Below are 113,852 nucleotides of genomic sequence, written 5' to 3'. Positions count from 1 at the left end.
TGCCAATTTTTTTCGTCTCAATGAGAGCATAGATTAAACCATTATCAAGAGTAGTTGAAGCAAAGCGCTGTACTTCGTTTAAATCTCGTTTAGGTAAATCATAACGATGCTGCGTGAATTGCTTCGTTCGTAAGTCAAACGTCGACCATTTGATTTTCGTTTCGGTCATGTTCTCTGTCATCCCTACGACGGCACCTTCATCTATCACACGTGTATCCCACATGTCTTCAACTTCAAACAACTTTAATCGTGTCGTTGTTGAATTGTCTCTCAGATAAACTCTTGTCTTAGCATCATTAGTCATCTTTCGGTATAAGACACGATTCTGATAGATGGCAAGTACCTCATCCTCTTCTGTTAATTGAAATGGTAAGTCCATTAATTGGACTGTTTTTTTCTTTAAATCAATCACATAGATATGATTTGTACCTGGTTTTTGTACAACATCGCCAATACGTTGGACATATAATTTTTGCTTCGTTTGTTGAAACGGTCGATAGTAGATCCCTTTTGTCTTTGCCGGTTTCGGTAAAGAATAAGTCTGCACCTTTTCGGTTCCACGTTTCCATGATTGTAGATCCCATGATCCATCTTCATTGACGTGTAATCCAAATACCTCTTTGCCTTGCTCATATCGTGATAATTCGATTTGGTTCATGAAATGCCGGAAACTACGCGGGGCATCCGTCACATCGGAGTAATCTCTAGCGAACTCAGACAAATAATTCGTTCGCTTTTTTTCAACTTCTCCTTTTAACGTAACTTCGTAATCTGTTTTATAACTTTCAGGATCATTGAATTCGAATTGAAGTTGTTTCACCAACGGATCATCTGAAGTTCCCTGTAACGTTTGGACCGTAAATGTGGGCTCATCTGTTGAAGAAGAGTACACGACGTAGACTCCAAGTGTCAAAATACAAATGACTCCCAAACACAATATATATTTATAGGTTCGCATAGTATACTCCTTACACCGTAATTTTTCGTTGCAGTAATCGAAGACTTTTCCAGATCATGTACACGAAGTAACAGAGACTTAACCCAATCAGAAGAAACATCGCCTGTGTCTCCAGTAAGTAACGCGTCTCATCTAAAAGCGCTAATATACCAATCGTTAAAGCAACAGGAACAAAAATTTCAAGTCCAATTCTGATAATGGCTTTTCCTTTACGGAATGAACGTTCGATCAAAACCAACAAGAAAATAAAACTGACAATGAATAGTGAAATGGCGAGAATGATCCCTAAGTCGATCAGATTCATCGTATAAAAATCGTTCATCACGTTTCGGACTGGACTTAAGTCACTTTGATTTTGATATTCCGGCTGAATCAACCAATCAAACAGATAAAAACCTGATTTCAATACACACCACTGAATGCCAATAAAACTTACGATGATTAAAAAGACTGTCGTCAATTTTGAGAAGAAAATGCTTGCCCGATTTCCTGGAAGCATCAATAAACGATAAATATACTTTGTTTCTCCTAACCAATCTCGATACCAAATTTGAATCGCATAGATGACAACAATCGCCATTCCAATCAAAATTATATAACTAAAGAAAGAGGACGCCTCAGAGTACCCGAGAGTATCGATTTGTTTCAGTGCTTCTGCGACAGATACTCGATTAAGTTCCATGAAATTCTCGACTTTCCGTGCGTGATACATGACTTGCGCAACGATTGATGTTAATTCAATCGCTATCATTGCTATAACAACGATCACATAAAGCTTAAAACTCCGCTTAATCTCTTCGTTCGTCAATTGTATGTATTGTTTCATCGCTGATAGACCTCCCGCATCCGGTCCTGAACCGATTTCCCGTACAGTTCTCGCATCTCTTCCGTCTCATGTTCATCGATGATTCGACCGTCCTGCAAGAAGACGACTCGGTCGATCAAATGCTCGATTTCCTGAATTTCGTGTGTCGTCATCAGGATACCGCGCCCTTCCATGAAATGACTCGAGAATAGTCCGGCAATCTGTTCTTTCGTAAACAGATCGATCCCAGCGAATGGTTCGTCGAGTAGTAAGTACGGACGATCGAGCGCAAAACCAAGAATCAAGCTGACCTTCGCCTGGTTCCCTTTTGATAAGTCCGTGATCTTATCTGTCGATAACAGCTGGAAGATCCGCATCAGTTCATCCGCTGTCGCCTGGTTCCAGTCGGAGTAATAATCCGCCATATACGTCAGCGCATCACCGACCGTCATGTAGCCGGGCATCGTCTGGATATCCGGAACGAAGGCGATCTTGTTTCGATTGACCTCGCCATCGACGAGAACTGTTCCCGCGTTGACTGGGACGAGACCTGCGATTGCCTTCAGGATCGTCGATTTCCCTTCACCGTTCAAACCGATCAGGCACGTCAGTTGATCCATCGGAACCGAGAACGAGACTCCTTGAAGAACCGGTTTTTTTCCGTATTTCTTTTGTAAGCCATGGACTTCAAGCATCGATCTTCCTCCGTTCCGTTTCCTGATACACCGTCTCGACCTTCGAGACGACCTCATCAAGTGGGATTTGAATTGCCTTGACGGCATCGATGAATTCAGAGACGGCTTCTTCCAGCATCTCGGCACGTACTTTTTGAACTACTTGTGGATCACGTGTAATCTTACTCGGGACATTCCGTTCTGTCGTAATCAATTGCTGCTCCTCCATCTCTTTGTATGCTTTTTGTGCGGTATTCGGATTGATTCCGAGCTGTGCGGCGATTTCGCGGCGGGACGGGATCTCTTGCCCGCTTTGCAATTCCTCGGTCGCGATTCGTTGTTTGAACCAACGGACGACCTGCAGGTACACCGGGCTTCTTTGGTCGAACTGCATCGGTAGACCTCCCTTTCCTGTTTAATGTATTAAAACAATAATACACTTCTCTTCTGTATCATACTCACCATACAGTTTGACTGTCAAGATAGTTTGTCTTCTTTATCACGAAAAAAACACCATCCAATTTTGGATGGTGGTCACTTCACTCATTAATAGGGATTTGGATCCTCCTGCGGTGTATCCGGAATCTCGGTCGGTTCTGGGAACGTATCCGGTTCCGGCTGACGGACCGGGTCTTCCTGTGGCGTATCTGGCACCTCGCTCGGTGGTGTCTGCGGTATCTCGTCCGGTTGATGATCCGGTTCGCGTTCTGGCACTTCATTCGGATTTTTCTTCATCTTGTTTTCCCCCTTACGACGTGATGTAATCGCCGCCATTGATATGAATCGTCTGACCCGTGATGTAACTTGAATCGCGAGAAGCCAGATAGACATAGGCCGGTGCATTTTCTGACGGTTGTCCTCGGCGTTTCATTAACGTATCATCCCCATGCGACTCGACTTTCTCCTTCGAGAACGTCGCCGGAATGAGTGGCGTCCAAATCGGACCGGGTGCGACCGCATTAACGCGGATTCCCTTCTCGATCAAGCTCGAGGCGAGTGAGCGCGTCAATGTCGTAATTGCCCCTTTTGTCGCCGAGTAATCGATCAACGTTGGCGCTCCACGATAAGCCGTCACCGATGAGGTATTGATGATTGTATCTTCTTTATGCAGATGCGGAAGCGCCGCTTGAATCAAATAGAACATCGAAAAGACATTCGTCTCGAACGTTTCCTTCAATTGATCTGGTGTAATCGAAAGAAAATCATCCTGCGGGAATTGTTTCCCGGCATTATTGACGACAATGTTCAATTGACCGAATTCTGCAATGACCGTATCGATGATCTCTTGTGCATTTTCCGGTTGACTGACATCTTTTGCGATTTTTAAGGCTTTGACCCCGTAGCCTTCAATCAACGATTTCGTCTTTTCCGCGTCTTTCCCCTCATTTAAGTAAACGATCGCGACGTTTGCCCCTTCTTTCGCATAAGCGACAGCAACGGCACGACCGATTCCACTATCCCCGCCCGTGATCAGCGCGACCTTCCCCGTCAGTTTTCCTGAACCGACATAGTCCGGATCATCGTAAATCGGTTCTGGTTTCATGGCGTACTCGACACCGGGTTGTTGTTCCTGCGTCTGCCCTCGTGCTTCTTGATGCATCGCTTCGAACTGTTCTTCTCTCATGAACGATCAGCTCCCTTATCACTGTTGGAATGAACTACATGATTAACCATTCCCTTGCGATACATCTATAAACGTTTTTCTGGAAAAGTCAGATGTCATTCGTCAACATTGTCGGAAACATATTTGTTTGAAGCATTTTTGATAATTCGCCTGGATACAACGTATACTGATCCAGTTTGTCGAATGGAACGAAGCAATACGTCAACCCTTCGCTTTCTGGACCGTAAAAGTCTTCCGTCGAAAGTGGCAGTGGCTCTCGGCAAACGACTTCATAAAACATCCCTAGTTCATGAAACTGGTGATCGGCGTACTCAAAGAAATTTTCATGGAGGAAACGGAAGACCGGTGGCTCAATCGACTGACCGAGTTCTTCTAATATCTCACGTTCGATCGCTTTGGCACCACTTTCACCGAACTGGACACGCCCTCCCGGTAATGACCAAAAATCATCTTCTCCTTGACGATGAATCAAAAGATGTCCATCTTGAATCAACAGCGCCACTGCGCGAATGTTAAGCTTTTTTTGATTTACTGTAAACGTCAAATCCATCCCATTACCTACTCTCTTCTTATTAGATTCCCATACTTTCTCATCATTTCCCACGATTGCGTTTTGTCATCAAATTCATCTCGTTGTAACACGAATTCATCTTGATTTTAAAGGATTTTCGAATTGAATGGATACTCAATATTACAACAAATGTTATTAGAATATATTTTAGCAATCGAATTGAAACACAAAGGTCTGATGTTTGAATGCTATACTCTCGTTAGTCAAATGACCGCATCACTCACTTCAACACACACTAAACGCATCCACTTCTATAGATGTCATTCCGACGACAACACTAGATATTCAACTTAGGAGGAACATTCATGAAACGAACAATCACGACGTTAGCAATGAGCGCCCTCGTTGTTTCAGGTTTTGCAGCTACGGGTACAGGTAAAGTTGAAGCCTCTTCTGGCTCATCGTATAAAGTAAAGATTAAAGCAGATGGACTTCGCGTCCGGACTGGTCCATCGTTAAAACACCGTATCGTCGACGGCGTCAATGCGGGTCAAACATTCAAATACCTCGGTCAGACAGGGAACTGGACGAAAATCATGCATAAAGGTGAAAAACGCTACGTCTATTCTGGTTACGTCAAGAAGTACAATACTTCTAATAAATCAGCGAAAAAAGCATCGTTCTCTTCATCGACTGGATTCATGCGTCCGACAAGCGGACCAATCACGCAAGGCTACGGGAATGCTAGCGGTAAGTACGGCTACACGTTCCATAACGGCATCGATTTCGGAGCACCGACTGGAGCATCCGTTAAAGCAGCTGCTGCCGGAAAAGTCATCAAATCATCATATCAGGGAGCTTATGGTAACCATGTCATGGTCGAACATAAAGTGAACGGTATTTCGTACACAACCGTGTATGCTCACCTTAGCAAACGTTCTGTCTTTGTCGGTCAATCAATCCCGAAAGGCGCGAACATCGGAGCTGTCGGTAGCACTGGTAACTCATTCGGATCTCACCTGCACTTCGAGATCCACCGTGGAAACTACACCTACAGCGGTTCGTCTGCAGCAAGCAGTGTCAACCCACTCGCTTTCCTATAAATACGTTTAAGGTACTCCGTCCGGGGTACCTTTTTTGAATTCCATCTAATTTTACATTTTATCCAATTACACCCAAATGAGTCAACTTACTTTCATGATGATAGCAAGCGACTAGCGTTAAATCTTACTAGACTAATTCGTTGAATTGATAAGATTGTCTTTCTTTCATTAAAATCCCCGTAAACATGACTTCTTGTCATGTCTACGGGGATAGCGATATAGTGTTAGACGAGCATTTCTGTCTGTTTCGCTTCAATCGTCGAGGCGATCGCACGCGCTGCGGCTTGTCCTCCGTAAATCGAGCGAGCGAACGGACCAACCGTTAAGTCAGCGAGGCTACCTGTCGCAAATAGATTCTCTCCCCATTCAAAGGTTTCTTCATCTAGTAATGGTGTCCGGCAAGGAGATAATGGCAGCTTCAACTCTTGCTGGACGGCTTCAAGCCAAGATCCTTCAACGACCATCGGACGGATACCCGTTGCGCAAATAATCGATTCAGCGGTGAGAATACGACCATCCATCAGCTTTACTCCGCTTTCGACTTCCTGCTCGACTTCACCAATCACATGACTGATGATTCCTTCTCGAATCAGATGACGGACACGTTGAATCAAATCCTGTGTTGCCGTTCCCGGGCGACGCTCCTGTACGATCAGCGCTCGTTTCTCGCTAGCCGACAAGGACTTGAATGGTGTCAATCCTTTTGGTCCCATGAACTTTCGATCGGCATCGAATGCACTTTTTTCGAGCGGACGTCGTGAAAGAAGGGTCACCTGCCCGGGATAGCGCTCGCCACATTGAATCGTATGATGCAGAGCACTAATCCCACCTCCGATGATGACGACCGGTGGTGTATCGTGCTTCGATAAGAAAACGTGACGCGCCGATTTCGCCCATTCTGGCATGACGTGATGTTCCGATTGTCCGAGAGCGAGAACGACATGGTTTGTTCGTAACTCGCCTTCGTCTGTCGAGACAATCCACGTTCCGCTTTCTCGTCTTAGTCCTGTGACTTCCCCTTGGACCCAGCTCGCCTCCACTTCATTTTGCTTCGCCAATTGAAGAGCATGGTCGTTGAATAATTCCAAGGATGGCCGTCCGTATGTATCCTTGAAGGCTTGATGTGTATAATCCTGTTCTTCCGCATGATGCCTGAGACTCGTCGGATTCGTCGAAGTGTGGTGCACCCGAGTTGAACGTAGGTAAGGCATGCCGATCCGTTCGGTTTGTTTACGCCAGTTCATCAATGGTTGCCGATGACGGTCGATGATCCGTATCATCTCCCGATCGATTCCTTTTTCACATAAGGCATTGAATACCGTCATTCCATGAATTCCTCCGCCAACAATCACCCATTCATATCGATCCGTCATCACAAAAACTCCTTTACCTGAATCAAATCGTAATCATTACGTTTTATAACGATAGCGTGTTTTTAAGAAGAATTCAAGCGTCATTCGACGAAATCCCATAAAAAATCCGCTTCCTCTCGGTAGAGGAAGCGGATTTAAACGCATCAATCAGGAAGAAGCATGTTTCGCTAGATACGCTTTCGAATAGCGGTCAGCTGCGATGATCGCATCCGCGACTTCGTCCGCCGTGACATTGAAACCGCTGTGGATCGTCTCGCCTTCAGCAGTCGCTGCCTCGCCGACCTTGACGATGTCTTCACGCGACGCATCTTTTAGCTTGACGTCTTCGAGCGTCACCGGTAAGCCAAGATCCGTGTAGAGCGCGATGTACCGCTCGATTTCTTCTTGTGGATGTTCTTCGAGCGCCAGTTGAACGAGTGTACCAAAGGCAACTTTCTCACCATGCGTTAAGTGGTGAATCTCACCGTCAAGCGCCGTGAACCCGTTATGGATCGCATGCGCTGCAGCTAATCCACCACTCTCGAAGCCGAGTCCACTTAAGAGCGTATTTGCCTCGACGACGGCTTCAAGTGCCGGCGTGACGACTTGCGCCTGAACGGATTCATACGCCAAGCGACCATGCTCGAACAAGACTTCCTCACACCGTTTGGCAATCGCTTGTGCCGCAATCGTCGGACGTCCCCCTGCCATCGTTTGTCCACCAAAAGCGACGACACTCCGGACCTCGACCCACGTCGCGAGCGCATCGGCGATTCCGGACGCGAAGAAACGGGCTGGTGCTTGGGCGATCAATTTCGTATCGACGAGAACGAGATCGGGATTCTTCTTATAGAAGCGATAACTTTCAAAAATCCCTTCGTCAGAATAGATGACCGAGAGGGCACTCGTCGGGGCATCGGTCGAAGCAAGCGTCGGAACGATGACGACGGACACGTTCAGCTCATCCGAGACGGCTTTTGCCGTATCGAGCGTCTTTCCGCCTCCCACACCCATGACAAACCGGACATCTGCCGCTTGTGCTTGCTCAGCGATTCGTTTCACTTCATGCCGTGAGGCTTCACCACTGAAGTCCGCTTTCTCGATGCCGACGTTTTCACCGGACAACGAATGCTCAACACGTTCCTTGACGATTTTCCAGACGACATCATCCGCGATGACGAGCGCTTTTTCACCGAACGGGCTCACATATGTACCGAGCCGGTCAATGACATCCTTTCCTTGGACATACTTTGAGGGACTAATGAAGACACGTTCTGACATGTTTCAACATCCTTTCTGTAAGGGACACGATAGTCAATGACATACAGTAGAAGAATTGCCTTTTCTGCTGACGTTTAAACCCCATCGATTCGAATCATTTTGACAAAACGGGTACTCTTTCAAGTGCTTGAACAATAAGAAGTCGATCACTTTTTAAACGCTTGTCTGGATCAGGACCGAACCATTCGAGACTTGCTGTCAAGTGATCGAGATGACCTGAAACGTCTTCAAAGAACTGGTGATAATCGACGATGCCTTCGAACAATGGAACCATCCCTTCCCGCGATCCGCTTGCCGCATAGACATTTGTTGGTTCAAAGACTGAAAATTGATCAATATTCGCCACTGTTTTTAAATGTAGGTGATCCACATACGATGCGAGTCTGAAGTATGCTTCGACGGGATCTGCCTTTGATTCGATGACGTGTAAGACGTCAAAGTTGATCCGACATGCCGGGTGGTTGATCGCTTGTAGTAAACGTATCGTTGCCTCTACCGTATCTGTTGCAGTATTCGGATGAAATTCAAGTAATAATCGCTGTCCTGCAGAATCAAGGACACGGCAAATCCCCTTCAACCGATAAACGAGTTGATCCCATTTGGCATCGGATAAGGTATGGCTCGCCTCATTCCCCGCAAAGATGCGGATGCGCTGCGTTCCGATTCGTGTCGCTAATCGCGAGAGTCGTTTCGTCTCCGCAAGTAGTTTTGACATCGGTGCGTTTAAATTTAAATAATGACTCAACATACTGACGTTCAGATGGGACGACTTCAGCCGATCGACTTCTTCCGTTCTTAAATGTTCAGCATGAACTCCCCAAATATCAATGGCGTCAAAGTGTTCTTCTGAAGCAAAATCGATCAAATCATTAAATGAACGCAGATGATGCCGATAGCTGATCGTACAGAGTGCGAGTTTCATGTTCAATTCCCTCCTGTCGTTGATACGCATGGAACGTGTCGACGAGTTGCCGTTTGATGGCACTCTCCCGTGCCCATTGTTCTTCGATCAATCGTTCGATTTCTAAGTACACTTCCGGTTGGCGCGTTACAGCGTATTTGACAGCCCGATGCTGGATGACAGAGTATTGATTGACTAATGTTTCAACCTCATCCGTCCATTCTTCAAAATCAGATGTCTGCAAGTCGCGTCCGATCGCCTCATATAAATAAGCAAATGCATGCTCATAGGCATATTTTCGAATGGCAATGACAGGTAACTGCTTTAAGGCATTCGGTAATCCCTCAGGTTGTTCACGATAGTGATGCACAACACGTTTGACTGCCTCAGTCAATGGATGTTGTACGTTTATACAACTCATGAAATACGCACTTACCGTCGTCGCATTCGGTATTCGAACATCCGTACTTCGAAACGCAAACCCACCAGCGACAGCACGATGGCGTACTGCTGCAAGAATACGTTCTCTTTCTAGTTCACCTTCATACCGGAAATCAGGATCAAGCATATGCCATATTTCCGGATCTTCTGTCGCCTCTAACATGACGTAGTGGGGAAACACATCATGGTGAAATTTATTTTCGCGCTCAGGTAGACTAGCTAAATCCAACATGACGATCACTGACTCGTCCATATTTTTCTGTTCAATCCGTTGAATCAGCTGAGTGATGTTTTCTTCTTTTGATTGTTTGTGATCGTACCATTCTTCGACTGGGATTCCGTAAAGACGTTCATACCAAACAAGCATCTCCTGATGGTTGATTGTTTCATCATGATGCGAGAGGACATAATCGGCTGACAAGGAAAACGAAGAATCCCACACGCCAAAGTAATAGGGACGATGGTCCGCGTCCGATCGTTTGATCGTCTCGCAGACGCAACTGACGAGACAGTGTACTTTAATCATGAATGACCTCCTGTAAAACAGACATCAACTCTTCTACTCGCATTTTGGGAAGGGCTGACATGTGCTCATCGGGAATCACTAATCCGTGTTCCAATTCAAGGTGAAGCAACAGATGAATCAAGCGCATCGAATCCAGTCCTAGATCATCTCGTAGAGAGTCTGTTGTCGAAATAGCGACAGATGATGACCATTCGAGCTGTTCGGTCAGTATATCTTCGAATTGCGCAATCGTTAAACGGGACATGTTTGTTCCCCCAATCGTTTTCTACTCACTTTCCCATTCGCAGATAGCTCAATTTGCTCAACGAGTTGCCACTCCGTCGGTCGTTGATGAGGTGCGAGATGCTTCTTGCAATGTTGTTTTAGTTCTTCCTCCGATGCCGTCGTCACGAGTTGAGCGCAGACGCGCTCTCCTTGGAACGCATCCATTCGTTTAAAGACGACGACAGCCTCGACGGTCGGCAGCTGATACAAGACATCTTCGACTTCCCCGGGATAGACAGATAAGCCAGACACATTGATCATCTCATCGAGTCGGCTAAGAAAGTGCAGCCCGTCTTCAACGTACATTAAATCCTTCGTACCAATCCGTATGCCTTGTGCGAAACGACTAATTCTGCTGGTTTTTCCTTCGTTCCAGTTTCAATCTCAAGATGCTCTAGTGGAAAGCCGATCGCTTGCGGACTCGGCGGATTTGGATGAAGTGCGATACAGCCGATTTCTGAACAGCCATATTGTTGAAGCAAATGACGTGTCTTCCGTTCGATCGAACGGAACCACTTTTCTGGTAATGTCATCCCGGAAATCATCACTGCGTGAACGGATTCCGGGAACAAACTCATCGCATACGCTAGTCCCGGTGCCATATAGATGATAGCGTCCGGATGCAAACGATGGATTGCTAGCACATGACGTGGTGAGAAGTCTTGTAGGATGACTGGTGTTGCTCCGCGTCTCAAAGTCGCAAACACTCCACACAGTAATCCGAATGAGTGTGTCGTCGGACAAGCAACGATCGTCGCTTTCGTCGTCAGCGGAAAACTGTTCGTATAAGCATTCAGTTCCGTCTCGATCGACTCCCATGTCCGGTGAATGATTTTTGGTTGCCCCGTCGTACCGGAACTGAATTGAATCAATCCACCCGCACGTTTTTCCGCTTCCGGAAGCGGAATGATGGTCTCTTGATAAATCAAATAGCCACATCCGGCTTGTATCGCTAGACGCTCAGCACCAGAAACAGGCGTCTCCGGATGAATGGGAAGGATTGTTCCATTCATGCGTCGCATCGCAAGACAGAGGGCTAACCATGCTTTTGTATCTGACGTACAGATGGCTACGGTCTTCCCTTCCGTTATGAACGATTGCTTCACCAGTTCGTGTGTCGTCAATTCTTCTTCTGTCACCCATTCTTTCTCAATCCATAGCATGATCGTCTTCCTCTCCTTGTTGAACGAGTGAATTTTTTACATCGATTTGATTCGTCAAACCAAACCGTGGTGCCAGTAAGGCTTCTGCCGTTACTCTTTGTTCGTACCATCCGATTCGTTCTAGTCGGTCTCGATCAATCGGCAACCCCTCGATCGTCTGATGCATCCAATCAAAGAACGTCGCTTCATTCAAGTTCTCCGTCAGTTCAAGTTGATACGCTAGTTCCGTCAAATGATAGACGAATAATGTGTCGTACAGCAGCTCGCGTAAGGCAAGCGGGTGTGACATTTCATAATAGGTATTGAGCGGTGCATCAAAATCAGGATGTAGCCTCTTAAAATCGGGTACATCCGATGGATCGTCGAGTAACTCGGTGACGAACTCGACGCTATCATGAAAATCGCGGAGAATGATCCGTTCCGGCCATCCGTCCCGTAAGACAAGTAACGTATTTTGGGCGTGAGCTTCCACACCGATGCCTTTCTCGGTCACGAGTCGGATGACTGGTTCGAGATAGACGACGAAGAATCGACGAAGCCACCGTTCATGACCATATCGTTCCAACCACGGTCCTAAAAAATGTCGTCCATCCACCTCGATTTGAGCAAGTGCTGTCAAGGGAATGACCTGTTCCCCCTTGTGAACATACGTCAAGACGTTTTCACGAAAGACACAGCCGACCCGACCCGCAAGTGGACCGCTCGAGCCGACGCATGAAGCAAATTCAGATAACAACGTCATCGGCAATTCACTCGCCTGTTTTTTCAACCAATCCGATACTGCAGGAGCTGCCACGACATTCGGCACGGAAAAAGTCCGAACGGCTGACGTTTGCTTCAAGTCGAGCGGCAATTTGATATGCGGTAGTTCGGGCTGACCTGGGCAAAAAACGGTTCGAATCGACTGCGTCGCTTGCACGAATACCCCACCTTCGCCTAAGTCGACACCTCCGACTTGTGCCACCTCTTGCTTGATACGCAACCATTGCCATGGGTGGACAGGAAGAATCTGATAATCGGTTTGCTTGAGTTCTTCCAGTTTGACTAAAAACATATGTAGAAGCGGTTCTCCAAGAATCAGTGGAATAGGTAGGATTCCATTCCCTTGAACGAGCGTAGAAGGTAAGGCAATCCAATGTAACTGGAAGCGATTGCCCGCTTCAGGTCCGTATGCCTCGTGATCAGCTCGCGAAAAACCAATCCTTGATTTATAACAAGGATGATAGGGATGCCCTTCGATGATGGTCTGCTCCAACTCTTCATAATCTAAGCCTGCTCGATGGATTCGTAGACGATGTCGCTGCGACAAGTCATCGAAATCATGTGTACGTCGCAACTCTTCCTGAAAGTCGTCCGGGATCGGCAACTGCGTCAAGAGATGCTCAAACCAGTCGTTGACGCCAGATGACTTCGATGAGCGTAACGTCGTGATGTCGAGCCGGATTCGGTCGAAAGGACCGCGTTTTCCTTCGACTGTCACTTCACTATCTTTTATGTGGAATGTAAAACGATTCTTCATTCCGACAATCATTTCAGTAAAAGGAAGAATCCGCTCGAATAACAAACTCTCAAGAAGTTGTTTGCAGATGCGTGTTTTGCTGTCGTAAAGCATAGTTGCCCTCCCGTAACGGATTATCCAAGTCGATGAAACAAACCCGTTCCCCCTCGACTTCAAGTTCATCGAGTCCTTGTAGGCGTGTTAGTAAATTCGCCTTGTATGGAAGTGTCGGCGATTCTAACAACATCAAAAGCCAAGCTCTGCCTCGCCCTTCTAGACTTTTAACTCGTACTTGACACCATTCGTGCAGTAACGCGATAGCAACTTCTTCCTTCAATAATGTGTCTGCTGCCAATCGGTCGATGATACTCGCTAGATGGTTCCAAATCATGTAGTACGTCAAACGCTCAGCAATGACTTCTTCTGGGTAGAATAACGTCGTATGCTTCAGTTCCGGTTCCAGCAGGGTAAAGGAATCTCGATTCGTGTCTGCTAAGTAATAGCCTTGATTATCCCGGACGTGATATCGAACCGGCCATCCGTCTTCGAATGTGATGAGACTATTTTGCTGATGCGCCTCGAGTCCGATTCCTTGTTCCTCATATAGTGTAACGATCGCTCCTAACGTCAACTCCAGGTACTGTTTCCACCACCGAGTGACATGTTTCGATGCGATTGATCCCGACTGCCGGATGAGCCGCAGCAGGAGCGATTCTGAATTCGGTAATGCCGGTTGGACGAGTGCCGCAACATTTACCGCGTGGGGTGCTGGCTCTCGCAAAATGACTTCGAATCCGGTCTCTTCTTTAGTCCGGATCGCTAAATATGCAGGATCGTGAATAAGGTCAAACGTATCAGGCAGAGACAGATGACAAAACAAGCGATACATCAAATAACCAGCCTCTAATTCGTGTCGCTTGTTGACGCGTCTTGAGTTCGTCACTTGGACAGGGATGGATAACTTCAACATATGACTTCGGTCGAGTGATTCGACGGTCCGGATCGACGAAGTTGCGTTATAGAGTGGTCCAGATGCGCCGTGATAACGGATAATATCTTGCTCAAACCATTGCTCGACTGTCGGCTGACGTAACAAATACTCGGCTTGAAGCGGATGAATTGGAATGATTCGCTCTTGCTCTGTCGCTTGAATCAAGTTACCCAGTTGATTTTTCATCAGCTGACTAATCGTCTCGTTGCTACCTGAACGTTCTTCGAGCAATGTCTCATGTACTGTAAAATAGTGAAGTTGAAACGGCTGACGGAATTCAGGCGCATACGCTTTTTGTTGCCAGTCGGTCATACCGACTCTACTTTTCGGGGTCGGATGGAACCAATGACCACACCACAAGCGTTGTTCATAATCGATGAACGTCTCTTGCTCTTGTGCGTTCAGCTGTTCCTCTAAAATCAATTGCACTGTCCGGTGACTGTCAAGAACGCGAAAGAGTAAGTCCGTTTGATTCGGGTCTTTTTGTTGAAGCTTGATGCAACAGGTGATGATACAGGACATGGCTGAAACTTCCCGCCATCCGCTTTTTGTCTCTTCACGAATCATTCCAATCTCGTGGCGTCCGATGATGGAACGACGTTTGATTTCGATGAGATACGGCTTCATCCAATAAAAAGAGGATGTCTCGGATGCATCAAACGGTCTCTCGTTGACCCATTCGCCCGGGTTCACTTCTCTGATGTAGCTGTTCATGAACGATTGAAGCGTCACCTCGGTCGCTAATCGCTCGATTTGTTCTTCGCATGTTCGCACGCTCTGTTCCTCCCCTTATTGAAAATCATTCTCATTCCACATCAATAGAAAAACGGGTTTCCCCGTTTTTGATGGTGCGTATACACACTTATTTTAAGTAAAACGTTTTCAAGTTCCTTCAATCCGTTTTCACAATCGATTAAATGCAGAAGTCACGTATCGTCGTGAGATTTAACACCAATCAAACAAACGATCCTCCCTAATATTCGTACGACAAGGCGACGACTTTTTAGGTTCATTTGTCAGTCTTCTTTGCCTTATCGTGAACTCCATCTGTAATGATAATCATTATCAATGATGAGTGACATGGATTTTCTTTTCATTCTTCATGGACAAACAAAACAGTTACTATCGCTGATATATGTATGCAATTGACGTAACATATGCATTCTCCCAAGTGGTCCCCACGGATCCCAATCGACACTGTCTGGGTAAAATATACGCTCCGACCTAACGGCACGAAGCGTTTGCCACACCCTCGTTCCTCGAATTCGTTCCACATCTGCAGGTTGACTCCACAGTATGAACAAACCATCCGGATCCAACTGCTGTAATGTTTCTAAGCTGATTGTCATGTAGACGGTGTGCGGGAGTCCTTCCACGGCCTGTAAACCGATTTCACTGAACAGAAAATCTAACATCGTATGCCCTGTTCGTCCGTACAGTCGGATTTCTGAGTCTCTGATCCAAATAACTGCCCATGTCACATTCCGATTGAATTCGAACTGTTGCTTCACAATTGTTTCAAGCGTTTCGACTTCGTTGATGATGTCAGTCGTCCGCTCAAGCGTATCGGTTGCCGTAGCAACAGCATACAAGTAATCCTTCCAACAAGTTTGTTTCGAAATATCGATGACCGGACAAGACGTCAATATAGGTGGTGATTCACCTCGTATCGGTGTCCGTAAAACGAGATCGAGATTTGATGTCTCGAACCATTCCGGTAAAATCGTTGCTGACGCGTCGTATAGTCGCGTACCTTCGATTTCACTTAAATAGTCTGGCACACCGTTCGAACGATATTGTGTCGGAAAAGACGGTGCGATGACAGGTTGAATCCCAAGTGCCAATAAGTGATCTTGTAACAACGCTTGACTCCAGATTCCGACCCGTGGAAACAACCGTTTCCGGTACTGACTTGGTGATAGTCCCTCACGCTTTTTAAAGAGACGGCTGAAATAAAATTCATCATTGATTGATACACGTTCTGCGATCTCGGCAATCGTCCAATCTGGTTGTGCAATCATCCACTCCTTCGCCCGTTGCATCCGCAATTGATGAATCAGTTCCTTTGGTGATTGATCGTAGTGCTTTTTGAATTGGCGGGAAAACGTCGGCAGTGACATATTCAACTCATTTGCCAAGTCACTGACTGTTCGTGATTTTCCGAGTTCTTTTAACCACTGGGACGTCACTTCCTCAAACGTCTGCTCATGACGACGTTCACTTAATTGCTCGAGCAGTTGATACAGATAGCGATGCTGTCTAAGAGAACCGGTCATTGTGTTTGGACATCCGCGCATTCGTTCTAAACACTCCACTAGTTCATCAGTTGGTTGACGGTAGACTAGAAATGGCGTCAATTCAACGTCTAACTGATACAACAAACAATGCCCTTCCTGAACGATGAATCGTTCACCTGGTTTCATGATGAAACAGGCTTCGCCCGATTCTAGACGTTTCCTTTCTGTGTAGGTAATGCCAACGCCTTGTATGACGACAATCAAACCCGGACGTATCGCTAATTGTCCTCCTGTCTGTAAAGCGTGTTTCCTCACTCGAAATACATGCAGTGCTTCTGTCATTTTCAACTCACTCCTAAAAAACATATACCATCTGACGCTTTTCCGTATCCGTTCAATCTTGATCAATATGAAAGGGAATCTTCGAGATACTTTTTTTTCACTTGCCTACGTGATTGTTTATTGTTGTGTCGATCATGTATCTGCTGTCTTAAATCCAATCACATCATAGTAATGTTGCTGACCGTCAAGAATGAAGGAGGGACCTGGTTGCCCCCTTCTTTCTCGGTGACCGGCAAGGTGTACCTCACTCGTTTCCCACGCTTTCCAGTCTTGTTCCGATTCCCAGCGGATCAGGACAAGAACTTCTTCTTCCTCTTTTGTACGCTTCTTATGTAAGACACTTAAATCGAAGAACCCTGGTTGTTGCTCGATGATTCCCTTTCCTGAAAAACGCTCGATCATTTCAACAGCACTTCCTTTTTTGACTTTAAATGTTTTTAATTGGATGAACATCACCTATCACTCCTTCTAATTGATAATGAATATCATTTGCATTAACACTATAGCATTATTCCACCGGTTTTTGTCAACAACTGTTGTTAGAATACGTTTCATCGTTACAAAAAAATCCCTTCACCCAGTGTAATCTGAGTGAAGGGGTTTAATTTAAGCCACACGCGACGACGATTGTGTCTCCGCTGTTTTCTTACCGACGACTGCTCCGATCACTCCACCAATGATGGCTGGTACGACCCATCCGAGACTGACGGAAGCAAACGGTAATACCGCGTCGAACACGTTCGTGACAGCTGAGACGTTAATCCCTGCTGTCTTCAATCCATCAAACAAACTGACGACGAATGTCATCCAAAGCGCCCCTTGATAGACGGCTGGTTTACCTTTAAAGAGTGAATGCAAGAATGTCAGGAAGATGAGACAGATTGCCAGTGGATAAAGTGTCATCAAGACTGGTTTTGAGACGGCGAGCAATTGATTCAGACCGATGTTCGCAACGAGTGCGCTGAAGACCGATAGACCAATCGTCCATTTGACGTACGAGATTTTTGGCACGAGTGCCGAGAAGAACGACGCACAGGCTGTGATCAAGCCGACGCTTGTCGTCATACAGGCGACCGTGATCATCAGACCGAGTAAGATTGCACCGTATTCACCGAAGTAATGATCCGACACAGCTGACAAGATTTCTGCGCCGTTCGCCAGTTGTCCGATTTCCGAGACACTTGAAGCACCCATGAAGGCAAGTGCCGAATACGTGATTGCTAGCAAGGCCGCTGCGATCAATGACGCTTTCGTACAAATCAACAGCAACTGTCGCTTCGATGTGACACCTTTTTCCTTGATCGCTGCGATGATGATGATCCCGAAGACGAAGGCACCGAGTGCATCGAGTGTCATATATCCTTCCTGGAAACCGTTAAAGAAGGCATTCGACTGATATGTCTTCAAAGGATTCTGAAAACTTCCGATTGGATGCAGGACAGCGACGACGATCAACAGACCGATGAACGTGATTTTAATCGGTGTCAGTACTTTCCCGACGACATCGACGATTTTCGTCGGATTCAATGATAAGAGACAAGCAACCGTGTAGAACAAGACCGTAAAGATGAGGAGCGGCCAGTGGCTCGTCGATTCACTGAAGAACGGCTTGATGCCGATCTCATACGAGACCGTTCCGGCACGAGGAATCGCGAAGAAGGGACCGATCGCAAGATACAGAATGACCGAGAACCCGATTCCGAACGCAGGATGAACGCGTGACGCCATCGCTTGTAAATCGCGTTCCCCTGAAAACGCGAATGCGAGAATCGCAAGCAATGGTAGACCGACACCGGTGACGAGGAATCCGGCATTGGCGACCCAGACATGCTCCCCTGCGAGCTGTCCGAGCATCGGCGGAAAGATGAGATTTCCTGCCCCGAAGAATAAGGCGAAGAGCATCATGCCGATGACGATGATAAATGATGTTGGAACAGTTTTAGACATAATAAACCCCCACTAATGATGATCGACTTCATCTCGCTCCCTAAGCAGATGAAGTACTTCGTTCGAAAGGATACCATACGTTTAAGAGCTCGTGCTAGGAGTTTATCTGGAGAATATTCTGAAAATTGTGCAGAAAGTTTGGTGGAGCTATGGTCTATAGAATTTGTTACGTCTGTGCGTCGAAGCATGAAACCGGATTCATAAGTTCATATGACGTAGTAGGATTAAAAGGCTTCATGAAGAAAGTAAATATATGGATAATCAAACAGGAGGTTTTTCTATGAAATCGATCTATCTTCTTAGCGCCACCCTTTTACTTGTCAGTTGTTCCCCCGCTGCCGAAAAACCAAAGACGTATGACATTACGTTTACGTATGAGAAACAAGAGATTCAAATCGTTCCTTTGTACAAGGCGTATGACGATTACATTCAAGCGGTTTCGAAACATCCCGAGGACAATGAGGCGCTATTTAAAAAATATGTATTGGGCGCTAAAAATAAGATCATCAAAAAAGAACAGCTTCAAGCGATGCCCGTTCCTAGCCTCTATGAACAGCCATCGGAAAACATCAAGGACTTAAAGCAGATGAATACATATTTGAAAAAACACCATCAGCGCATCATGAAACAGATCAAGTCCAGTCTCCTGACTTCAATGAAACAACTTCCACGAGATGAAAAGCTCGTCGTCTTCGTCTCCCCGACGACACCAATCGAGCATGATGATGCCAAACATTATGGCGGTGTCAGCGGTGTCGCTCAAGGAAACAATTCGATGAGTCTATTCTTCTTGAAGGATTTTTCAGAAACATCATTACGCAACACGACAACGCATGAGTACCATCACACCGTTGCCCTCGATGAACCGAATCGTGCAACGATGCTCGATTACATCATTCTCGAAGGAAAAGCGGAATTCTTTGCCCACAAGCTTTATCCAGTGGAATCATCGGAAGCGATTGCCCCTTTACTTGACCATACTTTAGAGCATGTGATTTCGGAGCTGAATGCGGAACGATTGACGACGGATGATCTATTCTTTGGAAATTACGAAAAACAAATTCCATCGTTCGTAAAATACAGACTCGGCTACATGATCGTCTCCGACTTCGTGAAGCAACATCCCGAGATTTCCTTGAAGGAATGGTCACGGATGTCCTCCGTGCAAATTCTCGAAAAAAGCAGTTACAAAGACATGTTAACGATTCGCTAAAATCAATACAGCACGAGACAACGGGAGCAAACATCTCCTTCGTCTCGTGCTTTAATCGTTAGTCTTCGTATTTTTTGACGATCGTCGCTACCCCTTGACCGCCCCCGACGCATAACGTCGCAAGACCATGCGTCTCACCTGTCCGCTCGAGTTCATGGATCAACGTTACGAGAATCCGCGCCCCACTCGCACCGATCGGATGACCGAGCGCGATTGCACCGCCGTTTCGGTTGAGCTTCTCATGCGGGAACTGTAGCTCCGCATCGACCGCGAGAGATTGTGCCGCGAACGCTTCGTTCGCTTCGATGACATCGATCTCGTCAAGCGTCAGTCCCGCTTTATCAAGTGCCTTTTGGACCGCTTGGACGGGACCGATTCCCATGATGCTCGGGTCGACGCCAGACGTTCCGTTCGCGACGATCTCAACGAGTGGTGTCACGCCGAGTTCTTGTGCCTTTGACGCGGACATGATGACAAGTGCGGCAGCTCCGTCATTGATGCCGGATGCATTGCCTGCCGTGACCGTTCCGTCCTTTTTGAATGCTGGGCGCAAACGACTGAGTGTTTCGACAGATGTTCCGGCACGCGGAAACTCATCTTGATCAAAACGGATCGGGTCGCCTTTTCGTTGTGGAAGCAACACTGGTGTGATTTCCGAGACGAACCGTTCTTCCGCTAATGCCGTCTGCGCTTTTTGCTGACTCGTCGCCGCGAACTGGTCCTGGGCTTCGCGGGAGAGTTCATAGGCGTCGGCTAAATTCTCTGCCGTGATTCCCATGTGATAGTCATTAAACGCACACTCAAGTCCATCCTGGATGATCGTATCGACGAGCGGTTGGTCACCCATCTTCAGCCCAGACCGTGCGCCCGATAGGACATACGGCGCTTGGCTCATGTTCTCCATCCCACCGGCAACGATGACATCGGCTTCGCCCGACTTGATTGCTTGATACGCAAGATGGACGGCCGAGAGACCGGATCCGCAGACCTTGTTAACGGTCATCGCTGGACATGTCTCCGGTAATCCGGCAGCGAGTGCCGCTTGCCGTGCTGGATTTTGACCAAGTCCTGCTGAGAGGACGTTACCGAAAAAGACTTCGTCGACGTGATTCCCAGCGACACCTGCTTTTTCAAGTGCCGCACGGATGACCGTCGCTCCGAGTTCCGTTGCTTTGACGTCCTTCAAACTCCCATTGAAATTTCCGATCGCCGTGCGCGTCGCACTGACGATGACGACTGCTTCACTCATCTGCTCCATCTCCTTATTGAATCGTATATCCTCCATCGAGTACGTTCGCTTGTCCTGTGATGCCTTTTGCTTTGCGGCTCGCGAGGAACAATGCATAATCCGCGATTTCCTCGACGGCGAGCAACCGTTTTTGTGGAACGAGCGGATAGATGACTTCCTCAAGTACCTTCTCAAGCTCGACGTGACGCGTCTTCGCCAAGTCTTCCATCTGATTGCGGACAAGTGGTGTATCGACGTACCCCGGGCAAATCGCGTTGACGGTGATTCCGTGTTCCGCTCCTTCAAGGGCTGCGACCTTCGTCAGACCGAGCAATCCATGTTTCGCCGAGTTATACGCTGCTTTCCCGGCAAAACCGATCAAACCATTGATCGATGCCATGTTAAGAATCCGTCCGTAGCCTTGTTCCTTCATGATCGGAAAGGCATGTTTGATAGCGATGAACGGCGCCGTCAACATGATCTTGATCATCAATTCGAATTTCTCAGTCGGAAACTCTTCAATTGGTGAGACGTGTTGAAGACCCGCGTTATTGATCAAGACGTCGAGTCGACCAAACTGTTCGACCGTCTGCTTCAAGACGACTTCGACCTGTGCTTCATCAGTGACGTTGAGCGTCATGCCGACCGCTTCATGACCAGCTGCGCGAATCGCTGCCGCCGCCTCTTCTGCTGCTTCTGCGCGAACGTCCGTTACGACTACCTTCGCTCCTGCCGCAGCAAACGCCTTTGAGATTTCAAGACCAATTCCGCTTCCTGCACCTGTGACGAGTACGATATCTCCTTGAACCATCTGCTTCACTCCCCTACCGTCATGCGCTCGAGTTCCGGACTGACCGTGAATCGTGCTTCCGTGACTTGTTTGACGTCTTCGACCGTATGACCATTCAGCGTCTCGATCAAGACCATTCCGTCCGGTGTGAAATCAAAGACGGCCCGGTCCGTAATCAAACGGTTGACGACGGCGCGTCCTGTCAACGGCAAGGTACACGCCTGTTTGACTTTCGATTCGCCATGTTTGTTGACATGCTCCATGATGATGACGACGCGTTTCGCTCCGTTGACGAGGTCCATCGCTCCGCCCATGCCTTTGACCATCTTGCCCGGAATCATCCAGTTCGCGAGGTCACCGTTCTGATCGACTTCCATCCCGCCGAGGATCGCGAGGTCGATGTGCCCGCCGCGAATCATCGCGAACGATTCGGCACTGTCGAAGTAAGATGCTCCGGATTGTGCCGTGACCGTTTCTTTGCCGGCATTGATTTCGTCGGCATCGACTTCATGATCAAGCGGATACGGTCCGATGCCAAGCAGTCCATTTTCGGATTGCAGCATGACATGCATATCGTCCGGAATCGCATTGGCGATCAATGTCGGAATCCCGATCCCGAGGTTAACGTACATCCCGTCTTCAACTTCCTGAAGTGCGCGTTCAATGATGATCTCTCGTGTCGTTTTCATATCCGTCTCCTCCTCAAGCTTCCCGGACAGTCCGGCGTTCGATGCGTTTTTCATAATCCGTTCCGACGACGATGCGCTGGACGTAGACAGCAGGTGTATGAATCTCATTCGGATCGAGTTCACCGACTTCGACCAGTTCTTCGACTTCAACGATCGTTACTTTTCCGGCTGTCGCGACGATCGGGTTAAAGTTGCGTGACGTCTTCCGGAAGACGAGATTCCCGAGTCGATCTGCTTTCCATGCCTTGACGATCGCAAAATCACCGACGATTCCTTCTTCAAGGAGATACGTCTTCCCGTCGAACTCCTTTTGTTCCTTTCCTTCAGCAATCGGCGTGCCGACGCCTGTTGGTGTATAGAAACCGGGAATGCCAGCTCCACCGGCACGGATACGTTCGGCAAGCGTACCTTGTGGGACGAGATCGACTTCGATCTCGCCACTGAGGTATTGTTGCTCAAACGTCTTGTTTTCCCCGACATACGATGAAATCATCTTCTTGATTTGTCGCGTCTGCAAGAGGAGACCGAGTCCGAAGTCATCGACGCCACAGTTGTTACTGACGATTGTCAAATCCTTGACGCCCTTCTCTTGCAACGCGGTAATTGATTTTTCCGGGATTCCGCAGAGTCCGAAGCCCCCTACGACTAGCGTCGCCCCGTCAAAGATGTCTGCTGTCGCTTCCGCGAATGATGCGTATACTTTCCCCTGTTTCATCTGATGATGCCCCCTTTAAAAATCCTTAGTACAAACCAGTCAAGCTATACAATCCGATCATCAAGAAGACCGTCACTGTCTTGAGAATCGTAATCATGAAGATGTCCTTATACGACTGACGATGCGTCAGCCCCGTAACGGCAAGTAACGTGATGACGGCACCGTTATGCGGTAACGTATCCATCCCGCCGGACGCCATCGAGATGACGCGATGCATGACTTCCGGTGGCACGCCGCCTGATGTGATGGCTTGCGTATATTTATCCGACATCGCACTTAACGCAATCCCCATTCCACCCGATGCGGAACCGGTGACACCAGCTAGTGTTGTCGTCGTGACAGCTCCGTTGACAAGCGGATTCGTAAATGTCTCTGAGATCCCGCTTGAGACGGACTTGAATCCTGGCAATGCTGCGATGACGCCTCCGAAACCATACTCAGCACCTGTATTCATGACCGCTAGGAGCGCGCCACCGATACTGACGTTCAGACCAGCTTGGAAATTCGTCTTGATCTTCGGGAAGTCATACAGCATCGCTGCGAGAATTCCGATCAATAACGCCATTTGGACGGACCAGATCGCAAGAACGGCCGGTGTCTCGATCTTTCCAAATGCTTCTAGACCGATTGCTGAAAAATCGAATCCTTCCGGATACCATTTCGGAATCGAGAGTGTGAAGACTTTGTTCATGACGGCAACCAGGACGAGTGGAACGAAGGCAAGGACTTGCCGATAGACCGGTTGACGATCCGTCTCGAGCGTCATTTCTGGTTCATTCTTCAACTCCATTTGCGGTGCGGCACTTGCAGCTGTTGCTTCAAATCCAGCGTATCCTTCCCCAGCTTGATGGGCTTTTTTCTTGCGTGACTCGAGGTACCACATGCCGACGACTAGGATGAACAATCCACCGACCGTTCCCATGATCGGTGCAGCGTAGATATCCGTTTTGAAGAACGTCGTTGGGATGACGTTTTGAATCTGTGGTGTTCCTGGTAAGGCATCCATCGTGAACGTGAATGCACCAAGGGCGATCGTTCCCGGGATGAGGCGCTTCGGGATGTTCGCTTCGCGGAACAAGTTCGCTGCGAACGGATACACAGCGAAGACGACAACGAACAGGCTGACGCCGCTATATGTAAGAATGGCGCCGAGTAAGACGATGGCAAGAATGGCACGCTTCGCACCGATCATACGGATGATCGTCTTTGCGATTGACTCCGCGATACCGGACATCTCAACGACTTTTCCGAAAATCGCCCCGAGGAGGAAGACCGGGAAGTACGCCTTGATGAAGCCGACCATCTTTTCCATGAAGATATTCGAGAAGAAAGGTAACACCCAATCCGGGTTCGTCAGTAGGACGGCGAACAAGGCACAGATTGGCGCGAATAGGATGACCGAAAAACCACGATAGGCAACGAACATCAATAAGGATAAGGCAAGAAGAATGATGACAAGTTCCATAAGTAGATCTCCTTCGATTTTAGTAAGCGCTTTCATATCGCTTCTTCATCATTTAACAACGCAGTGTCGAAGAGGTCAATTAAATTCCGTCAAACTATAAGTACAGCTTATAGAAATCATAAGTTCACATTATAGACACAATTGCATCAAATAGATTATTTTTTCAAGGAACAGGAGTTAGTCCTTTTATGGCGTATGTCTTTTAAGTAACGTACTTTATTTGAAGGGATGGACATTTCATGAAAAGCATCCTTTTTGACGTCTTGCATAACGTGACGCTATTAATGGCTGGTTTCTATCTGCTCGGAAAATTATCACCGCTCCCGATCACCCGTGAATCCCCATGGCTGACACGCGTATTGTACGGTCTAGCTCTAAGTGTCATCTCGTTACTACTCATGCAGATGACGATTGAAGCAGCACCTGGCGTCATGGTTGATTTGCGTCATATTCCGGTCGTCGTCGCTGCCTATTTTGGTGGCGCCATCCCGACAACGATCGTGACGATTGCAATTATCATCTATCGTTTCAGTTTAGGAACGAATCTAGCAGCCTTCACCGCATTCGGCTTCATTGTCGCCATTGCTTTAGGAACGAGCTTAATCGTTCGCGAAGTGCCACCTTATGCAAAACGAACATTCACACTCGTGACGCTCTACGCGACGGCTTTACACGCTCTTGTCTTATGGATTGTCTTACCGAAACAGATTCTTCTACTTGAAGTGATGGCAGTCGTCATTCCTGCATCGTTCGTCAGTAGCTGGCTCGCCCTACTGATCATCCGCGATATTCGGTTGACCAAACAATCATTACGGATGCTTCGGCAAAAAGCGCAACTCGACTTTTTGACAGGATTGAACAATTCACGCGCCTTTAATGAATACTTCACGGATGTCAAACAGCGATTGATTCTAACCAAACAGTCGGTCGTGTTGTTGACGATCGACATTGATCATTTTAAACAGGTCAACGATACGTATGGACATGAGGCGGGCGACGAGGTGCTACGGCAGTTCGCCAATCGACTGCGCGATGGAGTGGCAGAAAGCGGGTATTTATCCCGTAACGGCGGTGAGGAGTTTTCAGTCCTGTTCGAGGGTGTTCCGCTTGCTGAAGTCCTGCCTTTAGCAGAGCAATTACGCGAACGGATCGCTTCTAGTCCGTTCCGACTAGCGACGACAGAGCTACCGCTCACAGCATCGTTTGGTTTAGCCGCATACGATGAGACGACACTGCAAATCGACGATCTTCTACTGGATGCGGATGCTGCTCTCTATCAAGCAAAGCAACAAGGACGGAATCAAGTCGTCCTGTTTTCTCCTAATGCAGAATCTGCCGTCAGCTTTCAAGAATAACGATGGACGTCACCTCTGAAATCCGCTACCTTTAAAGAAGAGGTAGGTGATTGGCATGAAGTTAGCAAAAGGTCCCTATATCCTGATCGGCCTCATTTTAGGTCTCTTGTTCGGATTCATTGGTGACAACTTCTATTTGTATGTATCAGCAGGTATTCTCGTCGGAGCACTGCTTGAATTGTATGTTGCATACGAACAACGCAAAAAAAATAAAAAATCATGATGGAGGTACCAGCATGACATTCAGTGATCTATTCCTTTCAACGCTCTCGTATATCGGTGTCGCGACCGTACTCCTTGCAATCGGTGTCGTCCTGTTCGAGGTGACGACGAAATCAAAGGAGCTCGAACTCATCCGTAACGGGAAGAAAGCAGCCGTCTACGCCTTCGGTGGACGAATTCTTGGTCTTGCCATCGTCCTCTATTCGAGTATCTCGAACTCCGTCAGCATTCTCGATATGGTGTTATGGGGCGCACTCGCGATCGTCTTACAAATCGTCTTATTCTATCTCGCGGATTTACTAATCCCACGTTTGAGCATGACGAAAGAGATTGATGCGAACAACGAAGCAGTCGGCTTGTTACTCCTTTTCTTATCGATTTCGATCGGTTTGATCATTGCAGGATCGCTTACATATTAAAAGGCATGAAAACAGCCCTGGATCATTAGGATTCAGGGCTGTTTAGATTGTATATCATTTAATCCATATTATAGATTCTAGCTTTATAAGGTCGTAATCTAACTGTGTCATTCGAAACGTTCAAATTTATCCATCCTAAACCCCATCCATATTAGTTCCAAACTGAAGTAATTTCTTTTTCAAACATGACGGCCTCTCCTTCTTGAGAACGATCGACCTCATCTTTTATATATTGTGCAGGTGTAACGACCTCATTCCAAGCACTCTTCAGATAGTTTGCTTGATCGACGTTCATCGATTCCTTACCGTGCATATTGCTCGCAACATATTCAAGCGCCTCAATATAAGCAGTATAGTTCTTCGCTACTTTTTGTAAGGATTTTGATTCTGGATCATTCGACTTGAATTGGAAAGATTTTTCGATGTGGTACATCGTATCAATCTTCGACCTTAGTTCATTCATGGTCACATTCTTTGTAATGGAATCACCCGTCGAATAAGGTGCAAAGTTAGCCATATCTCGCATCGATCTATCGATGTAGTCTTTTCGATTGACTGAATTGACGGTCTTAGCATCCATCAACTCCTCATGCTCTTTATCTATATAAGGTGTTGTATAAGGGATATATCCTGCTTGATACGAATACAAGCTTCCCCCGATTAATACAATGACTGTCGAATAGAAATATAAATATCGTTTTTTCAAAATACCCTCTCCTTAATGCTATGAAATTTTATGTATCTTACATCCCTCTATTAAGATCTGTAAAAAATGTTCGGGAGCAGTAGATTCCTCATAACATCATTCATTTCTTTCAAATTGCTACTTTTTCAATCTTTCATCGACTTTTGATCCACGATAAGAAATTTAGAAACCATTACAAAAAGTGGGTACGTTAATACAATGGTGATTAAAATGAAGCCTAAACCAGGGCTTGGCATGTCTCCTTCATTCGTGACTGGAATAATCCTACTTATGAGATATGTGAATAAAACAAAGTAGACGAACCAGGAAAGACAGATGATTCGTTCAAACGACTTATGTAGAGTGGACGTGAAGGTGATCCGTCTAATAAAAAAAGGAATACTGATTAGAGTGAGGCATCCGATCATGATATTCAGAGTCCAAAACATACTTGAAGATATATCAGTAAGTCTTATGATTCGATTGATATTTAGCATGAATTGTAATGGAACGAATAAAGCGATGGCATATAAAAAGCTAGCTATGTTGATGTTTAAAAAGGTTTTCATCCAATGAATCTCCTTTCGAAAACAATGTTTTTCCTTGAATCATGATTGATACAATCCACATCTTACCAGACCGTGCTTTAGGAAAAGAGATTTTGAGTGCTGTTTTTCACTTTTTTTTTAATATTTAAAGTAAGATAGTTCTCTTTTAAATCGTGGTCAAGACTCTTCCATTGTACGTCTATTAAATGACACACTTCTAATGTGTCGTTCAATAAACTAGAATCCTTAGATGTCCACGGGATGAAAATGATATATTAATTAAAGGCTGCATCTTATATCGTTGTACCTAAAATGTTCTCTAACACTCCATTTTATTAATATCAATGAAATCTAACTAAGGGAGACAGTATGAGCGAAATATTAATGTATACCAATCTTGCTATTGCAGGTCTCACGATCCTTCTTTTCTTTACAAAAAAAGTAGAGCAACCAAATTTTCGAGTCCTAGTAATTGGTGTCAATCTATCTATTGTTATAGTAAGTATTGTGCTTTTTATACTTAAAGATAGTGCCACATATGGCACGTTTGTAAAAACACTCTCGATTAGTATCTATATGATATTATTTGTAACCTATGACCTCGCAATTAATCGACTTAGAAACATATTAATCTGGTCTTTCCTAGTATGTGCGACTGTACTCATCTCCGGGCTTTTATTAGAGTAAAACAATAGCGTTAAAATGACCTGATGTAGCAATCAGGTCATTTTAACGCTATTGAGATGAATGTTTCGAGTAAAGAACGAATTCAATATGTACAGTACATGATTAGCTTTTCAAACATCATTGTAATGGATAGATACGTAAAATGATTTACGGAGTAATCATCACCATAACGGAAAAACATACAACAGCCGCTAAAATAGCACCTGTTATCATTTTGAAAACAAATGCCCAGTAAGATAACGATTGTCTGTTATACCGATCCAACTCCCGGATAGGTAAATTAAGTACGAGCAGAATAACTCCAAATGTTAAAATCATAAAAATATTTGTGTTGAGTTCATAGCGACCAATTAGCATTGTCGTGATAAACAGTATAAAACAAGCAATATAACATCGTATTAATAGTCCTTTATTCACATATCCACCTCACGGATCAGCATGATTATTTCCTTTTCCATACTATACATTATAGATTCTATACGTAAGCTTTATTATTTTCGAACAAAAAAGCCTCAACCTGATATAACACATCACCATTTCAACTAAATATACGCAAGGAGAAATGAATGAAAATTAAGCTGCAAACATTAAATGATATCGAAACCAATCAATACATACCGATTAAATCTAATAGTTCTTTTCCTGAAGCTTATTACGCGGATCTTTTAGGAAACATGGATGAAACATCGCTACGGTTCATTTCGAAAAAAATGCAAATCAATATGTTGTATTTCTACATGAGATTTCATTATTTTATCGAGGAAAATGTCACAGAATACTGCCAAGATCAGAATTTATCTATCCACTGGCTAGGTGAAGGAGATAGCTATAAATTCGCTAAAATAGACGTTGATAGCATTCAAAAATTTAAAAAATGTTTTTTCTTAATCAATATAATCACTGAACGCATGGGAGATATCACTTTATTTTCGGTAGGCGATAATTTAGAGATTCCGAGTGGTGAAGCCCTTATAACAGATGGTAGATTTTTTATAACTGAGAACAGCGAAAGGGAATGTGTTACAGTTCTTATTTCGGAAGACGTATATGGCACATTCCGCTTGATGTCTAATGATCCGATGTATACCCCAAAATCCTTACAAGAGAAGTTAGACGAATTGATTTTCTTTGTTTAAAGAGCTACTAACTCATTAAAAAAACTTTCATATTCTTAAAAAACTTTTTCTAAATATACGGCTATGTTATTGCAACTACAATTAAAACGGCTAGAGCCCGTTCAAATCCTGGACTCAAGCCGTTTAAATACCTCATAGCTAATTGCTGTTATTTTTCAAGCTTCTCTAGCTCCGTCCGCGAACGTGGAAAACCATTCGCTTGCCACTCCGACCGATAGATCGAATCCAGTTTCGTCAATCCGACCTCATCCGGGTCTTTCGTAGCATCTGGACTCGGATCCTGATCGAGATGCGCTAAATAGTCTCGTAACGCATCGGTCTGTGTGCTCTGTTCCCGCTTCCTGAACAACAGTAGACTCGCACCGGCAATGACACCCGCTCCGAATAAATATCGTTTTTTCAAGCCCATACGGTTTCCTTCTTTCTTTCCTTAAACCAACCCACCACCGTCACGCAGTCGTGGATGCGCGATACGTTTGACCTTGCCCTCTTCGACCGTCAGCACATGATCGGGCTGTCGCTCGAAGTAACCGGTCTCGAGTACACCCGACCAGCTCTTCACTTCTTTTGCGAATACTCGGACGTCCGAGATGGCTGATACATCGACGTCAAGAATCACGTGACCTCCATCTGTAACGAAGGGACAATCGTCTTTCACGCGTAGCGTTGCTAAGACATGCTTATCACGCAACCGTTGCCGCACATACGGTAACGCAAACGGATCCAGTTCGACCGGTAACGGTCCGCTTAAATGATGAACGAACTTCGAAGAATCGGTCAGATAGAGCAATTCCCGACTCATCAGTGCGACGATTTTCTCGCGAAATAGTGCACCGCCACCACCTTTGATCGTTTGAAATCGTCCGTCAATCTGATCAATCCCATCAATCGTCACATCGATTTCCATTCCCTCTTCCAAGTCAATCAACGGAATGTGTAACTGTTCCGCGAGTCGGACCGTCGCAAGTGACGTCGCCACACCTTGAATCTGTAGTCCAGCCTGCACAAGTGGACCAAGCGCCTCGATGAATCGTTCCGTCGTCGAACCCGTCCCAAGACCAATTATCATCCCATTTTTCACGTAAGTTAGTGCTGCCTCAGCGACTAATTGTTTCTCCTGTTCATACATCCGCATCCCTCCCTACATTTCTGTTCCCGTTTCGATTCGTCTTCAATCGACGGAGAGAGAGGATTCCGTTAACTTCAGGTACTGCTCAATTGCCTGGACGAGCGGTTGCTGGGCTTCCATCCAAAACGCGACAGATGTCGGATCAGCGTCGAGATGACGTGTAACGATCTCATCGATCGTCGCTTGACCGGAATCATGCATGACCGCTTCAAAGACTGTCGAAAATTGACTCGGATTCGCTTGAACCGCCTGATACAAACTATTGCTGAGCAGATAACCGATCGTGTAGGGAATGTTGTAGAACGCAAGATTCGGATTGAACAAGTGACTGATGTACATCCATTTATAGCGCGCCGGTTCAGGCAATACCGGACCATAGGCTAACCGTTCTTCCTCTTGCAGGAGTTCACTTAACCGTTCGGCACTGACTGTCCCTTGCTGACGTTCCGCATAAAAACGTTGCTCGAAACGGAACATTCCGGGAACGATGCTGGCATATTTCAGCCCTTCCCGGATCTTGACCTCTAGGAGAGCGAGCACTTCCTCCCGCTCCGTCGTCTCTTTGATGGCAGCATCGAGCACGAGATTCTCCATGAACGTCGAAGCCGTCTCCGCGATGCTCGTTCCTTTGACTTGATTTAAATACGGTTCGTCTTGCAGTAAATAATTATGATAGGCATGACCGAATTCATGAGCGAGCGTCGCGACGTCCGGATAACTATCACGGTACGTCATGAAAATCCGGCTCTCTTTGGCAATCGGAAAGGCAGCACAGAATCCGCCCTCTGCTTTTCCAGGACGATTCTCTGCATCGACCCATCCCTCACTAAACACTTTTTCCGCGAAGGCGCCGAGCTGCGGATTCAATCGTTTGAATTGTGTCGTGACGATGGTCTCTGCCATCTCAAACGGAACGTGACGCGCGGAGCGATAGGTGTTCGTCTCAAAATCATGCCATTCTCCCGTCACCCGCTCCGCCTGGGCAATCTTCCGAGAGTAATAGGCGTGAAAGAGATCGCGGTGTTGATCGAGTGCTTCCATCATCGCTTTTAGGCTCGCTTCCGAGATCCGGTTCTGCTCAAGCAACTCAGTCAACGGTTGCTCCCAGTTCCGCATCTTGTAGGATTGCAATCTGAAGCCGGCAATCCGGTTCAGAATCGTCGCAAACAGGTCAGCTTCTTGTGCACAAGCGGTGTCAACTGCTGTCGCTGCCGCTAAACGAGCCGAACGGTCAGGTGCGAACATCGCTTCGTGCAGCCCTTGACCGATCGTGACCTGCTTTTTGTCCAAGTCGACGCGCAATGCCATGAAACGCTGTTTGTAGAGCTGCCCCCAGCCTTGGAACCCATCCACACCGAGATCCTGCAATAATTGTTCCTGAACCAGTGGTGCACGACGCGACTGGATGTCACGGCGTTCATTCAAGAAAAAGGCGTATGGTGAACCCGTGACGAGCTCCTCCCACTCTTCTTGTGACAGTGCGGCAATCTTCGTATCGAGTGCTGCCGCCTCACTGCGCACCATCGCTTGCACGATTTCGATCTCTTCGAGCAATGGATGGACTTCTGAGCGCGTGACATCTTCAGCGTACAGACAATAAATGAAGTCGCTCCATTCCTCGACGTCGCGCGCGACTTGCTGATAACGCTCGACCTGTTTTGCCACATTAGCCGGATGTTTCGTCAACGCGGCTTGTATCGTAGCAATTCCTGCTTTGACATCATCAATCGTGTAGAGTGTCTCTAATTACCATCGTGTGTGTTTCATGCTTTTCCTCCTATGCGTGATCTATTCGTTCTTTCATTCGTGAGGACACTCGACTTCTCCTGTATTTTCCATCAGACACAAAAAAACTCCTTCAGCCATTGACTGAAGGAGGACATCCTCATAAGACGAAGAAGTAGACACATAGGAAGTGCGCTAGGCTACCCAGTAGTACGAAGATATGGAAGATTTCATGGAATCCAAGATGTTTGAACGATAAGATCCGTGGCTTCAGCCCATAGATGATGCCACCAATCGTGTAGAAGATACCACCAAGGAACAATAATCCGATGCCGAGCGGTGATAAAACTTGCGCAAGTGGTGTGATCGCAAATACCATGATCCAGCCCATTCCGATGTAGAGCGTCGTTGATAACCAACGTGGACTGTTGAACCAAACCAATTTGAAGGTAATTCCAGAGACTGCAATCAACATGACGATGCTGAACAAGACCCAACCAGTCGGGCCGTTCAGACTGACGAGGCAAAACGGTGCGTAAGACCCGGCAATCAACAGATAAATCATCGAATGATCCAACCGACGCCAGATTGCGATTGCCCGGTCGCTCGCAAGCACCATATGGTAGGTCGCTGAGACGGCATAGAGCGCCATCATACTGACACCAAAAATAATCGCTGCAACGATCGCAAGTGATGCCCCCCGTTCTAACGATGCCTTAATGACAAGTGCCAGTAACCCGACAAAAGCAAAGACAGCCCCTCCAAGATGCGTTAATCCATTAATCGGTTCTCTCATATAAGCTTTCACTTTCGTTCCTCCCCTGATATGTAGTTTCGAATACTACATGGCGTTATATACGTATTCTATCATATGATGGAGAAGTAGAAAGTCCTATTTTAGCGATTTTGGAGGTTTTTTTATGACACATTCTGATGACACGAGACACGATCGTCAATTACGGCTCGAAGATATTCCGAATATCGATCTCTATATGGATCAAGTCATCCAACTGTTCGAGCGGACATTCGAGGAAACGACGCGAAGTACAGATGAGACGATTTTGACGAAGACGATGATCAACAATTATGCCAAAAAGAAATTATTCTTTCCGGTCACGAATAAAAAATATACGAAGGAGCACTTGATTCTGATCAGCTTGATTTATCAATTGAAAAGTTCGTTTTCGATCAATGATATCAAGACGATTCTCGCGCCCTTGAACGAAGGGATCGAACAGGATCAACTCGATCTTGAAGGATTTTACCGTGACTATCTCATGTTAGCAGAGCGAAATACAGCCCGCTTCGTAACGGAACGAGAGGCTCTAACCGCCTCGACGACCGACCCACTGGAACAGATCTTAGCGATGGCTCATATGAGTAACTTGTACCGGCGCGCAGCAGAACAATTGATTGACACCCAACTGAAAAAATAAGAGAACGCTTTCACTGCGTGATACACTAGAAGAAAAGGCAGAGGAGGAACAGTCATGGAGATCGCGACGACTTTCTTGCGACAGCTTGATCACATCGGACCAGAATTCAGAACCTATCAGGATGGTATTCTCATCGAACTGGCATTCGACCGGACAATCGGAACGGAGCAGGTTTCCGCAAGTGTATTGCTTGAGACAGCAGATGACTTAAAAATACGCTTGCGTACACAAACCACCCAGGCATTATTGCTTGCTTCGAAGATTCATGCCTTTGACGCCCACACACCGAGTCGGATTGCTGAGATGATGTCGATTCATGGCTATTTTAAATCGCATCGCTTGTCGCATCCCTTGAATGCCTACTCTACTGCCCTGTTCATCAGCCGTCTTACTCCACAGGACGCGGTACTTGAACGAACGGTACAATTATACACACGCCTCAAAAAACAACATCGGTTCATCGTGTCACCGCTATTGATCTCTTTCGTCTATTTTCATGCTACGACACGCGGTGAGTTAGACGAACTCGCCTCGCGTATCGAAACGGTCTATCAACGACTTAAACGATGGTTCGGACGCGCTCAACAGACGTATGTCGTCGCCTTAATATTCGCTTTATTGCCTGAAGACGATTGGGATCGCTATATCGCACAAGTGGAGGCATCCCGTAAGATACATCGTAAACACCATGTTCCGCTGTCGTTCCACGGCATGCTTGCGTTACTCGGTGATCCAAACGTTCACACTTCGTCACTCGAACGGATGGCAGAGGCGTTACGCTCCGATTTACATTTTAAATACCGGAAGGACTTAGTCTATTTGACAGCAATCCGATTGTATTTAAGTCAACAAACAATCCTGCAACAGCTCTTCCCATCTTCGATTCTCCCACCGGACGGCGCCGACGCGATTCCGTTCTTACTCTTCCCTGTTGATTTGACCGACACGTCCCATGCGACAGACGGCGGGATCGACGGAGGATTTGATGGTGGTGGTGACGGCGGTGGCGGTGGCGAGTAATCTTTTACTCCATCAAAAAAGGCAATCGATATCCAGCATTTCTGCCGGACATCGATTGCCTTTCATTTTAGTTATTCTTTATCTTGCTGGTCTTCATCAGAAGGCTGGACATCGCCATCTTCATCTGAAACATGGGACAAATCGGGAGCCTCTTCACTTGAAGCTTCTTCACTTGATGTGTCTGCTTCTTGATCTGGATGCTTCGATTCTTTTTCATCCTTCGATTTTTCCGGAACCTCCGCATGGTCCTGCGGATCACGCCCCGCAATCTCATCCTTCGTCATTCGGTTACCTGAAGTAATCGGATCCGTTTCTTTATCGTGTTGATCAGCCATTTGGCATCCCCCTTAAAATGTACTTGTTCCACATTTTAAGGTATTCCCGACTGAAGAACGGTTAAACCTCAGCATGCCCTCGTATGATGTCCTCGACGAGTAGTTGATCGATGGGTTGAGGATGATGGACCTCGTATCCTTGCACATACAACAACTCATCTAACGTTTGAATGTGCTGCAGCTGTGACGGTGTTTCGACTTCCTGAATCACGAGCGCGATGTTCAACGTCGACGTCAAGGAATGGACAGAGCGAATCATCGAACGTTCCAGCTGATTTTGAACGAGTCGACGCGTAAAGATTGGATCGAGTTTGACCGCTTGAACAGGCAGGCGTAACAACGAATTGAGTGACGCGTAATGACTGCCGAAATGATCGACGGTCAGACGATAGCCTGCTTGGCGTAACTGTTCCAAGCGTTTGATCGCAAAACGACGACGTGTTTGCAGTACTTCCTCACGAATTTCAAGAATGAGACGCTCATCCGGGAAGTAAGACTCTTCTGTTAGTCGAATTAACTCGGAAAAGAGTTGATCCGACTCGAACTGATTTGCCGATAGATTGACGGCGACGGAAATCTTACGACCAAACGTTTCTTCTAGCCGACGTTGGTCCAAGATGGCCTGACAGATCGTAAATCGACCGATGTCCGGAAAAATCTCCATCTTCTCAGCAATCGGAATGAAATCCGTCGGACTTACGAAGCCAAGCACTGGGTGGTTCCAGCGCAAAAGTGCTTCAACCGCGACATAATGTTCTTGTTTCGCATCGACGATCCATTGGTAATAAAGTTCGAACTGTCCCCGTTCCAGTGCATGCGACAGCTCTGATTCAAGGACCGATGCAAATGGGTGCTGCTCCGCATGTCGGTTCGGATTGACGAACGAGGTTCGACGTTTCCCGTCGTGTTTCACTTGTTGCATCAAGGCTTCCGCCGCGTAGATTTGCGTCTGACGACTCGCCATGTCACCAGTCAGGAGACTGACCCCAGACGATGCCGTCACGTGAATCGGTTCGTCCGCAACACCAACGATTGGTTGTTCAATCGCTTCCGTGACGATGCGAGCATACTCTTCTGCATGCTGTTCGAATTCCTGTTCCTGCTCAAGTGCCGCTAAGACGACGAATTCATTACCATCCATTCTTCCGACGACATGATTCGGTAATGGGACATACTTCAGTCGATTTGCAATTTCGCGCAATACTTCGTTTCCGGATCGGTATCCATGCGTCGCATTGATCGCATGAAAACGGTCGAGGTTCAGTACCATCAGGAATGCCGGATGAATCGTCACGCTTGAAATCAACCGATTCATATAGCGTTCGTTATAGACGTCTGTCAGGGCATCCTTAATGACGTACGTTTCGACATTGATTGATTTACTAATGATGTCGGCATATCGTTCCACAAGTGCGATGTCCTGCTCCTTGAAGTCGAATGGTTGATCATCGAAGGCACATAACGTTCCGATTTTCTCATTCTCCGCGTTTTTGATCGCCACCCCTAAAAAGCTACCGTTTCCAAGAGCTTTCGTGACCGGATGATTGACCGTTAACGGATCATTGAGCAATTCATTGATCGAGACCTTCCCGTCCGTCTCATCGACGACCAACTTACAGAGGACATGTTGGAAGACATGGGTCGAGCCTTCTTCAATCAATTGTCGTTCTTGATTGATCGCCTTGACGACAAAGTTGCTATATGAATCATTTAATGCAAAAAATAACGTATTGATGCCGATTCGTTCACTCAGCTTTTCAAGAATCTCTTCGACGAGCGGATGCAATGCTTCATAACGAATGTGTGAGTTATTCACCGTGTCTTCCTCCTTTCTCAGTCGATTGTCGGTCATGCGTCGAGCGGGAGTTGAATGATGAAGGTACTGCCCTCTCCTTCCGTCGATTGGACGGAAATCGCTCCCCCATGGTCAAGCACGATCATCCGGCAAATCGCGAGCCCTAAGCCGGTTCCACCGATTTTACGTGTATCCGAGTTATCTGCGCGGTAAAACTTATCAAAGATAAAAGGTAGGGCTTTCTCCGGTATACCGAGCCCTTCGTCCGAAACCTCAATCCGTAATTGATCCGACTGATTTGACCCTTTGATCCGGATTGCGCCACCTTCAGGTGAATATTTAATCGCGTTCATGATCAAGTTCGTGAACAGCTGTTTCATCTTTTCACTACTTGCTGAAATCGTATAGGAGCCTGGATCGAACTGGACGCTGATGCGATGCGCGCGACTCGCAAGATCAAACATCGGTTTCATCTCGAACATCAATTGTTTCACATCAAGCGGTTCTTTTTGCGTTCCATGCGTCGAATCTTCTCCTTTTTGAATTTCCAGGATGTCATTAATCAATTCCGCCAAACGAACGGTTTCGGAATGAATCGTCTGCAAATACCGCTTTTGCCGCTTCGGATCGACTTCTCGTTTCATCAATAATTCCGTGAAGCCCATGATGGAAGAGAGCGGTGTCCGCAACTCGTGCGACACGATCGAGACGAATTCTGCCTGCTTGAGATCAAGTTCCTTATCTTTCGTCACGTCACGTAAGACGAGCATCATACCCCACTCGACGTTTGCGATCGCAATCCGCTCGGCGTAAGCACTGAGTAGCAAGTTCCCTCGAAACGCTGATAGTTCGATCGTTTCTCCCGGAATATCTCCATTCATCAGTTGACCGATGTAGTCATGGAGTGCGTCTGGCTGATCGACATGTTCAAACAGCGACGTCGCCCGTTCGTAGGCGTGGCGGAATCCTTGCGCCTGATTGACGAGCTTCGGTGGAAACATGTTCAACAAGGCTTGGTTCGCATAGATTTGTTCCCCACTACTCTCGATGTATAGGACAGCTTCCCGAATCGAGTCGAGGAGCTGATACGTCTTGATTTTTTCATGCTCCATCTGATGAAACAGGAGATGGCGCTCAAGCGTCATTCCGAGTTTTCGTGATAGATCAAGTAAGTCCCCGACTTGCTCTAGATTGAACTGAGGAAAAGCATGACGAATATAAAGTAACCCGACGACTTGTCCATTACTTGGAGATTGGACAGGGATCGCCGATTCGAACTGATCGCCAATCGGTAATTGAACCGATTTACGCATGACGAACGCCCGACGTAAGACTGAATATTGATCGAGATCTTTTTCGATCAGCTCCATCTCGTCGATGCCTTGCGCGACGAAATGATTCAACTGTTCGCGACGGTACAAGAGAATAGCACCTTCTTTTACATCGAGCAGTTGCAACAAGATCGTCAGGACGGTCTCACAGGCCGCTTCGACATTTTGTGTCGCTAACGCTTCCATGATTTCATTTCGTTGCTTCAATTTCAGTTCGACTTCTCGTAAATTCTGTTGTAATCGATTGATTTCACGTTGATCGAGTGATGTGAGTCGTGCCTCAGCTGATGCCGGAACCGTTCCTTGGCGCAATCGGTAAGGACGGTCCTTCGAGTGGTCGCGTAAGATTCGTTTCAACGTGTATCCTCCTTTCTGAATGCATTCCTGTTACAAATTATAGCATGGTCCCTATTTGATCGACAGTTCGAGTACTGTCTTCCTTATATGCTGGTTTGCACTAATGCACGAAATGCCTCTTCAAATGCCCGGTCCGCATCGCGCGTCCGTTTTTTTGGTCCTTTCGTCCGTCCTCCTGCTCGCCGGATTTGTTGTCCGACATGGCGTGTATGAAGCAATAAATCGATATTCTCGTTCGTGAACTGACGACCGTTTTGGTCGATCGCGAGTCCTCCTCGTGCTAAGACGAGTGCTGCTAGACCGTAGTCTTGCGTCACGACGAGATCGCCACGTTTCATCCGATTGACGATCGCGTAATCGACGGCATCTGGTCCTTGTCCGACCGTGATTGTCGTCGCCCCCTCCCGCATCATCTGGTGTGCTGTATCACAAACTAAAAAGACGTCACGTCCCTGTCGGTGTCGAATGACGAGATCGACAACGGGACATCCGTCCGCATCTACGAAAATAGACATCTGCATCCTCCCTTGTTGTTTCCACTATCAGTGTCACAAACCAAAAGATTTCTTGTCAAGTCGCGTTTCCCATTTGACCGTTTCTTCGTTCTTTCGGACAATGGAAAAGAGAGGATGTGTTGAAATGAACGCTGCTACGTTCCAATCTTTTTACCTGTTATTGAAAAAAACGAAACCCCCGGTCGGATTATTATCCGCTGCCGTTTCCGTCTCCGTCATCCAAGCGCTGGCTGCCCTCGCCATTCCTTGGTTCTTAAAGACGTTGATTGACGGTTTTACAGTCGATCGACTGACTCCGCAGCTGATCAGTTTGTTCGTGATTGTCTTCGTCGTCCAAGTCGTCGCGAATGCCTTATCGATCTATTGGTTACAGATCGTCGGTCAACGGATCGTCGCTAATTTACGGACACTCCTATGGAAACACCTGTTGACCTTATCGATTCCGTTCTATGATGAGACGAAATCAGGTGAGCTCGTCTCGCGACTCAATAGTGACGCTACGACACTCCAGCAATTGCTGTCGGAGCAACTCGTCCGCCTGCTGACATCACTCGTCTCGATCATCGGAGCGATCACGATTCTGTTCTTCCTCGACTGGCAGATGACACTCGTCATGGTCATCGCTGTACCCGTGACGCTACTAATCATCATCCCGCTCGTGCGGAAGCTGCATAAGATATCCCGTGAGACTCAGAAGGAACTCGCAGGATTATCTGGTTTTTTCGCCGAGATGCTCGGCGAAGTCCGACTCGTCAAATCACAAGCGACTGAACCCTATGAGTTATATCGTGGGAAAACTCGCATTGAGAATCTTTATGGCTATGGCGTCAAGGAAGGACGAATCCAAGCCCTCTTGTTGCCGATCTTTAACGTCACCTTAACGACGATGTTGATCTTGATCATCGGCTTTGGTGCCTACCGCGTCGCGACGAACCAGATCACGGCGGGGGAACTCGTCGCCTTCTCACTCTATTTGTTCCAAATCATGACGCCGCTCGTGACGATGACTGAATTCATCACGAAGTTACAGAAGGCTCGCGGGGCGACAGAGCGAATCATCGAGCTTCTCGATGAGACACCGGAAGCACCAGGAGCGCTTGTTGCGCCGCGACCGTTTACGGACGTCACGGTCGATCACCTATCATTCGGATACAATGAGACGCCGATCCTACAGGATGTCAGCTTTACGTTACCACGCGGCAAGACGACAGCGATCGTCGGTCCGAGTGGATCCGGGAAGACGACATTATTCGCGATACTGGAGCGATTCTATCAACCGACGTCCGGGCAAATCCGACTCGGAGATCAATCCATCGCTGATTTGACGCTATCGTCTTGGCGCCAAGCGATTGGTTATGTCGCCCAAGACTCACCTGTTTTATCGGGAACGATACGTGACAATCTCATCTACGGTCTTGCGGAAGACGTCAGTGAAGACAAAATCCGTGAGGCTGCACGAATGGCGAATACCGATACGTTCATTGAACGTTTTCCGGAAGGGTATGCGACTGAAATCGGAGAACGGGGTGTCAAGTTGTCCGGTGGTCAACGCCAACGGATTGCGATCGCACGTGCACTCCTCCGTGATCCGGAAATTCTATTGCTGGATGAAGCCACGTCAAGCCTCGACTCCGAGTCAGAGCGAGTCGTTCAGGAAGCACTCGAGCGATTGATGGTCGGACGGACGACGTTCGTCATCGCCCATCGTCTCGCGACTGTTCGTCATGCCGATCAAATCATCGTCCTTGAAGATGGTCGGATTTCCGGCATCGGGACACATGATCGTCTTGTCGTCGACAATCCATTGTATAATAAGCTCGTAACGCAACAATTCATCGGCACGGAACGTGCAAGGGGGAATCACGTATGAAGACAGTCGGTTTCATCGGATTAGGTGTCATGGGACAAGGCATGGTCCGCAACCTGCGCAAGGCAGGTTTTACAGTCAAAGGATATAATCGTACGAAAGAAAAAGGACTCGTCCTTGAAGCAGATGGTGTCGAGATCGTCGATACGATTCAAGACGTCGTCACCGATGTCGACGTCGTCATCTCGATCGTCGGTTATCCGCAAGACGTCGAGCAGATCTACTTCGAAGACGGAATCCTCGACCATGCGGCACCAGGAACAATTCTGATTGACATGACGACATCCAGTCCGGCTCTTGCAGAACGCATCGCGCAGGAAGCGGCAGCACGCGATCTTCAGGCACTGGACGCACCTGTCACAGGTGGTGACCTCGGCGCGAAGAACGGGACACTCGCTATTCTCGTCGGTGGTGAAGAAGCGCCTTTCGTACAAGCGAAGCCATTATTCGAAGCGATGGGAAAATCGATTTCACTCTTCGGTGGTCCTGGTAAAGGACAATCAGCGAAACTCGCGAACCAAATCGCGATCGCCGGCTCGATGATCGGAACAGCGGAGATGCTGTTGTTCGTCACGCGGTCCGGGATTGACCCGACGCAATTCATCGAGACGATCAAATCTGGTTCTGCCGGTAGCTGGAGCCTTGAGAACTTGATTCCGCGCGTCATCGCTGAAAACTACTCACCTGGTTTCTTCGTCAAGCACTTCATCAAGGATATGCGTCTTGCTCTCGAACGCGGCGCTGAGATGGGCATCGCGACACCTGGTCTTGCACTGACGAAGGATTTATATGAACAACTTGCTGAGCTGGGTCATGCTGATTCCGGTACACAAGCGCTTTATCTGTTGCTCGCCGAACGTTCACGCGCTTCGGTAGAATAAGCAAAAGCCTGTACGCTACGTCTACTGACGTAATGTACAGGCTTTTTTCGTTCATCCCTCGACGGATGATTGATGTGTTGGTTTCAAGCGTTCATAGAAGTGTGCCATCGTCGTATCGAAATACGGCGTCAAGAAGATGACACCCACAGTACTAAGTAGTGCGAGGATACCCCAGCCGATGAAACTCAAGTAAAGCATGATCAATTCACGCTTATGCCCTTTCATCATCCGACGGCTCTCGCCAAGTACTTGCCAAAACGACAATTCAGGCCGGTCGACCAAAATGTACGGAACGAGGCGATACGCTAGATAAAAGTACAGTGCCGGTAAGATCAAGAATGATCCGACATAGACCAATACCGTCACGATCGCGTAAGCGGCAATCGTCCGGAAAGCACGTCGAAACGAAGAAAATCCTTCGAATAACGTTCCGATGCCAGCAGATTCCCCGCGTGTGAAGCGTAAGTAAGCAATCGTTCGTCCGACCGTCACCGGAGCAAGGACGATCGTTACGACCATGTTCAGTCCGGCGAAACGGACCATGCTGTCAATGTCATCTTGGTCAAAGGACATCCGGCTCGCTGCAAGCGCAAAGATCAGGAAGTAGATGATCGAGATGCTTAGCCCGACCAGCCAGCGTCCTTTTAGTGTACCAAGGGCGTCTTGTTTTAATTGTTTAGGGTTCATGTCGTACTCCTTCATTTCCACTATTTCCATCTTTGATTCTAGCGTAGTCCCGTTGAAAAACCTAGTTATCCCACTCTGCTTTTCAAGCGCGTCACGGAATCGTCGAAAATCCGTCACGAAGACCTACAAAAAAATCCATTTCTCTCATCTCATCAGATTCGAAAAATGGATTCGTGCGGTATAGGATTAGCCGAGAAGTCGTTTCAATGCTTCAACACGTTCTTTTTGAATGATACCGTCTTGTAAGACCGCGGACCCCACATGTAGTTCCGATGCCTTCGTCGCTTTGAGAAGCGTTTCCGCATTCTCAAGCGTGATCCCGGACCCTGGTAAGATGATCAAGTCTGGATGATCCTCGATCAAGCGCGCGATTGTCTCTTTTCCTTCTAGTGCCGTCGCTTGACCACCTGACGTCAAGATTCGGTCGACTTCCGGAAAATCAGCGAGCACTTCTGCCGCTTCGAAAATATCACGACTACTGTCGATCGCCCGGTGGAACGTCAATGACAGTTCCCCTTTATGTTTGATGATTCGACCAAGGAAGCCTTCGTCGACACGACCGTCTGCGGTCAATGAGCCGACGACGATCCCGGCAGCACCGAGTTCACGGATCAAGTCGATATCCGTGATGATCGTCTCTTCGTCTGATTTCGAATAGACGAACGACTTACTATGTGGTCGCACGAGGACGTGAACTGGAATCTCGACCGTCGAGACGACTTGACGAATCAGTCCATAGCTCGGCGTCAACCCACCTTCGGATAATGCGGAAACGAGCTCGATCCGGTCCGCTCCGGCTTGTTCTGCTGCGACCGCTTCTTCTACGGTCGATGCGATGATTTCTAACATGATGCATCCCTCCCGCATCAGTGTATCATGAGACGACCATCCAGTTCACGCGTTCGTTGAACAGTTTCATCTCCCACGATGGTGGATAGGAGGCTGGACTGAGGACGATCTTTGCACGCCGGAACTCTGCCACCTTATATTTACGATTGCCTTGGAATTCATCATTTGCCAAAAAGGCATAGACGTCCTTCGTACAACTGATGACGGCTTTTTGAATCAGTGAGGATTCAATATCATCGCTGACGAAGCCACGCTCGATTTCAGCACCGTCAAACGATAGAAAACAAGCATCAAAAGCGTAAGCATCGAGCGCCTGCAAGACTTCGACTCCGACCGTCTGCCCGTAAGCATCGACTGTCCCACCGAGTAATCGAATTTCACCTTTGAACGGTCCCGTCTTACGGCACTGCTCCAAGTGACTAGCGACGACTAGTGAGTTCGTGACGATCGTCGCGTTCCCCGTTAAATACGGCAACAGATGCTCGACCGGCTCGCCTCGACCAAGAAAGATACAGGAATAATCGCTGAGCCATCCTTTCGCATAACGCGCTAAACGGCGAGACAACTGATCCGTCCGACGCGAGATCGGTGTTTCTCGTTTTCCTCCTTGATAGATGGCACCGCCATAGACGCGCTTCAACTGTCGTTCCCGTTCGAGCTCCTCTAAGTAGCGTCGTACCGTTTCTCCCGAGACATCGAGACGTTCGATCAAATCCTTCGTCATGACTTTCCCTTCCTCTTCCAGCCATTCCATGATGCGTGATTTCCGCTCTTCTCCTAACAACGACACGTGCGCTTCCCCCTTCACAGACAAGTTCTAGTTCTAGTGTATCGAACATCTGTAAAGGTCTTGTAAATCCGATGTAAATAAACGTGTAGTTCCTATGAAATGTCGTTGAATTCGTCCGTTATCCGACTTTTTTCACAAACAAAAGACGCATCCGCATCTCAATGAACGAGATGTAGATGCGTCTTAATGACTCATTCAAACGGTTTCTTTGCAAAGAGTGGAATCTTAGATTCTGTTCCTTGGCGAATCCGTTGGATGTTCTCGCGGTGCTTGAAGATGACGAACAAAGCAAGAACCGTAAAGAACGTCGGAACGATCCAATCGTTCGTCAAAAAGCCGATGGTGATGGAAACAACGATTCCGACACTTGCCGCCACGATTGAACTGAGCGACACCATCCGGCTTAGACGAAGTGTCGTCAAAAAGGAGACGAGCAGGAAGATGAACAGAACAGGGCTCGTCACGAGCAACATCCCTCCGGACGTCGCAACTGCCTTTCCGCCTTTGAACTTCGCGAAGATCGGATAGATATGACCGATGACAGCTGCTAATCCAGCAAACAACGAATGTATATCTGCTCCCATTAAGATTGGAACAAGGCTTGCGACGGCTCCTTTTCCGAAATCACCGATCAATACGATGATTCCCGCCTTTTTTCCCAAGACACGGAACGTATTCGTCGTTCCGAGATTCCCGCTACCATGTTGGCGAATATCCATCCCGTGTCCCCACTTCCCGACAAGAAGTGCGAACGGTATCGAACCAAGCAGATAGCCAAGAACTAAAATCCCTATGATTTCAATCATAGTCAACCTCCAACCTCTTAGTGACCGACTTTCATATATTCCTCAAGAGTCTGTCCGTTATTTTTAATTTGTGTCGCGACATCGACACCGACATAACGAATGTGCCATGGCTCATACGTATAGCCTGTCCGTGATTGGAAACCACGATCGTAGCGCACGATGAAACCATATTTGGCTGCGTTATTCGCAATCCATTTTCCTTCTTTCGTATCACCAAGGGCAGCTGTTAACCCGTTACCAACGCTTGGTGCCGAAATATCAAAAGCAAGACCTGTTTGGTGCTCACTGTTACCAGGACGTGCTGAATATTGATCAGCAGCTGCCTTGCCATCACGTGCGACATAATTATTATACAATACTTTTTGACGTGCGCCTGAACGGAATCCGCTGACAGCGTTCAATGTCACGCCTTCTTTTTTAGCAGCGGCGAACATCTTTTCCATCTGTTTCGCAGCCGGCGCCCGCATGTAGCTTTGCTCGAGCACGCCCGAGTATGAAAAGCTGACGTTCGGGACGACAAGATCCGATGGCTTGTAGTCGATCGGCAAGCCATATTTCTTATTGACGACGACGAGATTACCAAGTGATAGATTTGCTTTGGCATTTGCTGATTTATCGACGTCCGGTGTTTCATCTTCTGGTTTCGACGGTTTCTCTTGTTCTGGATCCTGAGATGAACTATCCGGTTTATCCGTCGATTCGTCTTTGTTGTCTTCTGTTTTGTTCTCTGAAGCTGGTGTATCGTCTTTTTGTTCTTCTTCTTTTTTCGTCTCATCCGAAGAACCTTGATCTTCTTGCGTTGCCGCGTCAGACGAATTGTCTTCTTGTTTTGCTTCTTCTGACGTATCGTCTTTTGCTGTTTCGTCTGTTTTATTTGTTTCGTCTTTGTTCGTGTCTTTTGCTGTGTCTTCTTTTTTCGTTTCGTCGTTTGATTGTTTTGTCTCATCTGATTTCTGTTCCGTTTTCGTTGTATCATCCGCTTGTTGATCCCCAGGATTACATCCTGCAAGGAGAAGCGCTAACGTACTGACGGTTACGATTTTTTTCATGAGTAAGACCCCTCTTCTTTTTATGCTTCTCTATGTTACCGCTAATCGTTCCATCCGTCGAGTCTACTTCCGACAGATAGAGTAAGTCCCTACCTTACTTCAGCTTCTTTATTTTCGCAAATGATTCTGACTTTGTCATCGGTCGTTAGTACCAAGTGCTAAATTTTACTGTTCAGACTGAAAAAGCTGAAAAAAGAAAAAAGCAGAACCGATTCAAAAATCGATTCCGCTTTTGATGCATCTCTTCACGCTTCCGTTAAGAGTGCTGCGTCCGTCTCACTCATCTTCTCATAAATTTCGTGCCAGTTCGGGAACACCTTCGGCAAGCGAATCGGTCGGAAGTTTTCCTTCTTGACGACGACGTGTGTCGTTTTCGCAGATACCGCAAGTTTCCCGTCCGGATGTTTGACTGTATAGCCATAAATCGTCCGTAGTCCATCGTAATGATCAATCCAAACCGTGACGACCGCTGTATCACCGTACGTCAACGAGCGTTTGTAATCGAGATTGACATTCGTGACCGGGGAGACATAACCCGCATCTTCCATCTCCTTGTAATCAAGACCCAAGGACTGGATTAATTCTGTCCGTGCGAGTTCCAAATAGACGAGATAGTTCGAATGATAGACGATGCCCATCATGTCCGTCTCGGCGTACCGGACAGGTATTTCAATCGTGTGCATGTAGCTTCCCCCTTAAAAATCCTCTTTTTCAAGATAGGACCATTCTGAACCGGACAAGCTAACTTTGTCAATTAATCGCATCGACTGCTTCGCGATCGCCTGTTCGACGATCGTGATTGCCGCCCGTGCGTTTCCGTTCGGAACGACATCAATCTTCTCGGTAAGCGTCAACCGTGCGTCCTCCGTCAGCTCGTATCCGAACCGTGCTGCGTATCCTTCAATGATTTGAATCAACTCGTCTGGCGAATAATTCGGGAAGTGGAACGATCGCTTAAAGCGTGATTTCAGTCCTGGATTACTTGCAAGCAAAGCGTTCATCTGTTGCTCGTAACCCGCAAGGACAACGACGAGATTGTCTTGATGTTTCGTCATCTCATCCACGAGCGTATCGATCGCTTCCTTTCCGAAATCGTTCGCTCCACCGTTTAACGCATACGCTTCATCGATGAATAAGACACCACCCAGCGCGTCGCGAATTGCGTCGCGCGTCTTTTGCGCTGTTTGTCCGACGTAACCGGAGACGAGATCCGCCCGGCTGACGACTTTCAGATGTCCGCGTTTCAAATAACCGCATTGTCGTAACACATCAGCATAAAGCTGCGCGACAGTCGTCTTTCCGGTCCCGCTATTGCCGCTAAAGACCGCATGCAATTCGACCGGTAAGACTTTATAACCAGCTTCCCGGCGACGTTTTTGCATCGACAACAGAGCTTCAATCTGTTTGAGTTCATCTTTAAGATCAGACAATCCGACGAGCGAAGCGATCCGCTCCTCAACGGTTGCGTCCGGTTCTTGCACCATCTCGAAGTCTTCTTGTTCGAGTAAGGCAAAGTCTTCGTGACTGGCACTCTCTCCAAGGCTTGATCCCTTCTTGAAGATCGCATCAAGCACGATATTTCGGACGGCGCGTCCATTTCCGAAACTGGCGTCAACCCGTTCTCGTTCCAGACGACCGAGCAACGCTCGCTCTGCTTGTTCCGTCAAGACGTAGTCGTTCGCGGTCGCGATCGACCGTCCGATGGCGAGCAGCTCCTGATCCGTATAGTCGGCGAGTAGATAATGATTTGATTCCGGGAAACGACTCCGCAGTCCAGGGTTCGCCTTCAGGAAATCACGCATCTCTTCTGGGTAACCAGCAAGCACGACCGCAAATCGCCCTGCATATTCCCCACTCGTCATCGCTGCGACGAGCGTATCGATCGCGGCCTGACCATAATCGTTCCCACTTTGTCCGGCACGTTTTAAGGCATAGGCTTCATCGATGAAGAGCACCCCTCCGACGGCTTCGCGGACTTTACTCATGACCTGTTCTTCCGTCTGACCGACGAACGCACCGACAAGCGATGAACGATCCGTCTCGACGACTTCCGGTCGTTCGAGAAGTCCGAGCTCGTGATAGATTTTTGCCATCAAACGGGCAAGCGTCGTCTTTCCTGTTCCGGGGTTACCCATGAAGATCATGTGTAGCGATGGTTGATCGCTTGAACGGTAGCCATCTTCCGATCGTTTTTGCTGATACTTCAAGAAGCGATACATATGATGGACCCGTTGTTTGATGTCTTCGAGACCAATCATCGCGTCGAGTTCTTCGAGTGCTGAGCGTTCGACTTGTTTGCTTTCGACGGGGAGCAAAGCGACGACACGTTTGAGATCCTGGATTGTCGTCGCTTTCAGTTCCGTCATCTCGCGAAACGCTTCTCGGGAATAGAAACGCTCTTGCAAGCTATCGACGAATGTCTGCGCTGTCTGTTCAAGCGTGGCACTCGAACGCAGTAATGCCGTTCCAGCTTCGAACAGTTCCGTCCAGCGACCAGCATCCAATCGACGCAACCGTTCCGTCAGTTCGACGATTTGTTCCGTCTCCTCGACGATTTGGCTTGCTTGGAGGATCAGTTCTTTCGTCGCTGATCGTTTGGCGTTCGCATTGTCCGTCTCGCGAATCGTCGGAAACGTATGCGCAACAAGGCGCTGATACGTACTTTGTAATTGTTGTTCCGTCAACAACTGCTCAAGACGAGCTGGCAAACGACCATGCTGACGGATTTCTTGCATCCAACTCTCAGCTAAGGCATCCAGTCGTCCCGTCATGATATAGCGATGTTCGACGAGTAACGCCAAGATGCGGACGAGTGCTTCCGTCTCTCCAAGCAACCGGCTACTTTGAGCATACCGTAAGGCGAGCACCTCCTCGACCTTCGCGCCCTCTTCCCACGCTTTGATTTGATTGAACATCTCCTCTTTCGAGAATGCTTCCATGTTGAACCTCCTGCGTCTCGAAAAAACCGACTTTGTCCGCTACCGTTTCGTAGCGTCATCGCCGGTCGTTTCTTGTTTATTTTGCTTTTAACCAATCCGGATCGAACGTATCGATCGTTTCAAAACTCTTCATCTTGACAGAGTAGAACAGTTTACCGTTATTACGTGACTCCGCACCGAGTACTTTCGAACGGTCGGAAGCGACATAATACGTTGCTTGTTCTTGGTTGTTTTCTTTATCGAAGATCGATGGGTATTGTTTGATCCAGTCTTCTGGTACCGTGCTTGATGGTTCTTTTTTCACATACACGTCTGCTGCCATTCCAGCGATGTCCGCTTCTCCCTCGACTTGTCCGAAGTCACCTTTGTTGATGAAGGCGAGGATCTGTTCGTTGAAGCCACGTGAGAGGAATGGGCGCGGCGCACTGACACTTTTGCCGGCTTTCGTCTCATTGACTAACTTCCCTGTCGCATCATACTCACGGAACATCGTCCCGTTCCAGATCGCAAGCGATCCTTTTGACGGACCGTCTACGACTTCTGTCCGGAAATGACCTTTGTCATTAAAGACGACTTCATACATGCGTGATTCAAGTTCATCTTTTTTCGTCGCGAGCTTCTTCTCAACATATTGGATGCGTGTCATCGTATAAAACGGTTTGACCGTCGCGGCTTTTTCATCGCTTGCGGTCTGCGTCTTGTTCAAGAGATAAAAATTGTAGGCAAGGAGGATCGCCATTGCCACGATTGCTACTGCAATCCACGTGCTCGTTCGTTTCGTCATGCCATGTACACCTTCCTAGCTCAAGTCTCTATTCCTTATCATCGTATCGGTTTTATAAGGAGAATACAAAGGGTTTGTCCGAGATTTCACGATTTCTGACTAAATTCGTCAGACTTTTGAACAAATCAGAAAATGGTCAGGACGACAAAAAAAGGCGAACCGAATGAATTCGGTCCACCCTTGATTACGTTTATGCTTCTTTCGGCGTCAGCGAGACGATCATCGACTCATCGACCAAGTAATAGCTATGATGCGGCATTTCACGCAAATAGCCATCTTGAAACAACATCGCGCAGTCGACTTGGAACGTTTTGCTATACGGTTTCAACGGGAGTTTCTTCACCCGGTCAAAATAGCGATCGACGGCAACCTGGACATGATCCATCTCATAGACAAGTTCTCGGTCTTTTGCCTCCATGATGGTGAATGTCTCACGCGACATGTAAAACACTTGTGTCGAACGTGCTTTCAAATACGGCTCCAACTGCTTTAAGTCGATGCGTTGTTCGTTGTCTAAAAGCACTGTCCGATTCGTCCCTTTCGGTAGTTCGGATTCAAAAGCATGCGTCGCTTGTTTGACTTCATCAAGCGTCACGTCACGCATCGGCAACGGCTGGTCTTCCTTCGGTTGAAACCACTTCTTGAATCGGTTCACCTTTTTCCTCCTCTCGTCAAAAAAAGGTGGGGTTTCCCCCACCTTTGATTAGACAACTTATGCTTGTTGGAGACGCTCACGAAGGACCATTGGAAGGATCCCGCCGTGACGGTAGTAATCGATGTCGACTTCTGAGTCGAAACGAGCGATCGCTTCGAATTCAGTGACTTTTCCGTCTGCCGCTGTCGCTGTGACTTTAACGATGTCACGTGGACGAACAGACTCATCGATTGCGATGCTGATCGCTTCTTCACCTGTTAAACCAAGTGTTTCAGCTGTCGTGCCTGCCACGTATTGCAGTGGAAGAACACCCATCATGACGAGGTTTGAACGGTGAATCCGCTCGAAGCTTTCCGCGATGACGGCTTTGACGCCGAGCAAGTTCGTTCCTTTTGCTGCCCAGTCACGTGAAGAACCCATACCGTAATCTTTACCAGCGAGGATGACGAGACCTGTGCCATCTTCTTTATACTTCATCGCAGCATCGTACATCGCCATCGTTTCGCCTGTTGGCCAGTACGTCGTGAAGCCACCTTCTGTACCTGGTGCGACTTGGTTACGGATGCGGATGTTCGCGAACGTTCCGCGCATCATGATTTCGTGGTTACCACGACGTGAACCGTATGAGTTGAAGTCTTTTGGTGCAACCCCTTTGTTGACGAGGTATTGACCGGCTGGTGTCGTTTTCGAGAATGAACCCGCTGGTGAGATGTGGTCCGTCGTAACCGAATCAGCAAACTTACCGAAGACACGGAGTCCGTTGAGGGCTTCGACTTGACCAGCTTCCTTCGCCAAGTTCTCAAAGAACGGTGGGTTTTGGATGTACGTCGACTCACCGTCGAAGTCGTACTGATCCCCTGTTGGCACATCAAGGTTGTTCCAACGTTCGTTTCCTGTGAAGACTGAATCGTATTCTGCACGGAAGCTTTCTGGTGTGACGACCGTGTTGATGATCGTTTGGATCTCATCACGTGACGGCCAGATGTCAGCGAAGAAGACTTCTTGTCCGTCTTTGCCTGTTCCGAGTGACGCGTTCATGATATCGACGTCGACTGTTCCTGCAAGTGCATACGCGACGACGAGTGGCGGTGAAGCCAAGTAGTTCGCTTTGACGAGCGGGTGGACACGACCTTCGAAGTTACGGTTACCGGAGAGGACAGACGATACGAGTAAGTCTGAACCGAGGATTGCGTCTTCGACTGCGCGGTCGAGTGGACCAGAGTTCCCGATACATGTCGTACAGCCGTAACCGACCGTGTTGAAGCCGAGTTCGTCAAGGTACGTTTGGAGTCCTGATTTCTCGAGGTAATCCGTAACGACCTTCGATCCTGGCGCAAGTGATGTCTTGACGTATTTTGGAACCGAAAGACCGAGTTCGATCGCTTTTTTCGCGACGAGTCCAGCACCGATCATGACGTATGGGTTTGATGTGTTCGTACAGCTCGTGATCGCAGCGATTGCCACGTCACCCGTACGCATTTCAACTGCTTCGTCTTCGAACTGAACGACAGCGACTTTGTTCGCTTCTTCTTCCGCTAAGCCGAATCCAGCGTTTCCTTGTGGAGCCGTCAACGCTTTTTTGAATGATGTATGAACATCCGTCAAATCGATCCGGTCTTGTGGACGTTTTGGTCCAGCAAGGGCAGGAACGATTGTCGAAAGATCGAGTTCGACTGTTTTCGTGAATGTTGGATCTTCGTTTTGTGGCGTGTAGAACAAACCGTTTGCTTTCGAGTAGTTCTCGACTTTTTCGATCAATTCTTCATCGCGACCTGTCAGACGAAGGTACGTCAATGTTTCTGTGTCGACTGGGAAGAATCCACATGTTGCACCATATTCTGGCGCCATGTTCGCGATTGTTGCCCGGTCAGAAAGTGACATCAAGTGGAGTGATGGACCGAAGAACTCGACGAATTTACCAACGACGTTCTCTTGACGGAGCATTTCCGTTACACGAAGGGCAACGTCTGTTGCTGTCGTTCCTGGGTGCATCTCACCTGTAATGCGTACACCGATGACTTCTGGTACTGGGAAGAACGATGGCTGTCCGAGCATGCCCGCTTCCGCTTCGATCCCACCGACTCCCCAACCGAGGACGCCAAGACCGTTGATCATCGTCGTGTGTGAGTCCGTTCCGACGAGTGTATCCGGGTACACATCAACTGTACCGTCTGCTGTTTCCTTTTCAAGGACGACAGATGCCAAGTACTCGAGGTTAACTTGGTGGACGATCCCTGTTGCTGGTGGTACGGCACGGTAGTTATCGAATGCCGATGTCGCCCAGCGAAGTAATTTGTAACGCTCTTCGTTACGTTCGAATTCGAGATCCATGTTTTCTGCAAGTGCTCCAGCAAAACCGTAAGCATCGACTTGAACCGAGTGGTCAACGACGAGGTCGACTGGTACTTCTGGGTTGATGACCGATGGGTCTCCACCGAGATCTTGCATGGCTTTACGAAGTGACGCGAGGTCAACGACCGTTGGAACACCTGTGAAATCCTGAAGGATGACGCGTGACGGTTTGAACGGAACATCGACATCGTTCGAAACTTGAGCTGTTCCCCATTTCGCCAAGTTCTCGACGTGTTCACGTGTGATCGAACGACCATCTTGTTGACGAAGTACTGACTCGAGCAGGACACGAATCGAGTATGGAAGGCGTTTGACTTCCGTCAATCCGAGTTCTTCCAATTTTTCAAGACTATAGTACTGATAATTCTTACCGTTTGCTTCAAACGAACGGCGTGCGCCAAAGACATCTTGCGACACATCTGTTTGCTTCATGGTGATTCCCCCTTTAAGTGTTCACGACATCAAGCCCCTGATACCGCTTACTTGTACAGTTCTATCATAGTATAATATGGATTCCGTTACAATTTGAAAGAACAAAAGACTTTCGATAAGTTTTACTTATTGCCGATATTAGAAAATTATTCTGTTGTCCTGTTTTTTTCATATTTCCAGTCTCGCGTTTCCATTTAGAATGTTCAGGGTACTTAAAAAGTGTAGTACGATATCCGATTCTTGTGGAGGCGTTTATTATGGCGAAATACAAAAGCGATGCAACGCACGTTATTACGACAATCATTTTTAGTGATTTAGAAAAAGCAAAAACAGGCTTTGCGATGATTAAGGATCTCGAGGCAATCAAGGAAATCGAGATGGATCAGATGGTTCTCGCAAAACGTGACGAAGCAGAGGGCTTCTCTTTCATCGATGCCATCGACTTCACGCAACAGGACCAATCCTTCAAAGGCTCATTGATCGGCATGGCAATCGGTGTCGTTGGTGGTCCGTTCGGTATGCTCGTCGGCTCCGTTGCTGGTTACTTGATTGGTGCGAACCGGGATGAGAAGAACGAGCGGGAATCATTTGATTTGTTCAACCGGACGCTGAATCAGATCAATCCTGACCATTACGGTGTCATCTTGATCAGTGAGGTCAACGAAGATTCAGAAGCCGTCAATGCGATCGCCGCTGAACTTGGCGCGACGATTCGTCGGACTGGTGAGACATTACCGGATGGTACGGTCTAATCAAATCAGAATTGTCACCTTTACGTTCTCGTTTTAAACGGGGACGTTTTTTAATTCCTGGATCACCTGTTTTGCTGCTTCCTGTGTCGTGTCAGGATCTACTTTGTTTAATGAATTTTGTTGTACGGATATGAGGATGTTTTTGTAGCTAATGATGAGGAGCTCGCCGTAACTACCGTTTGATTGATACTGAACCAGATCATTGCCTATGTATCGATTCGTATACGCAAAATGAATCGCTAACTGAGTATCTTGTTTTTGGTTTTCAAAATAAAGTGTCTCCTGGGTCGATGGCGTATCAATCGTTCCGTCAACCGTTAACCATCTTCTCTTCTCAAAACTCAAGGATTGGTCGACAGCCGTGAAATCTGCACCGATCGTACTATCCTTCAACTGAAACTGATCCATCTTCAAGTGTTCATTCATATGCTTGAACAGCTTTTCATACTGAACTGGATTTAAGATGGGGTGTTTCGTCTGATTCGTATGCGTAGTAGTTTTGACTTCTACTTTTTTCTGTTCCGTCGTGACCGCCTCATCCGTGCATCCAGCGATCAAAAACACACTTGAAAACAGAATCAACATAGTCCCCTTATAATTCATAGAATATCCTCCCCAATTGATAATAACCTTCCATCATTTCGCCTTAAAATTGTACAGCGGTTTAATGATCTCGACGACATCGACCGTTTCTTTCGTATTACGGATGATTTCGTCCATCGGCTTGTAGACGAACGGCGACTCGTCACGCGTCGATGCGACGACTGAACTTGACCAGACATCGGTCATCGTCTTTTCGAACGCATCCAGTTCAACTGTTTTGAATGCTTTTGACCGCGACATGATTCGTCCTGCTCCGTGTGGCGCGGAATAGTTCCAATCGGGATTTCCTTTTCCTACGACAATCAAGGAACCATCACGCATGTTCATCGGAATGATCGCCCGCTCGCCGGCTTTTGCAGAGATGGCACCTTTTCGTAGAATCATCGCGTCAAGATCGATGTAGTTGTGGATCGTATCGAATTGATCCGCTACCGTCCATCCCATCGCCTCGAAAATGACCTCGGTCATCGCTTGACGGTTCAATGCTGCGTATCGTTGAGCGATCTTAAGATCATGGAGATAACGCTCCATCGCTTCGCCGGAAACAGATGCTAAATCTTTGTTAAACGTAGACCGTTTTTCCTTCAATTGCTGTAAGGTCGTCTGTATATCCGACTCGCGCCCTTGTTGTTTTAATTCGGCGATGACTTGGTCAGCGTCAAATTGGAAGCGTGCAGTTTCTGCCTCTGCTTGATAATGTTCGGCAATCGTCTTCCCAAGATTGCGACTACCAGAATGAATGACGAGATAGCGCTGTCCTGCTGCATCCTGGTTCAGTTCGATGAAATGATTCCCTCCACCAAGCGTACCAATCGATAATCGTGCCCGTGTCTCGTTAAACGGTGCAAGTACTTGATCAAACGGTACCTGTTCGGACAATGGATGAGCTTGCTGACGTACCGACATGCCACTTGGAACGAGACGCTGAATCGTCGCGTCAAGTTTCGCATAATCGATTGGTTCTTGTTCAGCAAGTCGTGTACATAACATGCCGCAACCGATATCGACACCAACGAGATTCGGTACGACCTCGTCCGTCACATGCATCGTCGTTCCGATGACAGATCCTTTTCCAGCATGGCAATCTGGCATGATCCGGACGCGACTGTCTGTCGCAAATTGTTCCTCTAACATAGCTGTGACTTGCTTAATCGTCAGGTCGTCGACGTTATCCGTGAAAATCTTTGCTTCTCCATACGTGCCTTGAATCGTTTTCATACGATCTATCCTTTCTTTCCTGTCAGTTGATCAATCTGCTGTTTCTTTCATGATTTCAATGAATTGTTTCGTCAGTGTCGTCGGTCCCGTCTCCGTCAACCAGACGAAGGCTGTCGTACTTGCTGCACCGGATAGGTATGTCTGGTGCAGTCCTGTCATATCCAGTTCCCGCAACGTACTCTCCGGCAATACAGTCACCGCCTGTCCACTGCGGACAAGTCCGATCAGCGTCAAAACATCGGAACAAGTCTCTTGCGATACGACGCCGAGCCGTTGACTTAACGTCTGAAAGACACCGAGTCCTTCTTGACTCGGAATGATGAGATCCGCGGTCGGGTGATCGGGGTGCCAGACTTGATGAAACGGTTCTTCTTCCATCCATTCAATCGAAATCCCTTGCGCATCAATCGGTAGACGGACGAACGCTGCGTCAAGCGACCGCTCTTTCAACCGTTCGATGAGCGCACTCGATTCTCCTTGGTGGACTTGTAAGATAATGCCAGGATGTCGTCGTTTCATCTGTTCAATCCATTCGACGAGCCGACTGGCTGATAAAGTGTTCACACCAATGCGCAAGATTCCCGTTCGTCCGGCTTCGATGTCGCTCACTTCCATCCGTGTCTCCTGCTCGAACTGTAGCAAAGAGACTGCTCGTTCATATAAGCGGTTGCCGCTCGAGGTAATCCGGATCCCGCGCCCTGCCCGCTCAATCAGACGAACACCTAGCTCTTCTTCCATTCGCCGAATTTGCTGCGTCAAGGCAGGTTGTGCCATCCGTAAGCGCTCCGCTGCTCGTGTGACGGATTGTTCCTCGACGACCGCACAAAAATAGCGGTACTGGCGTAAATCCATATTCATCATCTCTTTCATATGTTTTCATGTATAAAGATATATGAATCATAACATCAATCATATGCTATGATGCAGGAATATCTGAAGTTTAAGAAAGGAGCTTTTTCATGAAACAAACGACTTCTACCTTCCAGTGGATCGTCTTTTTACTCGCGAACACGATTGCTTTACCAATCGTCGTCGCCAGTCTGTTCGACCTCTCATCAGTTGAGACTGCTGCCCTTGTCCAACGGTCGTTCTTTGTAGGCGGGATTGCCTGTTTCCTACACGGAGCCTTCGGCCACCGGCTTCCGATCGTATCGGGACCTGCCGGATCATGGGTCAGCATCTTCGTCGTCATCGCTGCACTACCGGTCGATTCAAAAACGGCCTTTACAATCGCGATGGCAGCCGTCGTCATTGCCGGCGTCGTCCTCATCATTCTCGGTTTGACAGGATGGACGAAATACTTATTACCCGTCTTTACACCGCTCGTCAGCGGAACGTTTTTGCTCTTATTATGTATTCAATTGACAGGTGTTATGCTCGGTGCCGTTCTCGCCGTCGAGGCAACACGCCTCGCCGGAATCGTCACGTTCTTGCTCGTGCTCGGACTCAGCCAATTTGGACCGAGTCGCTTACGTCCGTTTGCCTTGATGATCGGAATCATCGTCGGTTGGCTCGTCAGCCGTCCGTCGCTTCCTGCATCATCTAGTTTGTTCGCACCACCGCAAGCGCTACCGTTCGGATGGCCACAGTTTGACGGCAGTGCATTCCTTGTCGCGATTCCGTTCGCGATCTTGCTCGTCGTCAATTTAATTGCCGCTTTAAGCGCCGTCGAAGCGACGCTTCAAAAACAAGGACGTCTGCACCAAGGATTATCCATCGAAGGTGTCATTCATTTACTCGCTGCTACATTCTCGACGCTTGTCCCGGTGCCATTGCCCATCACGAGCGGATTCATCGCGCAAACGGGAAGCCGGAAACGTCGCCCGTTCTTGATTGCCTCGCTCGTCATCGCACTGATCGGTTTCTTCCCAAGCTTGATCGGGATCATCGCGACATTACCGCGTAGCGTTGCGAGTGCCGCGTTGCTTGCGACATTGCCGCACATGTTCCTGATTGCCTGGCAGTCTGCGGAAAGTAACATGGAGAACAGTCGCCGCCGCCATGCGTTTGCGATCAGTGCCGTCATCGGCATCAGTATCTTGTTGCAATCGACCGTCATCGCGGAAGTCCTGCCTTTGACGCTTCGTCCGTTCCTCAGTAACGGATTACTCGTCGGAACGATGCTTGTGCTCGGTTTCGAAATCATCGAAAAAGTGCGTTCTCGTCGCGTAAAGCAAGCGGATCAATTGGCGAGCTAAATGGTATTGTACGACCGGACGATGGCATCATCCTCGCTTTTCTATAAGAGTCGAGGATGAACATTTCGTCTGTTTATTCACCTAAAAAAGTAGCCTTTTCGATGTGATTCGAAAAGGCTACTTTTTTCTCATTTCATTCAATTAAAATCAAAAAGTTATTTTACTCAACGCACTTCCCGCCACCATTTTCGTGTCGTGCTCTCGGGTGTCACACTCTCCCCGATCATTGGTGTCAGAACCGGAATCTCATCGCGTTTCGCTTCCTTGAGCAACCGTTCGACCGGCTCGAACCACGCATGGAACGCGAGGATGAAGGCAGACCAGTGAATCGGCATCAGGACACGACCTTTTACATCTCGATGAGCTTGAACTGTTTGTTCCGGTAACATATGCGAATTGGACCACCGGACATCGTACTGTCCACATTCCATCATCGTCAGGTCAAACGGACCATATTGTTCGCCGATTGCTTTGAAGTGTGGACCATATCCACTATCGCCACTAAAGAAGACCTTTTGCGAGCCTTCGATGACCCATGACGCCCATAGCGTTGAAAATTGATCAAGACCATTTCGCCCTGAATAATGGCGCGACGGAGCCGCTGTCAGTTTGATGCCACCGACTTGTGTCGATTCATGCCAGTCGAGTTCCGTGATTCGCTCAGCCGAGACGCCCCATCCACGGAGACGACTCCCGACACCGAGCGGCACGATGAAGCGACCGACTCGATTTTTCAAGGCGAGGACGGATGGATAATCCAGATGATCATAATGATCATGCGAATAGACAACGACATCAATCAACGGTAGACGTTCGAGATCAACCGTCTGCGTCGTTTGAAAACGTCCTCCCCCCAGTTTCGGGAACGGTGATGGTGCGCGCCCGAGCATCGGGTCAAAGAAAATCGTTTGCCCATCGAGTTCGAGTAAAAATGCCGAATGTCCGAACCATGTGACACGTGGTGTTTCACTATCGTCTTGACGTCGCTGATACGGAAGCGTCGGTAACGCTTTGACAGGACGCAGATTCGGAATGTTTCTTCCGTAATCCTTTAAGATACTTTTCATCGAGTCCCATTCCATCTTCAACTGGAAATCCATCTCATTTTTGAACTTCCCGTCGACAAAACGATCTGATCGTTCGAAGCTCCGCCGCTCCGCACGGCTTGGTCGTTTCCCGAACACCGGGTATCGGTTGATGAACCAAGCACTGGCAAGACCAATTCCTGCTAAAGCTGTCACTATTTTTTTCATGTCATATCACCTCTTCGATGCTCTCAGTATAGCACCTCGATTCCTCTCACATCTCGCTTTGCGACTCCGGACGCGAGAAAAAAAGTGAAGATCACCGATATCGGCGCCTTCACTTCTAGGTATTAGTCGAGATCGTCTGCTTTCCACTTCGCCCGGTCGCTCTTCTCACCGTCCCCGCGGTGATTGGATTCATAGGCGTTGTTCCCTGGATTTTCGACCTTGTTATCATCGTGCCGATGGTCATGATCATGATCGTGGTCATGGTGATGATGGTGCTCATGGTCGTGGTCATGATCGTGATCTCGATCTTTGACGAACAATGCAAGACCGCCACGCTCGACTTCTGCGTAATGCCGTTCTGCCTCATCGTCCGAATGTCCGACACGTTTTAATGTCTCGCGGAGCGGTGGTTCTTTAGAAAATTTTGATTTGACCTGATCAATCCAACTTGCACCCGATGCTTCGTCTGCCGCGTCATCTCGACCGACGACAGAAAAATCCGAATCATGATGCCCCTGTTGTTTCAATTCCTCGATTTTTCGTTCCAGACTCGATTGATCCTGATAGATTCCAACAAACCGTTTCGCCATCACATGACACCTTCCTTTTTCATATGAATTCAAACTCGCTCTGTTTTTACCCTTGTTCGCTTGCCATCAAACGAGATTTCAGGAACGAAAAAACGGACCACTTCGAAAAGTAGTCCGTCAAAAACTTAGAGTTGTTGCGGTGAATCGACCAATGTGATCGTTCCTTCGTTCTTCTGAACGAATCGCTCGTAGACGAAATCATTCGCAAATAATAGAACAGCATTTTCCCAACGGTCGTAGACGAGAACCGTCCGTGAATCCGTCAATTGTTTGACGGCAGCGACTTCAGCTGGCTTGATCCATTTCGCGACTTGGAAGTTCGCAGCATCCTTCAAGATGTCAACGCCATACTCGCCTTTGAGCCGGTGCTCGAAGACTTCGAATTGGAGTTGTCCGATTGCTCCGAGGATGATTTCGTTGTATTCCGTCTTGTAGACCTGGATCGCACCTTCTTGCGCGAGCTGTTCGACACCTTTTTGGAACTGTTTCGACTTCAAGGCGTTTTTCGTGTAGACCTTCAAGAAGAGTTCTGGTGCGAACGTTGGTAGTGCTTCATATTGCAATGATGGATCACCGTTCGTGATTGTATCACCGATTTGATAGTTGCCTGAATCGTACAACCCGATGACGTCTCCTGCGAACGCTTCATTGACCGTTTCCCGCTCATCCGCCATGAATTGTGTCGATTGAGATAACTTCATCTTCTTGCCTGTCCGTGTCAGGACGACGTCCATTCCACGATCAAATTTACCCGTACAAATACGGACGAACGCAATCCGGTCACGGTGGTTCGGGTTCATGTTCGCTTGAATCTTGAAGACGAAACCGCTGAAGAAGTCTTGTGCCGGCTCGACTTTCCCTTTGTTCGACTCGCGTGGTGTCGGTGAAGGAGACAAGTTCAAGTAATGTTCAAGAAGTGGTGTGACACCAAAATCGACGAGTGCTGATCCGAAGAAGACTGGAGTCAGTTCACCTTTTGCGATCAATTCTTCATCATATTCGTTACCTGCTCCGTCGAGTAAGTCGACTTCATCCATCAACGTCTCATACATTTCCGAGTTGATCGTCGTCGCGAGTTCTTCGTTCGCGAGACCTTCCTCACCGAGTTCGATCGACTTACGATCGTTCTTGAAACAATGGAATTGTCCTTTGACACGGTCATAGACCCCTTCGAACTGTTGACCTGAACCAGCTGGCCACGTCACAGCAACAGACGGAATACCGAGGACTTCTTCGAGTTCTTCCATCAATTCGAGTGGGTCACGCGCTTGACGGTCCATCTTATTGATGAACGTAAAGATTGGAATCCCGCGCATCCGACAAACTTGGAACAGTTTCTTGGTTTGCGACTCGATCCCTTTCGCTGCATCGATGACCATGATTGCTGAGTCAACCGCTGTCAGGATCCGATACGTATCTTCACCGAAGTCCGAGTGACCTGGTGTATCCATGATTGAGACGATCTTTTTATCGTATTCGAATTGCATGACCGAAGACGTAACAGAGATTCCGCGTTGTTTTTCGATTTCCATCCAGTCGGATTTCGCAAATTTCGAGTTTTTCCGTGCCTTGACAGAACCTGCCTCACGGATTGCCCCTCCGTGCAGGAGGAATTTTTCAGTTAATGTCGTCTTACCCGCATCCGGGTGGGAGATGATGCCGAAAATCCGACGCTTTTCGACTTCCGTTTGTAGAATGTTTGTCATGTATGGTAGTTCCTTTCACCGATATATTCAAAAGTCCGATCAATCTTTTTCGCAACTAGTCTATCATACCGAATTTTCAAGGTCTCGTCCATTTCACTTCATTGACTCAATTTTCAGATTTAAAGTTGACAATTCATCACGATCTTCTTTACGATGACTAGGAAGTTTACTATTACAGAAGGAGGAGACGTACAATGGTATTCCATCAAGCCCGGACATCTGTCCACACTGTCTTTGTATCGGCTACAACTGTACGTCACCCAATCGTTTAATTTTTAATTAAGCAGGGTGTGCGTATGCGTATACGTACATGCTGCCCTCTTATATTAGGACGGGTATGCCCATATTTGTGCGTATCCGTCTTTTCTATTGTCTAAAAACGGAATATAAGGGGTTTTCACTATGTTTAACGCACTCAAACAGCTTGATCGCAACATCTGGATCCGGTTCGTCGGGGAAACGATCACGGGGATCATGATGTTCATGATTGCACCATTTTTAGTTCTTTATTATGCGGATCGACTCGATTCCTACTTCTTGGTCGGTGTCATCATGGCGACCGGACCGATCATGTCGCTCGTCGGTGCCGTCCTCGGTGGTCACTTCGCCGATAAATTCGGTCGAAAACCACTGATGGTCCTCTCGATCATCGGTGACGTCATCGCACTAATCGGTTTTTCGTTCGCTGATTCATTCGGACCACTTCTCGCTTTGAACGCGCTGCTCGGTTTATCGAGTTCACTGTTCCATCCGGCGGCAAGCGCGATGGTCGCTGACGTCACACCACCAGAACGCCTGAACGAATCGTTCGGCCTGCTGCGGATGGGACATAACGTCGGGGCCGCATTCGGTCCACTTCTCGGAAGTGCGGTCCTATTCGTCGACCGTTCACTCATCTTCTACTCTGCCGCTTTCGTCTTTTTCCTGTACGGACTCGTTCTCTACTTCTTCATCGAAGAGACGAAACCGGAGTATATCGAAAAGACGGACGAAGTCAAAGTATCACCGCTCACTGTATTGCGGAAGGATCATGTCTTTTTAATCTTCATCGGGGCGGGTGTCTTCATCTCGATGGGATTTGCCCTCGTCGAGAGTATGTTACCGGTCTTCTTGAAGGAAGCACTGCCGGGACTACCGACGAAACAAAATCCGTTTCCTTACTTGATGGCACTGAACGGAATCATGGTCGTCTTGTTCCAGTTCCCGATCGCTGCTCGCTTGTCCGGCAAGGCATTCGGAAAAGTCATGTTGCTCGGCGCCTCGATTTTCGGGATCGGCATGATTTTTCTCGCATTCGTGCCGTCTTACCTGTTCTCACTCGGAACGAGTTATGTCGTGCTCGTGACGGTATTGCTTGCGATTTATGCGTTCTATACGCTCGGTGAGATGATCATGTCTCCTGTGCAGATGACGTTCATCGCTTTGATCGCACCAGAACATCTCCGCGGAACGTACAACGGTGCTGCGAGTCTCCAGTGGTTGATTGGCGGCGTCACCGCACCGCTTCTTGGATCGTTATTCCTTGATACCGGAAAAGGTGACTTTGCGCTCGGATTCGTCGGACTTCTATGTTGTGTCTCAGGTGGGGTCTATCTCGCACTCGACCGGTCGATTCAACGTGCGAAACGCTTAACGAAATCAGCTTAAAAAAGCGATGTGTCATGCTCCGACTTTTGTCAGAGCGTTACACATCGCTTTTCTCGTTAAGAGGGTAATTGATTTGCCGCTACGAACGGACCGAACAGGACCGGTAGCGGATCAAGTCGTTGCTGGATTTCTTCAATGAAATTCGTCGATCCACTGACGAAGACGATCGGATCATTCGCCGTGATCATCGTCAAGAATTCGTGCATCTGTTGTTCCCATCCTTCTTGACGAATGTGATGAACGACCATCCCTTTCGTCGTCAAGGATACGACATTCGCTAACATTCGTTCTGCCAGTTCCTCAGCTGAGACATGTAACAATGTCGTTTTTCGACCACTCAAGAGCGCGTGCCTGGCTTCATCGATGACGGCTCCGAGATGATGTTCTTCTGCGATCAACAAAATATCTTGTTGACGCCAATTTTCAGCATGACGGTATTTACAAAAATGGCGGCACGTATCGACGAGTTGATGGTGAACAATTGCCCATGCTTGAAGTAAAGGTGCATCTTCTTTAAGGTCATATTCGATTTGAATAGCTTGAAGAATTTCACGACTGATGATGTCCGGGTACGTCAGCAGAAACGATTTCGTCTGATCGATTTCATTCAGCAAAATCAATTTAAACAGTTCACTCGATTCGTGCTGGTTGGTAATCTGGTTCAGTAATTGACTCAGGCGTAAAATCCGTAATGCGCGAGTTCCGTCCTGAGCTCCTGCTTCTCGAAGCGCGCGCAATTCTTCTTCGTACGTCGCCTCGAGCGAGTCATAGAAGCGCGTCGCGATCCGCAATCCCTTTTGCTCCATCGATGGACCGAGCTGTTGCAAAAGGTGTAATGCCTGATCGAAATGCATAATTTAACCTACCTTTCACCGTCCATTATGCGTGAATCCACTCTCAAAAACAATCTCTAAAATGCATCTTATTTTTTGCACATTGAAAGTTGTAAATGCTTGCGTCCCCCCCTAGCATGTGTGTTAAGTAGGTGATGAAAATGCGCATGACACGTTATACGGATTACGCGATTCGGTCCCTGCTGTTCGCAGCAGCTCATCCCGATCGTTTAGTCCGAATCCAGGAAGTAGCGGATTGTTACGACATTTCTAAGAATCATTTGATGAAAGTAGTCTATCGTTTAGGACAGAGTGGTCTGATTGAATCTGTCCGTGGTCGTGGAGGTGGTTTTCGATTAGCGAGCCCTCCGGATGCAATTCATATCGGTGACGTCGTACAACTGTTTGAACCAACCGTTCATTTTCTCGATCCGCAAGAAGGCATTCACGAGATTCCTTCGCTCAATCCAGCACGTGATGCTTTCGATGATGCCATTGCGGCGTTCCATCAAGTACTCAATGGTTACACAGTACATGATTTGCTACATCCGACAGCTGAAACTCATCCACAAATACTTGAAATGATTCCGAACCGCGATTGAGCGGGTTCGGAATCTTTTTTTATTCCGTCCTCGCTCAATTGCGATTTCTCAAAACGCTCGTGGTATACTTATATAAGAAAGGAGGGGTACAGATGAACCCTCAAGAAGAACTCCATCTCTTATATCTTCGTTTAAAGGAAGAAGAACCCTCCGTTGCACGCGGTGAGGCCTTATGGGCCATCTTTGAGGAAACAGCTGATGATTCACTCCGCTTCCTCTCCTTATGGACATTTTCACAAAATCAATTTGATTTAGGACACTTCCGATCGTTTCTTGTGTCCTTCACGCTCTTGATGGAATGGATCCGAAAAGATGAGATGACACTGACTCCAAAACAAGAACTTGATTTGTACTGGAACTACAAGTCCTACTTGATCTATATGGCAGAACAAGAAGACGTGACGGTCTCGCTTCTCGAAGAAGATCTCGATCGCTTCATCGATTTCTGTGACGCGCATGGCTTTATTCGGACGCGCGACTATATCAGCTTCATGGTCTATAGCAAACTCGGTGACGAGGAACAAGCCGATCATTATCTATCGGAATGGGTTGACGCGCCAAGTGACGAACTTAGTGATTGCCCATCCTGCGAAGCATTTAGCCGGATGACGTATGCGATCGAACGTGGCTTCGAAGATCGTGCCTTGTTACTTTATGCAGCACTTCGGCATGAACGGGGTTGTTCACGGATGCCGGATCAGGCACATCCATACATCCTACCGTTGTTCCTTAGTCGCAAAAAAGAACGCTTCGATTGGAGTGAACGCTTGATCGAAGAAGTTAAGCGTGGCGAAACCTTGTTCACAGGTGGCGACGAGCCGTACCACCTATATGCGAAGATGTATTACGATACGAACTATACCTGGTCGATGGAAGAGAAAAAACAATTGATTCCATTCTTGACTGATCGTGGGTATCTTCAGTTCTTACTCGCTCACTATGCGTTCGCCCATCGTCAATCTCTTGGTGAGGAAGCTTCGTATCTCGCAGCGCTTCGGACGAATCTCTATGAGATCGCACAATCTCTCGATCGCCGGATCGAAGGTGTCTTCTACTTGAACCTCGTCGAACGTGAACTGAAACGGATCACTCAGTTCGTTGCCTGAATCTAATTCGTAAAGGAAGTGTCTTCATGTTAGATCATGTCCAGCTCGCTATGCCGAAAAACGAAGAAGATCGCGCCCGTGCATTTTATGCCGGGCTTTTACATATGAAGGAAGTCGAAAAACCGACTGGTGTTCAAGCCAGTGGTGGTGTCTGGTTCGAAGAACATGGTGCAGCACTTCATCTCGGCATCGAGGATCCCTTCTCCCCTGCTAAAAAAGCGCATCCTGGATTAACCGTCGCTGCGTTCGAAGCGTTGAGCGATTCTCTTCAAGCTGCCGGTTATCCGGTTGAGCATGACACACGCCTTGCGCCACGTCGTCGTTTCTTCACAATCGATCCATTCGGTAACCGTTTAGAGATCATCGCTGCCCACCTGCCGACGTTAACGCCGAAGAAGTTGACGGATGGTTCTCATGTCCGCTTAATCGCACCCGCTTCTAGCCTCTCAACGGTCGAGATGAAGATCATCGATGGTGCGATCCAAACGCTCGAATCGCTTGGATTACGTGTCTCGATCAGTCAACATGCGCGTGCCGTCAATCCGTTCGGTTCCAGTGATCCTGAGTTACGCGTCGCAGACCTCCATGCCGCGTTCGCTGATCCGAACGTTGATGCGATCCTGTGCGTTCGCGGTGGGTTCAGCACGAATGAACTTGTCGACTTACTCGACTACGAATTGATTCGGACACATCCGAAAATCCTGTGTGGCTTCTCCGATATCACAGCACTCAGTCACGCCATTCTAACGAACACTGGATTAATCACTTACTCCGGACCGATGTTACGGGCTTTCCGTGATCGCGATTCTTATACGATCGATTACTTCAAGCAAGTGTTGTTCGGAACAGAACCCGTTACGATCAAGCCTTCAGTCCATTGGCGTGATATCGATCGTGGACATATCATTACGTTACCAAACAAAGGACCGATTCTTTTATCCAATGGGCAAGCAAGCGGTCGACTGCTCGGTGGGAATCTTTGTACGTTAAATCTCCTGCAAGGCACACCGCACTTCCCTGATTTACGGGATACGATTTTATTCCTTGAAGATGATTACGAAGTCCATCCAGCGACGTTCGCCCGTGATTTCGCCTCTTTGATGGCACAACCAGGTGCGGAAACGATTCGTGGGATCGTCTTTGGACGCTTCCAACTCACAACGAAGATGACGGAAGAGCATCTGCGATATCTGATCTCACTCTATCCATTCCTAGAGCACGTACCGGTTCTTGCGAATGTCGACTTCGGACATACGAGTCCTTTGTTCACGTTCCCGATTGGTGGTCAGGTGGAACTGCATGACGAGGTCATCCGACTTCATATTTCTTGAATATCAAAAGAAGGAGACGCGGCAATCCGCATCTCCTTCTTTTTTAATAGTCGAGCAATCTCGAAGCGTCGATTTGACGTTTCGACCCATCCGCGAACATCTCAAGTGTCGCAAAAATCTGGTCATTTGCCCATTCATAGTGAAGTAACGTGAAGTCTTCGAGTGTCGAAACCGTCTTGAACGTTTTCCCGACCGTAAACGCACGCTTCCGGCTCGCATCTTCTGCCGGAACGGTGACGAAGATCACCGTGATCTCTTCACCCTTCGTATCATAATAGAATTCAACGATCCGACCGTCCGCTGTTTCAGGTAAAACACCTTTACGGGGCTGTCCGGTCTCGTCCAATTGTACGTATGGTTGCAGCATTCTTTCGCCTCACTTTCTCCGTCATTCATCATAGCACGTCCACCTGATTTATGCTAATCTATATTTGATGTGAAAGGGGGATGAGTCGCGCATGGAATGGTTCATGAACGGGATTCTGCTCTGGGGCTTTATCATGATCACACTCATGGCAATTGGCGGGTTTTTCATGTTCCGGAAGTTCCTCAAGAAGTTACCGAAAGAAGACGGTAAATCGATGATGGACTGGGAAGATGAGTACATCGACCAAACACGACATCTTTGGACGGATGAGACGATGGAATTGTTGAACGCTCTCGTCATGCCGGTTCCATCGGCATTTCGTGATGTCGCACGCCGCAAGATTGCCGGGCGGATCGGACAGTTCGCACTTGAAGAACGGGCGACAGAGATGACATCCGAACTGGTCGTCAAAGGATATATTTCTGCGACACCGAAACGCGATCATAAATTCTTGAAAAAAGCACTAACGGAGCACGCCATCGACTGGCGAGACTACGCATTATACTTCCAAAATTGAAGGATGCACGAAAAACCGCCGAAGTCGCCTTCAGCGGTTTTTTTAATGAGGTAAGTGCGCAACCGGCACGGTGCCCGACTTGACTCGTTTGTATTTCATATACATCGCGAAGCGCCACGGTGCAATCATTCCGAAGGCAACGAGATAAAAAATCCCACCCGTTTCGAAGATATCGATCTGTCCGCCGATGAAAAATTTCGCAACCGTCCGAACGAGTAAGATGCCGAATAAGACGATGAAAAATGCTTTCGAACGTTGCAAATAAATTTGCCCTTCCGCTTCATAAAAATTGGATGTCTTGATCAAAAAGATACTGAAGATGGCTCCAACGAGCAATGCTTCTGCTACCTCCGTCCATGTCAGACGGGATGCTGGGTATAAAAACTGTAGCATCCCCGTCGACATCGCAAAGGGCGGGATCAAGATTTTTTTAGCATTCGTCGGTTTTGCTGATGCCTTCACACGAATGAAGCTGATCAGCAATCCCATGACGAGCGCTACCCCAGTTGATATCCAAATCATCCGATCACTTCCTTGATTAAAATCCAGTGAATCCGACGATGTCACTCATCCATGCTGCGAATTTACTCAAGCCATCAAAATACAGCATGACTCCGAACACCATCATCAAGGCTCCCCCGAATTTCGTTAATTTCAGACTATACTGCACGAACAAGCGCGAACGACCGACGAAGAACGCCATCAATAAGAACGGAATCGAGAAGCCAAGGACATACGCGAGCATGTAGAACATGCCTTGACTCGGATTGGTCGCAGCTAATCCGATGACTCCTGCGAGAATCGGACCTGTACACGGTGTCCAACCGGCTGCAAAACCGATTCCGACGAGTACCGTCCCGACGTATCCTCCTTTTCGTTCCCCGAGATTCAGTTTCTTTTCACGCATCAAGAATGTTGGTTGCCATAATCCGACGAGAACAATCCCAAATACGAAGATGACGAGTGCCCCAACCATCCGTAACGTATCTCGATATGTGATAAAGACATCTGCGAACAACGATGTCGATAAACCGAGTACAACGAATACCATCGCAAAACCAACGAGGAACGCTAACGTATGAAACAAGGATCGCTTTTCTCGTACGCCCCGTTCTTTTAAATCCGTTACCGACACGCCTGTGATGTATGAGAGAAACACAGGATACAGTGGTAGCGTACATGGAGAGACGAAAGATAATAATCCTGCTCCAAACGCTAACCATAATGAGAGCTCCATATGAGCATCCCCTTTCTTTACTACTATAGAAGAAGTTCCTCCTCTATTTTGCCAAACTCCTCTGCATTTAGCACCTATTATCTCACAGAAAGTTGCAAAAGATTCGTGTCCGCCAAAATTACAAAAAAATTACATTTCATCGATTTTACTGAAATCTCATTGCACCTCGTAAATGGACTTGCTAGAATATGGATACGACACCAATGTAAGGGAGACTGCTATGACGACACAACAACTATTGACGTTAGCCATCGAAGCCAAACGTAGCGAACTATATCATCAAGCTGACCAGTCCAGCTTCACCTCCCCGCGTGTTCTACAACTTAGCCATGAACTTGATGTCCTGCTTTTAGAATATTCACGGACAGTCCAAAACTACACCATTCACGGTTCGAACGAACCGCTCTTATCTTAATGCACGATTTGGTCAGCATTCGAGTGTGAATGCTGACTTTTTATTTCTGATGGAGGTGCTTCATGTCCGCTCTTACACTCATTGCTAGTTCTCGTTCCCTCTATATACCTGACGATCTCCCTCAACTATACGTACATGAGGTCGAGCCGCTTGAATATGTCTCATTGAAGCGCGGTCGATTCACGATGCATTACTTGTATACGATCGAAGGTGCCGATCAGTGGGAGTTCATGATTTATCTACAGCGTTATATGGAAGAAGGAGATGTCCTCGAGCTGCTCTATATCGAAAATCAAAATGACAGCATGCATGACCATCTACCGTCCACTCCGCTACTAGAGCCAATCGAAATCAATATTCGTCAGCGAACGTACCAAACGATTCACGGCACGTTTCAACTTTCCGCTAACGATTGGATGCAGGAATTGTATCATCGTTCTTACCTGACAGCGTTCGGCGTGACGACGATCGTCAAGTATTGATCTACGTATCATCCGTTTCACTTTTTCATCATCAGACGATAGAAGGATTCAACACTTTCTATCTTTTAAGGCTTTTTTCTGTTGAATTGTGCGAATTTTTTATATTCAGTAAGCCAAAATACCTATAAACGTCCGTTTTTCATAATCAGTATGTCCTATCGATGACAAAAACCGTCCTTTTGCAATCTTGTTGTCACAAAAGCTCGGTTTGTAACTCGAATGACATTGACCTGTAAACGCACAGGTCAGATTTGCCGTGTAAAGTAGGAACAGTAAACACAGCATATGTCAGGAGGACATCAATAATGAAAAAAGCAGTTTTCGCTGCCGGTCTTGCAGCAACAGCTCTATCAGTAGGATTTGCCCAAGAGACAGAGGCTGCCTCAGAAACGGTAACAGTAAATACACCAGTACTCAACGTACGCACAGCACCTACAACTGCATCAGCAGACGTAGGCAATGTATATAAAGGTCAAACATTAAATGTCGAAGGACGTTCTGGCGCATGGATCAAAACAACAGTTAACGGTCAAAAACGTTATGTCCATGGTGCGTATACGTCTGCAGCAGGCTCATTCGACTTTAAAAAAGCGACAATTACTACGGCAGTACTAAACGTCCGCACACAACCAACGACAAGCTCGAAAGATGTCGGTAACCTCTACAAAGGCGAAAAAGTCAACGTAGAAGGTAAAGTTGGTGCATGGATCAAAACAACAATCGATGGTAAAACGCGCTACGTACACAGCGACTATACTTCACTCGCTGGCGTATCGAAAGCACCAGCAGCAAAAGCACAACCTGCTGCGAAGCCAGCACCAAAAGCAGCAGCTAAACCAGCTACTGCAACAAAACAATCAACACCTGCAAAATCAGGTACGAAAGTGACGATGAACGTCAGTGCTTACACGAACGACCCATCTAACAACGGTAGCCAACTCTACAACGGTCGTGCGTTGACAGCAAGCGGTTATGACGTTACAAATACGATCACGTACAATGGTATGCGTATCGTAGCAGCTTCTTCACAATACCCAATCGGTACACGTATGCACATCGAAGGCATTGGTGAAGCAATCGTACTCGACCGTGGTGGCGCAATCCAAGGTAACAAACTTGACCTTCTCGTTGGTTCACAACAAGAAGCACTTAACTGGGGACGCCAAAACGTTACAGTTACAGTCTACTAATCAAAACAAACAACCTGCCGGGCGAGACCGCCTGGCAGGCTTTTTTTATGTCTTTTTTAAGAGACCGTGACATGACCGGATTGCAGTTGATACATCTTCTTATACAGACCATCTTGTGCGATCAATTCTTGGTGATTTCCTTGCTCGATCACTTCCCCTTGATGCAATACAAGAATCAAATCTGCATCTTGAATTGTCGATAGACGGTGGGCAATAGCAATCGTCGTCCGCCCTTGACGCATCCGTTCAAGTGCGACTTGCACTTTCTCCTCTGTCTCCGTATCGATCGAACTCGTCGCTTCATCAAGGATCAGGATTTTCGGATCCCGCGCCATCGTGCGTGCGAAGGAGATTAACTGACGTTCCCCAGCTGAGAACGTCGCCCCCCGTTCCGCAACGGGACTGTCATATTGATGATCCAGTTGATTGATGAATCCGTCCGCTTGTACGAATTTAGCAGCTGCTTCGACACGATCAAAGGAAATCGAACTATCGAATAATCGAATGTTGTCCGCGACCGTTCCCGTGAACAAGAATGAATCCTGCAACACGAGTCCGACATGCTGTCGTAGTTCTTCTTCTGATAACTGCTCAAGCGGTTGACCATCGATCAAAATCCGACCCGATTGGTATGCGTAAAAGCGCATCAAGATATTGATGATTGAACTTTTTCCACTTCCCGTATGACCAACGAGGGCAATCGTCTGTCCTTTTTTCGCCTCGAACGAAATTCCTTTCAAGACATCTTTCTCTCCGTCATAACTAAAGCGCACGTCTTCAAAGACGATATGTCCTTCCGATACTCGTGCATCTCCTTCGAGTTGTTTCGTTGGTTCCGGCTCATCCGTATCGAGGACCTTGAACACACGGTCTGCTGAGACGACAGCTTGTTGGAACTCGGACAACCGTTGCATGATTTGCTGAACCGGTTGGAAAATCCGCTCCATGTAGCTGATGAAGGCATAGACGACACCGACTTGGACCGTTTGCGAGAACGATAGGACACCGAAATATGTTACGAGTGTTGCAATCGAAACCGCCAGTAACAATTCAATGATTGGTCGCAGTAACCAACTATCGAGCTTCAAGTTCTTATAACGTCCATTTTGGTGGGCGACGTTCGTCTCCTCGAACTCTGCCATTAAGCGTTTTTCTTGGCGGAATTGTTGGATGATTGCCATCCCGTTGATGGATTCGTTCAGTTGGGCATTGATTTTCGATAGTAAATCGCGGACTTCCGCGTAATACTTCGTCGAATACTTCCGGTAAATCCAAATGATGAAATAAAACAGCGGTAACAATAGTAACGCAATCGTCGCGAGTCGCGGCTCTAGCAGATAGAGGAAGATATATGTTCCAATCAACTGAACGCCGCTTTGCACGAATGTCGACAGGACACCGATGTAGAGCTCCTTGATCGCTTCCGTATCGTTCGTGATCCGGGACACGAGCACTCCAGCAGGCGTCCGGTCAAAATAGGCAAGCCGTAAGTGCATGACGTGCCGGAACACATCAATCCGTAAGCGTTGAATGACTTGCAAGGCAATCTTTTGGAATTCGAACGCCTGTAAGTAATCGACGATGATCCCTGTCGTATGCAGTAACAAGTACGCTGTAAACAAAAGTGCGACTTCCTGTACGGGATATGTACCCGGTGCGACGTATTCATCAATGAAAATCTTGACGAGATACGGTCCCCCGAGTTTTGCCGCTGTCGTAATGAACAGCAGGATGAAGGCGATACTGACCTGTTTTTTGAACGGTTTGACGAAATCAAGTAATCGTTTCAGGACGGCTTTTTCATTGATATCATGATTCATTCGGAACGCCCTCCTTGTTCGACGAGTGATTCTAGTTGCTGACGATCGTACGTCTCTTTATACCAACCGTCATGAGCGAGTAACTGCTCATGTGTGCCTCGCTCGATGATCCGACCGTCTTCAAGGACGATGATCTCATCGGTATGTGACACAGCCGATAACCGGTGGGCAACGATGATTTGTGCCTGATCGTGATCCGCCGTGCGGAAGTGGTGGATGATCGCTTCCTCAGTTTTGGCATCAACCGCAGATAAGGCATCATCGAGCACTAAAATCGGACAGTCTGCTAGTAATGCCCGGGCAATCGAGATCCGTTGTTTTTGACCGCCGGATAACGTCACCCCACGCTCCCCGACCATCGTCGCGTACCCTTCCTTAAACCCAAGAATATCATCATGAACCGCTGCGATCCGAGCTGCTTCCATGATGTCTTCCATTGATGCATCCGGTTTTGCAAAGGCAATATTATCAGCAATCGACGCGGAGAATAAGAAATGATCCTGTGGAACGATCGCCACTTGACGACGGACGGTGTCACGCGTCAATTGTTTGATGTCTCGTCCACCAATCGTGATGGCGCCTTGTTTGACGTCGTATTCGCGAGACAATAAGCGAACGAACGTCGATTTCCCAGCACCTGTCTTCCCGACGATTCCGAGCGATTTACCGGGCTTCAACGTCACATCGATGTCTTGTAAGACCGGTTGCGTATCATAGATGAAACGCTCAATCCCAACGTGGAGTTCAGGTGAGGAAACACTTGTTGCTGCTTCTTTCGCGTCTTTAATTTCTGGTTCGATCGCAAGCATCCGCTCGATCCGATCGTAAGAAGCACGACCACGTTCGACGATGTTGAACAACCAACCGAAGGCGAGCATCGGCCATGTCAATAAACCAAGATATGTAGTAAATGAGACGATGTCACCGATTCGAATCTCGCCTTGTTGTAACAGATACGCACCATATCCGACAGCGATGATGTACGAGAGACCGACTAATCCAAAAATCGTCGGATCAAATAAAGCATCGATTTTTGCGACACGACGGTTCTTTTGGACGACGTCATCCGAGAGATCCGTAAACGTCTGCACATCAGACTCCACTTCCCCTGTTGCTTTTAAGACACGGACACCACTAATGCTTTCCGCGACCTTGTCATTCAAATCGGAGAAAGCTTCCTGCGCGTCATGAAAACGCGAATGTAACATTTTCCCGTAGCGTGACGTCAAGTAGACCATCAGCGGCATCGGTAGAAGTGATACGAGCGTCAATTTCCAACTGATCGTCGTGACCATCGTGATGATGACGAAGCTCCCCATCGTCACCGAGTCGACGAGCGTTAGAATACCGGCACCCGCTGTCATCGATACCGCCTGTACATCGTTCGTCGCATGCGCCATCAAATCCCCGCTCCGATATTTCTTATAGAACGATTGATCCAAATCTGAAAAATGTCCATACAGTTGGCTGCGCAATAATCGACCGAGACGAATCGATGCCCCAAAGATATAAAAGCGCCAAAAATAACGAATGATATATGTCGCGACCCCGATGAGCAACAACGTACCTGCGAGACGAATCAAATCATCTTTCGTTAAGCTTCCCTCACTCAGACCGTTGACCGTCGTCCCGATGATTTTTGGCGGAATCAACTCTAACGCCGCTACAAAAATCAAACTGACGACCCCAAGACTATACGCTTTCCATTCTCGCCGGAAAAACCAACCGAGTTTCCTGAAGACTCCCATTCAAGTCTCCCCCCTTTTTTAAATCCTATGATTATTTGAAATAGTCTCACATTTTAGATTAGTTCTCTTTCTAAAAAATAGCAAATAAAAAGGAGACCATTTAGTCCCCTTTCGTACAGCTTATTTTTTAGGTGATTTCATTGAACCACTCATTGAACGCATCACTTGGTTGACTTTCTTTTGTGATGGCTTTTGACCCATTTGCATCATCAATGTCTTAATCATATCTTCGTTGATTGGTGGGTTTTGCTCCAAGTAGTTCATCATGTATCGACGAGCGATATAGAAACCAAGGGCGACACCTGCTACCAAGCAAAGAAGGGCAATTAAAATCCAAATCCATGTAGCCAAGTTGCTTCCTCCTCTAACTTAAAACGTCGCTTTTTACTATACTATAATTCCAATTGTTTGCATAGATGATAATAGATGAAAAACGAGCCCGACGTAAGATCGGACCCGTTTTTCCGGAAAAGATTATCCGAGTTGTTTGACTGTCGCTAAAACGTTCTCAACAGACATGCCGTATTCTTTCAAGAGGAAGTCTCCAGGCGCAGATGCACCGAAACGATCGATTCCGATGACTTGTCCTTCTGTTCCTACATATTTGTACCAACCGAGCGAAGCGCCTGCTTCGATCGCAACACGTTTCGTGATGTGTTTTGGAAGAACTGATTCTTTATACTCTGCTGACTGTGCTTCGAATACTTCCCATGATGGAAGCGAAACGACAGCTGCTGATTCACCAAGTTCTTTTTGTGCTTCGACAAGAAGGTGCACTTCTGAACCCGTACCGAGCAAGAGCGTATCAGCTTTCGTGACGTCACCAGCGATGACATAACCACCTTTTTCAGCGCCCTCTGTCGTCGTGCCTTCAAGTTCAGGAAGACCTTGACGTGTCAAGACGAGAAGTGTTGGTTTGTCTTTCGCTTGAACCGCTGTTTTCCATGCTGCGATCGTCTCTTTTCCGTCTGCTGGACGGTAGATCGTGACGTTCGGCATTGCACGGAAGCTCATCAAGTGCTCGACTGGCTCGTGTGTTGGACCATCTTCCCCGACAGCGATCGAGTCGTGCGTCAAGACGAAGATTGATGGAAGCCCCATTAATGCTGCTAAACGAACAGCTGGACGGAGGTAATCCGAGAAGACGAAGAATGTCGCACCGTAAGGAATGACGCCGCCGTGAAGTGCCATACCGTTGACAGCCGCAGCCATTGCGAATTCACGTACACCGAACCAGATGTTACGACCGCTTGGGTCGATATCGAAGTCTGCTTCGCCTTTGAGCATCGTGTTGTTCGATCCTGCAAGGTCAGCTGAACCACCGAACAATGTCGGAACGTTCTTCGCAAGACCGTTCAAGACTTCACCACTCGTTTGACGTGTCGCTTTTTTCGATGACAAGTCGTACGTCGGAAGATCTGCTTCCCAGTTGCTTGGCAATTCGTTTGCGATCGCGCGAACGAGTTCCGCATGCAATTCTGGATGAGCTGCTTCGTATTGTTTCATCGTTTCGTTCCATGCGTCTTCCGCAGAAGCACCACGTTGGACGATCCGCTCGTCGAACAATGATTTGACTTCTTCAGGGACGTAGAACTCTTCGTGATCCCAAATGTAGCTAGCTTTCGTCAATTTGATTTCCGCTTCACCGAGTGGTGCACCGTGAGAAGCCGACTTCCCTGATTTGTTCGGTGAACCGAAACCGATGACTGTCTTGACTTCGATCAATGTTGGTTTTGTCGTCTCTGCTTGTGCCGCCGCGATTGCTTTCGAAATCGAATCGATATCAGTTCCGTCTTCTACGCGAATGACTTGCCAGTTGTACGCTTCGAAGCGCTTCTGGACGTTTTCAGAGAATGATTTATCGAGATCGCCATCAAGTGAGATATCGTTTGAATCATACAATACGACCAATTTACCAAGACCAAGGTGACCTGCGAGTGAAGCCGCTTCAGCTGAGACACCTTCCATTAAGTCTCCATCTCCACAAATTCCGTATGTGAAGTGATCGACGACGTTGAGATCGTCACGGTTGTATTTTGCTTCAAGATGACGTTCTGCCATCGCCATACCAACTGCCATTGCAATCCCTTGACCAAGTGGACCTGTCGTCGCATCTACACCAGCCGTGTGACGGTATTCCGGGTGACCTGGTGTTTTTGATCCCCATTGACGGAATGATTTAAGATCATCCATTGATAGATCATATCCCGATAGGTGGAGGAGTGAGTAGAGAAGCATCGAACCGTGTCCGGCTGAAAGTACAAAACGGTCGCGGTTGAACCATTCTGGATTTTTAGGGTTGTGGTTCATATGATCCGCCCAAAGCGAGAATGCCATCGGCGCTGCTCCCATTGGCATACCTGGGTGACCCGAGTTCGCCTTTTGTACGGCATCAATCGATAAGGTACGAATCGTATTAATTGCTAATTGTTCTACTGTCGTCATGTTCGTCAAAACAATCATCCTCTCTCTTTTTCACAAATTCCTACTCATTTTAGCACACTCTTAAATGTGATACAACTTTTCTAAATAGTATGTCACATTAAAATGAATGCGCTATCTATAGCCGTTCTATCGACTCATACAGGATGCATGAATTGATGAAAGATCGTTATTAAGATGTATTGCTATCGTGCAATGTTTCCTCATCTAACAGCGCTAAACAAAAAAGAGGTCCGCTTAACGCGAACCTCTTTCTTCTATAGAAGAAACAAACGATTATTGTTTATTCCGTTCTTCTTCTTGTGCTTGTTTTAATTTCTCTGGTGTTACGTCCGTACCTTCTTCATCAACAATCTTCATGCCCATGAGTTGGTTTTTAAACGATCCACGGAATGCTGCGAGATACGCTGCACGTAACTCTTTTTGCTCTGCCGCTTCTGCTTCTGATAACGGCTCGACTTTTGATTTATTCGCTAATGCGTTGATTCGATCTAATTGTTCTTGTGATAACATGGAATCCCTCTTTCTGTACGACTCAAACTTGAGTAGTTCAATTGTATTCTTACTGTAAAAGAGCTTACTAAAAAAAGCAAGTTAACCGCGTCAGTCGACGGGTTACTTGCTTCTCATTCCGGGCTAGGCGTCAATTCGCGGTATTCAAGGTATCGACGATTGACCGTTGCCTTTGAAATATCATGTCCCATCCCGCGAAGCGTAATGGCGATATCTGAAAACGTCAGTCCGAGTTCACGGAGACGTACGATTTCTTCGATCGGTACGTCCTTTCGGCTACGCCCGGCGTTCTCTCCTTGGCGATTCAGATTTCGTTCCGGGCGAAAGCCTTGTTCGACCGCTCGCCGCATGCCGCGCGCGATTTTTGCATTATGCAGTTTACGTTGATATTCTTCCACGAGTGAGACGATCTCAAGGACCATCGCTTCTGCATCAGCAAGTTGGTATTCTCCATCGGAATCAAGTGTCATCAACCAAACACCGTGCTTCTTAAACGTGTGCAAAATAGCGATTTTCGCATTCCCTCGACCAATCCGTGTGTCATCCGTTACGAGGACCGCATCTACCGCATCACGTGTCACATGATCAAGAACCGTCAGCATCCCTTCCCGATCGACGTCATATCCACTCTCTTTTTCAGAGACGACATCCACGACATCAAAACCCTTTTGAGACGCGACCTTCGAAAGTTCCATCCGTTGGCGTTCAATCGAACTATCTTGTGCTTCTTTTTCGGTCGACACCCGACAATAAATCACGACCTTCATCGTACCTCACATCCCTGTTCGTTCTTTCACAACTTTTCCATTTTGTCATTGTTGTGCGATTGGTACAACGATTTTGCTTTTTGAGATGACGTGTTTTGTCTCGACATCATTATTTTTAATCAACCAGTTGACGTATTCTTCATCTGACATCGAACCGTCATTGTAGACTTCAGCGATTTGTTCAACTGTAGCGTTCTCATCGACCGTAACGGAAGCAGTCATTAGTTGCGCCACTTTTTCATCCGGGCGCGGTGTGAGTAAAAAGATCACGAAGGCAATACTTAATGCATAGAAGAGAATTGAAAAAGCATGAGTACGAATCGTATGAATCATCATGAATCCCTCCAAATATGAAATGAATGAGTTAGAATAAATGTTCGCGGAACAATTGTTCGCATAACTCATAATAAACACAGAACCCGTGTTCGGTCAACACAAAATGTCGAACAATTGTTTGTACGCTCATTTGTTCTATGTTATAGTGAATCTAGAAACATATATTCTTACATTTCAAACTTCAATCCAGAAAGAGGTGGCAATTCGTATGCGGAAAATGTCTAAGCGCCAACAAGAGATTCTCGACTACATCGTCTCTGAAGTGAAACTGAAGGGGTATCCACCATCAGTTCGTGAAATCGGAGAAGCAGTCGGACTCGCGTCTAGCTCGACGGTACACGGTCATTTGGATCGACTCGAGAAACGGGGAATGATTCGCCGTGACCCGACGAAACCACGTGCGATTGAGATATTGCTTGATAAGCCTGAAGAAATCACGGAAGCCATCGTCCATGTTCCCGTCATCGGGAAAGTCACAGCAGGTCTTCCGATTACAGCGATTGAAAACATCGAAGAACAGTTCCCACTCCCTGCACATTATGTAGGGAACGAGACGGTCTTCATGTTGACGATCGATGGTGAATCGATGATTAACGCAGGTATTCTTGACGGCGATCGTGTCATCGTGCGCCAACAAAACACAGCAGAAAACGGAGAAATCGTCGTAGCTATGACCGAAGATAGCGAAGCGACGGTGAAACGGTTCTTCTTAGAAGATCAACAGGTACGTCTACAACCAGAAAATGACTCGATGGATCCGATGTATTTCGATAATGTCTCCATTCTTGGTAAGGTAATCGGCGTGTATCGGACGATTCATTGACGGAGGGACCAGTTACGACTGGTCTTTTTTCATGCCATCAGGAAATGTACATGATACCGTCAATACCGTCGCACTGACGGGTTACGTTGCGTATTCGGTCGCAACGCAACAAACCGATTGGTTACCGACTGCCATCGGTATCGCTGTCGGTACCCTTTGGTTGTCACCCGACCTCGATTTAAAGTCAGAACCGTATTATCGCTTTGGACCATTTCGAGTTCTTTGGATGCCGTATGTCAAGATCATGCCTCACCGATCGATCTGGTCGCATGGACTGATCATCGGAGACATCATTCGGCTTCTTTATAGTGCTGCGATTCTGATTCCCCTACTATTTATAAGTCTATATTTTCAGGTTCTTGATTCTGCTACGATTGATTCGTGGTTTGCTTCCTTGCCTGCATTCATCGTTGGCATCATGGTGGCGAGTACGATTCATATCCTACTAGATTATTCCAGCAGTTGGTTTCGACCTAAAAAAAGAAAAAAACGTCGTCGGTAACACCTCTTTTGCTTGCTTGCAGGCAGGAAGAGGTGTTTTCTTATCCACTTTTTCGTATCTTTAAACATCAAAATAAAAAATTTCCATTCCTATATTTCAATTATATGTATTGAAAACGTTCTCAAATCGGAGTAATTTAAAGTAGAAAGGCCATTATCTGCTTTAATCCAAAGGGAGGGTTTTTGCATGAATAACTTTGTACTAGAAATGATCGGTACGATGATCCTCATCCTGCTCGGGGATGGAGTCGTCGCCGGTGTCGTCTTGAAAAAGACGAAATCGGAAAACAGCGGATGGATCGTCATCACGTTCGCTTGGGGTCTTGCTGTCATGACAGCAGCATTCGTCGCTGCTGAAAGCGGAGCACACTTGAACCCCGCATTGACGATTGCACTTGCTTTGAACTCTGACCTACCGTGGGCAGACGTTCCGATCTACATTGCCGGACAACTTGTCGGAGCTTTCATCGGCGCCATTCTCGTTTGGCTTCATTACATGAAACATTTTGAAGCGACTGATGATCAAGCCGCAAAACTCGGTGTGTTCGCAACAGGTCCAGCGATTCGTCATACGCCGTCGAACTTGATTTCTGAGATCATCGGGACATTCGTTCTCGTCTTCGGTATCTTGGCACTTGGTTTAACGACGTTCGGAGACGGCTTAAAACCATTCATCGTCGGTTTACTCGTCGTCGTCATCGGTCTATCGCTCGGTGGTACAACAGGGTATGCCATCAACCCGGCTCGTGACCTTGGACCGCGTATCGCGCACGCTATCCTACCGATTCCGAATAAAGGTTCATCTGACTGGGGCTATTCATGGATTCCTGTCGTTGGTCCAATCATCGGTGGAGCGATTGCCGTGTTCATCTATCAATTGATCTACTAAGATCACGTCTCACTAACACATACCGCTCAAGGGGGATTTCGAAATGGAAAACAAGTATATCCTAGCACTCGACCAAGGTACGACAAGCTCACGTGCAATTATCTTTGATCACGATGGGAAAATCGTCAACTCGGCACAACGGGAATTCAAGCAATACTTCCCACAACCAGGCTGGGTCGAGCATGATGCAAACGAAATCTGGGGTTCGATTCTTGCCGTCATGGCCGAAGCACTCGGAACAGCAGATATCAAACCTGAGCAAATCGCCGGAATCGGCATTACGAACCAACGCGAAACGACGGTCGTCTGGAACAAAGAAACAGGTAAACCGGTCTATCACGCACTCGTTTGGCAATCGCGTCAAACGTCTGGTATCTGTGACGATTTAAAAGAACAAGGTTTGAACCAGAAGTTCCGCGATAAAACAGGACTTCTGATTGATGCCTACTTCTCTGGAACGAAAGTCAAATGGATCCTCGATAATGTCGAAGGTGCGCGTGAGCAAGCAGAGAACGGTGAATTGCTCTTCGGTACGATCGATACGTGGCTCGTTTGGAAACTGTCTGGGGGAAAAACGCACATCACGGACTACACGAACGCTTCACGAACATTGATGTATAACATCTACGAACAAAAATGGGATGAAGAGTTACTCGATATCCTCGGTGTTCCTGCTTCGATGTTGCCAGAGGTTCGTCAGTCGAGTGAAGTCTACGACAAAACGGTACCGTATCACTTCTTCGGTTACGAAGTGCCAATCGCTGGTATTGCGGGTGACCAACAAGCAGCACTCTTCGGTCAAACGTGCTTCGAAGCAGGTGAAGGGAAAAACACATACGGAACAGGTTGCTTCATGCTCATGAACACAGGTGAGAAAGCTGTTTCTTCTGATCATGGACTCTTGACGACGATCGCTTGGGGCGTCGATGGAAAAGTGGAATATGCGCTGGAAGGTTCGATTTTCGTCGCCGGTTCTGCGATCCAGTGGCTCCGTGATGGACTCCGGATGCTGAAAAATGCGAAAGATTCAGAAGGTTACGCAACGAAAGTTGACTCAACAGACGGTGTTTATGTCGTTCCTGCCTTCGTTGGTCTCGGTGCGCCGTACTGGGATTCAGATGTTCGTGGCGCAATCTTCGGGTTAACACGCGGAACAGATAAAGAGCATTTCGTTCGGGCAACGCTTGAATCACTCGCTTACCAAACACGCGACGTGTTAACAGCGATGGAACAAGATTCTGGGATCGAACTGAAGACACTCCGTGTCGACGGTGGTGCTGTAGCCAACAACTTCTTGATGCAGTTCCAATCGGACATTCTCGGCGTTCCTGTCGATCGTCCGCAAATTAACGAAACGACAGCACTCGGTGCAGCTTACCTTGCTGGATTAGCTGTTGGTTACTGGAAAGATAAAGCGGAAATCAAACAACAATGGAAGCTGGATCACCAGTTCAAACCAGAGATGAAAGAAGACGATCGTGAGCAACGCTATGCTGGATGGCAAAAAGCGGTGGAAGCGACAATGGTCTTCAAACCATCAAAATAAAACAATTGACCCGGTCCCTTTTGCAGAGGGACCGGGTTTTCACTGTCTTATAGAAACTACAATATAATCATTCTTCTAACACCAGACTCAGACTAGAATGTACCACCGCAGCACATACATCATAATTCTTTGTGCTACTCATTCGCATAGAAGAGGTCCCACGTATTCCCCTCAACATATAATGTGGATCACTCATTTTTCTCTAGCATGATCATGTCGATTGCCTGTATTCCGTTCTCCCAGATTTCCTCTGGATACGACCGAAAAAAATCTTTTTTTATGTCGTATAGCCGGAAACCAAGCTTTTGGTAGAAAGCTAAATTATCAATACTCGAATTAGCCGTTCCTACGATGAAATGATGATACTCTTGTTCCTTATATTGTTCGAGCGTTAATGAGATGATCCTCTTTCCTAACCCTTGACCCTGGTGTTCTTTTTTGATGGCAACGTTTTTTATCTCCATTGTATCTTGATTAATTTTGGTCATAACAATAACACCTACTACATGCCCAGATGAATCTTCGAGATAATACAGGTCACCGTTAGGTAAGTATTCATAAATCTTATCGATAGATTCATCAGCCAGTAATAATAAGTGGATGAATGTCTGCTTTTTGATTTCAGTGTCTGCTTTCCTTAACGTATAACTCAAGAACTCACCTCATGGTTTACATTCTTTTACTGTCCTATTTATGTACATGCATTATGATTACAATTTTCATACCACCATTTCATTCAGATATGAAAGAATCCCCATTGCATTGAAGCAAGGGGGATTTGATCCTTATTTGCTAAACTCTTTTTTCAATCCGTCTTCAATCTCATCAACGGATTTCGACTGACCACTTAAGACTGCCGCTAAAAACGCACCTTCGACGAGTGGTGCGTCGATAAACCGAACCGTCCGTTCGCCACTATATAGTTCAAGGGCCAGTTCCGTGTTCATCGTCGCAGAACCGATATCCGTTAAAACGACTCCATCATCGTCCAGTGTATTTAGTGTTTCTTCGATTCGCGTCGCGTCCGTTCCAATGCTACCGTCCTCAAGACCTGCTGCTATTAAGACTGGCGTATCCGGTGCCATCTCTGCCAACAGTTCCTTTAGTCCAGTCGCAAGCTTTTCACTATGGGAAACGAGTACAAGATTAACCATGAAGCACCTCCGCGATTTCGCCAAGTAACAACGCACTTGATAGACTACCTGGGTCCTGGACGCCTTCCGTCGCTTCACCGAAATAAGACGCACGCCCTTTCGTTGCGATACGCGCTTTCGTATCAGCAAGCGCTTGATCGATTGCCGCTTTCAAATCCCCGTCTTGCGAGAGCGCCTCTTGGAACGGTGTCCAAATATCGACCATCGTCTTTTGACCGAATTCCGATTTTCCACGCGATTTGATGCCTTCCGTCGCTTCATGGAAAGCATCCGCGAGTTCTGCACCTTCGACTTCTGTTTTTCCTTTGAACGCACCAGCGAACTTAACGAATGCCGTGCCGTACAAAGGACCGGATGCCCCACCGACCGTCTTGATCAGCGTCATCCCGACCTCTTTCGATAAAGCTCCTAAGTCCTCATACTCGCCGTGTTCTTCTAACGTCTTTTGGACTGCTTGGAAGCCACGTGACATATTGATCCCGTGGTCCCCGTCACCGATTTCCCGGTCAAGGTCCGTCAATTCATCCTTGTGCTGGTCAATCTGTTCCGCTGCTTTGATGAGCGCGCTTCGTAACTGTTCCGTCGTCAACTTCATCTTTGTACACCCCGTTTATCTGAATTAGAATCCAATCGCTTTCGTTTCTGCATCGAGATACCCAAGCAGTTCATCATCTACTGGTAAGAGCGTGATTGAGAATCCGTGCATCTCGAGCGACGTCATATAGTTTCCGACGAACGAACGGGCAATCTCGTAACCGTGTGCCTGAAGTTCTTCCGCGACATATTTATATGTGATATACAGTTCGGATTCTGGTGTTCCACCCATCCCATTCACCATGACGGCGACTTTTTTGTCTGGTACTTCTTTTGTCAGACGATCGAGCAACTCTTTAACGATCGCATCCACGGAAGCGACCGCTTTTCGCTCGAGTCCTTTTTCACCGTGGATCCCGATTCCGATCTCCATCTCGTCATCATGCAACTCAAAGCCTGACTTGCCACTCTCCGGCATGTAACATGGCGAGAGTGCCATTCCGATCGAACGAACGCCCTGAATGACTTTTTCCGCGACTGCCTTGACTTCACTCAGTGATTTTCCATCTGCAGCTGCAGCACCAGCAATCTTATGGACGAAGACGGTTCCCGCGACACCACGACGGTCTTCCTCTTTTTTGATAGCAATGTCATCATTGACGATTACCGTGTCGACTTCGATGTCCTCGAGTTCAGCGAGTTCCTTCGCCATATCGAAGTTCATGACGTCACCCGAGTAGTTCTTGACGACGAGTAACACACCTTTTCCACCATGGGCTGCCTTGATGCCTTCGAGCACCATGTCCGGTGTCGGTGACGTGAAGACTTCCCCACAAACAGCCGCAGCAAGCATACCGTCCCCCACGAATCCAGCGTGCGCTGGTTCATGCCCACTTCCCCCACCAGAAACGAGTCCGACTTTTCCATCAAGCGGTACTTTTCGCGCGACGACATTGACCCCTTCGACCTTTTTATACAAATCAGGGTGAGCTAGTACGAGTCCGTCGACCATGTCTGAAACGAACCGGTTTGAATCTTTCATTAATTTGTGCATGAAAAACGCTCCTTTACCTAACTGATTTTGCCGTACCACTTACTCTTTACCACCAAATCAAGTCGAATATGTCGAAAAAAATGATGAAAATATTGACCAGTTGGTGACGATATTCCGCATGAGTGCTATGCTCTTAAAAAAGAGGAGGAATCGAATGTCATCAGCCTTTCAAGCAGGTGTCCGTGCCTGTCTACCCACTGTCCTCGGATATATCGGCATCGGTTTTTCAGCTGGGATCGTCGGTCGTGCCTCCGGCTTATCCCCTCTTGAAGTCGGATTCATGTCCGTCTTCATCTATGCCGGCGCCGCTCAGTTCATCATCACGAGTCTCTTACTATTAAATGGTCCTGCTTCTGCCATCATTCTGACGACGTTCATCGTCAATCTCAGGCACTTGTTAATGAGTCTGACGCTTGCGCCACATGTTGAGACACGTCATCTCCGCGACCGCCTCGGTACCGGAACGCTACTGACGGATGAGTCGTTCGCTGTCGCGATGAACACTGCGCAAAAAGGGAAGCTCTCCCCGTCCTTCATGCATGGCTTGAATCTGACTGCTTACTTCAGCTGGATCGTCGCAACCGTTCTCGGCGCCCTTGTCGGCAGCTGGTTCCCTGATCCCGAGCGCTTCGGTCTCGATTTTGCCCTGACAGCGATGTTCATCGGCTTATTGTACTTACAGTTTGAAGGGGAACGTTCCCGTATTGCCGTGAATAGTTGCCTTTTACTGATTGTCTTACTATTGCTTTACATAACCATGCGCTACTTTTCTCCAGAAGTCGCCGTTCTTTGCGCGACGCTCGGTGGTGCAAGTATAGGAGTCGTGATCACACGATGGAAATCCGCCCGGAATTAATTGCTCTTTTTTTAGCTTGTGGACTCGTCACATGGATTCCACGCGTCTTACCGTTTCTCGTCCTTCATGGACTGACGTTACCGCGCCTCGTAACAGAATGGCTCTCGTTCATTCCGGTCTGCCTGCTCGGTGCCCTTTTCTTTCAAAATCTTCTCATCGCTCAAGATGAGGCGTTTCCGACGGTTTCGACGCTTCATGTCTTCGCCGCCCTCCCGACCATGGCGGTCGCGATTTTCAGTAAAAGTTTATCCTGGACGGTCGTGACTGGTGTTGTCACGATGGCGTTTCTACGATTGTATATATAAGCAAGTCATTCATCTTTAGCCTATTTCGATGCATCTCTTGTGTTATCCTTATAATAGAAATAAATGGATAGTGAAGGGGGTCCTGATATGCCAAATAAGCAGTTCATACCCTATTTGATATTGCTGTGCGTCATTTTTATAATCGCGAGTCAAATGGATCTGCCTTATCTGCTAAAACAAGGATTGATTGTGTTGTACGTCATCGCCTATTTCGGCACGCTGATGGTTTCTCGCAAAATGAAAGTTAGGGATCATAAACAATGACTCGAAAAAATCTCCTCTGGTCTTGAGAGACTAGAGGAGATTTTTGTGTTCACGTATTTGCTTGTACGTCCTGATAATCGGATCGATGTTCAAACTCTTTTTTCGCAAACGGACATAACGGTAACAGCTTGACGTTTGCTTCCCGTGCCCAGTTGACGATCTCGGCAACGAGTTGTTCCCCGATCTGTTGATTGCGGTGCGCGGGATCGACGTACGTGTGATCGATGATCCACATGCCGTTGTTCGTGTCGCTGTAAGTGATTTCTCCAATCACTTCCCCTTCCTGGTGGGCTTCGATTTTACGTTCCGCTCGTTTCAGCTCCATTTGCTTCCCTCCGTTCGTAAGATAAGGCGCCGCTCGGACAACCGTCGACGACCCGTATGACATCGTCCACTGGTGCCCCGTCCGCTTCAATCCAGGGACGCCGCTTGACATCAAAGACAGTTGGTAGACTTCGTACACAATGACCAGAGTGAATGCAGACTTCCGAATCAAAATAGACCGTGATCTCTTTGCCTTCATATCCTTTTTTCATGATGTATCGTCTCCCTTTCTTTGTACTCTTGTATCTTTCCACATCCTTGACTCAATCCCTGTCGAGGACATGAAAAAAGCACTTCCGGACAGAAGTCCGAAAGTGCTTGAGTTGGATTAGAACAAGACCATGTACTGATCGCGTTCCCATTCCGTGACTTGCGTCCGGAACATATCCCATTCGATTTCTTTCAATTCAACGAAGTGCTCTGCGATGTGATCGCCGAGAGCGTGCATGACGACGTCATCCGCTTTCAAGACTTCGAGTGCGTGGCTGAGTGTTGATGGAAGATCATCAATTCCGTTCGCAACGCGTTCCGGTTTGTCCATGACGTAGATGTTACGGTCGATTGGAGCCGGTGCTTTCAAGTTGTTCTTGATTCCGTCAAGACCTGAAGCGAGCAATGTCGCAAGCGCAAGGTACGGGTTCGCTGCTGGATCGACTGAACGAACTTCGATCCGAGTCGAGAGTCCACGTGCTGCAGGAACACGGACGAGTGGTGAACGGTTACGCGCTGACCATGCGACGTAGCAAGGTGCTTCGTAGCCAGGAACAAGACGTTTGTATGAGTTGACTGTCGGGTTACAAACCGCTGTGAACGCACGAGCGTGTTTGAGGATACCTGCCGTGAAGGCACGTGCATCATCCGACAATTGCATGTCTTCGTTTCCTTCATCGAAGAAGACGTTCTCGTTGCCTTTGAAGAGCGACATGTTCGCGTGCATGCCTGATCCGTTGACACCGAAGAGTGGTTTTGGCATGAATGTCGCGTGCAAGTTGTGCTTCGCAGCAATCGTCTTGACGACGAGTTTGAACGTTTGGATGTTATCCGCTGTCGTGATCGCATCCGCATATTTGAAGTCGATTTCGTGTTGACCTGGAGCAACTTCGTGGTGTGATGCTTCGATTTCAAAGCCCATGTTCTCGAGCTCGATGACGATCTCTTTACGGCAGTTTTCACCGAGGTCGACTGGTGCGAGGTCGAAGTATCCACCTTGGTCGTTCAATTCAAGTGTCGGACGACCTTTTTCATCTTTCTTGAAGAGGAAGAATTCTGGCTCTGGTCCAACGTTGAATGATGAGAAACCGAGCTCTTCCATCTCTTTAAGTACCCGTTTGAGCTGACCACGTGGGTCTCCTGCGAACGGCGTGCCATCCGGATTGTGGATGTCACAGATTAAACGTGCAACTTTCCCTGTTCCATCTTCTGTCCATGGGAAGACGACCCATGTGTTCAAGTCTGGGAAGAGATACATATCTGATTCTTCGATCCGGACGAATCCTTCGATCGATGAACCATCGAACATCATTTTGTTATCAAGTGCTTTTTCCAATTGGCTTACTGGAATCTCAACGTTCTTGATCGTTCCGAGGATATCTGTGAACTGTAAGCGAATGAAGCGTACATCCTCAGCTTTAGCGATTTTCAAAATGTCTTCTCGTGTAATGTTGCGACGTGTCATGTGACAAATCCCCTCTCCGATTCGTTTTTATATGGTTACAGGTCCTTACTTGAAGAAACGCCCGAGCTCACCTTGGATGAGCGACGTCTTTCCATGTCGTCCTGCTTCCTTCAATTCATTTTTCAGGAGTTTATACAATTCGCCGTCAGATAGTTCCGGACGCGTCTCGACGACGCTCTCCGCAACGCGTTCGCGTTTGACGAGATCGTTTTCAAAAATCAATTTGATCCCTGCGATATTCAGTCCCTGATCCAGGTATTCCTTGATCGACAACAAGCGATCGACATCGTTGAACGAATAGAGGCGACGCTTCGTCTCTGTCCGCTCCGGTTTGATCAGTCCTTGTTCTTCGTAGTATCGGATCTGGCGGGCAGATAACGCGGTCAACTCTTGAACGACTCCGATGGGAAATAGTGGCTTGGACTGGCGTGATGAGTCTGCCATGTGGTTCCTCCTTTTTCCTTACTCCATGAGAATAAACCTCTGTCAGGCAACTTGTCAAGAGATGTAAGAAAAGTTAACACAACTTTTTTAATCACTTTACATGAAGTCGTTCAGAGGTCTTTTCACGAGATATTCTAGTATTAAACGTTTTTTTCTGGAATTAATTGTTTTTCCATCAAGTGATTGACGGCTGAGATGATGGCAATCTTAACGTGGCTATACGTCAAACCACCTTGGACGTACGCGGTATAGGGCGCACGGATCGGACCATCCGCTGATAACTCGATCGATGATCCTTGTACGAATGTTCCTGCTGCCATGATGACATCGTCCGCATATCCCGGCATATAATCCGGAATCGGTAGCGCATGTGCATTGACGGGTGAAGCGGCTTGAATCGCCTGACAGAAGGCAATCATCGGCTCTGGCGCATGGAACGAGACCGATTGAATCAAATCCGTCCGTGCTGCCGTATGGTGCGGTGCCGTGTCAAAGCCGAACTGACCGAGCATGCTCGACGTGAACATCGCACCCATCAACGCTTGGCTCACTGTATGTGGTGCCATATAGAAGCCTTGATACATATCCGGAAGTGCGGATAACGATGGACCGGCTTCGGCGCCAATCCCTGGTGTCGTCATCCGGAACGACGCCCGTTCGATCAAATCAGTCCGACCGACGAGATAACCGCCAGTCTTCGCAAGTCCACCACCCGGGTTCTTAATCAACGATCCTGCCATCAAGTCCGCCCCGACGTGTGTCGGTTCGATCGTCTCGACGAACTCACCGTAGCAGTTATCGACGAAGATCAGTACGTGCGGATGGACAGCTTTGATGGCGGCGATTGCTTCGCCGATCTCGTTGACCGGTAGACTGCGTCGTGTCGCATAGCCTTTTGAACGCTGGATCCCAATGACCTTCGTCTGTGGTGTGATCCGTTCGAGAACGGCCGGTACGTCGATCGTCTCGGCGTTTTTCATCTCGACGACATCATACTGGACGCCCAGTTCCTTTAATGAACCGCGTCCGTCACCACGAATTCCGACGATCTCTTCGAGTGTGTCGTATGGTTTTCCTGTGATATAAAGCAATTCGTCTCCTGGCAATAACAAACCGAACAACGCGATACCGATTGCATGGGTTCCGCTGATGATTTGCGGACGACAAAGACCGGCTTCTGCACCGAAGACATCAGCATAGATCCGTTCGAGCGTATCGCGTCCTTCATCGTTGTAGCCGTAACCTGTTGACGGCATGAAGTGAAAATCACTGACCTTGTGACGTCGGAACGCATCGAGGACACGGAATTGATTGTATTCCGCGACCTCTTGCGCTTTCTTGACGTACGGGGCGATCTGTTCCTCCGCCCGGTCAATGAGCGGACGGAGCGTTTCGTAATGGGTTAATTCTGAAAACATGTTTACACCTCGTATTGTTTCAATGTCGCGTATAGACGCGTATCTTTACGCAAGTAACCTTTTAGAATGACGGAACCATCTTCTTCGAACGATTCCTTCAAATTCATCATGACTTCTTTCGCCGGATTGTAATGGGCAAATCCGTCAACTGGAATGCGAATCTCGAGATACTCGAGGATTTCGCTGATCGAACGTTCGATTTCTTCGATCAAGCGCTGGATATCCTGCGGGTCAAGCGCAGAAATCAGCAGTTTTCCACCTGTGAACAAGCGATTCAATTGATCCTTCTTGTTGTAGACTTCCAGTTGCGGAATGTCACCGGCACCGAGTTCATCGAGGACATCGTTCGTCGTCTGCATCTGATTCAAGTAATGCTCACTCGACGCATCAACGACATGGAGGATCAAGTCGGCTTCCAGCACTTCCTCGAGTGTCGAACGGAACGCCGCGATCAACTTCGTCGGGAGATCTTGAATGAAACCGACTGTATCCGTCAGGAGGATTTGACCACCTTCCGGCAAATCGACTTGACGTGTCAACGGATCAAGCGTCGCGAACAACTCATCCTTCTCGTATGTGTCGGCTTGTGTCAACCGGTTGAAGATCGTTGATTTGCCGGCATTCGTATAACCGACGAGCGCGATTTGGAATGTCTGGTTCTCTTTGCGACGTTCCCGGTAACGGGCACGGTGCGCGACGGATGTCTCGAGTTGTTTCGAGATCTCATCGACCCGACGCCGGATATGACGGCGGTCCGTCTCGAGTTTCGATTCACCTGGTCCACGCGTCCCGATTCCGCCACCAAGACGTGACAGTTGTGTTCCCTGCCCGGCAAGACGTGGTAAGAGATAACTCATCTGAGCCAGTTCGACCTGCAATTTCCCTTCGCGTGACTGGGCACGTCCAGCGAAGATATCGAGGATCAACTGCGTCCGGTCAATCAATTTGATGGCTTCCGGGTCCGACAAGGCGATCCGGATATTCTTCATCTGACCGGGCGTGACCTCGGCATTGAATATGATTAAATCAGGTTCAAGTTCGTCTGCTAAAGCAACGAGTTCTTCAACCTTTCCTTTTCCGATGAACGTACGGCGATCAATCGCTTGTCGTTTTTGATCCAAACGACCGACGACGACACCATGCGCAGTCGTTACGAGTGCTTCGAGCTCCGCGACCGATTCTTCATAGACATGGTCCGGGACACCGGGGAGCTGGCAACCAACGACGATGACGCGTTCTGACATAATATCATTCCTTTCACGAGTAAAGACGTACTGCGCCCTTTATCATACCACAGGCACCGGTTCGTCTGAACTTTTTTGGACAGGAAACATCCGTTCGGTTTATGATGGAAGAAAGATTACGATAAGGGGAGGAAAACCATGGCACGCGAACAGTCGTATACGCTTCCAGAGTTCATTGAACGCTATTTGTTTTATCTAACGACAAGTGGACGGCAACTTTCGACCGTCCGCCGCTATCGCTATGATTTAATCGAAGTCCATCGCTACATGACCGATGTCGACCAACCACTCGAGACGATAGACGATTTCAAGGCGATTTCGATCGAGACGTGGAAGACGTTCATCAATGAATACTTGATTGAAGAGAAACTCTACCAGCAAGCAACGGTTGCCCGGATCGTCACCGTCATCAATCAAGTCAATTATCAGATTCGACAAACGAAGGCAAAGCTGATTGAATACGCACAACCGACGCACGAATTGACGGCAAAACACGTCGCCTCCTTCAAGGAATATGAACAATTGGTCCGGACGAATCAATCCGATCGCGGCTTGACGGAACATCAATTGAAGGCACGTCCGTATTTGATCGATCGAAACGAATTGATTCTCCGTCTGTTTTATCGTTACGGTCTACGTGTTCATCACATCATTGGTTTGAAGATGCATGACCTCAATTTCGCCCAGCAAGAGATGACTGTCCACGATCGCCTTGGTAACCGCTACCTGCTCCATCTCGAGCGGGAAGATCAAGACATCATGCTGCGTTACTTGAAGACGATTCCGGAGCCGGTCCGCCCCCGTTATCACAGTACCGATCCCTTTTTCGTCGCCTTCGACTTCGCTCGGATGACATTCCGCTGGGTCTACAGCAAAAATGCACCGAAGCAATTGTCGATCGTCATGATTACGAAGATGATGCGTCAGCTGAATGAACGGTCCGATAACAAGCGGATCTTGACACCGTCGATGTTACGCAACAGTTTTATCCTGAAAACATATCAGGACGAGATGACGAAGGAAGAACGTCTGCAGAAGACATGCCTCTATAAGGATGTCTCGCTCCGACGTTATGAAGAGGCGGTCGAGGAACTGACACCGTTGTTGTAAAAAAATCATTAGGCTTGGATGTGACATAGATGACGATTCGAATGACTTATGATCAAGAAGCAGAAATGGGATATCTATATCTCTTCCCAGAAACATTTACTCCCGCGATTGAAGACACGGACGAGCTAGAAGAAAATGCATTCCTTGGCGTAGACGTTGATCAAGAGGGACGCATCGTCGGGATTGAATGTTTCAATGAAGAAGCGAACGTGATCCGCGCCGTCCATTCACAAGCATTCTTATACGCAGAACATACAGATCGTTTCTCGCTCCGATTGCGAAACACGATTCCGAAAAGTTCGTCTCACCTCCAAGGAGTTACGTTCTACTTCGCTGAATCCGATCATACCGGATTTATCGGATTTGATATCCTTGACTTAGAACGATATCCTGTCGACGTTCTTCGTACGCTTGCTCAGCCAGCGTATAAATAATGAAGTCAACAAAAAAAAGACGACCCCCCGGTCGTCTTTTTTACTTAGCGAGAGACTTCTTGTGTCTCTTCTTGCTCATATAACGTCACGTTGCGCGCTGGTGCGAACGTCGAGATTGCGTGCTTGTAGATCAACTGCTGTTTGCCTTCCGACTCCAAAATGACCGTGAAGTTATCGAATGACTTGATCAGCCCCCGTAATTGATACCCGCTGATTAAGAAAACCGTTGTCGGGACTGCATCTTTCCGTAATTGATTTAAAAAGACGTCCTGAATGTTGTATGTCGCTTTCATGATTCCCCGTGCCCCCTCTTTTTATCTGTTTCTGTCTTCGGGCAACTCTTATTTAACCGCTTTCAGAAACTCTACAGTTCTATCATAGATAATTTTGAACGTTTCTTCAAATGAAAACTTTCCCATATCCACCCAAACACCATCAAATTGGTGACGGAACCACGTCAATTGACGTTTCGCGAAGCGTCGCGTGTTCCGTTTCAGCATATCGACGGCAGGATCGAGTGGTGCCCCGTCAAGGACCGGTAACATCTCTTTATAACCAATCGCTTGTAGCGCCTTCGTGTGTCGATACCCGGCAGCATCAAGACGCGCCACTTCTTCAAGAAGCCCACTTTCGACCATCAAATCCACCCGCTGATCGATCCGGTCATACAAGCGATCCCGGTCTTCCATGTGTAGGACGAACAGTAGACTCTCATAAAGTGCCGGCTTACTACCGGTCGTTTGTGTCTGACCGGTCCGTGCGACCTCGATCGCCCGAACGACCCGCTGGATATTATTCGGATGAATCGCTTCGGCGCGCACCGGATCAAGTTCCTTCAACTGGTCATGCAATGCATTCGCACCGTGCGTCGCCGCGTACGCTTCGAGTTCAGCACGCAAGGCTGGATCTTCCGCCTGCTCAGTGAACTGGTAATCATATAAAATCGAACGGATATAAAGCCCTGTTCCACCGACGATGATCGGTAACTTACCCCGACTTGCGATCTCATCGATCGTCGCTCGGGCAACCGTCTGAAAACGCGCTACACTCATCTCATCATCCGGTGTCACAAGATCAAGCAGATGATGCGGCACCCCTTCCATCTCTTCGGTCGTCACTTTTGCTGATCCGATATCCATGCCTTGATAGACTTGGACGGAGTCTCCCGATAAGACTTCTCCGTTTAATCGTTTGGCTAGTTCAATGCCCGTCTTCGTTTTTCCGACTGCCGTCGGTCCGACGATGACGATGACTGGTTGTTTCTTCATTTTTCTTCACCCATTCTCTATCTTTTCATTCTGATTCGAGTGTACCACAGCCACTTACTCGGATTAAAAAAATCAATGAAAAAACCGCCCATTCTGGACGGCTTCCACTTGCTCGTTTTATACGCGACGGATGAAATCGTCATAAATGGCACTAAAGATGCACCACCCACAAATGACGACGCCTGTCAGCATGATGCCCCAATCTGCCATGGTCGTTCCTCCTCTAATCATCGTTATTCTCTCTTTTGACGGTTTACACAGAATATAAACCCTTTCGAGCAGGTTTGACACCAATTCTTGGAATCAGTATGATAAAAGTACGATTGGTACGTAGCGCGGAGGCTGACCTGCATCGGCTTCCTATTAGAGGCACTGCCTCTCGATTCCATGTCTTGTGCTTGCACGAGGCGACATAGGGAGAATTCGTTCTTCCAAGCGACAGGTCCGGCATCATGCCCGGGCCTGTTCTGCGTGCCGGTACATTATTTCGAAAGGAGCCGATTGTCGTGCGTATTCAAATCATTGGTGGATCAGGTACCGGAAAAAGTACACTGGGCGCCTTCATCGGACAAGCTGAACAGATTCCCTGGATTGATACCGACCATTATCTTTGGACAGATACGACGTTCACTGAAAAGCGAGACGTCTCCGAACGATTTTCCATGTATGAAGCAGATCTTATGTCTTACAACGATTACATCGTCTCCGGCTCTGTCTTCGCTTGGCATCCGGATGGTTTCATCAATCGGGACTTGCTTGTCTTCCTGTCGCTCGACGAATCGGTTCGGATGGAACGTCTCATCGCGCGAGAAAAAGCACGATACCCAGATTTTACAGGCTCCAATGAATTCCTTGACTGGTGCCGGACGTATCACACGGCGACGGATCCATCGATGATCGGTACGTTCGCAGAACACCAGTATCAGATGGACCAGTCGATTTCCCCGATTCTGATAGTAGATGCTTCGTTATCGACACAACTTCAGTATCAAAAAATAATCGAGACATACGATCGTTTGTCGCTTCATCCATGAAAAACGGGTCCCCCTCTATAGGTGGACCCGTTCGTCTTAATACATATCTTTTTGTGTGAAGTTCCAAAACGCAACGATTAGCGCCGCGACCGTCCAACAACCGAGGACAGCAAGTGAGAACGGAAGCGTCATTCCTTCGATTGGTGGTGCTTGTCCATCGAGATAGTTGATCAGTCCGAAATTGACGTTGACGAGATATTTCGAGCTCGTCCAACTTGAACCAAGCGTCGTCAGTAACGTACCGGAAATCAAGACTGCCATCATGATCCCGATCCCTGTCGCTGTGTTTTTGACGAGAACAGAGACCATCAAGGCGATCGTTCCGACAACGGCTGTGACGATCCACGCTAGACCGACTGCCATCAAGAGGTACTCCCACATCGGTAACGTATGCACGAACTCGGTCGAGAACGTACCGCTCGGTGAGGCTTGGAAACCGGTCAAGATCGGTGCGGTCCAGCCGTCATAGCCGAGGACGATCCCGGATATCGCGTAACAGACGGCAACGGTCAATGCCATCAACATCGACGTATAGAGTAACACCGTCAACCATTTCGCCATCAGGATTTTCCAGCGCCGGACTGGTCGCGACAGGAGCGTCTTGATCGTTCCATCATTTTGCTCCCCACTGACGATATCCGCAATGATGACGATGATGAACAGCGGTAAGATCAGCGTCAATCCTTGCGAGAAGAAGATCCGGATGAACGTCGGGGCTCCCGGATAGTTCGGGTTGATGTCGTTATCGAGATAGTATTGATTTTGTTTGAGGTCAAACTCAAGGAACTGACGGAACTCATCTTGAATACTGCTAGAAGCAAGACGGTTCTGCGTGTCGACGATGTCTTGTTGTAACTCAACCCGCCAATCGAGCGTTCCCTGCTTTTTGATTTGTTCTTGGATGTCTCGGTACTGTGCGTACGTAAACATCGAGACAAGAACGACGAGAATGATCGCAACGACGGCAAAACGACGTTTCGAAGCAATTTTCGTCACTTCATTTCGTACGAGACCGATCATGTTCGGATTACGCAATGTGATCGCCTCCCGTTAACGTGATGAATAGATCTTCGAGCGTTTGGACCTTCCGTTCAATCGTCCAGACTTCGACCCCTGCTTCGAGCAGCTGCTTATTGAGCGCTGGTGTCTTGCTTGCATCCATCAAAGTATGAACCGTGTTCGCATCGACGACTTCGGACACTTGGACTAAATCGGATGCTGATAAAATCTCATTCGCCTTAAAGGCATCATCGACACGCCAGTCAACGCCTGGTGCGAGCGACTCGACCAGTTCCTTGACCGTTCCGACTTGAACGATTTTGCCATAACTCATGATTGCAACTCGATCGGCAAGCATTTCGATCTCAGCCAAGATATGACTCGAGACGAGGACCGACAGTCCCGTTTCCTCGACGAGCCGGCGGATGAATTGACGTAAATCCCGAATCCCCATCGGATCGAGACCATTCGTCGGTTCGTCGAGAATCAAGACGCTTGGTCGTCCGAGTAATGCTTGTGCGATGCCGAGACGCTGCCGCATCCCGAGCGAGTATGTCCGGACTTGATCATCAACACGCGCCGTCAAATCGACGAGATCGATGACTTCCTGAATCCGAGCCTCATCGACATTCGGTAACATCCGGGCAAAGACTTGTAGATTTTCGCGACCCGTTAAATACTTATACAACTCTGGATTTTCAACGATCGAGCCAATCCGCTCCATCGCTTGGACGAACTGTTTGCGGACGTCGAAGTCACAGACCGTGATTTTACCGGACGTCGGTTTGATCAAGCCGACGAGCATCCGGATCGTCGTCGTTTTTCCTGCCCCGTTCGGTCCAAGGAAGCCAAAGACTTCACCTGGTTGGATCTCAAACGAGATATTATCAATGATCGTCTTTTTTCCGATCACCTTTGTTACACCTTCTAATTTCACTGTTGGTTTCACGTCTCTCACCTCTTATTGTCTATTCTAGCGGAATAATGAATCATTTGACTTGTCAGAACACTTCATTTCCGCACATTCTTTCAACTTTTGCTACAATCAGGTTAGAACCTAGAAGGAGGAACGTTCATGAAGCGATTACGCTGGCCCCTGTTTTTAACCGTCTCACTCGTTTTGACGGCAATCTTTGGATACGGCTTCGTCAGTGCCTATAGTGACGTCGTCAACCCACCAAAACGTGCCGTCTTGACACCTACGAAGGAAGAGCCTGTCAAAAAAGGCGGGACGTACGTCGCGCTTGGTGATTCCTTGACACGTGGTGTCGGAGCATCAAACGGCAATAGTTACGCTGCAATCGTCGGACGCGATCTTGTCAAAGATAACACTGTCGAGCGCTTCCAGAATCTTGCCGTCAGTGGTGCCCGGACGGAAGATTTACTGAAACAACTAGAACAAAAAGAAGTCTTACGCTCAATCAAACAAGCAAAAGTCATCTCGGTGACGATTGGCGGAAATGACTTATTCAACCGTGGTGAAGGCGTCGCAAACTTCAATGCGAAGAAGACAGCCGAAACCGTCACGACGGCACAAGCGAACTTGAAAAAGACGTTCAGTATCCTACGAGAACAAAATCCGGATGCTGTCATCTTCTACGTCGGGCTCTATAATCCTTTCCGCGCGACGGAAAACGGTGAAGCATTCGATGCCATCGTCCAAGATTGGAACGCAAAATCACGGACGCTCGGTATCGAGTACGATGTCGAGATCATCGACACGTTTAATCTCGTGCGTGACGTCAAACGTGATTTATCGAGTGACCAATTCCACCCGAACGATTCTACCTACGAAGAGATTGCAAAAGCTTCCTTACTTGCTGTCAACAAACGTTTCTAACAATAAAAGCCGCCAATTTGGCGGCTTTTTGTTCCGATTCATTTCAGGCGTTTCGCAAGAGAGACGAGTCCCCATTGGAGCGGCAACCGTGTCCAAAGCAACCAAGACGGAAGACGTTTTCCATTAATCGGCTTCGGATTGACTGCCATGTTGACGTTTGCGGGTAAGACTGCATATAAGAAGGCAGGAAGCGTCTTACGGACGAGGTGCACCCCTTTTCCTGTCAACAACATGACACCGTAAGCGATTTCGATGACCCCTGTCACTTGGACGAAGAAGCGCTTGAACGGAATGAACGACGGCATGATGCTGACGAACCCTTTTTCATTGCGGAAATGACCAACTCCCGCAAACAGTAATCCTGCTCCATAGACTAGACGCAATAGCATTATGTTCCACACTCTCTTTCTGTTAATGAAATATATGTTCGAGACAGCTTCAGTGTATCGAACTGACCTGATTATCTCAACTTTTAGAAATTGTCGTCGAATTATGGGGAATGATGAGTCATTTCGGAATGTCTCCCGTAATCAGTGAAGAGGTTGTTTCATTTGCTATGATGAAATCAGAAATCATACAGAGAGGAATGATGACTTATGGCTGGAAAAACGAAAGCACTTTTACCTGGATTGACTGGAGGCATCATCGGCGCGGTCTTGACGGCTACGGTTGCCTTTCCGATCCTACTCGATCAAGAACAGCAAGTCGCTGATACACCACTATCAAATGGTATGCCCAAACAAGTCTCAACGACGACGAATGATCCGGTGACGAACGCAGTCGCCACGGCTCAAAAATCAGTCGTGACCGTAACGAACTATCAAACGGGCAACTCGATGTCGCAACAAGAAGCAGCGGCTGGTTCAGGGTCCGGTGTCATCTATAAGAAAGAGGATGGCAAAGCATACATCATTACGAACCATCACGTCGTCGATGGGGCATCAAAACTCGATGTAACGTTGAATGACGGCAAGACGCTCTCAGCCAAGTTGCTTGGTAGCGACGAAACCTATGACTTAGCTGTGCTTGAAGTTGACGCAAGCGATGTTCCGGGCGTCATCACACTCGGGAAATCAGCGGACTTAAAAGCCGGACAAACGGTCCTTGCAATCGGTAACCCGCTCGGTGAGTTCCAAAACTCCGTCACACGCGGAATCGTCAGTTCGAAAGACCGGACCGTACCGGTCGATACGAACAGTGATGGACAAGACGACTTCAATACGACAGTCATTCAAACGGATGCCGCAATCAACCCTGGTAACTCAGGGGGTGCCTTGATCAATGAACAAGGACAACTCGTCGGAATCAACTCGATGAAAATCGCTGAGTCTGGTGTTGAAGGCGTCGGCTTCAGTATCCCGATCGATGATGCATTACCAATCCTCAAACAGCTTGAAACAAACGGTAAAGTTGAGCATCCGACGCTCGGTGTGTCCTTACAAGACGTTGCGGCGTTCCCTGCCGGTTATCTTAAAGATCAAGTCAAACTACCAGACAGTCAAAAAACAGGTGTCGTCGTCATGTCAGTCGAACCGAACAGTCCAGCTGCTGCGGCTAAACTGAAAACAGGTGATGTCATCACGAAAATCAATGACTCCGAAATCAAAGCATTCGTTGACATCAAAACGGCACTGATCAAATCAGATGGACCGCTCTCCTTGACGATCATCCGTGATGGGAAAACGATGACGGTCGAAACCAAAACAACGACGACCGACCAGCTGTAAAGCTTCAGCCTGACGTTTCGTCCGCCTTCCTTTTCGGGTATTGTTTTAGAACAATATCGAATTGGGAGGCTTTTTCTATGTATGACTTAATCGGCATTGGCATTGGTCCGATGAATTTAGGATTGAGCGCACTTGCGCATCCGACAGATTTAAAGACGTTATTTTTTGACGAAAGCGAACAATTTTCATGGCATCCCGGCATGATGATCCAGGACTCGATGATGCAGACGAGCTTCATCTCCGATCTCGTCACACTCGCCGATCCGACAAGTTCGTTTTCCTATCTCAATTACTTACGATCGATTCACCGTCTCCACACGTTTTACTTCTATGAAAAACTTCTGATTTCAAGACAAGGTTACAACGATTACTTACGTTGGGTCGCAACACAACTTGAAGATCTCCGCTTTTCGACACGTGTCATCGACGTGCAAGACACCGGTGATAGTTTTGAAGTCCTCGTCGAAGATGTCTCGACCGGTAAACGCGAAACGTTCGAAGCACGAAACGTCGTCATCGGCACTGGTTCAAAACCCGCCATCCCGGATACGTTTGACGAACGCGTCATCCACAATACGCAATATGTCATGAACAAGGCAAATTTACTTCAGCGCAACAAAATCAGTATCGTCGGCTCCGGTCAAAGTGCCGCCGAGATTTTCCTTGATCTCTTGACGACGCCTGCTCCAGAGCGTCCGGAACTCGAGTGGATCGCGCGTTCGACACTGTTTGAGACACTTGAGACCGGCAAACTCGGCGAAGAAATTTTTTCACCGAGCTACGTCACGTACTTCAACCAGCTTCCACTCGAAGTACGTCAAGAATCGGTCAAGAAGTTTGCCCGCTCTCAGAACGGTATTAGTCCGGAGACACTTCAATCAATCTATGCCCATCTCTATGATTTGACGGAAGAGGAACAACGACAGGTCGCGATCCGTGCGAATCTTGAAGTAAAAGAGATTACGTACGATGAGCGGTTCACGATTGCGATGCAACATCAAGAACTTGAGGATGAACGTATGTCCGTAACAGATGCCGTCATTGCGGCAACTGGTTTTTCGCCATCCCTTCCGAGCTTCATCGACCGACTTGATATCGTATTCGAAGCACCGAATGCCTGGAAAGTCGATGCTGACTACCAAATCGTGCGTTCGGTCGAGACAGCCCACCATATATACGCAACCGCTAATTTAGAATTATCACACGGCCCGGCTGCGGATAATCTTGGTATGTCCGTCTCGCGGAACCAGTTGATCTTGAACGCTGTCGCCGGTACGGAACTGTATCCGGTCGAACGACATGCGACGTTTACGACGTTCGATTAAGTCACTAAACCAAACGAACGAGGAATGGCGCGCGCCACTCCTCGTTCGTTTTTCATTTTACGGTTTTTTCGTCAACTCTAGTGCAGCCAGCAATAACAACGTGGCTTGAACTCGTGTCACACCTGTTTTAGCGAGCAACAAATGAAAGGCAATCAACCAGTTGACCTCGTCTGAAAATCGATTCCGTGCCCGCTCCCGGTCGACGATCCGGGTCACATAAATCCAGTCGACACGTTCCATTGTAGGGAGTAACGCAAGAATCGGCATTAAACGATTCCAGATGATGATCTCTCTCCGCTCTAACAGTTCCCGCCACGCAATGATTCGTTCCTGTTGCGCTGAAGGATCTGGATGCGCCGCTAAGATTTGCGCCGTAATGACACGTTCACTCGTTCGTTCCATGAATTGCGCGAGCCACTCTTCCGATGTATTGACCCGCTCTAGAAATTCTTCTGGTAATGGCTGCTGTTCAAGCAATGTCGATGTCACGACGTACTGCTTTGCTGCATTTAGATGAGGTCGTGTCGCGTGCAGCCGTTCCATATAGGGAAAGGCATCGATTCCTTGACGTCGATTTAATACTTCGTTGAGCGCAAAAAATGGACGAACCCCTTTATCACGAATCAGGCGATGTTTAATCTTCTTTTCCGCAACGATGATCTCTTCGATGAGAACATCGGGATCCGTGCTATTCAATTGAACATGGGCGACAAGTAACGGCGTATAACGGCTCCGAAGCGCTGAAAAACGCGATGTCTTGTGTTTGATTGTCCGCATTAGTCTTTCATATACAGTTTGTTCAAAGACAGTATCATGAATCGTGTAAGACAGTGCAAAAAAACGATGGAAATCATGTGACGTCTCTTCCCGCAAGACGGGATAACTCTCATCATAGTTCTCACAGAATTGACCGTACATCCTTCCACCTCGCCTTCTTTTCTATAAATCGTTTTCCCTAAAATTAGCATACACAATCTTATTTTTGAACGAACAAAAAAAGCAACGGAACATGTCCATTGCTTTCCAATCTTTCAAATCGATTCAAACTCGTTGTCTCTCTAACAACCGGGAGAAATAACCACCTTGATTCATCAGTTCGTCATGCGAGCCTTCTTCGACGATGCCGTCCTTCGTAACGACGAAAATCTTATCCGCATTCCGGATCGTCGCTAAACGATGGGCAATGACGAGCGTCGTCCGGTTCTCGGACAACTCGGCGAGCGATTCTTGGATCAGTGCTTCCGTTTCCGTGTCGAGCGCAGACGTCGCTTCATCGAGAATCAAAATCGGCGGGTTCTTAAGGAACATCCGTGCAATGGCAAGTCGTTGCTTTTGCCCACCCGATAACTTGAGTCCCCGTTCGCCGATTTGTGTCGCATACCCATCCGGAAGATCCGCGATCATCGGACCGAGATGGGCACGTTCCGCCGCTTGCACGATGTCTTCGTGCGTCGCATTCAGGTCACCGTAGGCGATATTTTCAGCGATCGTCCCTGAGAACAAGAAGACATCCTGCTGGACGATCCCGATTTGTTGTCGCAGAGACTCCTTCGTCATCTGCCGGATATCGATTCCGTCAATCGTGATTGCGCCATCTAGAACATCGTAAAAACGTGGAATCAACGAACAGATCGTCGTCTTCCCTGCCCCTGATGTTCCGACGAACGCGACTGTCTGACCCGGTTCGACCGTCAGATTGATATTCTCTAGAATGAGACGATCGGCTTCATAACCGAACGCCACATCCTTGAATGTGATGCCACCGTTCAACCGATCAACGACGAGTGCGTCTGGCGCATCCGGAATCGATGCATCCTCATCAATCATCGAGAGGAAGCGTTTGAAGCCAGCCATCCCTTTTGGATACATCTCAAGTAATGCGGTGATTTTGTCGATTGGCTTCAGCAGTATGTTCATATAAAGAATGAATCCGACGAGTTCCCCTGCCGTTAAAGCTTCGCGATACGTCAAGTAGGCACCGACGACTAAGACGGCAAGCGTCATCAAACGGGTCGTCAAGTAGATGCCGGATAGACTCTTACTCATGACCTTGTAGGCATTGATCTTCGACTGCCGGAACGTCGCGTTGTCTTTTTCAAAACGCTCGATTTCGTAAGCTTCGTTCGTGAATGACTGGACGACACGGACACCAGAGACACTGTCCTCGACGCGCGAATTGACTTCCGCGATGTTACCATACATCCGGTCCCACGATTTATTCATCCGGACGTTCGCATAACTAATCAGCCAGATCAAAAACGGTACCGCAATGATCGTCACGAGCGCGAGTGGTACGTTGATCGTCAACATGATCGAGAACGCACCAAGCAATGTCATGACGGCAATGAAGGCATCTTCCGGACCGTGATGGGCAAGTTCCCCGATATCAAACAAATCATTCGTGATCCGACTCATGATATGACCGGTCTTCGTATTATCGAAGAAGCGGAACGACTGTTTCTGCACATGGCTGAACAGTTGACGACGCATATCGGTCTCGATATTGATCCCGAGCTTATGTCCAAAATAGTTGACGACGAACTGCATCAACGTGCTGATGATGTAGAGTGCTAATAATCCGACGCTGACGAGGATGATCCAGTTCATCTCACCGTTTGGCAACAAGGAGTCGATGAACCACTGGACAGCGAGTGGAAAAGCAAGTTCTAAAACCCCGACGAATAAGGCAGATATGAAATCAAGCCAAAATAAACGTTTATGCGGGATATAATATTGATAAAAACGGCGTAACATGTGTAGCCTCCTTCCGAGTACTTCTAGTGTACTCGAACTTTTTTGAAAATACTGTATCGAGCTATTCATTTTTTTATTAAAACAACCGCGTAGTTTTTTAGAACAAAAATATATTTTAAAATCAGGGGAATTAGCACTTTTTATGACAAAATGGTAACAACGATTTTTACCTATCTATTTGGAAGGAGCTACGTCACGTGAAGAAGACATTTCTCGCTCTTACGACGATCGCCTTGATCAGTTCAACTGGACCGGTCTCTGCTGCGTCAACGACCTTAACATTGACGGATAACGTCAACATTCGCTCGGCTGCCTCGACTTCCGCGAAGGTCATCACGACACTGAAAAAAGGAACGAAGCTGACAGCAGTCAAGAAGGTCAACAGCTGGTACGAAATCCGTTACCAGTCAAAACCAGCCTTCATCACTTCAGCATACGTCAAGGCGACGACAGTAAAGACTACGACAACGACGACCTACATAACGAACACCGATGCTGTCAACGTCCGCCAACAAGCAACGACGAGTTCGAAATCACTCGGAAAACTGGCAAAAAATAGCGTTCTGACTGTTACGAAAAAATCCGGTGATTGGTATCAAATCACGTATAAGAAGCAAGTAGCTTTTATCCATGCATCATTAGTTGATAAAAAGACAGTGAAAGTAACGTCTACGTCAAAACCTGCTACGACGACACCCGTCAAGAACGTCATTAAAGCGGTCGATCGCTCGAAGATCTACACGGTTAATGCGAAGGAAGGCTTGAACGCACGGACTGCTGCAGCAACGAACGCAAAAATTTACAAGACATTACCCCATCAGACAGTACTCGATGTCACAGGTGCCGTTGATTCGTGGTATCAAGTCAAGCTCGACGGAAAAGAAGCGTATGTTGCTTCAACTTATGTCAAAGCTTCAACAAAAGCTTCGCCACCAACAACACCAACGACTCCCGGAGTCTCTGTGACGCCGGTTGATGCTTCGAAGACGTATCGCGTCAATGCCCCAACCGGGCTGAACGTCCGCACATTGCCTTCGACGTCTTCTAAAGTCTTCACGCAAGTCGGACACGGCTCAACGGTCAATGTCACAGGTGAAACGACAGGAAAAGATAGCGGCTGGTACCAGATCAAGATTGGAACGGGTCTCTACTATGTTGCGAAGAGTTACATCACGACGGGATCCGTCACGACGACGCCTCCGGTCACGCCACCACCTCCTGTGACGACCGTACCTGGTTCGACATTGATGGAACGTGCGATCTCGATTGGGCAACAATATCTTGGTACACCATACGTCTGGGGATCAAGTAGCCCCGTCAATGGTGGATTCGATTGCTCTGGTTTTGTGAATTACACGTTGAATGCCGCTGGCTATGCTGTCGGACGGACGAACGTCAACGGTTACTGGAACGATGATCGGTATCTCGGAGCGAAGTTATCAAAATTACGTCAACCGAAGCGTGGCGATATCATCTTCTTCGAAAACACCTATGCCGCTGGTCCGACACATATTGGCATCATGCTGAACAACGATCAGTTCATTCATGCAAATGAACCTGCTTTAGGTATCAGCCGTGTATCGGAACGTTACTGGACGCAAAAACTATTAGGCTTTAAATCACTTTAAACTTTCCTCATCCATCCCTCGGGGTGGATGTTTTTTGTCTTACCACTTCACTTTGGGATATACTGGATATGGAAAGGATGTGTCTGCATGTCTTACAAAACACTGTATGTTCGGCTTCTCTTTCTTGCCTTATTGATTTTTGGTGGCTCGATGCTCTTGCATTATATCCAGACGGGAGACGTCTATATCGGTCACTTGATCGTTTCCGTCGCCGCTTGCGTCTTATTGATTTTCAGAAGAACGACATCCTTACACGAACAGGCATGAAGCGCACTCGCCTCATGCCTGTTTTTTTGTCATTGAACCTTAACCAATGCTTGTATCTCTCGCTCAAGATCGCCTTTGAGTCGTTCGCTTTGAAGATCATCCTTCAATCGAATGACATCCTCCAGCCGTTCCTGACCAATCCCTCGTTGCATCGCTAGTACGAGCGTCTGTAGCATCATCGCTTGGTCGAATCCACTCGCGGCAAGCCACGCATCTTGCATCTCCCATATCTTATCGACGCTCTGCTGCAGCGTCTGATTCGGTAATTCGATGCCGTTCAAAAGGAGATGGACTTCGAGTTGTCCGATGTAATGCTTCGCGTCGTCAATCGCCACAGTGACGAGTTTTTCCCACGCCATCTGCATGCCGTCTGTATCGTTTTCAAAAATCGCGATGAGTCCTTTCGTTAAATCGACTTCGATTCGTCCGACGGCAGTCGTTTCACTAAATGCAAAAAACTGCTCCAGTCGATCAAACTCTTGCCGTGATTGTTCGATTTCCCCTTCTAGATATAAAAACAATCCGAGGAAACGTTGAAACGAAATGACATGATAATAGACATCTTGCTCCCGCATATACTGAACCCCTTCACGCAATAAGGCGATCGCTTCTGTGTAGTGATCATCGAACAAACTTGCTCGGAGCGCACGCAGGATTTGAAGCTTTAAATAGGTTTTCGGTGCAAGTGGAATCTCACGTGGTATATCCATTGCTTCGATCAGCTCATACGCTTCCTTCGTCCGTTTGAGATTGAATAAAAAGTAAACTTTTGCGATTTGGGCAAGTAATTGTTCATCTTGACGACCAAGCTGTTGAAAAACTCGCTCTGCCTTCTCGAAATATGTCAAACCAAGCTCAGGGTCAGACGTTCGGAGGGCATCCCCATATTCCTGAAAGACCTGTCCTTGCCAGTAAGAGTTTGTCTCTGGCACTAAATACGGATGCAGAATTTCTCGAACTTTTTCGTCCGAATGATATGAGGTATCTCGTGAACGGATTGTTTCAAGGAGTTCCCGCATCCGAACATCCCGCGGATCGAGCATCAATTCCTCGACCGTCACTTGTAATCGCCTAGCAATCGCCTGTAGTGCAGGCACTGACGGTGTCGCTTTCCCGTTCTCGACCATACTGAGCATCGACTTCGTGATGATGCCGGTCGCAACGTCCGTTTGCGTCATTTTTTTCTGTTTTCGGATCTGTTTGATACGTTCCCCTAACACACTTGTCACTCCTTTTATCATAAAAGTTAAATTTTATTGAACTTTATCTTTACATTTTTCTTCCACTCCTTTATTCTACACTAAAGTTCAATAAAATTTAACTCTGAAGGAGTGGACAGGATGTCATTTAATTTAAAGCGTGTCTTATTCGGAAAGTTTTGTTCATTGTTTGCGGCTAGTCTCTTTACGTTCGTCGCTGGACTGACCGTCTTACGGGAAACGTCGTCTGGTTTTCAGTTTGCGCTCGTCCTGCTTGCAGGATCAGTGCCACGAATTTTACTCTCACCGGTTGCTGGTGTCCTCGCTGATCGCTGGAACCGGAAACGAATCATCGTCATGACCGAAAGCTTAAGTGCACTCGTCTTGTTTGGACTTTTGCTCTATTCGCTACAAGACCCTCTACATACCGTTCATTACATCGTTGCTAGTGTCCTCTTGACGAGCCTGTCGACGTTCCTATCCGTCACCTTATCAAGCTCGTTACCGCGACTCGTAGAAGAAGATGAGTTACAACGCGGAAACGCGCTTTTCTCGACGATTCAATCGACCTCAACGATCACCGCTCCACTCGTTGCGGGATTTCTTATCGCCACTGTCTCCATCACGCAATTCTTGATCTTACCGTTCCTCTTGTTTGCTTCTGCTGCCTGGTGGAATAGCCGCCTCCGCTTTCTTGCAGTGGATACCTCTCCTCTGGCTACTACCGATACTCCGTCTTTCGTCTCGGAGTTTAAAGAGGGCTACCGTTATCTGTTCCGTCAACCGGTCTTGACGATACTCGTCCTGATGGCGATTGTCCTGAACTTCTTTTTTGTCGCTTTCGAAATCTTGTTACCAATCATTTTGCTCGATCGACTGCAATTCACACCATTTCGGTTTGGACTGGTCGAGTCCGCACTCGGTGCCGGTCTTCTTGTCGCTTCGTTGCTTCTTGCCTTACCTCGCTTTACGGTGAAACGTCCGTTACGCACGATATTCGAGTCGCTCTTTTTAATCGCCTCTTGTTATGCGCTTCCTGCACTTGCCCTACTCGGCTATGTTCCATCTGCTCTACTATTACCTTTTTTCATGATTCTATTGTTCATCGACGGCATGCTCGTCTTACGGATGAACATTCCACTGCAGCTCATCGTTCAAAAACAGACCGATCCGGCTTACCTCGGACGTGTCATCGGTGTGCTGGAATCCATTGCAATGGCGATGATGCCGATCGGTACCCTATTGTTTGGTTTACTCAGTGATCATGTATCTATCATCGTGCTACTTGGAGTCGGTACAGTCGGCTTATTCGGTGCAGCATCATTCGGATTCCTCCGACTTCGTAATGACATCTTATCCGAGAGCATTCCCGTAGCAGACGCAAAAAACACGTCCTCCCTCACTTCGTGAGAAAGGACGTGCGTATCGGTCAGACCGTCGCTTTGACGGCATCCATGATTAATTTCAATGATTGTTGTTTTGCTTCCTTGTCAGCGATCATCGAAGCGATCATTACTTCGTCTGTGCCGTAGGAATCAGCGAGCTCTTGCAATTGTTTTGCAACGGATTCCGGGTTACCAACGATCATCCGCTTCCGGTTTTCAGCGATCCGGAATTGGTCTTGGAACGTATACGGATACGCCGCTGCCTCTTCTGGAGTTGGCGTTCCTGTCGACGAGACCCCTTTTTCAAGTAGGAGTAGTGACAGATCCAGGCTTGAAGCTAACCGTTCTGCTTCTTCCGTCGTTTCAGCACACGTCACGAAGATCGAGACGAGCGTTTGTGGTGTCTCATTGAACGACGTCGCCATGAAGTTATGACGGTAGTAGTCCATCACTTCTTGTCCACCTTGTCCATTGATGAAGTGGGCAAAGGCAAATCCGAATCCGCGTTGCGCAGCGTTCAAGGCACTACCCCCACTTGATCCAAGCAACCAACCTTCTGGTGTCGTATCGACTTCTGGTGTTGCGACGAGTCCCGCGAACCGGTGTCCGGCAGGTGCTCCGTCTTTCAAGTAATCGACGAGATCATCGAGTTGTTCGCCGTAATCGGCTCCACCAAAACGTGGCGACGATCCTTCTTGCAACGCACGTGTCGCAAGCGGCATACCGCCTGGTGCCCGACCGAGTCCAAGGTCGATCCGGTTCGGTGCAAGCCCTTCAAGGACACGGAAGTTCTCCGCGACTTTATAAGCACTGTAATGCGGCAGCATGACACCGCCTGAACCGAGGCGAATCTGTTTCGTCACTGCCGCCATGTAAGCGATCAAGACTTCCGGGCTTGAACCAGCCAATGTTTTAGCGAAGTGGTGTTCGGATACCCACAGGCGATGGTAGCCGAGTTCGTCCGCGATTTTCACGAGCTCGACCGTTTCGTGTAAGGCATCAGATGGCGATTGTCCTTTAGAGACCGGGGATTGGTCTAAAATACTAAGTTTCATGTATGTCTCTCCTTTTTCTTTCGAATGCGTACCTACACTGTACGCCTCCTCGTTGTACGGTGCAACGAAACTGCTTCTTTCTATCATGGGGACGTTTTCATTTTGAAATTCAGGGAACAATGCCTAAGTGAGCATAAAAATCTAACGAATGAGGTGGAGTTACATGTCAACCCATACTACGAATCAAGAAGCAGTCGAAACGGTCAAGAAACTGATTGATAAAATCGAAACAGCGATGCTGACGACGATTTCAGCAGAAGGACTCGTATCGCGTCCGATGCAGACACAGGATATCGAATTTGATGGCGACCTCTGGTTCCTTACTTCAAAAGAAACAGACAAGTACCAAGAACTACTTAAGAATCCGAGCGTTAACGTCGCGTACGTCGACAAATCATACGTCTCGATTCGTGGGACAGCAGAACTCGTCGAAGACATCGAACGAAAAAAAGAGCTCTGGAGTCCACGCTACGAAGCATACCTTGGAACGACATACGAAGATCCGAAAGTCGTCTTGATCAAGGTCAACACGGAAGCTGCTGAATACTGGGAAACGGGAAACACGACGAAGTCCGTCAAACAAGTCTTGAAGAAAGTCGTCGGCAAAGACGATGAGAACGAAATCAATGAAACAGTCGACTTGTCTTGACGAGTTAAACCCGCGCAGCTTGCGTGGGTTTTTTCGTGTGAAGATAGTCGTTTTTCTCAAAATGATGTAACATAATAAAATGAACTAATATGTAACTTAACTAAAAGGAGTACAATCATGGGAGAATTTTTTACGTTATTACGCCGGGGAAACCGGTCGGCGCTGACGGCAGGCATCGTTAACTCCGTCATCGCCATCATCAAGGCAATTGCCTACGTCCTGACGGGAAATGTCGCAATGTTCGCGGAGATGATGCATACGCTCGGGGACGCTGCTAACCAATTTTTTGTCTTCATCGGTTCTGCCCTCAGTAAAAAGGCACCGACGAAACGTTTCCCGAACGGCTTCGGTCGTCTCGTCAATCTCGTCTTGCTCGGTGCCATCCTCTTCGTCGGTATCATGGCGTACGAGACGATTCATGAAGGGATCGCCCACATCATCGAACCGACAGAATCAACTGGCTTTTGGATTACGTTGTCTGTCTTGTTCGTCGGTGTCGTCTTAGAGAGTGGCGTATTTGTTAAAGCGATGCAAGAGATCGCGCACGATGCGAAGTTAGACTCGAAAGGACCACGCTTGATTCTTGACAGCTTCCGCTCACTCAAACAAGCGAAACCAGCCACACGCCTTGTGTTCCTAGAAGATTTGGTCGCAACGGCTGGTGGCGTCGTCGCGATGCTCGCCGTCATCATCTCGCATGTGACACCGTTCCATCAGGCAGAAGGAATTGCTTCGATCCTCATCGGACTGATGATGTTTTACGTCGTCGGGAATGTCTTCCTGCAAAACGCAGCTGGTGCACTGGGTGAAGCCGATGAGACGATGGCAGCACGTCTCGGCGGACTAATCATGAAGGACCCTGACGTCAAGGACATTAGTAAACTAGAAGTCATTAAGGAAGGCGATCATTTCCACGTCGAAGTCGAGATTGAAGTCGACCCGACGTTGACGATCGCACAAGCGGACGATATCAAGGACCGTCTCGAACTCCAGATTCGCCTGCAACAAGGCATCATCGATGTGACGATCGGCTTTGATGAAGACGATAAGATTCAACAGTATGTCGTCGCTTCTGACGAGTCATGACACCGTTCACGCAAGATGTCCTGACCATCATCCGTTCGATCCCTGCTGGTCGGGTCATGACGTACGGGCAAGTCGCTCGACTCGCCGGTCATCCGCGTAGCGCACGACAAGTAGCGCGGATTCTTCACAGCATGAGTACGACGGAACGTCTACCGTGGCACCGCGTCCTTGCTGCTGGCGGAAAACTATCGCTCGAAGGCGATGAACAACGGCTGGCACTTGAAGCAGAAGGGGTCGAGTTCCTGACCGCCCGTCAACTCGATTTATCGCGTTATCAAGTAAGAAGTGAATAGATGAAAAAAAGAGGGATGACCGGTTCGCAGACCAGTCATCCCTCTCTTTTTATCGTAATGAATCACGCTTTCGACGTACTCGAAGCTACAGCTATTTGTCGACGTACTTCTGCTTCCAGTTGTGGTTCCGGTGGTTGCCAGCCTTCCGGTTTCATGACCTTTTGGTCCGATTCCCGGAAGATTGGTTTTCCGTCCGGTCCAAGCTTCGCCATATTGGCACGTTGAACGATCTCAAACAATGGAGCCGGATCAAGCCCGATCTCAACGAAGCTTCCCATGATGAAGTAGAGGGCGTCCGTCAAGGCATCCCCTTGTCCGACGAGCCGTTCGACATCTGTTTCGGGTTGTTTCATCTGGAGCGATTTTTCGACCGCTGTATCAAGTCCTGACTTGAAACGTTCGATCGCTTCGAGAAATTCTGCTTCACTCGTCGCCGATTGATGCAGAAACTCAACGACCGCTTCTTCCGCCGTCCAGGTCGAGCGTTTGATTCCACGATTGACCGTCATAGGTGTTGGAGTCGTTGCGCCAGGGTGTGAAAACACACGGTGGAATTCCTTTACGTCTTGATAATAATTTGTCATAACCGATCATCCCCTTTTACCGAATGTCTCCATTCTAACAGGTTCAGAACCGGAGTTCGACTCATTGATGAACGACGTCGAGTAAGGCCATCCCACGCGTGATCAATTCATCTCGCTGCTCAGATGTCGCTTTTAAGCGCTCGAGATCTGCAATCAGACGTGGTTGATCGACTTCATCCGCTAACTCGAGTAATTCAAGACGGAGTAACCAAGCGTCCGGTAACTGGACGAGTGTCTGATCGATCAGTTGCGGTAACCGTTCTCGTCCGGCACGACCTTCGCGAATCTCGCGGACGACTTCGAAGATCGGATCAGCCGCTGTCAACGGACGTTCGATTCGTTCGAACTCGACCGTTTCCGGAATCGGCTTCAGTGCTTCAACTTCCGTTCCCGGGAATGCTGACGTGATGTCACCGACGATCAATTCCATCCGGTCCATCGTCATCGTTTTCCCGTCGTTTGCAAGCGTCGCTGCTTCTAAGACGACGAGCGCCCGATTTCCATTGACGTTTTGAATCGCTGTGATGTCCCCTGTGACGCGAACATTTCCTTCCGCCCAGTCGAGACGTTCACCGACTTTGACTTGCATCAATACTTCGTTCAATTCCTTGCCGTGAAGGAGTGTAAAGCCTTCCGGATGATCTGCAAGTCCTTGACCTGTCAACACTTCGCCGTTCGCAGCAAGCGCTGTCGGACCTGTTAGTTTGACGAGATGAAGCGAATCGTGAATCTCTTGCGTTTCAGGAACACCGACGAGCGAGAGACCACTGTCGAAGACGAGCGTTGACAGGTTACCCGATTCGACCGCTTTTGTTAGTCCGTGGATGCCACCGCGGATGTAAGACATCGACTGTGCGAATTCTTCAAGTGCATCGCGGAGTTGTTCGAACGATTCACAAACGAAGAGTTCTTTTTGCATGCTCGTCACGTCATGTTTCGTTGCAAGTGCTTTTTCAAGTGAGAATGGATGTTTGACGACCGCGTCCGTTAAGCAGTGGCGACTTTCA

The 113,852-nt window shown here is 47.7% G+C and carries 119 protein-coding genes (2 of these 119 cut by a window edge); 38 read left to right on the top strand and 81 right to left on the bottom strand.

The annotated features are described in order from the left end of the window. From KNQ12_RS10270 to KNQ12_RS10240, 7 genes are all read right to left on the bottom strand, one after another. Window positions 1-820 carry the 5' portion of a hypothetical protein gene (locus KNQ12_RS10270; RefSeq protein WP_214775443.1) on the bottom strand. It extends 110 nt beyond the left edge of the window, so 820 of the gene's 930 nt are visible here — the first part of the coding sequence; it begins with the start codon at window positions 818-820; the stop codon falls past the left edge of the window. Window positions 821-968: 148 nt separating this feature from the next. After that, a complete protein-coding gene (locus tag KNQ12_RS10265; RefSeq protein WP_214747936.1) occupies window positions 969-1,784 on the bottom strand; it encodes a hypothetical protein in 816 nt (271 codons plus the stop codon). Continuing rightward, window positions 1,781-2,458, bottom strand: coding sequence for an ATP-binding cassette domain-containing protein (locus KNQ12_RS10260; RefSeq protein WP_055967275.1), 678 nt, complete (start codon window positions 2,456-2,458; stop codon window positions 1,781-1,783). Before KNQ12_RS10260 ends, KNQ12_RS10265 begins: the two co-directional genes overlap by 4 nt. After that, a complete protein-coding gene (locus KNQ12_RS10255) occupies window positions 2,451-2,831 on the bottom strand; it encodes a GntR family transcriptional regulator (RefSeq protein ID WP_023467846.1) in 381 nt (126 codons plus the stop codon). The genes KNQ12_RS10260 and KNQ12_RS10255 overlap by 8 nt, the downstream gene beginning before the upstream one ends. 152 nt (window positions 2,832-2,983) lie before the next feature. Then, complete coding sequence (locus KNQ12_RS10250; RefSeq protein WP_029341324.1) at window positions 2,984-3,172, bottom strand: hypothetical protein; 189 nt, start codon at window positions 3,170-3,172, stop codon at window positions 2,984-2,986. A 13-nt stretch (window positions 3,173-3,185) separates the two neighbouring features. Next, window positions 3,186-4,061 carry an SDR family oxidoreductase gene (locus KNQ12_RS10245; protein ID WP_058265245.1) on the bottom strand — a complete coding sequence of 292 codons (876 nt, stop codon included), beginning with the start codon at window positions 4,059-4,061 and terminating at the stop codon, window positions 3,186-3,188. 88 nt (window positions 4,062-4,149) lie between these two features. After that, a complete protein-coding gene (locus KNQ12_RS10240; protein ID WP_214747932.1) occupies window positions 4,150-4,611 on the bottom strand; it encodes an NUDIX hydrolase in 462 nt (153 codons plus the stop codon). A gap of 326 nt (window positions 4,612-4,937) precedes the next feature. Between KNQ12_RS10240 and KNQ12_RS10235 the strand changes: the two genes are divergently transcribed. Further along, entirely contained in the window at window positions 4,938-5,675 is a 738-nt protein-coding gene (locus tag KNQ12_RS10235) for a peptidoglycan DD-metalloendopeptidase family protein (RefSeq protein ID WP_214747929.1), read from the top strand. 224 nt (window positions 5,676-5,899) lie between these two features. On the opposite strand, the gene KNQ12_RS10230 is transcribed toward KNQ12_RS10235, so the two are convergent. The 12 genes from KNQ12_RS10230 to brnQ form a co-directional block, all read right to left on the bottom strand. After that, window positions 5,900-7,048 carry an FAD/NAD(P)-binding protein gene (locus tag KNQ12_RS10230; RefSeq protein WP_058265242.1) on the bottom strand — a complete coding sequence of 383 codons (1,149 nt, stop codon included), beginning with the start codon at window positions 7,046-7,048 and terminating at the stop codon, window positions 5,900-5,902. 147 nt (window positions 7,049-7,195) lie between these two features. Then, on the bottom strand, window positions 7,196-8,308 hold the full coding sequence (locus tag KNQ12_RS10225) for a glycerol dehydrogenase (RefSeq protein ID WP_023467840.1): 1,113 nt from the start codon (window positions 8,306-8,308) through the stop codon (window positions 7,196-7,198). Between the two features lie 94 nt (window positions 8,309-8,402). Then, on the bottom strand, window positions 8,403-9,230 hold the full coding sequence (locus KNQ12_RS10220) for a sugar phosphate isomerase/epimerase family protein (RefSeq protein ID WP_058265241.1): 828 nt from the start codon (window positions 9,228-9,230) through the stop codon (window positions 8,403-8,405). Further along, window positions 9,178-10,176: a DUF6005 family protein gene (locus KNQ12_RS10215; RefSeq protein WP_023467838.1), complete on the bottom strand. Its 999-nt coding sequence runs from the start codon at window positions 10,174-10,176 to the stop codon at window positions 9,178-9,180. Before KNQ12_RS10215 ends, KNQ12_RS10220 begins: the two co-directional genes overlap by 53 nt. After that, window positions 10,169-10,420, bottom strand: a complete 252-nt coding sequence (locus KNQ12_RS10210) for a phosphopantetheine-binding protein (protein ID WP_023467837.1) — start codon at window positions 10,418-10,420, stop codon at window positions 10,169-10,171. The genes KNQ12_RS10215 and KNQ12_RS10210 overlap by 8 nt, the downstream gene beginning before the upstream one ends. Next, window positions 10,408-10,746: an AMP-binding enzyme gene (locus KNQ12_RS10205; RefSeq protein ID WP_214747927.1), complete on the bottom strand. Its 339-nt coding sequence runs from the start codon at window positions 10,744-10,746 to the stop codon at window positions 10,408-10,410. Before KNQ12_RS10205 ends, KNQ12_RS10210 begins: the two co-directional genes overlap by 13 nt. Further along, window positions 10,746-11,603: an AMP-binding protein gene (locus KNQ12_RS10200; RefSeq protein WP_214747923.1), complete on the bottom strand. Its 858-nt coding sequence runs from the start codon at window positions 11,601-11,603 to the stop codon at window positions 10,746-10,748. The genes KNQ12_RS10205 and KNQ12_RS10200 overlap by 1 nt, the downstream gene beginning before the upstream one ends. Continuing rightward, window positions 11,590-13,215, bottom strand: a complete 1,626-nt coding sequence (locus KNQ12_RS10195) for an IucA/IucC family protein (RefSeq protein ID WP_214747920.1) — start codon at window positions 13,213-13,215, stop codon at window positions 11,590-11,592. The genes KNQ12_RS10200 and KNQ12_RS10195 overlap by 14 nt, the downstream gene beginning before the upstream one ends. Next, window positions 13,172-14,866, bottom strand: coding sequence for an IucA/IucC family protein (locus KNQ12_RS10190; protein ID WP_214747917.1), 1,695 nt, complete (start codon window positions 14,864-14,866; stop codon window positions 13,172-13,174). Before KNQ12_RS10190 ends, KNQ12_RS10195 begins: the two co-directional genes overlap by 44 nt. A 326-nt stretch (window positions 14,867-15,192) precedes the next feature. After that, a complete protein-coding gene (locus tag KNQ12_RS10185) occupies window positions 15,193-16,671 on the bottom strand; it encodes an AraC family transcriptional regulator (RefSeq protein WP_214775441.1) in 1,479 nt (492 codons plus the stop codon). A gap of 132 nt (window positions 16,672-16,803) precedes the next feature. Beyond that, window positions 16,804-17,124 carry an antibiotic biosynthesis monooxygenase gene (locus KNQ12_RS10180; RefSeq protein WP_075642096.1) on the bottom strand — a complete coding sequence of 107 codons (321 nt, stop codon included), beginning with the start codon at window positions 17,122-17,124 and terminating at the stop codon, window positions 16,804-16,806. A gap of 153 nt (window positions 17,125-17,277) precedes the next feature. Next, the gene (gene brnQ / locus KNQ12_RS10175; RefSeq protein ID WP_214747910.1) at window positions 17,278-18,618 is read right to left on the bottom strand and encodes a branched-chain amino acid transport system II carrier protein; all 1,341 of its coding nucleotides are present in this window, start codon (window positions 18,616-18,618) and stop codon (window positions 17,278-17,280) included. 280 nt (window positions 18,619-18,898) lie between these two features. On the opposite strand from brnQ, the gene KNQ12_RS10170 reads away from it, so the two are divergent. Next, window positions 18,899-19,831 (top strand): DUF2268 domain-containing putative Zn-dependent protease, encoded by a 933-nt coding sequence (locus tag KNQ12_RS10170; protein ID WP_214747907.1) that lies wholly within the window; start codon window positions 18,899-18,901, stop codon window positions 19,829-19,831. Between the two features lie 58 nt (window positions 19,832-19,889). Here KNQ12_RS10170 and KNQ12_RS10165 read toward each other — a convergent pair whose 3' ends face one another. From KNQ12_RS10165 to KNQ12_RS10145, 5 genes are read right to left on the bottom strand one after another with little or no spacing between them, the layout of a single operon-like run. Next, a complete protein-coding gene (locus KNQ12_RS10165) occupies window positions 19,890-21,080 on the bottom strand; it encodes an acetyl-CoA C-acetyltransferase (RefSeq protein ID WP_214748252.1) in 1,191 nt (396 codons plus the stop codon). Between the two features lie 13 nt (window positions 21,081-21,093). Then, the gene (locus KNQ12_RS10160; RefSeq protein ID WP_023467828.1) at window positions 21,094-21,870 is read right to left on the bottom strand and encodes a 3-hydroxybutyrate dehydrogenase; all 777 of its coding nucleotides are present in this window, start codon (window positions 21,868-21,870) and stop codon (window positions 21,094-21,096) included. A gap of 5 nt (window positions 21,871-21,875) precedes the next feature. Next, the gene (locus tag KNQ12_RS10155) at window positions 21,876-22,538 is read right to left on the bottom strand and encodes a 3-oxoacid CoA-transferase subunit B (protein WP_214747904.1); all 663 of its coding nucleotides are present in this window, start codon (window positions 22,536-22,538) and stop codon (window positions 21,876-21,878) included. A 13-nt stretch (window positions 22,539-22,551) separates the two neighbouring features. Then, window positions 22,552-23,253 (bottom strand): CoA transferase subunit A, encoded by a 702-nt coding sequence (locus KNQ12_RS10150; RefSeq protein WP_055967230.1) that lies wholly within the window; start codon window positions 23,251-23,253, stop codon window positions 22,552-22,554. A 25-nt stretch (window positions 23,254-23,278) separates the two neighbouring features. After that, window positions 23,279-24,718 (bottom strand): GntP family permease, encoded by a 1,440-nt coding sequence (locus KNQ12_RS10145; RefSeq protein ID WP_035398062.1) that lies wholly within the window; start codon window positions 24,716-24,718, stop codon window positions 23,279-23,281. 239 nt (window positions 24,719-24,957) lie between these two features. Here KNQ12_RS10145 and KNQ12_RS10140 point away from each other — a divergent pair, with 239 nt between their 5' ends. Genes KNQ12_RS10140 through KNQ12_RS10130 form a run of 3 tightly spaced genes read left to right on the top strand, consistent with a single transcriptional unit; the run spans window position 24,958 to window position 26,714 of the window. Then, complete coding sequence (locus KNQ12_RS10140; RefSeq protein WP_214747901.1) at window positions 24,958-26,073, top strand: GGDEF domain-containing protein; 1,116 nt, start codon at window positions 24,958-24,960, stop codon at window positions 26,071-26,073. A 55-nt stretch (window positions 26,074-26,128) separates the two neighbouring features. Continuing rightward, window positions 26,129-26,296 (top strand): hypothetical protein, encoded by a 168-nt coding sequence (locus tag KNQ12_RS10135; RefSeq protein ID WP_023467823.1) that lies wholly within the window; start codon window positions 26,129-26,131, stop codon window positions 26,294-26,296. Window positions 26,297-26,309: 13 nt separating this feature from the next. Then, window positions 26,310-26,714, top strand: a complete 405-nt coding sequence (locus tag KNQ12_RS10130; protein WP_023467822.1) for a DUF350 domain-containing protein — start codon at window positions 26,310-26,312, stop codon at window positions 26,712-26,714. A 151-nt stretch (window positions 26,715-26,865) separates the two neighbouring features. Here KNQ12_RS10130 and KNQ12_RS10125 read toward each other — a convergent pair whose 3' ends face one another. Further along, window positions 26,866-27,420, bottom strand: coding sequence for a hypothetical protein (locus tag KNQ12_RS10125; protein ID WP_023467821.1), 555 nt, complete (start codon window positions 27,418-27,420; stop codon window positions 26,866-26,868). Window positions 27,421-29,200: 1,780 nt separating this feature from the next. On the opposite strand from KNQ12_RS10125, the gene KNQ12_RS10120 reads away from it, so the two are divergent. Next, entirely contained in the window at window positions 29,201-29,770 is a 570-nt protein-coding gene (locus tag KNQ12_RS10120; RefSeq protein ID WP_214747898.1) for a hypothetical protein, read from the top strand. Between the two features lie 148 nt (window positions 29,771-29,918). Here the strand turns inward: KNQ12_RS10120 and KNQ12_RS10115 are convergent, their stop codons facing one another. The 4 genes from KNQ12_RS10115 to trhA form a co-directional block, all read right to left on the bottom strand. Beyond that, window positions 29,919-30,179, bottom strand: a complete 261-nt coding sequence (locus tag KNQ12_RS10115) for a hypothetical protein (protein WP_214747894.1) — start codon at window positions 30,177-30,179, stop codon at window positions 29,919-29,921. Between the two features lie 21 nt (window positions 30,180-30,200). Next, a complete protein-coding gene (gene rpiA, locus KNQ12_RS10110) occupies window positions 30,201-30,899 on the bottom strand; it encodes a ribose-5-phosphate isomerase RpiA (protein WP_214747891.1) in 699 nt (232 codons plus the stop codon). A gap of 42 nt (window positions 30,900-30,941) precedes the next feature. Continuing rightward, window positions 30,942-32,585, bottom strand: a complete 1,644-nt coding sequence (locus tag KNQ12_RS10105) for a M3 family oligoendopeptidase (RefSeq protein WP_214747888.1) — start codon at window positions 32,583-32,585, stop codon at window positions 30,942-30,944. A 199-nt stretch (window positions 32,586-32,784) separates the two neighbouring features. Continuing rightward, window positions 32,785-33,432, bottom strand: a complete 648-nt coding sequence (gene trhA, locus KNQ12_RS10100) for a PAQR family membrane homeostasis protein TrhA (RefSeq protein ID WP_023467814.1) — start codon at window positions 33,430-33,432, stop codon at window positions 32,785-32,787. A 112-nt stretch (window positions 33,433-33,544) separates the two neighbouring features. Here trhA and KNQ12_RS10095 point away from each other — a divergent pair, with 112 nt between their 5' ends. Both KNQ12_RS10095 and KNQ12_RS10090 read left to right on the top strand, forming a co-directional pair. Then, window positions 33,545-34,060: a DUF1836 domain-containing protein gene (locus tag KNQ12_RS10095; protein WP_214747885.1), complete on the top strand. Its 516-nt coding sequence runs from the start codon at window positions 33,545-33,547 to the stop codon at window positions 34,058-34,060. A gap of 54 nt (window positions 34,061-34,114) precedes the next feature. Then, entirely contained in the window at window positions 34,115-35,080 is a 966-nt protein-coding gene (locus KNQ12_RS10090; protein ID WP_214747882.1) for a DUF4003 family protein, read from the top strand. Between the two features lie 71 nt (window positions 35,081-35,151). Here the strand turns inward: KNQ12_RS10090 and KNQ12_RS10085 are convergent, their stop codons facing one another. The 4 genes from KNQ12_RS10085 to KNQ12_RS10070 form a co-directional block, all read right to left on the bottom strand. Next, window positions 35,152-35,415, bottom strand: coding sequence for a hypothetical protein (locus KNQ12_RS10085; protein WP_058265222.1), 264 nt, complete (start codon window positions 35,413-35,415; stop codon window positions 35,152-35,154). Window positions 35,416-35,476: 61 nt separating this feature from the next. Continuing rightward, window positions 35,477-37,231, bottom strand: a complete 1,755-nt coding sequence (locus tag KNQ12_RS10080; RefSeq protein ID WP_353047614.1) for an EAL domain-containing protein — start codon at window positions 37,229-37,231, stop codon at window positions 35,477-35,479. A 32-nt stretch (window positions 37,232-37,263) separates the two neighbouring features. Further along, the gene (locus KNQ12_RS10075; RefSeq protein ID WP_251055784.1) at window positions 37,264-38,898 is read right to left on the bottom strand and encodes an ATP-binding protein; all 1,635 of its coding nucleotides are present in this window, start codon (window positions 38,896-38,898) and stop codon (window positions 37,264-37,266) included. An 83-nt stretch (window positions 38,899-38,981) separates the two neighbouring features. Further along, the gene (locus KNQ12_RS10070) at window positions 38,982-39,413 is read right to left on the bottom strand and encodes a YaiI/YqxD family protein (RefSeq protein ID WP_058265220.1); all 432 of its coding nucleotides are present in this window, start codon (window positions 39,411-39,413) and stop codon (window positions 38,982-38,984) included. A 124-nt stretch (window positions 39,414-39,537) separates the two neighbouring features. On the opposite strand from KNQ12_RS10070, the gene KNQ12_RS10065 reads away from it, so the two are divergent. Both KNQ12_RS10065 and KNQ12_RS10060 read left to right on the top strand, forming a co-directional pair. Next, window positions 39,538-41,283: an ABC transporter ATP-binding protein gene (locus tag KNQ12_RS10065; RefSeq protein ID WP_214747879.1), complete on the top strand. Its 1,746-nt coding sequence runs from the start codon at window positions 39,538-39,540 to the stop codon at window positions 41,281-41,283. Further along, entirely contained in the window at window positions 41,280-42,161 is an 882-nt protein-coding gene (locus KNQ12_RS10060) for an NAD(P)-dependent oxidoreductase (RefSeq protein WP_214747875.1), read from the top strand. The genes KNQ12_RS10065 and KNQ12_RS10060 overlap by 4 nt, the downstream gene beginning before the upstream one ends. Window positions 42,162-42,212: 51 nt before the next feature. On the opposite strand, the gene KNQ12_RS10055 is transcribed toward KNQ12_RS10060, so the two are convergent. The 10 genes from KNQ12_RS10055 to acnA all read right to left on the bottom strand — a co-directional run bounded on the left by KNQ12_RS10055 (window position 42,213) and on the right by acnA (window position 53,504). Then, window positions 42,213-42,848, bottom strand: coding sequence for a DUF975 family protein (locus KNQ12_RS10055; protein WP_214747873.1), 636 nt, complete (start codon window positions 42,846-42,848; stop codon window positions 42,213-42,215). 186 nt (window positions 42,849-43,034) lie between these two features. Continuing rightward, window positions 43,035-43,697 carry a copper homeostasis protein CutC gene (locus tag KNQ12_RS10050; protein WP_214747870.1) on the bottom strand — a complete coding sequence of 221 codons (663 nt, stop codon included), beginning with the start codon at window positions 43,695-43,697 and terminating at the stop codon, window positions 43,035-43,037. Between the two features lie 25 nt (window positions 43,698-43,722). After that, a complete protein-coding gene (locus KNQ12_RS10045; RefSeq protein WP_047391234.1) occupies window positions 43,723-44,487 on the bottom strand; it encodes a DeoR/GlpR family DNA-binding transcription regulator in 765 nt (254 codons plus the stop codon). 191 nt (window positions 44,488-44,678) lie between these two features. Then, window positions 44,679-45,293, bottom strand: coding sequence for a glycerol-3-phosphate 1-O-acyltransferase PlsY (gene plsY / locus KNQ12_RS10040; protein WP_214747867.1), 615 nt, complete (start codon window positions 45,291-45,293; stop codon window positions 44,679-44,681). A gap of 17 nt (window positions 45,294-45,310) precedes the next feature. After that, entirely contained in the window at window positions 45,311-46,342 is a 1,032-nt protein-coding gene (locus KNQ12_RS10035) for a M15 family metallopeptidase (protein ID WP_035398093.1), read from the bottom strand. Window positions 46,343-46,587: 245 nt separating this feature from the next. Then, window positions 46,588-47,025 carry an acyl-CoA thioesterase gene (locus KNQ12_RS10030; protein ID WP_023467801.1) on the bottom strand — a complete coding sequence of 146 codons (438 nt, stop codon included), beginning with the start codon at window positions 47,023-47,025 and terminating at the stop codon, window positions 46,588-46,590. Between the two features lie 12 nt (window positions 47,026-47,037). After that, on the bottom strand, window positions 47,038-49,281 hold the full coding sequence (locus KNQ12_RS10025; RefSeq protein WP_023467800.1) for an AAA family ATPase: 2,244 nt from the start codon (window positions 49,279-49,281) through the stop codon (window positions 47,038-47,040). Window positions 49,282-49,357: 76 nt separating this feature from the next. Beyond that, the gene (locus tag KNQ12_RS10020; RefSeq protein ID WP_214747864.1) at window positions 49,358-50,065 is read right to left on the bottom strand and encodes a hypothetical protein; all 708 of its coding nucleotides are present in this window, start codon (window positions 50,063-50,065) and stop codon (window positions 49,358-49,360) included. Window positions 50,066-50,255: 190 nt separating this feature from the next. Next, window positions 50,256-50,720 (bottom strand): DUF3939 domain-containing protein, encoded by a 465-nt coding sequence (locus tag KNQ12_RS10015; protein ID WP_023467798.1) that lies wholly within the window; start codon window positions 50,718-50,720, stop codon window positions 50,256-50,258. Between the two features lie 57 nt (window positions 50,721-50,777). Continuing rightward, window positions 50,778-53,504, bottom strand: coding sequence for an aconitate hydratase AcnA (gene acnA / locus KNQ12_RS10010; protein WP_023467797.1), 2,727 nt, complete (start codon window positions 53,502-53,504; stop codon window positions 50,778-50,780). Window positions 53,505-53,761: 257 nt separating this feature from the next. Between acnA and KNQ12_RS10005 the strand changes: the two genes are divergently transcribed. Further along, the gene (locus tag KNQ12_RS10005; protein ID WP_023467796.1) at window positions 53,762-54,256 is read left to right on the top strand and encodes a hypothetical protein; all 495 of its coding nucleotides are present in this window, start codon (window positions 53,762-53,764) and stop codon (window positions 54,254-54,256) included. 33 nt (window positions 54,257-54,289) lie between these two features. On the opposite strand, the gene KNQ12_RS10000 is transcribed toward KNQ12_RS10005, so the two are convergent. From KNQ12_RS10000 to KNQ12_RS09990, 3 genes are read right to left on the bottom strand one after another with little or no spacing between them, the layout of a single operon-like run. Further along, the gene (locus KNQ12_RS10000) at window positions 54,290-54,859 is read right to left on the bottom strand and encodes a hypothetical protein (protein ID WP_023467795.1); all 570 of its coding nucleotides are present in this window, start codon (window positions 54,857-54,859) and stop codon (window positions 54,290-54,292) included. Between the two features lie 33 nt (window positions 54,860-54,892). After that, complete coding sequence (locus tag KNQ12_RS09995) at window positions 54,893-56,077, bottom strand: RNA-splicing ligase RtcB (protein WP_023467794.1); 1,185 nt, start codon at window positions 56,075-56,077, stop codon at window positions 54,893-54,895. A 30-nt stretch (window positions 56,078-56,107) separates the two neighbouring features. Then, a complete protein-coding gene (locus KNQ12_RS09990; protein WP_133208048.1) occupies window positions 56,108-56,929 on the bottom strand; it encodes a LysR family transcriptional regulator in 822 nt (273 codons plus the stop codon). Between the two features lie 107 nt (window positions 56,930-57,036). Between KNQ12_RS09990 and KNQ12_RS09985 the strand changes: the two genes are divergently transcribed. After that, window positions 57,037-58,275 (top strand): purine/pyrimidine permease, encoded by a 1,239-nt coding sequence (locus KNQ12_RS09985; protein ID WP_035398099.1) that lies wholly within the window; start codon window positions 57,037-57,039, stop codon window positions 58,273-58,275. A 164-nt stretch (window positions 58,276-58,439) separates the two neighbouring features. Here KNQ12_RS09985 and KNQ12_RS09980 read toward each other — a convergent pair whose 3' ends face one another. The 3 genes from KNQ12_RS09980 to KNQ12_RS09970 all read right to left on the bottom strand — a co-directional run bounded on the left by KNQ12_RS09980 (window position 58,440) and on the right by KNQ12_RS09970 (window position 61,824). After that, window positions 58,440-59,528 (bottom strand): MBL fold metallo-hydrolase, encoded by a 1,089-nt coding sequence (locus KNQ12_RS09980; RefSeq protein ID WP_214724584.1) that lies wholly within the window; start codon window positions 59,526-59,528, stop codon window positions 58,440-58,442. A 122-nt stretch (window positions 59,529-59,650) separates the two neighbouring features. Further along, window positions 59,651-60,118: a YflT domain-containing protein gene (locus KNQ12_RS09975; RefSeq protein WP_058713294.1), complete on the bottom strand. Its 468-nt coding sequence runs from the start codon at window positions 60,116-60,118 to the stop codon at window positions 59,651-59,653. Window positions 60,119-60,243: 125 nt separating this feature from the next. Beyond that, window positions 60,244-61,824: a peptide chain release factor 3 gene (locus KNQ12_RS09970; RefSeq protein WP_058713293.1), complete on the bottom strand. Its 1,581-nt coding sequence runs from the start codon at window positions 61,822-61,824 to the stop codon at window positions 60,244-60,246. Between the two features lie 402 nt (window positions 61,825-62,226). Between KNQ12_RS09970 and KNQ12_RS09965 the strand changes: the two genes are divergently transcribed. Further along, on the top strand, window positions 62,227-63,471 hold the full coding sequence (locus tag KNQ12_RS09965) for an MDR family MFS transporter (RefSeq protein WP_023467788.1): 1,245 nt from the start codon (window positions 62,227-62,229) through the stop codon (window positions 63,469-63,471). A gap of 56 nt (window positions 63,472-63,527) precedes the next feature. On the opposite strand, the gene KNQ12_RS09960 is transcribed toward KNQ12_RS09965, so the two are convergent. Continuing rightward, window positions 63,528-64,325 (bottom strand): hypothetical protein, encoded by a 798-nt coding sequence (locus KNQ12_RS09960; protein ID WP_023467787.1) that lies wholly within the window; start codon window positions 64,323-64,325, stop codon window positions 63,528-63,530. 140 nt (window positions 64,326-64,465) lie between these two features. Here KNQ12_RS09960 and KNQ12_RS09955 point away from each other — a divergent pair, with 140 nt between their 5' ends. From KNQ12_RS09955 to KNQ12_RS09945, 3 genes are all read left to right on the top strand, one after another. Continuing rightward, window positions 64,466-64,906, top strand: coding sequence for an RrF2 family transcriptional regulator (locus KNQ12_RS09955; RefSeq protein ID WP_023467786.1), 441 nt, complete (start codon window positions 64,466-64,468; stop codon window positions 64,904-64,906). A gap of 92 nt (window positions 64,907-64,998) precedes the next feature. After that, on the top strand, window positions 64,999-66,012 hold the full coding sequence (locus KNQ12_RS09950) for a hypothetical protein (protein ID WP_023467785.1): 1,014 nt from the start codon (window positions 64,999-65,001) through the stop codon (window positions 66,010-66,012). Window positions 66,013-66,038: 26 nt separating this feature from the next. After that, window positions 66,039-67,343: an LD-carboxypeptidase gene (locus KNQ12_RS09945; RefSeq protein ID WP_214747861.1), complete on the top strand. Its 1,305-nt coding sequence runs from the start codon at window positions 66,039-66,041 to the stop codon at window positions 67,341-67,343. A gap of 43 nt (window positions 67,344-67,386) precedes the next feature. Here the strand turns inward: KNQ12_RS09945 and KNQ12_RS09940 are convergent, their stop codons facing one another. Then, complete coding sequence (locus KNQ12_RS09940) at window positions 67,387-67,710, bottom strand: hypothetical protein (protein WP_023467783.1); 324 nt, start codon at window positions 67,708-67,710, stop codon at window positions 67,387-67,389. 91 nt (window positions 67,711-67,801) lie between these two features. On the opposite strand from KNQ12_RS09940, the gene KNQ12_RS09935 reads away from it, so the two are divergent. Further along, on the top strand, window positions 67,802-68,227 hold the full coding sequence (locus tag KNQ12_RS09935) for a DUF2621 family protein (protein WP_023467782.1): 426 nt from the start codon (window positions 67,802-67,804) through the stop codon (window positions 68,225-68,227). Window positions 68,228-68,269: 42 nt separating this feature from the next. On the opposite strand, the gene KNQ12_RS09930 is transcribed toward KNQ12_RS09935, so the two are convergent. Then, the gene (locus KNQ12_RS09930) at window positions 68,270-68,749 is read right to left on the bottom strand and encodes a CcdC family protein (protein WP_035398107.1); all 480 of its coding nucleotides are present in this window, start codon (window positions 68,747-68,749) and stop codon (window positions 68,270-68,272) included. 16 nt (window positions 68,750-68,765) lie between these two features. After that, entirely contained in the window at window positions 68,766-69,464 is a 699-nt protein-coding gene (locus tag KNQ12_RS09925; protein ID WP_023467780.1) for a cytochrome c biogenesis CcdA family protein, read from the bottom strand. A gap of 220 nt (window positions 69,465-69,684) precedes the next feature. Here KNQ12_RS09925 and KNQ12_RS09920 point away from each other — a divergent pair, with 220 nt between their 5' ends. From KNQ12_RS09920 to KNQ12_RS09910, 3 genes are all read left to right on the top strand, one after another. After that, entirely contained in the window at window positions 69,685-69,879 is a 195-nt protein-coding gene (locus KNQ12_RS09920) for an aspartyl-phosphate phosphatase Spo0E family protein (RefSeq protein WP_023467779.1), read from the top strand. 62 nt (window positions 69,880-69,941) lie between these two features. After that, window positions 69,942-70,361 carry a hypothetical protein gene (locus KNQ12_RS09915; RefSeq protein ID WP_058265202.1) on the top strand — a complete coding sequence of 140 codons (420 nt, stop codon included), beginning with the start codon at window positions 69,942-69,944 and terminating at the stop codon, window positions 70,359-70,361. Window positions 70,362-70,666: 305 nt separating this feature from the next. After that, window positions 70,667-71,551: an SH3 domain-containing protein gene (locus tag KNQ12_RS09910; protein ID WP_214747858.1), complete on the top strand. Its 885-nt coding sequence runs from the start codon at window positions 70,667-70,669 to the stop codon at window positions 71,549-71,551. 56 nt (window positions 71,552-71,607) lie between these two features. Here the strand turns inward: KNQ12_RS09910 and KNQ12_RS09905 are convergent, their stop codons facing one another. The 7 genes from KNQ12_RS09905 to yneA all read right to left on the bottom strand — a co-directional run bounded on the left by KNQ12_RS09905 (window position 71,608) and on the right by yneA (window position 79,174). Then, window positions 71,608-73,371, bottom strand: a complete 1,764-nt coding sequence (locus tag KNQ12_RS09905; protein ID WP_023467776.1) for an ABC transporter ATP-binding protein — start codon at window positions 73,369-73,371, stop codon at window positions 71,608-71,610. Further along, the gene (locus tag KNQ12_RS09900; protein WP_058265201.1) at window positions 73,368-75,119 is read right to left on the bottom strand and encodes an ABC transporter transmembrane domain-containing protein; all 1,752 of its coding nucleotides are present in this window, start codon (window positions 75,117-75,119) and stop codon (window positions 73,368-73,370) included. The genes KNQ12_RS09905 and KNQ12_RS09900 overlap by 4 nt, the downstream gene beginning before the upstream one ends. A gap of 120 nt (window positions 75,120-75,239) precedes the next feature. Then, the gene (locus KNQ12_RS09895; protein ID WP_012370001.1) at window positions 75,240-75,470 is read right to left on the bottom strand and encodes a YneF family protein; all 231 of its coding nucleotides are present in this window, start codon (window positions 75,468-75,470) and stop codon (window positions 75,240-75,242) included. A gap of 123 nt (window positions 75,471-75,593) precedes the next feature. Then, a complete protein-coding gene (gene tkt, locus KNQ12_RS09890) occupies window positions 75,594-77,564 on the bottom strand; it encodes a transketolase (RefSeq protein WP_241492332.1) in 1,971 nt (656 codons plus the stop codon). Window positions 77,565-77,837: 273 nt separating this feature from the next. Beyond that, on the bottom strand, window positions 77,838-78,074 hold the full coding sequence (locus tag KNQ12_RS09885; RefSeq protein WP_023467773.1) for a DUF896 domain-containing protein: 237 nt from the start codon (window positions 78,072-78,074) through the stop codon (window positions 77,838-77,840). A 113-nt stretch (window positions 78,075-78,187) separates the two neighbouring features. Further along, on the bottom strand, window positions 78,188-78,841 hold the full coding sequence (locus KNQ12_RS09880; protein WP_214747855.1) for a YneB family resolvase-like protein: 654 nt from the start codon (window positions 78,839-78,841) through the stop codon (window positions 78,188-78,190). 45 nt (window positions 78,842-78,886) lie between these two features. Further along, a complete protein-coding gene (yneA, locus tag KNQ12_RS09875) occupies window positions 78,887-79,174 on the bottom strand; it encodes a cell division suppressor protein YneA (protein WP_023467771.1) in 288 nt (95 codons plus the stop codon). Between the two features lie 211 nt (window positions 79,175-79,385). Here yneA and lexA point away from each other — a divergent pair, with 211 nt between their 5' ends. From lexA to glpK, 4 genes are all read left to right on the top strand, one after another. Further along, entirely contained in the window at window positions 79,386-80,000 is a 615-nt protein-coding gene (lexA, locus tag KNQ12_RS09870) for a transcriptional repressor LexA (RefSeq protein ID WP_023467770.1), read from the top strand. Window positions 80,001-80,031: 31 nt separating this feature from the next. After that, on the top strand, window positions 80,032-80,502 hold the full coding sequence (locus KNQ12_RS09865) for a metal-binding protein (protein ID WP_023467769.1): 471 nt from the start codon (window positions 80,032-80,034) through the stop codon (window positions 80,500-80,502). A 186-nt stretch (window positions 80,503-80,688) separates the two neighbouring features. Then, window positions 80,689-81,390, top strand: coding sequence for an MIP/aquaporin family protein (locus KNQ12_RS09860; RefSeq protein ID WP_214747852.1), 702 nt, complete (start codon window positions 80,689-80,691; stop codon window positions 81,388-81,390). 43 nt (window positions 81,391-81,433) lie between these two features. Continuing rightward, complete coding sequence (gene glpK, locus KNQ12_RS09855) at window positions 81,434-82,936, top strand: glycerol kinase GlpK (protein ID WP_023467767.1); 1,503 nt, start codon at window positions 81,434-81,436, stop codon at window positions 82,934-82,936. Window positions 82,937-83,124: 188 nt separating this feature from the next. Here the strand turns inward: glpK and KNQ12_RS09850 are convergent, their stop codons facing one another. From KNQ12_RS09850 to dhaK, 4 genes are all read right to left on the bottom strand, one after another. Further along, window positions 83,125-83,589, bottom strand: a complete 465-nt coding sequence (locus tag KNQ12_RS09850) for a GNAT family N-acetyltransferase (RefSeq protein ID WP_052017176.1) — start codon at window positions 83,587-83,589, stop codon at window positions 83,125-83,127. Between the two features lie 132 nt (window positions 83,590-83,721). Further along, window positions 83,722-84,090: a dihydroxyacetone kinase phosphoryl donor subunit DhaM gene (dhaM, locus tag KNQ12_RS09845; protein WP_023467765.1), complete on the bottom strand. Its 369-nt coding sequence runs from the start codon at window positions 84,088-84,090 to the stop codon at window positions 83,722-83,724. Beyond that, complete coding sequence (gene dhaL / locus KNQ12_RS09840; RefSeq protein WP_023467764.1) at window positions 84,083-84,685, bottom strand: dihydroxyacetone kinase subunit DhaL; 603 nt, start codon at window positions 84,683-84,685, stop codon at window positions 84,083-84,085. Before dhaL ends, dhaM begins: the two co-directional genes overlap by 8 nt. Window positions 84,686-84,709: 24 nt before the next feature. Then, window positions 84,710-85,678: a dihydroxyacetone kinase subunit DhaK gene (gene dhaK / locus KNQ12_RS09835; RefSeq protein WP_058265199.1), complete on the bottom strand. Its 969-nt coding sequence runs from the start codon at window positions 85,676-85,678 to the stop codon at window positions 84,710-84,712. A gap of 154 nt (window positions 85,679-85,832) precedes the next feature. Between dhaK and KNQ12_RS09830 the strand changes: the two genes are divergently transcribed. Beyond that, a complete protein-coding gene (locus tag KNQ12_RS09830; protein WP_023467762.1) occupies window positions 85,833-86,534 on the top strand; it encodes an AzlC family ABC transporter permease in 702 nt (233 codons plus the stop codon). After that, window positions 86,513-86,839, top strand: coding sequence for an AzlD domain-containing protein (locus KNQ12_RS09825; protein ID WP_214747849.1), 327 nt, complete (start codon window positions 86,513-86,515; stop codon window positions 86,837-86,839). Before KNQ12_RS09830 ends, KNQ12_RS09825 begins: the two co-directional genes overlap by 22 nt. A gap of 313 nt (window positions 86,840-87,152) precedes the next feature. Here KNQ12_RS09825 and KNQ12_RS09820 read toward each other — a convergent pair whose 3' ends face one another. From KNQ12_RS09820 to hflX, 6 genes are all read right to left on the bottom strand, one after another. Then, on the bottom strand, window positions 87,153-87,428 hold the full coding sequence (locus KNQ12_RS09820; RefSeq protein ID WP_058265196.1) for a GNAT family N-acetyltransferase: 276 nt from the start codon (window positions 87,426-87,428) through the stop codon (window positions 87,153-87,155). Further along, a complete protein-coding gene (locus tag KNQ12_RS09815; RefSeq protein WP_058265195.1) occupies window positions 87,403-87,639 on the bottom strand; it encodes a (4Fe-4S)-binding protein in 237 nt (78 codons plus the stop codon). The genes KNQ12_RS09820 and KNQ12_RS09815 overlap by 26 nt, the downstream gene beginning before the upstream one ends. Window positions 87,640-87,755: 116 nt before the next feature. Beyond that, complete coding sequence (gene glnA / locus KNQ12_RS09810) at window positions 87,756-89,102, bottom strand: type I glutamate--ammonia ligase (protein ID WP_023467759.1); 1,347 nt, start codon at window positions 89,100-89,102, stop codon at window positions 87,756-87,758. A gap of 45 nt (window positions 89,103-89,147) precedes the next feature. Next, a complete protein-coding gene (locus KNQ12_RS09805; protein WP_023467758.1) occupies window positions 89,148-89,546 on the bottom strand; it encodes a MerR family transcriptional regulator in 399 nt (132 codons plus the stop codon). A gap of 140 nt (window positions 89,547-89,686) precedes the next feature. Next, window positions 89,687-90,964 carry a methionine gamma-lyase family protein gene (locus KNQ12_RS09800; protein ID WP_214747845.1) on the bottom strand — a complete coding sequence of 426 codons (1,278 nt, stop codon included), beginning with the start codon at window positions 90,962-90,964 and terminating at the stop codon, window positions 89,687-89,689. A 2-nt stretch (window positions 90,965-90,966) separates the two neighbouring features. Then, window positions 90,967-92,208, bottom strand: coding sequence for a GTPase HflX (gene hflX / locus KNQ12_RS09795; protein ID WP_058265194.1), 1,242 nt, complete (start codon window positions 92,206-92,208; stop codon window positions 90,967-90,969). A 138-nt stretch (window positions 92,209-92,346) separates the two neighbouring features. On the opposite strand from hflX, the gene KNQ12_RS09790 reads away from it, so the two are divergent. Continuing rightward, a complete protein-coding gene (locus KNQ12_RS09790) occupies window positions 92,347-93,318 on the top strand; it encodes a site-specific integrase (RefSeq protein WP_058265193.1) in 972 nt (323 codons plus the stop codon). 29 nt (window positions 93,319-93,347) lie between these two features. Beyond that, window positions 93,348-93,752 carry a DUF2283 domain-containing protein gene (locus KNQ12_RS09785; protein WP_058265192.1) on the top strand — a complete coding sequence of 135 codons (405 nt, stop codon included), beginning with the start codon at window positions 93,348-93,350 and terminating at the stop codon, window positions 93,750-93,752. Window positions 93,753-93,796: 44 nt separating this feature from the next. On the opposite strand, the gene hfq is transcribed toward KNQ12_RS09785, so the two are convergent. Beyond that, window positions 93,797-94,045 carry an RNA chaperone Hfq gene (gene hfq / locus KNQ12_RS09780; RefSeq protein ID WP_023467753.1) on the bottom strand — a complete coding sequence of 83 codons (249 nt, stop codon included), beginning with the start codon at window positions 94,043-94,045 and terminating at the stop codon, window positions 93,797-93,799. A gap of 48 nt (window positions 94,046-94,093) precedes the next feature. Further along, window positions 94,094-95,020 (bottom strand): tRNA (adenosine(37)-N6)-dimethylallyltransferase MiaA, encoded by a 927-nt coding sequence (gene miaA / locus KNQ12_RS09775; protein WP_023467752.1) that lies wholly within the window; start codon window positions 95,018-95,020, stop codon window positions 94,094-94,096. Between the two features lie 506 nt (window positions 95,021-95,526). Here miaA and KNQ12_RS09770 point away from each other — a divergent pair. Beyond that, entirely contained in the window at window positions 95,527-96,054 is a 528-nt protein-coding gene (locus KNQ12_RS09770) for a P-loop NTPase family protein (protein ID WP_023467750.1), read from the top strand. A 36-nt stretch (window positions 96,055-96,090) separates the two neighbouring features. Here KNQ12_RS09770 and KNQ12_RS09765 read toward each other — a convergent pair whose 3' ends face one another. Continuing rightward, window positions 96,091-97,089: an ABC transporter permease gene (locus tag KNQ12_RS09765; RefSeq protein ID WP_214747842.1), complete on the bottom strand. Its 999-nt coding sequence runs from the start codon at window positions 97,087-97,089 to the stop codon at window positions 96,091-96,093. Next, window positions 97,082-98,002: an ABC transporter ATP-binding protein gene (locus KNQ12_RS09760; RefSeq protein ID WP_023467748.1), complete on the bottom strand. Its 921-nt coding sequence runs from the start codon at window positions 98,000-98,002 to the stop codon at window positions 97,082-97,084. The genes KNQ12_RS09765 and KNQ12_RS09760 overlap by 8 nt, the downstream gene beginning before the upstream one ends. Window positions 98,003-98,128: 126 nt before the next feature. Between KNQ12_RS09760 and KNQ12_RS09755 the strand changes: the two genes are divergently transcribed. Next, window positions 98,129-98,893: an SGNH/GDSL hydrolase family protein gene (locus KNQ12_RS09755; protein WP_023467747.1), complete on the top strand. Its 765-nt coding sequence runs from the start codon at window positions 98,129-98,131 to the stop codon at window positions 98,891-98,893. 38 nt (window positions 98,894-98,931) lie between these two features. Here the strand turns inward: KNQ12_RS09755 and KNQ12_RS09750 are convergent, their stop codons facing one another. Next, window positions 98,932-99,282, bottom strand: coding sequence for a DoxX family protein (locus KNQ12_RS09750; protein WP_029341233.1), 351 nt, complete (start codon window positions 99,280-99,282; stop codon window positions 98,932-98,934). A 207-nt stretch (window positions 99,283-99,489) separates the two neighbouring features. Here KNQ12_RS09750 and KNQ12_RS09745 point away from each other — a divergent pair, with 207 nt between their 5' ends. Then, window positions 99,490-100,620, top strand: coding sequence for a S1C family serine protease (locus KNQ12_RS09745; protein ID WP_214724554.1), 1,131 nt, complete (start codon window positions 99,490-99,492; stop codon window positions 100,618-100,620). Window positions 100,621-100,697: 77 nt separating this feature from the next. Further along, window positions 100,698-101,945, top strand: a complete 1,248-nt coding sequence (locus tag KNQ12_RS09740; protein ID WP_214747839.1) for a lysine N(6)-hydroxylase/L-ornithine N(5)-oxygenase family protein — start codon at window positions 100,698-100,700, stop codon at window positions 101,943-101,945. A 57-nt stretch (window positions 101,946-102,002) separates the two neighbouring features. On the opposite strand, the gene KNQ12_RS09735 is transcribed toward KNQ12_RS09740, so the two are convergent. Both KNQ12_RS09735 and KNQ12_RS09730 read right to left on the bottom strand, forming a co-directional pair. Beyond that, entirely contained in the window at window positions 102,003-102,863 is an 861-nt protein-coding gene (locus tag KNQ12_RS09735; RefSeq protein WP_214747836.1) for a DUF4003 family protein, read from the bottom strand. A gap of 123 nt (window positions 102,864-102,986) precedes the next feature. Beyond that, a complete protein-coding gene (locus KNQ12_RS09730; RefSeq protein ID WP_023467742.1) occupies window positions 102,987-104,699 on the bottom strand; it encodes an ABC transporter ATP-binding protein in 1,713 nt (570 codons plus the stop codon). Between the two features lie 197 nt (window positions 104,700-104,896). Here KNQ12_RS09730 and KNQ12_RS09725 point away from each other — a divergent pair, with 197 nt between their 5' ends. Together KNQ12_RS09725 and KNQ12_RS09720 are read left to right on the top strand one after the other, a co-directional pair. After that, window positions 104,897-106,327, top strand: coding sequence for a C40 family peptidase (locus tag KNQ12_RS09725; RefSeq protein WP_055967156.1), 1,431 nt, complete (start codon window positions 104,897-104,899; stop codon window positions 106,325-106,327). Window positions 106,328-106,414: 87 nt separating this feature from the next. Beyond that, window positions 106,415-106,594, top strand: coding sequence for a hypothetical protein (locus KNQ12_RS09720; RefSeq protein ID WP_023467740.1), 180 nt, complete (start codon window positions 106,415-106,417; stop codon window positions 106,592-106,594). 29 nt (window positions 106,595-106,623) lie between these two features. On the opposite strand, the gene KNQ12_RS09715 is transcribed toward KNQ12_RS09720, so the two are convergent. After that, window positions 106,624-107,814, bottom strand: a complete 1,191-nt coding sequence (locus tag KNQ12_RS09715) for a helix-turn-helix domain-containing protein (RefSeq protein WP_055967153.1) — start codon at window positions 107,812-107,814, stop codon at window positions 106,624-106,626. A gap of 120 nt (window positions 107,815-107,934) precedes the next feature. On the opposite strand from KNQ12_RS09715, the gene KNQ12_RS09710 reads away from it, so the two are divergent. Further along, window positions 107,935-109,203: an MFS transporter gene (locus KNQ12_RS09710; protein ID WP_214747833.1), complete on the top strand. Its 1,269-nt coding sequence runs from the start codon at window positions 107,935-107,937 to the stop codon at window positions 109,201-109,203. A 19-nt stretch (window positions 109,204-109,222) separates the two neighbouring features. Here the strand turns inward: KNQ12_RS09710 and KNQ12_RS09705 are convergent, their stop codons facing one another. Further along, window positions 109,223-110,233, bottom strand: coding sequence for an LLM class flavin-dependent oxidoreductase (locus tag KNQ12_RS09705; protein WP_214747830.1), 1,011 nt, complete (start codon window positions 110,231-110,233; stop codon window positions 109,223-109,225). 163 nt (window positions 110,234-110,396) lie between these two features. Here KNQ12_RS09705 and KNQ12_RS09700 point away from each other — a divergent pair, with 163 nt between their 5' ends. The 3 genes from KNQ12_RS09700 to KNQ12_RS09690 all read left to right on the top strand — a co-directional run bounded on the left by KNQ12_RS09700 (window position 110,397) and on the right by KNQ12_RS09690 (window position 112,261). Next, the gene (locus tag KNQ12_RS09700) at window positions 110,397-110,882 is read left to right on the top strand and encodes a pyridoxamine 5'-phosphate oxidase family protein (protein ID WP_214747827.1); all 486 of its coding nucleotides are present in this window, start codon (window positions 110,397-110,399) and stop codon (window positions 110,880-110,882) included. Window positions 110,883-110,999: 117 nt separating this feature from the next. Further along, a complete protein-coding gene (locus KNQ12_RS09695) occupies window positions 111,000-111,968 on the top strand; it encodes a cation diffusion facilitator family transporter (protein WP_214747824.1) in 969 nt (322 codons plus the stop codon). Further along, the gene (locus KNQ12_RS09690; RefSeq protein WP_214747821.1) at window positions 111,965-112,261 is read left to right on the top strand and encodes an MGMT family protein; all 297 of its coding nucleotides are present in this window, start codon (window positions 111,965-111,967) and stop codon (window positions 112,259-112,261) included. Before KNQ12_RS09695 ends, KNQ12_RS09690 begins: the two co-directional genes overlap by 4 nt. Window positions 112,262-112,323: 62 nt before the next feature. Here the strand turns inward: KNQ12_RS09690 and KNQ12_RS09685 are convergent, their stop codons facing one another. Both KNQ12_RS09685 and KNQ12_RS09680 read right to left on the bottom strand, forming a co-directional pair. Next, complete coding sequence (locus KNQ12_RS09685) at window positions 112,324-112,845, bottom strand: pyrophosphohydrolase domain-containing protein (protein ID WP_035398156.1); 522 nt, start codon at window positions 112,843-112,845, stop codon at window positions 112,324-112,326. 61 nt (window positions 112,846-112,906) lie between these two features. Then, window positions 112,907-113,852: the 3' portion of an aromatic amino acid hydroxylase gene (locus KNQ12_RS09680; RefSeq protein WP_214747817.1), read on the bottom strand. The gene runs 704 nt beyond the window's last position; 946 of the gene's 1,650 nt are visible here — the last part of the coding sequence; its start codon lies off the right edge, out of view; its stop codon occupies window positions 112,907-112,909.

The sequence above is a fragment of the Exiguobacterium sp. s11 genome, assembly GCF_018619015.1.
GTDB lineage: Bacteria > Bacillota > Bacilli > Exiguobacteriales > Exiguobacteriaceae > Exiguobacterium_A > Exiguobacterium_A indicum.
Note: the sequence above shows the minus strand (reverse complement) of the source record. Positions and strands in the feature narration are given on the sequence as shown.

What these genes read in the sequence shown, in the direction of transcription:
- KNQ12_RS10210 (WP_023467837.1), bottom strand. Translation starts at nt 10,420, where the DNA reads ATGTCCCGTTTAACGATTGCGCAATTCGAAGATATACTGACCGAACAG.
- KNQ12_RS10230 (WP_058265242.1), bottom strand. Translation starts at nt 7,048, where the DNA reads ATGACGGATCGATATGAATGGGTGATTGTTGGCGGAGGAATTCATGGA.
- KNQ12_RS09975 (WP_058713294.1), bottom strand. Translation starts at nt 60,118, where the DNA reads ATGGCGAAACGGTTTGTTGGAATCTATCAGGATCAATCGAGTCTGGAA.
- KNQ12_RS10095 (WP_214747885.1), top strand. Translation starts at nt 33,545, where the DNA reads ATGACACATTCTGATGACACGAGACACGATCGTCAATTACGGCTCGAA.
- KNQ12_RS09955 (WP_023467786.1), top strand. Translation starts at nt 64,466, where the DNA reads ATGCGCATGACACGTTATACGGATTACGCGATTCGGTCCCTGCTGTTC.
- KNQ12_RS09830 (WP_023467762.1), top strand. Translation starts at nt 85,833, where the DNA reads ATGTCATCAGCCTTTCAAGCAGGTGTCCGTGCCTGTCTACCCACTGTC.
- KNQ12_RS10180 (WP_075642096.1), bottom strand. Translation starts at nt 17,124, where the DNA reads ATGTTCATCCAATTAAAAACATTTAAAGTCAAAAAAGGAAGTGCTGTT.
- glpK (WP_023467767.1), top strand. Translation starts at nt 81,434, where the DNA reads ATGGAAAACAAGTATATCCTAGCACTCGACCAAGGTACGACAAGCTCA.
- KNQ12_RS10235 (WP_214747929.1), top strand. Translation starts at nt 4,938, where the DNA reads ATGAAACGAACAATCACGACGTTAGCAATGAGCGCCCTCGTTGTTTCA.
- KNQ12_RS10150 (WP_055967230.1), bottom strand. Translation starts at nt 23,253, where the DNA reads ATGAAACAGGGGAAAGTATACGCATCATTCGCGGAAGCGACAGCAGAC.
- KNQ12_RS09980 (WP_214724584.1), bottom strand. Translation starts at nt 59,528, where the DNA reads ATGAAAAAAATAGTGACAGCTTTAGCAGGAATTGGTCTTGCCAGTGCT.
- KNQ12_RS09705 (WP_214747830.1), bottom strand. Translation starts at nt 110,233, where the DNA reads ATGAAACTTAGTATTTTAGACCAATCCCCGGTCTCTAAAGGACAATCG.
- KNQ12_RS10060 (WP_214747875.1), top strand. Translation starts at nt 41,280, where the DNA reads ATGAAGACAGTCGGTTTCATCGGATTAGGTGTCATGGGACAAGGCATG.
- KNQ12_RS09755 (WP_023467747.1), top strand. Translation starts at nt 98,129, where the DNA reads ATGAAGCGATTACGCTGGCCCCTGTTTTTAACCGTCTCACTCGTTTTG.
- KNQ12_RS10245 (WP_058265245.1), bottom strand. Translation starts at nt 4,061, where the DNA reads ATGAGAGAAGAACAGTTCGAAGCGATGCATCAAGAAGCACGAGGGCAG.
- hfq (WP_023467753.1), bottom strand. Translation starts at nt 94,045, where the DNA reads ATGAAAGCGACATACAACATTCAGGACGTCTTTTTAAATCAATTACGG.
- KNQ12_RS09935 (WP_023467782.1), top strand. Translation starts at nt 67,802, where the DNA reads ATGGAATGGTTCATGAACGGGATTCTGCTCTGGGGCTTTATCATGATC.
- KNQ12_RS09695 (WP_214747824.1), top strand. Translation starts at nt 111,000, where the DNA reads ATGGGAGAATTTTTTACGTTATTACGCCGGGGAAACCGGTCGGCGCTG.
- miaA (WP_023467752.1), bottom strand. Translation starts at nt 95,020, where the DNA reads ATGAAGAAACAACCAGTCATCGTCATCGTCGGACCGACGGCAGTCGGA.
- KNQ12_RS10005 (WP_023467796.1), top strand. Translation starts at nt 53,762, where the DNA reads ATGGCGAAATACAAAAGCGATGCAACGCACGTTATTACGACAATCATT.
- lexA (WP_023467770.1), top strand. Translation starts at nt 79,386, where the DNA reads ATGCGGAAAATGTCTAAGCGCCAACAAGAGATTCTCGACTACATCGTC.
- KNQ12_RS09825 (WP_214747849.1), top strand. Translation starts at nt 86,513, where the DNA reads ATGGAAATCCGCCCGGAATTAATTGCTCTTTTTTTAGCTTGTGGACTC.
- dhaM (WP_023467765.1), bottom strand. Translation starts at nt 84,090, where the DNA reads ATGGTTAATCTTGTACTCGTTTCCCATAGTGAAAAGCTTGCGACTGGA.
- KNQ12_RS10160 (WP_023467828.1), bottom strand. Translation starts at nt 21,870, where the DNA reads ATGGTTCAAGGAGATATCGTACTCGTCACAGGTGCAGGAAGCGGAATT.
- KNQ12_RS10195 (WP_214747920.1), bottom strand. Translation starts at nt 13,215, where the DNA reads ATGCTTTACGACAGCAAAACACGCATCTGCAAACAACTTCTTGAGAGT.
- KNQ12_RS10255 (WP_023467846.1), bottom strand. Translation starts at nt 2,831, where the DNA reads ATGCAGTTCGACCAAAGAAGCCCGGTGTACCTGCAGGTCGTCCGTTGG.
- KNQ12_RS09905 (WP_023467776.1), bottom strand. Translation starts at nt 73,371, where the DNA reads ATGAATCATGATATCAATGAAAAAGCCGTCCTGAAACGATTACTTGAT.
- KNQ12_RS10020 (WP_214747864.1), bottom strand. Translation starts at nt 50,065, where the DNA reads ATGACGAAACGAACGAGCACGTGGATTGCAGTAGCAATCGTGGCAATG.
- KNQ12_RS09970 (WP_058713293.1), bottom strand. Translation starts at nt 61,824, where the DNA reads ATGACAAACATTCTACAAACGGAAGTCGAAAAGCGTCGGATTTTCGGC.
- rpiA (WP_214747891.1), bottom strand. Translation starts at nt 30,899, where the DNA reads ATGTATGAACAGGAGAAACAATTAGTCGCTGAGGCAGCACTAACTTAC.
- KNQ12_RS09985 (WP_035398099.1), top strand. Translation starts at nt 57,037, where the DNA reads ATGAAACAAACGACTTCTACCTTCCAGTGGATCGTCTTTTTACTCGCG.
- glnA (WP_023467759.1), bottom strand. Translation starts at nt 89,102, where the DNA reads ATGACACGTCGCAACATTACACGAGAAGACATTTTGAAAATCGCTAAA.
- KNQ12_RS10130 (WP_023467822.1), top strand. Translation starts at nt 26,310, where the DNA reads ATGACATTCAGTGATCTATTCCTTTCAACGCTCTCGTATATCGGTGTC.
- KNQ12_RS10140 (WP_214747901.1), top strand. Translation starts at nt 24,958, where the DNA reads ATGAAAAGCATCCTTTTTGACGTCTTGCATAACGTGACGCTATTAATG.
- KNQ12_RS09710 (WP_214747833.1), top strand. Translation starts at nt 107,935, where the DNA reads ATGTCATTTAATTTAAAGCGTGTCTTATTCGGAAAGTTTTGTTCATTG.
- KNQ12_RS10220 (WP_058265241.1), bottom strand. Translation starts at nt 9,230, where the DNA reads ATGAAACTCGCACTCTGTACGATCAGCTATCGGCATCATCTGCGTTCA.
- KNQ12_RS09720 (WP_023467740.1), top strand. Translation starts at nt 106,415, where the DNA reads ATGTCTTACAAAACACTGTATGTTCGGCTTCTCTTTCTTGCCTTATTG.
- KNQ12_RS10165 (WP_214748252.1), bottom strand. Translation starts at nt 21,080, where the DNA reads ATGAGTGAAGCAGTCGTCATCGTCAGTGCGACGCGCACGGCGATCGGA.
- KNQ12_RS09940 (WP_023467783.1), bottom strand. Translation starts at nt 67,710, where the DNA reads ATGCTGCAACCATACGTACAATTGGACGAGACCGGACAGCCCCGTAAA.
- brnQ (WP_214747910.1), bottom strand. Translation starts at nt 18,618, where the DNA reads ATGTCTAAAACTGTTCCAACATCATTTATCATCGTCATCGGCATGATG.
- KNQ12_RS09745 (WP_214724554.1), top strand. Translation starts at nt 99,490, where the DNA reads ATGGCTGGAAAAACGAAAGCACTTTTACCTGGATTGACTGGAGGCATC.
- KNQ12_RS10120 (WP_214747898.1), top strand. Translation starts at nt 29,201, where the DNA reads ATGAAAATTAAGCTGCAAACATTAAATGATATCGAAACCAATCAATAC.
- tkt (WP_241492332.1), bottom strand. Translation starts at nt 77,564, where the DNA reads ATGACGACAGTAGAACAATTAGCAATTAATACGATTCGTACCTTATCG.
- KNQ12_RS09995 (WP_023467794.1), bottom strand. Translation starts at nt 56,077, where the DNA reads ATGAAAACGATTCAAGGCACGTATGGAGAAGCAAAGATTTTCACGGAT.
- KNQ12_RS09700 (WP_214747827.1), top strand. Translation starts at nt 110,397, where the DNA reads ATGTCAACCCATACTACGAATCAAGAAGCAGTCGAAACGGTCAAGAAA.
- KNQ12_RS09860 (WP_214747852.1), top strand. Translation starts at nt 80,689, where the DNA reads ATGAATAACTTTGTACTAGAAATGATCGGTACGATGATCCTCATCCTG.
- KNQ12_RS09820 (WP_058265196.1), bottom strand. Translation starts at nt 87,428, where the DNA reads ATGGAGCTGAAACGAGCGGAACGTAAAATCGAAGCCCACCAGGAAGGG.
- KNQ12_RS10000 (WP_023467795.1), bottom strand. Translation starts at nt 54,859, where the DNA reads ATGAATTATAAGGGGACTATGTTGATTCTGTTTTCAAGTGTGTTTTTG.
- KNQ12_RS09730 (WP_023467742.1), bottom strand. Translation starts at nt 104,699, where the DNA reads ATGTTACGCCGTTTTTATCAATATTATATCCCGCATAAACGTTTATTT.
- KNQ12_RS10145 (WP_035398062.1), bottom strand. Translation starts at nt 24,718, where the DNA reads ATGGAACTTGTCATCATTCTTCTTGCCTTATCCTTATTGATGTTCGTT.
- KNQ12_RS09990 (WP_133208048.1), bottom strand. Translation starts at nt 56,929, where the DNA reads ATGGATTTACGCCAGTACCGCTATTTTTGTGCGGTCGTCGAGGAACAA.
- KNQ12_RS10055 (WP_214747873.1), bottom strand. Translation starts at nt 42,848, where the DNA reads ATGAACCCTAAACAATTAAAACAAGACGCCCTTGGTACACTAAAAGGA.
- KNQ12_RS10115 (WP_214747894.1), bottom strand. Translation starts at nt 30,179, where the DNA reads ATGGGCTTGAAAAAACGATATTTATTCGGAGCGGGTGTCATTGCCGGT.
- KNQ12_RS10030 (WP_023467801.1), bottom strand. Translation starts at nt 47,025, where the DNA reads ATGCACACGATTGAAATACCTGTCCGGTACGCCGAGACGGACATGATG.
- KNQ12_RS10185 (WP_214775441.1), bottom strand. Translation starts at nt 16,671, where the DNA reads ATGACAGAAGCACTGCATGTATTTCGAGTGAGGAAACACGCTTTACAG.
- KNQ12_RS10240 (WP_214747932.1), bottom strand. Translation starts at nt 4,611, where the DNA reads ATGGATTTGACGTTTACAGTAAATCAAAAAAAGCTTAACATTCGCGCA.
- KNQ12_RS10260 (WP_055967275.1), bottom strand. Translation starts at nt 2,458, where the DNA reads ATGCTTGAAGTCCATGGCTTACAAAAGAAATACGGAAAAAAACCGGTT.
- KNQ12_RS10085 (WP_058265222.1), bottom strand. Translation starts at nt 35,415, where the DNA reads ATGGCTGATCAACACGATAAAGAAACGGATCCGATTACTTCAGGTAAC.
- KNQ12_RS09865 (WP_023467769.1), top strand. Translation starts at nt 80,032, where the DNA reads ATGCCATCAGGAAATGTACATGATACCGTCAATACCGTCGCACTGACG.
- KNQ12_RS09900 (WP_058265201.1), bottom strand. Translation starts at nt 75,119, where the DNA reads ATGGGAGTCTTCAGGAAACTCGGTTGGTTTTTCCGGCGAGAATGGAAA.
- KNQ12_RS09965 (WP_023467788.1), top strand. Translation starts at nt 62,227, where the DNA reads ATGTTTAACGCACTCAAACAGCTTGATCGCAACATCTGGATCCGGTTC.
- KNQ12_RS10070 (WP_058265220.1), bottom strand. Translation starts at nt 39,413, where the DNA reads ATGTCTATTTTCGTAGATGCGGACGGATGTCCCGTTGTCGATCTCGTC.
- plsY (WP_214747867.1), bottom strand. Translation starts at nt 45,293, where the DNA reads ATGATTGAAATCATAGGGATTTTAGTTCTTGGCTATCTGCTTGGTTCG.
- KNQ12_RS09790 (WP_058265193.1), top strand. Translation starts at nt 92,347, where the DNA reads ATGGCACGCGAACAGTCGTATACGCTTCCAGAGTTCATTGAACGCTAT.
- dhaK (WP_058265199.1), bottom strand. Translation starts at nt 85,678, where the DNA reads ATGCACAAATTAATGAAAGATTCAAACCGGTTCGTTTCAGACATGGTC.
- KNQ12_RS09690 (WP_214747821.1), top strand. Translation starts at nt 111,965, where the DNA reads ATGACACCGTTCACGCAAGATGTCCTGACCATCATCCGTTCGATCCCT.
- KNQ12_RS10135 (WP_023467823.1), top strand. Translation starts at nt 26,129, where the DNA reads ATGAAGTTAGCAAAAGGTCCCTATATCCTGATCGGCCTCATTTTAGGT.
- KNQ12_RS10250 (WP_029341324.1), bottom strand. Translation starts at nt 3,172, where the DNA reads ATGAAGAAAAATCCGAATGAAGTGCCAGAACGCGAACCGGATCATCAA.
- KNQ12_RS10065 (WP_214747879.1), top strand. Translation starts at nt 39,538, where the DNA reads ATGAACGCTGCTACGTTCCAATCTTTTTACCTGTTATTGAAAAAAACG.
- KNQ12_RS09815 (WP_058265195.1), bottom strand. Translation starts at nt 87,639, where the DNA reads ATGAAAAAAGGATATGAAGGCAAAGAGATCACGGTCTATTTTGATTCG.
- KNQ12_RS09885 (WP_023467773.1), bottom strand. Translation starts at nt 78,074, where the DNA reads ATGTTATCACAAGAACAATTAGATCGAATCAACGCATTAGCGAATAAA.
- KNQ12_RS09915 (WP_058265202.1), top strand. Translation starts at nt 69,942, where the DNA reads ATGTCCGCTCTTACACTCATTGCTAGTTCTCGTTCCCTCTATATACCT.
- KNQ12_RS10225 (WP_023467840.1), bottom strand. Translation starts at nt 8,308, where the DNA reads ATGTCAGAACGTGTCTTCATTAGTCCCTCAAAGTATGTCCAAGGAAAG.
- KNQ12_RS09750 (WP_029341233.1), bottom strand. Translation starts at nt 99,282, where the DNA reads ATGCTATTGCGTCTAGTCTATGGAGCAGGATTACTGTTTGCGGGAGTT.
- KNQ12_RS09945 (WP_214747861.1), top strand. Translation starts at nt 66,039, where the DNA reads ATGTTAGATCATGTCCAGCTCGCTATGCCGAAAAACGAAGAAGATCGC.
- KNQ12_RS10155 (WP_214747904.1), bottom strand. Translation starts at nt 22,538, where the DNA reads ATGAAAACGACACGAGAGATCATCATTGAACGCGCACTTCAGGAAGTT.
- KNQ12_RS09785 (WP_058265192.1), top strand. Translation starts at nt 93,348, where the DNA reads ATGACGATTCGAATGACTTATGATCAAGAAGCAGAAATGGGATATCTA.
- KNQ12_RS10205 (WP_214747927.1), bottom strand. Translation starts at nt 10,746, where the DNA reads ATGTACGTTGAAGACGGGCTGCACTTTCTTAGCCGACTCGATGAGATG.
- KNQ12_RS09925 (WP_023467780.1), bottom strand. Translation starts at nt 69,464, where the DNA reads ATGGAGCTCTCATTATGGTTAGCGTTTGGAGCAGGATTATTATCTTTC.
- hflX (WP_058265194.1), bottom strand. Translation starts at nt 92,208, where the DNA reads ATGTCAGAACGCGTCATCGTCGTTGGTTGCCAGCTCCCCGGTGTCCCG.
- KNQ12_RS10035 (WP_035398093.1), bottom strand. Translation starts at nt 46,342, where the DNA reads ATGAAAAAAATCGTAACCGTCAGTACGTTAGCGCTTCTCCTTGCAGGA.
- yneA (WP_023467771.1), bottom strand. Translation starts at nt 79,174, where the DNA reads ATGATTCATACGATTCGTACTCATGCTTTTTCAATTCTCTTCTATGCA.
- KNQ12_RS09740 (WP_214747839.1), top strand. Translation starts at nt 100,698, where the DNA reads ATGTATGACTTAATCGGCATTGGCATTGGTCCGATGAATTTAGGATTG.
- dhaL (WP_023467764.1), bottom strand. Translation starts at nt 84,685, where the DNA reads ATGAAGTTGACGACGGAACAGTTACGAAGCGCGCTCATCAAAGCAGCG.
- KNQ12_RS10050 (WP_214747870.1), bottom strand. Translation starts at nt 43,697, where the DNA reads ATGTTAGAAATCATCGCATCGACCGTAGAAGAAGCGGTCGCAGCAGAA.
- KNQ12_RS10215 (WP_023467838.1), bottom strand. Translation starts at nt 10,176, where the DNA reads ATGATTAAAGTACACTGTCTCGTCAGTTGCGTCTGCGAGACGATCAAA.
- KNQ12_RS09685 (WP_035398156.1), bottom strand. Translation starts at nt 112,845, where the DNA reads ATGACAAATTATTATCAAGACGTAAAGGAATTCCACCGTGTGTTTTCA.
- KNQ12_RS09800 (WP_214747845.1), bottom strand. Translation starts at nt 90,964, where the DNA reads ATGTTTTCAGAATTAACCCATTACGAAACGCTCCGTCCGCTCATTGAC.
- KNQ12_RS09960 (WP_023467787.1), bottom strand. Translation starts at nt 64,325, where the DNA reads ATGCATTTCGATCAGGCATTACACCTTTTGCAACAGCTCGGTCCATCG.
- KNQ12_RS10025 (WP_023467800.1), bottom strand. Translation starts at nt 49,281, where the DNA reads ATGGAAGCATTCTCGAAAGAGGAGATGTTCAATCAAATCAAAGCGTGG.
- acnA (WP_023467797.1), bottom strand. Translation starts at nt 53,504, where the DNA reads ATGAAGCAAACAGATGTGTCGCAAGATGTCTTTGGCGCACGCCGTTCG.
- KNQ12_RS09880 (WP_214747855.1), bottom strand. Translation starts at nt 78,841, where the DNA reads ATGAAGGTCGTGATTTATTGTCGGGTGTCGACCGAAAAAGAAGCACAA.
- KNQ12_RS09920 (WP_023467779.1), top strand. Translation starts at nt 69,685, where the DNA reads ATGACGACACAACAACTATTGACGTTAGCCATCGAAGCCAAACGTAGC.
- KNQ12_RS09950 (WP_023467785.1), top strand. Translation starts at nt 64,999, where the DNA reads ATGAACCCTCAAGAAGAACTCCATCTCTTATATCTTCGTTTAAAGGAA.
- KNQ12_RS10170 (WP_214747907.1), top strand. Translation starts at nt 18,899, where the DNA reads ATGAAATCGATCTATCTTCTTAGCGCCACCCTTTTACTTGTCAGTTGT.
- KNQ12_RS10090 (WP_214747882.1), top strand. Translation starts at nt 34,115, where the DNA reads ATGGAGATCGCGACGACTTTCTTGCGACAGCTTGATCACATCGGACCA.
- KNQ12_RS09930 (WP_035398107.1), bottom strand. Translation starts at nt 68,749, where the DNA reads ATGATTTGGATATCAACTGGGGTAGCGCTCGTCATGGGATTGCTGATC.
- KNQ12_RS09735 (WP_214747836.1), bottom strand. Translation starts at nt 102,863, where the DNA reads ATGTACGGTCAATTCTGTGAGAACTATGATGAGAGTTATCCCGTCTTG.
- KNQ12_RS09910 (WP_214747858.1), top strand. Translation starts at nt 70,667, where the DNA reads ATGAAAAAAGCAGTTTTCGCTGCCGGTCTTGCAGCAACAGCTCTATCA.
- KNQ12_RS10265 (WP_214747936.1), bottom strand. Translation starts at nt 1,784, where the DNA reads ATGAAACAATACATACAATTGACGAACGAAGAGATTAAGCGGAGTTTT.
- KNQ12_RS10200 (WP_214747923.1), bottom strand. Translation starts at nt 11,603, where the DNA reads ATGCTATGGATTGAGAAAGAATGGGTGACAGAAGAAGAATTGACGACA.
- KNQ12_RS09805 (WP_023467758.1), bottom strand. Translation starts at nt 89,546, where the DNA reads ATGGCAGACTCATCACGCCAGTCCAAGCCACTATTTCCCATCGGAGTC.